Source organism: Mesonia sediminis (assembly GCF_042684705.1).
GTDB lineage: Bacteria > Bacteroidota > Bacteroidia > Flavobacteriales > Flavobacteriaceae > Mesonia > Mesonia sediminis.
On sequence record NZ_JBHULZ010000014.1, the window covers coordinates 1 to 103,485 of the forward strand.

Below are 103,485 nucleotides of genomic sequence, written 5' to 3' on the forward strand. Positions count from 1 at the left end.
TCGAAAAGGAGCTGGGTGCCGTCTACCGCCGTGTGGGTAAAAGTACCGTCGCCATTATCTTGCAAGGTGTCGGTGTTGTTTTGGAGTAGATTGATAATTTCCGTGTAAACGTCGCCTTGGTTCTGAATGTTGGACACTACATCGGCTATCACATCAATGGTCATTGTTGCGCCGTTGGCATTGGTAAATGTGTAAGTACCATCGTTGTTGTTCACATAAGTAGTGGTATTGGCATCGAAAGTAATTTTAATATTATTTTCATTCGTGTATGTAAAAGTTCCATCTTGATTATCTGCAAGATAAGTGATAGTTTGAGCACTGTACTCCCCTTCGACCAAAAAACGTCGCCATTGCCCTTTATACCAGTAATAATAACCAGGCGTAACATCATTTCCTTGACTAGTATTAAACACCATAAGGCTTTCCACATTTCCAGCTGAAATAGTGTTAGCGTCGACAATACTTTGCAATTGAACACGAGGAATAAGCAGACCTCGGTCTTGAGATTCGATATCGAGTTGAGAAGAAGGGTTGGGCAAATCTGTTCCGATACCTACCTGAGCAAAGCTCAACTGAAAAAACATAAAAAATGAAAGGAAGAGTAGTTTTTTATCCATAGGTAGAGATTTAACAGCCACGTAATTAAAGCTTTATTCTACAGGATAAAATTAAAGATAAAATGCAATTAAAAAGGGATAAAAGTTAAAAAATTTGTTAATAATTATTTGTTACAATCACAATAAACTGATTTTAAGTCAATTAAAATATTTGACGAATTTATAAATTAATAAGAAAATTTCTTTTAAAGCACAAAAAAAGCAGACTCAAAGGCAATTAAGCTGTCATTTAAACCTGTTTTTAACAGTATTTATTAAATTTATTTTTTTCTCAGATAAACCGAAATAGGCACACCGCTAAAATCAAATTCTTGTCTCAATTTGTTCTCCAAAAATCGTTTGTAAGGGTCACGAACGTATTGTGGTAAATTACAGAAAAAGGCAAATTGAGGTTGCGGCGTGGGCAATTGTGTTATAAATTTTATTTTAACATATTTCCCTTTATAAGCTGGCGGCGGATTGTTTTGAATTATTGGTAACAACACATCATTTAAGGTGCGCGTTTTTATTTTCTTGCTTCGGTTATGGTATACCTCAACTGCAGTCTCTATTGCTTTAAAAATACGTTGTTTGTTCAAAACAGAAATGAAAACGATAGGCACATCGGTAAAGGGTTCAATTTCCTTTCTGATTTTAGCTTCAAAATCTTTCATGGTATTGGTTTCTTTCTCAACCAAATCCCATTTATTTACTAAAATTACAATCCCCTTACGGTTACGTTGAGCTAACCAAAAAATATTTTGTACTTGTGCATCAAAGCCTCGACTGGCATCTACAATTAATAAGCATACATCTGAATGCTCTATAGCCCGAACACTTCGCATAACCGAGTAAAACTCAATATCTTCTTTAACTTTAGACTTGCGTCGGATACCAGCAGTATCTACCAAATTAAATTCGAAACCAAAACGATTGTATTTTGTATCTATAGAATCTCTCGTAGTACCTGCTATATCGGTAACTATATAACGCTCTTCTCCAATCAAAGCATTTATAAAAGATGATTTCCCGGCATTAGGACGACCTACAACGGCAAAACGTGGTAGATTTTCATCCTCTTGTTCTTCTTTTTCTGGAAAAGCCTCAACAACAGCATCAAGTAGATCACCTGTACCGCTACCATTGATTCCCGCAATGGTATAATACTCACCCAATCCGAGCGTATAAAACTCCATCGCTTGATCCTCTCTTTTTCCGCTATCTACTTTGTTAACAGCAAGAAAAACAGGTTTATTTACTTTGCGTAATAATTTGGCTACATCTTCATCCATTGGAGTAACCCCAGTTTCTACATCAACTACAAAAATTATCACATCTGCTTCATCAATAGCAAGCTCAACTTGTTTATCGATTTCAGCTTCAAAAACATCCTCACTCCCTATAACGTAGCCTCCTGTATCTATAACCGTAAACTCTTTACCATTCCAATCAGATTTTCCGTAATGTCTATCTCGCGTCACCCCGCTTACCGAATCAACAATGGCTTCGCGGCGTTGAATCAAACGATTAAAAAAAGTAGATTTACCTACATTAGGCCTTCCTACAATGGCTACTATATTACTCATTTCTTGTATTTTTGATGCTGCAAAAATAGGTGTAAAAGCTTAGGCTACCTATAATTTTTTAGTATTAGTTTATTTATTGTATCCAAAGCGTTTTAACTGACGATCATCACTTCGCCAATTTTTGTTGACCTTTACATACAATTCTATGTGCACTTGCTTGCCAAAAAAGCGCTCTAAATCTTTTCTAGCTTCCATACCTACTCGCTTAATAGCTGATCCTTTGTGCCCAATTATTATTCCTTTTTGTGTGCTACGCTCAACCATTATCACACATCGCATACGTATGATCTCTTCATCTTCAAAAAACTCTTCAGTTTCAATTTCAACGCTATAAGGAATTTCTTTTTTATAATGCAATAGTATTTTTTCTCTAACTATTTCGTTTACAAAAAAACGTTCAGGTTTATCGGTTAATGCGTCTTTAGGGTAAAAGGCTGGTGATTCTGGCAATAAATCAACAATGCGTTTAAACACTTCTTGAACACCAAAATTTTCTAAGGCTGAAATAGCAAAAATCTCTGCATTAGGTACTTGTTCTTTCCATAATTTTGTTTGCTCTTCAACTTGTTGTTGCGTGCCCTGATCTACTTTATTCAATAATAAAAGGACAGGTATTTTAGCGTGAACAATTTTTTTAAAAAACTGTTCATCTTTTAATGCTTTCTCTCCCAACTCAACCAGATAGATTAAAATATCTGCATCTTCAAAGGCAGATTTAACAAAATCCATCATTGAGCTTTGAAGTTGATAAGCAGGTTTAATTATACCTGGTGTATCGCTTAAAATTACTTGAAAATCTTCACCATTTACTATACCTAAAATGCGATGTCTAGTAGTTTGTGCTTTACTGGTGATGATTGATAGGCGCTCTCCCACAAATGCGTTCATGAGAGTTGATTTTCCCACATTGGGATTGCCAATAATATTTACAAATCCTGCTTTATGCGCCATAATTTATTTTTTTTACAAAGGTATAATATTAAAAATAAGTGTAAGTTTTTCAGTTTTTAGAAAATATTATCATTTTTTAAAGGGTGCAACTCACTAATTTTGAGTAATTTAAAATAAAAAATGAAAAATTTAGGTCTTCCGCTTTTAGCGATAACAACATTTATATTACTAACGGTAACTATTTTTGCCGCTATGGATATTGCTTTTACTTGGGTATTTTATTTAACCGTGCTTGGGCAACTTGCATTAGTAATGGCGGTTTACCATGTGTTAATTGACAATTACTCTACTACAAAAACATTTACTGATGGATATGAGGATGCCCCTATGGCGCCAGGTGAAAAATTTAGGTAAAAAAAACCGGAATTGAAATTCCGGTTTTTGTAATTAATTGATGAGTTATTTACCCCAAGAATCGTTTGAGCCGTCAATATCAGCCACTTGTTTTTTAGGATCAAATTCTACCGAAGTAACCTTTTTTGAGGTTTCGTGAAAATAATCCCAAGCATTACCGCGTTGCCAAATTTCAACAGGTAAATGAACGGTATCGTATGAACCATCTGCATAACTTACCTTCAAAGCTACTGGCATAGGAATTTCTCCCTTATTTTCAAGACTAATTAGTGCTCCGTGCTCTTTTTGAGCTACGTCTACCACCGCTATATCGATATTATTATTGGTATAAAACCAATTTTTCCAGAACCAGTTAAGACTCTCTCCACTTGCATTTTCTATATGCGCAAAGAAATCTTGAGGACGCGGATGTTTAAATGCCCAAGTTTTGATATAAGATTTAAAAGCATAATCAAAACGCTCTTCTCCTAAAATATATTCACGCAACATGATTAAACCGATAGCTGGTTTATAATATGCTGTATAGGCTAAATTACGTAAATTGGTAGCATCTGGGTAAGTGTTAATAGATTCTCTACCAGGAAATTTAAGGTAAGGGTTTATAACTCTACCGTTGGTAAAATCTGCAGGATACTCACCATTATTAAAATTCAAAGTGCTATAATGGTTGATAAAAGTGTTGAAACCTTCGTCCATCCAAGCGTGTAAACGCTCGTTTGATCCTACAATCATAGGGAACCAATTGTGTCCAAATTCGTGATCTGTCACGCCCCAAAGACTCGCACCTTTACTTTTATAACTACAAAAGCTCACTCCTGGATATTCCATACCTCCTACATCTGCAGCAACATTAATAGCCGTAGCATAGGGATAATCAAAATAAGTGTCTGCATAGAATTTAATTGATTCTTGAGTATACTCAGTACTTCGGCTCCAAGCATCTTGACCATCACTTTCTGCCGGATAAACCGATTGCGCCATAACATTCTTACCAGAAGCCAATTTTATGTTGGCAGCATCCCAGATAAAGGCCGATGAAGAAGCAAAAGCGATATCTCTAGTATTCTCCATCTTAAAATGCCAGGTTTGAGTACCCTTTCGTTTATTAAGTACTCTTCGAGAACCTACCTCACTTGGTTCTATTAGATACGTAGTTTCTTCGGTTTCTTGAGCCTTTTGAAATCTTTTATATACTTTTCTATTTAAAACTTCTTTTGGGTTCATTAACCTACCCGATGCAACAACAGTGTGATTATAAGGCACTGTAATTTTATAGTCATAATTTCCGTAACCCAAATAAAACTCTCCAGCCCCTAAATAAGGCTCTATATTCCACCCGCTCACATCGTCAAACACGGCCACTTTAGGAAACCATTGCGCCAAAGCATAAATAGTACCTTGCTGTACTTTAAGTCTTCCCATTCGGTCCATTCCTTTAACAGGAATTTTGTAAGCAAAATTCATGCTTATGGTTGTAGATCCTCCATTCGCGGCTAAAGGCTCTGGCAAGAACACCTGCATTCTAGTATCAGTTATTAAAAACTTTGCTTTCTCTCCATTTACTTTAACTTGACTAAGATTGTAACCTCCTTCTACATCTCCGTTATAGCGGTTTCCTTGAATTGGGGTGGTTAAAGTACCTCTTGAATTTGTAGTAAATCTATTTTGCTCTAAAAACAGCCAAATAAAATCAAGTTGTTCGGGACTGTTATTGGTATAAGTGATAGTAACCTTTCCCATTAAACGATGGGTGTTTTCATCGAGTGAAACGGCAATTTCATAATCATTTTGATTTTGCCAATAGGCTGGTCCTGGTTTACCCGAAGCCGTACGGTAAGGAGTAGAAGGAGTCTGCATAAACTCATCAAAATGCTGCTGGTTATTTTGAGCAAACTGTTCTTGAGACAAGAAGAGCAGTACAACATTAAGCAACAAAAAGTAAGAAAAATTAAATTTCATGGTTGTTAATTATTAGTTGAAAAATTGATTTAAATTTGGTAGGGTGATTTGATTAAAATCTGTAATTATGTGGTCTGCCTCAGAATAATTTTGGTTTTTTGAATGCGGACTTTTAAACGCCACACAAAAAATGTTTGCCGCCTTTGCCGCTTTAATTCCGTTTGTAGAATCTTCTATAACCACGCAATGTTCTGGCTTAACTCCTGCGCTTTGTGATGCTTTAAGAAAAATCTCTGGGTGCGGTTTAGAAGCTTTTAAGTCTGCCCCGCTCAATTTATCTACAAAATAAGGATTGAGTTCAAACCTATCAAAAACGCTATTAATGGTACCCATTGATGCCGATGAAGCTAAAACCAATTGCAGTCCAGCCTCATGATAATGTTTTATCAACTTCTCAACTCCAGAAATTAATTGTAAACTAGGGTCTGTTGCAAATAGCGTTTTAAAAATACTTCTCTTTTTCAAAACCAAATCAATAGGTTTATATGAGAGGTCAAAATGCTTGCAAAGTTGTTGACAAACATATAAGGTAGATTGTCCCGTAAAAGTTTGGTATAAAGTTTCAGGAACCTTAATACCTATCTCATCAAACATCCCGTAGTAGGCCTTATGGTGCAAAGGTTCTGTGTCTACAATTACACCGTCCATATCAAATAATATCGCTTTTACCACATTTTTTTTTGGTGAATATAAGCCCTCTTATTAAAAAAGAAAAAAATATCTAAATGCATTCTTTTTTAAATACTCTAAACCACTAATTAACAAGTGTTTAAAACTGTTAAAAATAAATGCTGTTTTTTTTAAATAACGTATCTTTAAAATAAAATAAGATGTTTAAAAATAAATTTATCTACCTTACTTTTTTCATTTCCTTCCTTTTCGGATTTGATTCTATAGCACAAAATAACTTAGAAATCGCTGGTTATGTATACGACCAATCAAACCAAAATCCTGTTGCTCAAGCTCAAGTAGAAATTGAGCAACTGAATATTAGTACGGTAACCAACACCGAGGGTTATTTTAAACTTAAGTATACACCGAGACAAGATCTGGCTTTCTTAACCGTAAACGCTTTAGGATATAAGTCAAAAAAAATTAGTTTAAGCGACATATCCAAAACTGAACCCGTCAAAATATTTTTAAATAGCCAGACCAATATGTTACCGGCAGTTGAAATGTTTAGTGTGCAAAATTTGCAAGAATTGGTTAAAAAAAGTATAGCCGCACATCATAAATTTGCCCAAGAAAACACTCAGTTTCAAACTGCATTTTATCGGGAAACTATCAAAAAATCAAAACGTCCTGTTAGTCTAGCAGAAAGCGTAATCAGGTTGGTACGTCCTGGTGAAAAATCTTTTAAGAAAGATAAAATAGCAATTTATAAAGCGCGAAAAATTACAGACTACGACCGATTAGACACCTTAGCTTTTAAAATGCAAGGTGGCCCTTATGCTACACTTTACACCGATATTATTACTTACAACGATAAATTTTTTGATACGCAGGCGCTCGATTTGTTAGAACTTAAATTCTTAGGTAGAACCCAACTATCTGGCGAGCCAGTAATTGAAGTAGGATTTAAAGAGAAAATAAAAGATGAGGTTTGGTTCTCAGGATCATTCTTTATTCACGAGAAAGAGCAGGTTTTAGTGCAGTTGCACTATACCTTAAATGTAGAAGACCGAAAAAAAGCCGCTCGGTATTTTGTGAGCAAAAGACCTCGTAAGGTAAAAGTGTACCCTGAACAAATAAATTATGAAGTGCATTATTTTCGTGATCAAAATATTTGGCGATTCGGGTACAGCCAAGTTATTGCTGAATTTACGGTAAATAAAAAAGGTAAACTTTTTAATACCAAATATTCAAGCCAAAGTGAACTTTTGGTTACAAAATACCAACAAGGCGACTTTAACTTAGATCGTAAAGATTTTATACGAGAAAATTTTATTTTAATAGACGATAAAACGGGTTTTGAAGAGGCTTCCTTTTGGGGAGAAAATAACATCATTGAGCCAGATAAAAGTATTTTAAATGCTATTGAAAAAATTAGGGCTCAACTATAAATTTGCAAAGCAATGATAAATAGTATTATCAATTGAGTCTGACACCCCACCATTTGTATCAGACCATTTTAGCGGCAGAGTTATTACCCTTGCACCGAAATTAAGTATACTTTAATCATCAGACCCAAAAGAGCAAAAAAAAGCATCCTCAAGGTTAGCTTCATTAATAAATCAGTAAATATGGGTGCCTTTTGTGTTTCGATCATACATAACAATGCTTCCTGCAACTGCAACATTTAAGCTTAAAGCGGAATTAAACTCGACAAGTAAATGACAGGCTTTTATAGCTTCCTTAGTTAAGCCGTGATCTTCGGCGCCTAACAAATATACTGCACGTCTAGGATGCTTAAAGTTTTCTAGTTTTTTAGCGTTTTTATCCTGTTCTACTCCAATTAGTAATGCGCTTTTTGGTAAATGCCTATAAAAGTCTGTAAAGCTATCATAGTGAAAATACGGCATTGCTCCCACTGCTTTATGCGTATCGCAAGCTTGTTTATGATACCTATTCCCAATGGTAAAAATAAAACTCGCTCCTAGGTTCTGGGCAGATCGCCATAATACACCCAAATTTTCTGGTGTTTTTCCATTTTGTATACCAATACCAAAATAACCTTGATCTAAATTATTATTGTGCATAATTGATAGCGATAATTTGAATCTTTTTAATAGTTTTACCAAGAGAGAACTCAGAAGATTCCCCAACTTTGAGTCTATTTAATGCTCTAGCCAAGGGGGCTATAAAGGCAATTTTTTGTTCTTTTAAATTTGCTTCATCTACTCCTACAATTTGCAAGTATTGGGTTTTATCATCAAGCAAAAACTTTACCTGCGCCCCAAACCGAACCTCATCTTTAGGCTGCTGTTTGAGGTCTATGATTTTCGCACTGCGTAAGCGCTCATTCAAAAGCTTCATTTTACCATCTATTACTGCGGCATTTCTACGGTATTCCGTCTCATTGATCTTGTCTAAATTTTTCCTTTGCTCTTCTAGTTCATTTTTTTCTGTTTGCAACAATGCAAAACCCTTAGGCGTGACATAATTCACAACACCATTAGGTAAAGCTGCTCTAGGTGGTATAAATGGAGCTTCTTCCTGATCTTCCTCTTTAACAAACCCTCTACTCATCGTCTTTATTTTGTGAATTTAAAGATACAAATAATGTTAAGTGTAACCTGAGTTACATCTAGGCTATTTATATTTGTTTAGGTTTACTGATAAATTTTTTGTTATGAAAAAAATAATATTCACTCTTGCATTAACAAGTTTCGGCTTTTTAGGATGCGGTCAAAAGAGCACCCTTAAAACTAATCAGACCCAAAAAACAGAAAAGCAAATTGATGGTAACATCTACATTTTGTCAAAGACTAAATTTGCCAAAGCTATAGAAAAAAAGGGAGTACAATTGGTTGATGTAAGAACACCTGGCGAATATCAAGATGGCACTATAAAAGACGCCCAACTTATAGATTATAAGCAGCCAAAAACTTTTGACTCAAAATTCGCAGCGTTAGATAAAGACAAGCCTGTTTACCTATTCTGCCGCTCGGGAGCGCGTAGCCAAGCCGCTGCCAAGAAATTAGTCGAGATGGGATTTAAAGAAATTTATGATTTAGAAGGGGGCTATTTAAACTGGACAAATTAATGGAAAACTTAGACGCTAGATTTTGGACGGCTAAATATAAAAATCAAGAAACCGGTTGGGATCTTGGTCAAGTTTCGCCACCATTAAAAGCTTACTTTGATCAATTAAAAGACAAAGATTTAAAAATACTAATTCCAGGAGGCGGTAATTCTTATGAGGCAGAATACTTACACGCACAAGGATTTAAAAATGCTTATGTTGCTGATTTATCTGAGACTCCCTTATTAAATTTGAAAAGACGAGTTCCTAACTTCCCCGATCATCATTTATTACATACTGATTTTTTCGAATTGAAAGACCGCTTTGATTTAATTATTGAACAAACATTTTTTTGCGCTTTAAATCCTAGTTTGAGGCCAAAATATGTAAAAAAAATCAGTCAGCTTTTAAAGCCTTCCGGACACCTTGTAGGCTTATTATTTGACGCTACTTTAAATAATGACAAGCCTCCATTTGGAGGAAATCAACAAGAATATAAAGTCCTGTTTTCTAAGCACTTTAACCTTGAAATTATGGAGCCATGCCATAATTCCATCAAACCTCGCTTAGGCAGTGAATTGTTTATAAAGTTGTCACCGAAGTAAAAGAAAATTCATAAAAAAGATCGGCTATCACAACCGATCTTTTTTTTATTAATAGCACTAAATAGCTTAGTTTTCAATATCAATTGCCCACAAGCCACGTATTTGGTTGGCAGCATAGCCAGTGGCCTTATCATTTGGATAAAGCGCCTTGATTTGAGCAAAAGTTTTTTCGTTTACCTGTTGCCCTACAACCCCGTGACAATTCAAACATAGTTTATTGCTAACAATAGGCTGATAAAAGCGATAGCCCCCATTCTCTTTTTTAAATGCGCTGGGGCTTATACTTTTTCCCTCTGCCAAATCTTTTGAATAAGCTGCTATAAGTTTTTCCTCTGCACGAGAAGCTTGATTCATCTGATTTCTCGGTTTATCACTTAGCCTTTTAATAGAATGCTTATAGGCTGTTGCCATGCTATCTGTTAACCTTATAGCTGCTGTGTTACAAAAAGTTATCGCACCTAAGACACCTTTTTTCTCAATGGCTTGTTTTAAATTTTTACCCAATACCTGTTGAGAGGCTACGGCTATGTCTTGCCCTATGGCTAAAGCCTCTTCTTGAGAGATAACTTCTTTTTGCTCTTTAACAACCTCCTTGTTTTCAGTATTTGGTTTACAATGAACAAATACAGTAAGAAAAAGTAGCCAGTAAAGTGTTTTTCTGTGAAACATTTTTAAAGTTATTTTAAGGTACTAGGACAAACATACTGCGTAATTGGCAATTCAGTTTCGGTTTTTATTTTGTTAAATCCACCAGCTACTTCTTTAAAGTTATCCCAGCCGCGCTGTTTTAATATAGATGCGGCAATCATACTTCTATAACCTCCCGCACAATGCAAAGCAAATTCTTGATCTTTAGGAAAGCTCGCTAAATGTTCGTTAATTTCGCTCAGCGGAATATTTAAAGCTCCTTCAATGTGTTCGGCTTGAAATTCTGAAGCCTTACGTACATCGATAACCTTAAATTCACTTTTAGCGAGATCACTTTCCAATGTTTTAGGACTTATTCTGGTAATGGAATCAACTTCTTTATCTGAATTTTCCCAAGCTTCGAATCCTCCTTTAAGATAGCCAACCGTATAATCATATCCAACACGTGATAGGCGAGTAAGCGCTTCCTCTTCAGTTCCCGGCTCTGCAATTAATAAAATAGGCTGTTTAATATCGGGAATCATGGCACCTACCCAAGGGGCGAAACTACCTTTGAGGCCAATATTAATACTATTTGGGATAAATCCGTTTTTAAAATCTTCCGCTTGACGGGTGTCTAATAAAAGTGCACCGGTTTCATTAGCCGCAGCCTCAAATTCTTCGGGAGATAAAGCTTTGCCTGCGCGTGTAAGCACATCGTCTAAACTTTCATAACCTTTAATATTTAACATTACATTTTGCGGAAAATACCCCGGCGGTGGTGTAAGACCATCTAAAACCGCTTCTATAAACTCTTCTTTAGTCATTTCTTGCAGTGCATAATTGGTCTTTTTTTGATTCCCTAATGTATCGGTGGTTTCTTTACTCATATTTTTACCACAGGCAGATCCTGCACCGTGGTTTGGGTAAACAATCAAATCATCTGCCAATGGCATAATCTTCTTGCGCAAAGAATCATATAAATGACCTGCTAATTTTTCTTGTGTTAATTCTGCAGCTACTTTTTGAGCTAAATCTGGTCTACCAACATCACCTATAAATAAAGTATCGCCCGTAATAATACCGTGCTCTTTATCATTTTCATCGATCAATAGATACGTAGTACTCTCCATGGTATGACCTGGAGTGTGCAACACTTTAATTTTGTAATCTCCTATTTGAAATTCTTGATTATCTTCTGCAATTAATGCATCATAATTTGGGTTTGCATTGGGACCGAATACAATTTGAGCGCCTGTCTTTTTTTGCAAATCTAAATGGCCACTCACAAAATCTGCGTGAAAATGAGTCTCAAAAACATACTTTATTTTTGCGTTATCTTTATTGGCTCTATTGATATATGGCTGCACTTCTCGCAATGGGTCAAAAACGGCAGCTTCGCCATTACTTTCTATATAATACGCCGCGTGGGCTATACAACCGGTATAAATTTGTTCTACTTTCATAGTTCTTGTTTTTACTTTCAATTTTACCGTATAAAAATACAATATATCATGTAATATTTAAGTGACTAATGTTACAAACTCAAAAACCCAAAAAATGGTCTTGATCCGTCTTGATCCCCATTAATGTTAAGCGCAGTTTAAAATATAAAAAAAGGCTTCACCGATTTGTGAAGCCTTTTTTTTAGTAGCGGGAACTGGACTCGAACCAGTGACCTTCGGGTTATGAGCCCGACGAGCTACCTACTGCTCTATCCCGCGATTTCGTGAGGCAAATATATAAACTTTTTACCTTTAAGCAAAATATTTGCCTCTAAATTTTCAATTTACTCCTAACAACATAAGCCAGAAGCCTCTTAATGATTGATGTTCAATATTTTAGATTTCGGATATTTTATTTCATAATTAAAATATTTCTCAAGTTCTTGCTTAGAATCTATCTCGATTTCCCACGTCAAAATTCCTGTCTGCTTGTCTAAATTCTGGGCATCGTGATGAACACCTTCTACACTAATTTCAGAATTTCTAGAAACCGGTATTCTGTCAAGAACTTTTAATTGAATTGCATCTTGTTTTTGGTTGCGTATTTTAATTTTGTAGCCTTTTTCCCATTTAACCATATTACCAAAAAAAGATTTATCTCTGTTGTTGGCCGTGGTGACACGCTCTATTTGTACCGCCGGATCTACACCTAAAGATATTAACAACTCCTCTGCTGTTGTTCTAGGATCAATACCTATTTTGCCTGCATAACTCCCAGAATAGTAAATTTGGGCTTCACCTGGTAATAAATCATAAGACTCCCAATCTCTTACTTCGGCGGTCAAGTAAACTTTATCTTGAACTAAAGGAACAGCATAATGAGAAAAAGTAGCTGGCACCTCAAAATTGTCAATGGTAACTGTTTGAGCATCCTGAGCAGATAGAATAGTATATTTTTGATTTAGATTAAACATTACTTGATTAAAAAGCTGTTCTTTTGAAATCTCTTGGCTATAGCCTTCTACTCTGCTGGTTCCTGCATCGCTCACCACCATTTCTTCTAATTGGGGTGCAGCATTCATTTTATTTCGGGTTGCTAATTGAGATCGATATTGTTGTATGAAGGTCAAATATTGCGGATTTAATTCTGGCTGGTTATTATCTAAACTAGGATTTCCTGTAGATAGACGCAGTTTGACATTCTCCCAATCTTGACCAGTAGATTGATATACCATTGCCTTATACTTAAATTGTAAATCTTTAGCATTTTCTTCAGCTCTAATCTCGTAACTAGGGTACCAACCTGCATTGTTGACAACGTAGCTCAAGTCTAGGTTTATGGTTTGGGATTTATCTGTTTCTAAATCTAAGATAATTTCACCCGTAGGCTTTTTTAAATCGGCTTTAAAGCCAGATAAGCTTCGATTTAATTGATAGATTTTTTCTCTAAGGATTTCGATTTCTATGCTTAAATCGTATTGTTGAGTTTTTGATTCTTGGGTTTGATTGGCCATTAATATAGCGTATTCTTTTAGTTCGCTAACGCTTAAATTTTGTTTTTCATTATTAACCTTTTGATTGGTTAATAATAGGTTTAGTGCATTTTTTGATCCTTCTAATTCAAATTCTAAAACAGCTTTTTTCTTTTTGAGTTGGGTTAATTCCTCTTCCAACTTTCTTATTTCTAAACTAACCTCCTTATTCTCTAAATAATTTTGCTTAAATCGCATACCGTGCATCGTGACGCCTGTAAGCCCGTTTACTTGTATACTATTGCCTATTACCCCAGATGACAATTGAGTAAAATGTACTTGAGCTCTCCCTTTAGGTAGGAAGAATGACGCATCACCACTAATTTGGGCCTGATTTAAATAAACCGTTACATCAGATCTATTTAACTTTGTTTTAAGCGTGTTTTGTGACCATACAAGTTGACTAACTAGGAGTAGAATAAAAAGAATTCGCATAAGGTTAATTTTAGATTAATAATGCGCTAAAAACAAAACTTGTGCCACAATCCAATCAATTTAAAAAACTACAAGTCCTAAAACTTAAATTCTACTTTTTTATACAACCCATTAAAGCCAAAAAAACCTATCCAAATAGAATAGGTTTTTTTAAAAGCATTACTAATGTATAAAAACAAACTAAAGGTTTTACCACATAAAAGCCCTAATTATGAAACTGCCTTCAGTTTCTTTATAGTAGATTTTTGTAAGGCCTTTTCGGCATAGCTTTTAGTCACCTTAAACTCGGTCTCACCGCTTTCTGGTAATTCAAACATAGCATCTGTAAGAATGGCTTCGCATAAAGAGCGTAAGCCACGCGCTCCAAGTTTGTACTCTATGGCTTTTTCAACAATATAATCTAAAGCTCCCTCGGTGATGCTAAATGCGATTCCATCCATAGCAAACAATTTGGTATACTGTTTAACTAAAGAGTTTTTAGGTTCGGTTAAAATACTGCGCAAAGTTTCTTTATCAAGTGGATTCATATGCGTAAGAACTGGTAATCTCCCTATGATTTCTGGAATTAAGCCAAAGTCTTTTAAATCTTTCGGGATAATATACTTAAGCATATTTTCTTTCTCAATTAAATCTTCTGTTCGAGAAGCACTATAACCAACCGCTTGTAGATTCAAGCGTTTTGATATTTTCTTCTCTATACCATCAAAAGCCCCACCTGCTATAAACAAAATATTACTGGTATCAACTTCGATAAATTTTTGATCTGGATGTTTTCTTCCGCCTTTAGGTGGAACGTTAACTGTTGTACCTTCTAGCAACTTTAAAAGTGCCTGCTGAACACCTTCACCACTAACATCACGCGTTATAGATGGATTATCGCTTTTGCGTGCAATCTTATCTATTTCATCTATAAACACAATACCCTGCTGGGCTTTCTCTAAATTATAGTCGGCCGCTTGAAGTAATCGCGTTAAAATACTTTCAACATCCTCTCCTACATAACCAGCCTCTGTAAGCACGGTTGCGTCAACAATTGCTAAAGGCACATTCAACATGCGAGCAATGGTTTTGGCAATTAAGGTTTTACCGGTTCCTGTCTGCCCAACCATAATAATGTTACTCTTTTCTATTTCGATATCATCTTGCTCACTTTTAGGCTGAAGCAAACGCTTATAATGATTATAAACTGCCACAGAGAGTACTTTCTTTGTATATTCTTGACCGATTACATAGTCATCTATGAACTCTTTAATTGATTTGGGTTTTTTCAATTCTAGCTCGTTCGCTAGCTCTTGCTGGCCTTCCTGCTTAGCTTCTTCAATTACAATACCATGGGCTTGTTCTATACATCTATCACAAATATGTGCATCTAGACCAGCAATCAATAAATTGGTTTCTGGTTTTTTCCTTCCGCAAAACGAACATTCTAGGTTATCTTTAGCCATAAATTATGCTTTATTTATCTTCTCTAGTTAAAATTTCATCAATCATTCCGTACTCCTTTGCCTTATCAGCTTTCATCCAGTAATCTCTATCGCTATCTTGGTAAACCTTCTCATAGGATTGCCCACTGTGTTTGGCAATAATATTATATAACTCTTCTTTCAAAGTTAAGATTTCTTTAGCGGTAATTTCTATATCACTAGCTTGACCTTGCACCCCTCCTAATGGTTGGTGAATCATCACGCGTGAATGAGGTAATCCACTGCGTTTTCCCGCAGCTCCTGCACACAGTAGAACGGCTCCCATCGATGCTGCCATTCCTGTACAAATAGTGGCGATATCTGGCTTAATAAATTGCATGGTGTCATAAATTCCTAAGCCTGCATATACGCTACCCCCTGGCGAATTGATATAGATCTGAATATCTTTGTTAGCGTCTGCACTTTCTAAAAAAAGCATCTGAGCTTGAACAATATTAGCGATTTGGTCATTAATCCCCGTGCCTAAGAAGATAATTCGGTCCATCATCAAACGCGAGAAAACATCCATAGCCACCGCATTCATTTGTCTTTCTTCAATAATATTGGGTGTCATGCCTGTAGGCGGAGTAACAGCACTCACTATTTTATCGTAGTAGTTACTATTAATACCTTGATCTTTTAATGCAAATTTTTTAAATTCTTTTCCAAAATCCATAGATTCTCTTTTTTACTGAAATAAATCAGATTATTATTACAAAAGGCGTTAACCTCGAGAGAGATTTAACGCCTTAAATATACTATTTATTCTTGTTTTAAATTAGTTGTAAACCTCTTTAACAAAATCTTCATAGCTTAGCTCCTTTTCTTCCAAGTTAGCTTTTTCTTTATAAGTATCGAGCAACTTTTTATTTAAAACTTGTTCTGATAATTTCTTAACCTCATCTTGATTAGCTAAAACACGAGCAGTAATATCTTCTAAGTCTTTGTCTGAAGGATTCATTTGACCAAATTGAGCCATCTGCATTTTGATTCTGTCTTTGGTAAGGTCTTTAATTTCCTCTAACTCAACCTTCAAATCATTATCATTAATAATCTTAGCTTCAATCAATTGAAAACGAATTCCTTTTTCACTCTTGTCGTATTCTTCTTTTGCTTCCTCAGCAGATAATTCTTTCTCTCCACTGGTCATGATCCACTTCTGTAAAAATTCACCAGGCAACTCAAATTTAGTTTCCTCGATCAATTTTTCAGTCACATCATTAAGCAACTGCTGATCGCTTTGCTGCTCGAATTGATTCTCAGCATCTTCTTTGATCTTTTCTTTCAATTCTGTCACCGATTTCACCTGATCTTTCCCGAAAAGCTTGTCAAACAACTCTTGGTCTAGTTCAGCTGGTTCCTGTTTGTTCACCTCGGTAATTTCAAAACTCAACTCTACATCTAGGTCTTCTGCAGTTTCAGCATCCACTGCTAAAAATTCTGTCAAATCTTCTGTATTTTCAAATAAGTTTTTCGATTTTAAACTTAATTGATCACCTACTTTTGCCCCAATAAATTTTGCTGTATTGCGCTTTCCTTTAATTTTTTCAACAGGCAGCGTAGTCGTGTTTTCTATTTCACCGTCTTCACTTTTAAAAGTTCCTGCAACAAGATCTCCTTCTTCAACTTCATTCTTCGAAACCAATTTACCATACTGTTTTTGTATGGTTTTCACTTGGTTATCTATCATTTCTTCATTTGCCACTATTTTATAGTGAGTTACCTTGTTTTTAGTATTAAGGTTCACATCAAATTTTGGTGCTAAACCTAATTCAAATTCAAAAGCATAATCTTCTTTATCCCAATCAAAATTATCTTGAGCTTTTGGAAGCGGATTACCTAAAACCTCTAATTTCTCCTCATTCAAGTAATTATTCAATGATTCTTGAAGCAATTTATTTACCTCATCTACAAGAACAGCTTTACCGTATTGCTTTTTAACTAAGCCCATAGGCACGTGCCCTTTCCTAAACCCAGGAATATTAGCCGATTTTCTATAATCTTTTAATATCTTTTCTACTTTAGGCTGGTAATCATCTTTTTTGATTTCTACCTTTACCACTGCATTAAGCTCATCAATATTTTCTCTTGTGATATTCATGGTTGTTTTTTGTGAAAATTTGGTTGGCAAAATTACAATTTATTTGCCTGCCAACCAAGTTTTTATTTTTTTAAGTCAATTAAAAAAAGTCTCACTGAATTAACCTTGAGACTTTCTATGTTTCATTTAACAAAATCTATTTTTCAACCAAAGCATCGAGCATAGATTGCAAAATAGACAAACAAATACTAAACAGAAGCGCCCACCAAAATCCATCTACACTAAATCCATCTATAAGACCATCGGTCATTAATATTATAAATGCATTTATTACCAGTAAAAATAAACCTAGGGTTAATATTGTTACTGGTAAGGTAAGAATTACCAAAACAGGCCTTACGATTAAATTTAGAATACCTAATATTAAAGCCACAATAATGGCGGTCCAATAAGAATCTGTGCTCACACCCGGTAACAGATTAGCTAATAGTACTACTAAAATTCCTGTTACTAATAAGCGAAGTAAAAATTTCATAATATAAAGATTTGATTAAAATTAAAAAAGCGTCGCTATTGATGCGACGCTTTTATGAAAATTATAACGATATTTTTATTCTCCGATAGCAGGACCTCCGCTATAGTCTCCCACATTAAGCATTGGGATGTCTGAGCCATAAGTCTCTTTTAAAGATAAAATAATTTGATTAGCGATAAAAGCATTTCCTCTCGGAGTGAGGTGCACTCCATCTAACGAGAAAGCTCCTCCAGTGGCAAACGTACTGGTTATCAAACCACCATCAAAAGAAACTCCTCCATCGGCTACTTCGTTTAAAATAGCATTTACATCAACTAATGCCAAGCCTTTTGATGATGCAATGCCAGCAATGGTGGCATTGAAAGCCGCTGTAGCATTTGCAATATCTTCTTGTTCTGTAGGAATTAATACATATTGATCTTGCAACGGATAAGTAACTCCATTAACAGCCAATTGCGCTGCAGCTTCTCTTGGAAGACCTAAGCCCATCAAAACACTAAGATGCGATTCATTTAAGCTACCAATTACAGCGCTACTGGTAAGCACTAATAAGTCGTTTTCATTTGATTGTCTAACCTGACCAAATTGCTGAGCATATAAGTTAGCTGTTGCTGCATCTAAACCTCCTGCTTGTAAAACTTGAGCAAGCTGAGTTGATATATTTGGTATACTCTCATCATGTACTAAGACTCCGCTTGGCCCATCGCTGTTAAATTGTATAGCTCTTTCTGGAACACCCAAAAATGCAAACGCCTGATTCAATTGAGCGAATGTAGCATTTAAGACTGGTAGCTGATCGCCTAACAAAGCAGGTGTCAAGGGTGCAAAAGGAACCGTTGTAAAAAATGGAGTATCAGTCACGTTAGGGATATTTAATAATACTCCCGCGCTAGCCGAAGCCATTAAAGCTTCTACTTCTTGCGCATATACACTTGCAAAAACATTCGGGTCTGTTATATCATTGCTTCCATAAGTGGTAGGGTCTAAGTTACCCAACTGGTTTTCACCTACCCCTCCAGAGGTAGCGTAACTTAACACGTCATTATTACCGATCCATAAGCTAAAAAAAGTTGGATTTTGCGCTACAGCATCTTCTATAACACTAGCATTTTCTGATGATCTAAAACGAACAAAGTAGGGGTTTGCCTGCCCTGCAGAAACACCAGCAAGGTTTCCGTACCCGTTAGCTAGCAAATGAAATGATTTGGCCCCAGGAACTCCCATATTATTAAAAGGACCTGTTAGCGTATTAGTGATTTCGGTTGTTGGCTGACCTTCAATAGGAGTCGGTGAAGGATTACCGTTAACCAGCGATAAAGTTAATCGATTACTAGCAATGGTTTGACCGTTTAAGGTGATTCCACCTAGATTATCATTGGTTAAAGGCTGATTAAAATCTCCACCTCCTACAAATTCAAGTTGCTGAGCTAATAAGTTAGGAAATGAGTTTTTTTGACCTTGCCTGTATAGAGCACCATCGGCATAACCTGCGGTAAGCGAATTACCCACAGCGACATATTTAGCAAAATTGGCTTCTCCGCTACTATAAAAATCGCCGTCTTCTACAGATTTATCAAACTCTGGCTCACAAGCCACCAAACCTAATGCGGCAATTGCTACAAATTTTATATAATTTTTCATCTTTTTATAGTTTAAATGTTACTCCTAATCCTGCTAGGATTGCATTACTTTTATATGTACCTCCAAAAGGAACTTCTTGACCATTCTCTTGGTAATGATCGTAGCTTTCGTCTACCTCATCAAAACGTAAATAGGCTATAGATGCATCTATGGCTAATTTTTCTGTAATTTGATAAGATAGCCCTCCAGTAAACCCTGAAGAATCATTTCTTGGTGTTTCAGGCGCGAAGTAACCCGGCTGAACAGGTGATTCATCATAATAATACCCCGCACGTAAAGTTAACTTATCAAGAGCCTCATATTGTAAACCAAAACGGTATGTCGAAGCGTTTTTGTAATTTCTTGGATTTTTTGAGGTAGGAATATCTTCTGGGATAAAATCGATTGTTAGATCTTCATATACTCCCCAATATGCGCGGTTATAGTCAAATGCAAACAACCACTTATCAGCAAATTCATAAGATAAACCAATGGTCAATTCAGCTGGCATCGGTAAAGAAGCATTAAATCCAACAGTTCCGTTTTCAACTGGAGCCAAAGGTGAAGCTGGCACATTACTAAAAGTAGCCTCTCCATTCTCTGCATCTAGGATAATTTCAGAGCGATAATTAAAACCAATACGCAAATTATCGGTTGGATTAAACATCCAACTAGCTGACCAACCCCAATTAGAAACCCCTGAGGCATCCACCTCTACATTTGAGCGGTTGCCCTGTTCATCGGTTAAATTTCTATTTAAATTTCGATTAAAGTTAACACCTCCCGTAACATAAATAGGCCCACCTCCAATACTAAAATATTCTGATAATTTTAAAGAGATTAGTGGTTGTATATAAAATGCGGTAAGCTCAATATCATTAACTAAATGTGAACCTGCCCAATCTGTAGGCCATTCTACAGAACTACCGTATGGCGTAGTAACACTAACCCCCACACTTAAAAAATCTGTAACGGCATAAGAAGCATTAAAGTAAAATGGTGTTTTCCAAATTTTTTCTGTTTCTGAAAATTGACCCGTTATGGTGTTTTGCCATTTTACATTTGCATTTACGGCAGTTACACCAGCCGAGATATTTAGCTTATTTTCTAAATACACCAGTCCTGCTGGATTAAAAAATGCCAACTCCGCACTATTCACTACAGCAACACCTGTGTGCCCCATAGCTAGTGCGCGTTGACCTTGCGTACTAATACGGTACCCGCCCGCATAAGTTAGACTCACCGCAAATAAGAATACGGTAAGTGAAAGTAATTTTCTCTTCATAATTAAAAATGAATTAGTTTTTTCATTAACCCAAATTTAACACAAAATAAGAGAATTACAACTTTTTTATGATTTATTATGCGAGCATAGCAAAAATTACAAATCAGCGTTTTAAATACCTCAACACAGCTTGGTAAAACACATCTGGCTTTTCTGCATGTATCCAATGCCCAGCGTCTTTTATGGTAACCAATTGACTATAAGGAAAATATTCTCTAATCAAATCGCTATCTTTTGACCTAACATAATTTGAATTGCTTCCGTTAATAAACAAAACACTACCTTCAAACCGCTCCCCTTCTTCGAGCGCCGCACCAACATTTTCAATTTTACTTTTAAGTACCGGCAAGTTAACACGCAATTTTAAGACATTATCTTTACGGAATAAATTTTTAAGTAAAAATTGACGAACCGCCCAATCGTCGATAAATTCTGCCAGCTTTTTATCTGCATCTTGCCTAGAGGTTAATTTAGCATCAGCCAGCATCGTTAATCCTGCTAAAATGGTTTGATGATGCGGTTCATAATAGCGTGGTGCAATATCAACCACCACCAAATCTTTAATCAATTCTGGATAAGTAACCGCAGTTTTCATAGCCGTTTTACCACCCATAGAGTGCCCCATCAAAACAACCTTTTCTAGCTTATGATCGCGGCAGTAGTTTCTCACATCCTCCGCCAAAATGGTATAAGAAAACTCTTCTGAATGCGGACTACGCCCGTGATTTCTTTGATCTATAAGATGCACTTGATAACCTTCCTCTGCAAATTGCTTACCCAAGGTTTTCCAATTGTCTCCCATACCTAAAAAACCATGCAAAATTAGCAATGGCTCACCCTGACCTATAATATTTGCGTGTAACTTCATTTAAGTTTCTCTAAATATGATTTGACTACGTTTTCTAATCCGCTGTAAAGCGCCTCGGCAATTAAAGCATGGCCTATTGAAACTTCATCGAGATACGGCATTTGCTGCTTAAAAAAGGCTATGTTTTCTAATGATAGATCATGACCCGCATTAATACCCAGACCTAATTTCTTACCTATTGCGGCACAATCGGCGTAAGCAGCAATAGCAGCTCTAGGGTTTTTAGCGTAATTTACTGCATAAGCTTCTGTATACAATTCGATTCTATCGGTTCCCGTTTTAACAGCCGATTCTACCATAGCTGAATTAGGATCTACAAAAATCGATGTCCTTATGCCTGCGTCTTTAAATACTCTTATAACATCGCTTAAAAAAGCTTGGTGTTTCTGGGTGTTCCAACCGGCATTTGAGGTGAGCACATCTACAGCATCGGGAACTAAAGTTACTTGAGTAGGTTTATTTTCTAGTACCAAATCGATAAATTTTTGATTGGGGTTACCCTCGATATTAAATTCGGTTTGCACTACTTTACTCAGATCGCTTACATCTTGATAGGTTATATGCCTTTCATCTGGTCTTGGATGTACAGTAATTCCCTGCGCACCAAACTCCTCTATACGCTTGGCAGCCTCGACTACATTAGGCACATTTCCGCCTCGAGCGTTTCTTAAAGTAGCAATCTTGTTTATGTTTACGCTTAGTTTGGTCATATTTCTTAACTTTAGATGACAAAAATACAAAGTTGCAACGCATCTATGTGTTATAAATTAATTAATTTGCACCAAACATTAAGCTATGAAGCTAACGCAATACATAATTAACGACATAGGTTTACAACCCATATCACAAACTGTAGGAGCGTTTAAGGCGATTTTTAAAGAATTTACCTACACGCACTTACCGGTTTCTGAAAATGGGGTTTATATCGGATTAATTGCTGAAAATGACCTGCGTTGTTTTGATGAGACAAAATCGCTAATAGACTACAGATATGCCATAGAAAATGTTCATGCCGATTTTAATGAGAACTGGTTAGAAATTTTAGCTTACTTCGGTAAGCTTGAAACCAATTTGCTACCCGTTGTCAATCCAAAAGATCAAAATTACCTAGGCTATATTGAACTCATTGACTTGCTAAGTGTTTTTAGCACTACCCCTTTCTTGCAGCAAGAAGGTGCGCTGGTAGTAATTGAAAAATCGGCTCCTGATTATACCCTAAGCGAAGTAACCCAAATTGCAGAACAAGCCAACCAAAAAGTTTTAGGCCTTTTTATAAGTGAAATTGATTTAGACAAAGTACAAATCACTTTAAAAATAGCTAGCCAAAGTATTACCGAAGTTTTAGCTGCCTATAGGCGTTATGATTATCAAATTATTAGCTTACACCAAGAAGACCGACACACGCAAACTATAAAAGAAAGATCAAATTACCTTAAAAAATATTTAGATATATGAAAGTAGCTCTTTACGGACAATTTTACCATAAAAACTCAGGAAAATATATACGAGAATTACTCGATGAGCTTAGTAATCTAGATATTGAAGTACGAATAGAGGAAGAATTTCTTAAAATCATAAATCAAAATAAGAGCGTTGCCAAACAGTATACCCAATTTAAAACTTTTAATCAGCTCGACGGCAGCTACGATTTATTTTTTAGTATTGGTGGCGACGGTACAATTTTGCGCAGCGTACATTATGTAAAAGCATTAGATATACCCATTGTAGGTATAAATACCGGCCGATTAGGTTTTTTAGCAACCATTCAAAAAGAAGAAATAAGAGCCATGATTTTGGCTTTAAAACAAAAAGAATACACCGTTTCTAAAAGAGATTTACTTAGTGTTGCAACATACCCTAATAATCACAGTCTTTCTAGTATGAATTTTGCTTTGAATGAAGTGGCTATAAGCCGAAAAAACAGCACCTCTATGATTACCGTAGAAAGCTGGATGGACGATAAATACCTTAACGCATATTGGGCAGATGGTCTTATTATCTCTACTCCAACGGGTTCAACAGGCTACTCGCTTAGCTGTGGAGGCCCTATAATTACACCAGAAACCAAGGCTATTTCTATCACCCCAATAGCACCGCATAACCTTAACGTACGACCTTTAATAATACCAGATGACAAGGAGTTAAAATTAAGAGTGTCAAGCCGAGAAAATCAATTTTTGATTTCATTAGACTCGAGACTTACCACGTTAAATAACGATACCGAGATACATCTCAAGAAAGCAGATTTTCAAATAGGTATCGTATTACTCAATGAAAACAGTTTTATTAAAACCTTGCGTCAGAAACTATTATGGGGAGAAGATAAAAGGAATTTAAAACAATAAACTAGCCTATAATTTGTTAATCATAGAGGCACAAAATAGCTTAAAATTAACGTAGAGCAAACTTAATTTATATATTTGCAAACTTTTGAGATTCTATGAGATATTTAATCTTTTCATTTATATTGTTATACACCAGCCTAAGCTTGGCCCAAACCTATGAAATTGGTCCTATGCTCGGTGCAACCAATTATATTGGTGATGTAGGTGACACCCAATATATTGCTCCCAAAACCCTAGGAGCTGGCGGTATCTTTAAATGGAACCGAAGCAACAGACACTCCTTTAGATTTAGCCTTTTTCATTCAAAAATAAAAGCCAACGACGCAGACGCAAAAGAAACAAGGAGGAAACTAAGGGGTTACTCATTTAAAAATAAAATTACAGAAGCTTCCTTAGGTATTGAATACACCTTTTGGGAGTGGGATTTGCACAACTTAGAAGCTCAGTGGACACCGTACATTTACACTGGCCTTACAGGGGTGTTCACGCAAGATATGTTTGTAGATAGACGTAACAAAATAATACCAGAAGATAATAAATTCACTTCTGCAATACCTATGGTTTTAGGGGTAAAAGGAACACTATCTACCAAATGGATTTTAGCTTTTGAAATTGGTGCACGCTATACGTTTACCGATAATTTAGACGGAAGTAATCCAGAAGAAATAGATGCCGAAGATGTATATCCCAGCTTCGGAAGTGCCAACTCGAACGATTGGTATGTTTTTACGGGGATAACGCTTACTTATAGTTTTGGACGCAAACCTTGTTATTGTAAATTCTAATGGAGCTTTTTCACAACATAGACAAAGAAAGATTACCCAAGCATATCGCTATCATTATGGATGGCAACGGGAGATGGGCAAAAAACAAAGGATTATTGCGGGTTGCTGGACATAAAAGCGGAACAAAATCGGTAAGAGAGACGGTTGAAACCTGCGCAAAAATAGGTATTAAAAATCTTACTTTATTCGCTTTTTCTACAGAAAACTGGAATAGACCACAAATTGAAGTCAAAACTTTAATGAAATTACTGGTTTCTTCTTTACGGAAAGAAATCAAAACGCTTCAAGATAATAACATTAGACTTAAAGCTATTGGATGCCTAGATAGTTTACCACAAAAGGCCAAAGAAGAATTAAATGAAGTAATGCAACAAACCGCAGAGAACACCATGATGACGCTAACTTTAGCCCTTAGTTATGGATCCCGCGAAGAATTGCTCAGTGTAACCAAAAAAATAGCTCTCTTGGCTCAAGAAAATAAAATAGACCCCAACAAAATCACCGAGCAAGACATTAATGATCAGCTATATACCAACTTTATGCCCGATGTTGATTTATTAATAAGAACTAGTGGCGAGCAACGCATAAGCAATTTCTTATTATGGCAAATAGCTTATGCAGAATTATATTTCACACAAGTCTTATGGCCAGATTTTAGAAAAGAACATTTAGCAGAGGCCATATTAAACTATCAAAATAGAGAAAGAAGATTTGGAAAAACAAGTGAACAAATCAATTAAGATTTTAATGATAAAGAAATTATACCTTTTATGTTTTTGCCTTTTTGCAGTTTGGCAATCACAGGCCCAAGACATGGCCTTGGCTAATGGAAAAGAATATACCATCGGTAAAATAAGTGTTGTAGGAAGCACCAATTATAACGAACAAACGGTTATCGCCTTTATGGGGATTAAATCTGGTGATAAACTTTATATCCCAGGAGATAAAATAAGCGAGATAATAAAAAAGCTTTGGGATTTAGGACTGTTTAGTGACATCAACCTGTACGTGACCAACATTGATAATAATGTTGCCGATTTACAGCTAGAAATAAAAGAAGTTCCTGAACTGAATGAAGTAAAAATCAGTGGTCTTGACAAAAAGAAAAAACGAGAGGAAATCATTAAAGAAAATGATTTAAAACCAGGCACAAAGGTTACCGAAAACTTAATTGCCACCACGAAAGCAAGCATAGAGAACAAATATGCCGAAGATGGTTTTCTGTTTGCTAAAGTTAATATTCAAACCCGCACCATTAAAGATAGTTTAGACAACGACAAGGAAAAGGTTAACTTAGTACTGCGCATCAATAAAGGTGAAAAAGTAAAAATAAAAGAAATTGAAATTAAGGGCAATGAGATCTTTAGCGACGCTAAGATTAGACGCCAAATGAAAACCAAACAAAAGAACTTTTTACGCTTTTGGAAAAGGTCTAAATACATTGCCGAAGAATATAAAGAAAGTAAAGAAAAAATCATTAATAAATATAAAAGTAGTGGTTTTAGAGATGCGCGAATTGTAAATGACAGCCTGCGCATTTTGAATGAAGAAGAGGTAGCTTTAACGCTTGAATTAGAGGAGGGTAATAAATATTACTTTGGTGAAATTAGCTTTTTAGGAAACTCGGTTTACACCGACAAACAATTAAAAGCTGTTTTGGGTATTGCCAAAGGTGATGTTTATAACGGTGTGCTTTTAGAGAAAAAAATTGCTGACAAAGAAAGGCCAGATGCGGCAGATTTAACCAATTTATATCAAAATAACGGTTATTTATTTGCTAGAATTAACCCGGTAGAGACGCGAGTATACAATGATACTATCGATTTTGAAATCCGAGTGATGGAAGGAAAAATGGCTTATTTTGATGAAATTAGGGTTACTGGGAACGACAAAACCAATGACCATGTGATATACAGAAACATAAGAACCCGGCCAGGACAGGTTTATAGTAAGCAAGATGTGGTGCGAACAGTAAGAGAATTAGGAGCTACAGGTTTCTTTGATGCCGAACAACTTTCACCCGATTTTGATGTAAATCCGAGTGATGGTACGGTAGACTTAAACTTTAAAGTGGTTGAAAGTGGTGCAAGCCAAATAGAACTGCAAGGAGGATATGGCGGCGGTGGCTTTGTAGGTACCTTAGGCCTTTCTTTTAATAACTTTTCATTAAAAGGAATATTTGATAAAGATGCTTATAAGCCGCTACCTATGGGAGACGGCCAAACCCTTTCACTAAGAGCTCAAGCTTCGTCATTCTACCAAACCTACAGCTTATCTTTTTCAGAGCCATGGTTAGGAGGTAAAAAACCCATCCGTTTAACTACAAGTTTTTCACATACCAAACAATTTTACCGTGACTTTTTTGCTCGTGAAACCGATAGAGATCGCAGCTTCTTAATCACTGGTGGATCTATCGGCTTAGCTAAAAACCTTAAAGTCCCAGATGACTTTTTTGTGGCCTCTGTAGCCTTAAGTTTCCAACATTACAACTTGCAAAATTATAATATTGGATTATTTACTTTTCCCAATGGTACAGCAGACAACCTAGCTATAACTTTAGGTCTGAGCCGAGATAACACGCACACCAACCCTATTTTCCCAACAGGAGGATCTAAATTTGGCATAACCGCAAAATTAACGCCGCCGTATTCGGCTTGGAACGGTACAGATTACGCTAACCTTGCCAATGATCCTGCCTATCAATTACCCAACGGTCAACCAGATGTAGCCAAAATAGATCAAGAAAAGTTTAGATGGTTAGAGTATTATAAAATAAAATTTAATGGTGACTGGTACAATAAACTTATAGGTAAATTGGTGCTGAGAACCGCAACAGAATTTGGTTTTCTAGGAGCTTACAACAACGATAGAGGTATACCGCCTTTTGAGCGTTTTTACTTAGGAGGAGACGGTCTTGGTGGCTACAGTCTAGATGGTAGAGAAAACATCGCTTTACGCGGATATGGTAATCAAACGGTAGTACCTAGAGACAGAGAAGACGGGCTTACACGTGAAGATGGCGCTACCATTTACAACAAGTTTTCATTAGAGCTGAGGTACCCAATTACACTTAAACCACAAGCATCTATTTATGCATTAACCTTCTTAGAAGGAGGTTCGAGTTATGACGGATTTAAAGATTACAACCCTTTTCAATTAAACCGATCTGCTGGTGCGGGAATTCGAATTTTTATGCCTGCTTTTGGATTGTTAGGAATAGACTTTGGTTACGGTTTTGATCCCATCCCAGGAACTAACGGTGCCGCCAACGGTTGGGAAACCCACTTTATTATTGGACAGCAATTTTAATTTTGGCACGATATTTTCTAAATTTGAAATAACATGAGAAAAAACATAGTACTTTTTATATTCTTTCTTCAAGCAGGCTTTCTATTCGCTCAAAGCGGATTAAAAATTGCCTATATTGATATGGATTATATTCTAGAGAATGTTCCAGAATATCAAGAGGCAAACAACCAATTGGATGCAAAAGTTCAAAAATGGAGAGCCGAGGTGGAGCAAAAACTTAACCAAGTTGAACAAATGAAGCAGGCTTTAAAACAGGAAAGCCCTTTATTAACCAAAGAATTGATTGAAGAGCGCGAAGACGAAATCGATTATGAGGTTCAACAAGTGGTGGCATATCAACAAAAAAGATTTGGCCCTCAAGGTGATTTTATAACTCAGAAAAGACAGCTTATTCAACCCGTGCAAGATCAAGTCTTTAACGCTGTACAGGAGTATGCGATTAAAAGAGATTTTGATTATATTTTTGAACGGTCTTCAGATGCATTAATGCTATTTTCGGCTGACCGTCACGACATCAGCGATCAAATTCTTAAAATGATTGACAGACAGAGTCGTACAGAACGCAGGGAAAATAAAGGTGCAGATATTGCAGAAGACACGTATAAATCTGTTGAAAAAGCAAAAGAAGATAAGGCAGAAGAAGCTCAACGAGAAAGAGATCGCTTAACGCGAGAGAAAGAAAGAGAAAACCTGATTAAAGATCGTGAAAGAGCTAGAGATTCTGCACGAGCGGCTAGGCAAGCAGCATTCGAAGCAAGAAGACAAAAACTATTAGAAGATAGACAGCGAAGAAGAGATAGTTTAGACCGAGTAAGAAACAACAAAGAATAAATCCGCCGAAAGGCAAAAATTAAATAACCCAAAATCAAATTAATTAAGAAAAGATGAAACAATTTAAAACCGTATTTTTAGCTTTAACGCTTATGCTTGGTGCTTTGAATTTTGCTCAAGCACAAACTTCAAAAATTGCTCATATAGGAACACAAGAGTTAATTGAGTCTATGCCTGGTTATAAATCGGCGATGTCGCAATTAGAAAAGCTGGAGCAAACTTATCGTTCTGAAATAGACGATCTACTAAAAGAAGCGCAAAGCAAAAACCAGCGCTACCAGAACGAGGCTCCTACCAAAACAGATGAGGAGAATGCAGCTCGTGCAAGGGAATTACAAGCTACACAAGAAAAAATAGTTCAATTTCAACAAACAGCACAAAGGGAATTGCAAAAAAAAGAAACTGAATTACTAAGACCCGTGTATGAAAAAGCTCGAAATGCCATTCAAAAAGTAGCCCGTGCTAAAGGATTTGACTATGTACTTGATTCTACCACTGGAGCTGGCGGAGTATTGCTTGCAGATGGGTACAACTTACTTAATGATGTAAAGAAAGAATTAGGGATGTAAACCTGATTTATCAAATATTATTTTCTAAAGCGTTTCTATTTAAGAAACGCTTTTTTATTTTTACTACTTAACCAAGAAGTTGACGCAATGCAAAAAACGCACGCACCTATAGGTATGTTTGATTCGGGAATTGGCGGAACATCCATTTTCAAAGAAATTCATAAGCTTTTACCCCTAGAACAAGTGATATACCTCGCCGATAGCAAAAACGCTCCCTACGGGGCTAAAAGTCAGCAAGAGATCATTAATCTTTCTATTAAAAATACCGAATTGCTTTTGGAAATGGGCGCTAAAATAATTGTGGTAGCTTGTAATACCGCGACCACCAATGCTATAAAAGTGTTGCGTGAAAAATATAGCACACCCATTGTAGGCATAGAACCCGCTATAAAACCAGCCGCTTTAAATAGTAAAAATAAAACGATTGGTATTTTAGCTACAAAGGGTACTTTGGCAAGCGAGCTGTTTATAAAAACATCAGATTTGTACACGCGCAGCACTAAAGTAATAGAGGTGGTGGGCGAAGGCTTGGTACCTTTAATTGAAACAGGCGATTTACAACAGCCTGCCTTAAAGCAATTGGTTAAAGAGCTTGTTTCTCCTATGCTAAAAGAAAATATAGATTACTTAGTTTTAGGTTGCAGTCACTACCCTTATCTTATGCCCATTCTTAAGGAAATTGTTCCCCCATACGTGCAAATTATTGATTCAGGTCGGGCAGCCGCTCAACAAACAAAAAACTTACTTGAAAAGCTAAATTTACTCCGGCAAGACCGCGGTGAAAAATGTATTTTTTTTAGCAATAAAAATCCCCGGATTATAGAAGAAATTCTTCAATCCGAGGAGCGGTTTTTAGTTGGTTATAAAGATTTTTAGTAATTAATAGCAGGACAATTACAGTGGTACTTCTCTTTTCCTCCTCCGAAATTATATCCTAAAGTGATTTGATGAAAACCAGCGTTACTTAGCACGATAGAGTTAGCCTGATAGGTATACGTGTAAGCAAACATAAATTGGTTATAATTAACCCCTAAGAAGGGTGAAAAGTATTGTAATTTTTGATTTTCAACCGTAGCTGCACCATCTTCAGTATACTCAGCTCCATCTAAACTCCTTCTATAAGACAAACCTCCCCATAATTGACCAAAGTCAAATTGTCTATAAACTTTAAAGTTTCCGTCTACGGCAGCTTCTGCAGTTTCTTCTTTCATTTGAAACATTACCGAAGGTTCAAAAGACCAATCACTAGCATAAGGTGCTATGGTATAACCCAGGGTAAATAAATATTGACGCTGATTATCAGTTTCAAAATCTTCTGCAAAAATATCACGCTTTTGCGGAATTAGGTTTTTAACCGTTAAATGCGTAAAGAACTCAAGGTAATAGTAAGAAACACCAAAATCAATATTAAAGTAAGAATCTTGCTGCTCAATACCAGCTATATTAGGGTCTGAAGGATTGGTGCCACCAATCAAGTCGCTTTCATCTAGTTTCTCTTGTAAAACCCCAACACTTAAACCAAATGATAATTGATTTAAATCTACACGATCTCTAGAAAGTAATAAGTGATAGGCAAAAGTAGCATAAGCCCCTTGTTGAGAAAATCTACCGTTACTATCATTATATAAAATACCACCTAATCCAATGTTACTATCACTCAATCTACCATTTAAGCTCAGGGTTTCTAAAGTAGGCGCATCATCTACATCAAACCACTGTCTTCTTGCGGTAAGCCTTGCTTTAGTAAGTAATCCTGCTCCTGCCATAGAGGGGTGCATTAAATACATATTATCTGTAAGGTAATCACTGTAAACGGGAATTCCTCGTTCTTGACTAAAGCCTAATAATGAAAAGGCAAAAAATACAAAAACTAAATAGGTTTTATTAAACTTCATATTCATTTAGGGTGTTGTTGCTCCAAATTAAAACAAAATGCAAGTAAGTAAAAAATTTATTTTGGCTTTTTTTTAAAATAAAATTAACACTACTCTTAATTCAACGTGAATTTTTAAGCTTTTATTGTTTATAGCTATAAATTATAATTGGGTAAATATATTGAATTCATAGTATTTCTTTTAGTATTTTTGTATGAAATTTAAAGCTATGGAAAATTATACTATTGAAATACAAAACACCTCAAATCCAGATATACTAAAATTTGAAGCCGATCGGTTTTTGGTCAATCATAAATCCTACGAATATAACAATATTGATGAGGCCAAAGACTCACCTTTAGCTCAAGCTCTTTTTCATTTACCCTTTGTAAAAACGGTTTATATTGCTCAAAATTTTGTGGCAGTTAAAAAGTTTAATATCGCACCCTGGCCAGAGATTCAAAATGAATTAAAGGCTAAAATAACCGATTTATTAAACCAAGGAACGGCAATTGTAAATGATAAAGACCAAAATGAAAAAATTGCAATTACGGTTTATGCCGAAAGTACCCCAAACCCTGCTGTTTTAAAATTTGTTGCAAACAAAAAGCTTGTACTCCAAAGCAATGAGTTTAAGAATATAGATGAAACCAAAGATGCCCCACTACCTCAGGCACTTTTTCATTTCCCCTTTGTTAAGGAAGTATTTCTAGATGACAATTATATTTCGATTACAAAGTACGATATTGCAGAGTGGAATGAAATCACCTTAGAATTAAGGGAGTTTATTAAAAACTATTTAGAAGAAGGCAAACCAGTTTTAAATAACGAAGTAAAGCATAGTGAGGCCAAAAATGCTACAGAACAGCCAACAAGCCAAACACATGTTTCAAAAGATTTAGATTCTATATCAAAGCAAATAATTGCTGTTCTAGAAGAATACGTGAAGCCGGCTGTAGCCAGTGATGGCGGTAACATTATGTTTGACTCTTATGAAGCTGACACAAAAACGGTGAAAGTTATCTTACAAGGTGCTTGCAGTGGTTGCCCTTCATCTACTATTACACTAAAGAATGGTATTGAAAACGTATTAAAGGAAATGCTACAAGATAAAATTGGCCGTGTAGAAGCTGTAAATGGCTAATACCGTAGGCTCAAAAGATATAAAAATTTAAAAAGGAGGCTTACACAAGCCTCCTTTTTAAATTTCAACCTTTAACTGCAAATCTACAGCTCTCTTTTAGCGTCTTGATAATAGTCATCAAAAAGTTGTAACAGATTCATCGTAGCGCTGATCAAATCTTTTGTTTCCAATAAAATACCAAAATATAATTTAGTGTTCTTAGGGCTCGTTTCTGAGGTTCTGATGCGATTAATTTGCTTTTGAATTAATTCAGACACCTTGTCCATTAACTTCTGCTTTTCTTCCAGAATTCGGTTAATATTTTCAAACGAATGACTATCGAAGGTTTCAATGATATCATCAAAAAGCACCTGCATATCCCGATCTACACTTTTTAAATCTCTAATTTGATTAAACTTCAGGTTTTTATGATTATTGTTTACGTGTTTGTAACTTGATTGTGCTATAAGACCGATAGACTGTACCATGTCTTGCAAATAGTCTAAAAATAAGATATAGAATTTACTAGCTTCAACCGAGTTATCTTCTAAAGACTTAATAAAATAGAAAACATTATCTTTCAACTCTTCCACTTCTCCATCAAGCTCATTCAAACGTTTCTTATCTTTTTTAAGTTTACTCAGATCGTGATAACCCAAATGGTTTATGACCTTACTGTATCTTTTATTAATACCTTTAATTACATTCGAAACATTTTGCGAAGTCTCTTGAGTAATTTCATTAATAGTAATGATATCGCTTCTGTTAAATCGTTTTTTACTTTGTTCCAGTCTCTTTTTACGATTATGAAGAATTGCTCCCCGAACGATTAAAAACACTGCTAGTCCAACTAATAACGAAATGGCCACCATACCTCCGTACCATATCACCATGGCGAAAATCGCAGCTGCCACAAAAGCTACCAAGGCAGTAACAAACCAACCGCCAACTACATTTATTACTCCTGCCACACGATAAACCGCACTTTCACGATCCCAAGCTCGATCAGCTAACGAAGTACCCATAGCTACCATAAAAGTAACGTATGTAGTAGACAAGGGTAGCTTAAGGTTGGTACCTATTGAAATTAAAATACTAGCTACCACCAAATTCACAGAGGCCCGAACCATATCAAAAGCAGGCGCATCAATTCTTCTGTCATTCAATAACTCCTTTGGCTTTTGAAATTTAGATTCGATACTGCTGGTAACACGATTAGGTAAAATATGGGTGATACTATTACTAATAATTACCGAATACCTTACGATAACCCTTGAAAGGCTATTCGGTTCAAAACGCTCGGCTCCATCTCCCTGTCTAGAGAGATTTATACCCGTATCTACTACCGCCCGAGCTTTACTCGAGAACCATAAGGTGATAACCATAATAGCTCCAGCGCCAATCAATAGTACTTCAGGAGTTTGCACCGCGCCAGCCAAGCCTATCATATCTAATTGCCCTGGTGCTTGCCCACTGGCCATCCAAATATCGTAAGATTGCCAAGCCGCAATAGGAACCCCTATAAAGTTAACCAAGTCATTTCCTGCAAAAGCCAAGGCTAGTGCAAAGGTTCCTATAACAATAATCGCTCTCAGGATATTTATTTTGAAGAAACTCATCATTAACTGCGAAACAAGTGTCCAAAACAAAAAACTAATTCCTATTATTATCAAGGTTTGGTCGTTTACAAAATCTTTAACCGACCCCGGAATAAAGGAGATGCTTTTCATCCCTTTAATAAAAATAAAATAAGTGATCGCTGTAATAGATACCCCTCCAAAAACAGAACCTACATATTTCATTTTACGTTCAAACTGGAAAGAAAACACTAGACGCGATAGGTATTGAACTATTGCTCCTACTGTAAATGCAATGAGCACAGAGAGCAAAATACCCATAATTATCTCTAAAGCCTTTGCCGTGTTTATATAATTATAAACTAGATCAAAACTCTGAGATTGTTCGTATAATTTGATGGCAGCCACACTTACAGCAGCGCCCAACAGCTCAAATACTATTGATACCGTGGTTGACGTAGGCAAGCCCAAGGAGTTGAAGAAGTCGAGCAATAGTACATCGGTAATCATGACTGCTAGAAAGATGATCATGATTTCATCAAAATAAAATTGACTAGGATCGAAAATTCCTTTTCTTGCTACTTCCATAAGACCACTTGAAAAGATTGCTCCTACGGCCACCCCTATACTAGCTACAATCATAATTGTCTTTAGGGAAATAGCTTTTGAACCAATGGCCGAATTTAGAAAGTTTACAGCATCATTACTTACCCCCACTACTAAATCTGTAATGGCTAAAGCAAATAATATAACTAAAACAATAATGTAAAAAGTTTCCATAAATTTGTTTACCTAATTGGGTGCAAAATTCCTGCTTTTATTTTTAATTACTTATCAACCCAATGTTACCAAAACATTAATTTTCAATTTACCTTCTTCCCGAAAAAAAATAATAATTATGATCAATTTTAAATCCAATAACCTCAAAAACTCCAATAGCCCTTATTTAAAACAACACGCCGACAACCCGATAAATTGGCAAGAGTGGAGTAATGACGTATTAAACTATGCTATTGAAAAAAATAAAATGCTGATAATTAGTATAGGTTATACTACCTGCCATTGGTGTCACGAAATGGAAAAAGAGGTATTCGAGAACAAGGAGGTAGCTAAATTTATGAATGAACATTTTGTTGCTATAAAAGTAGATCGTGAGGTTCATCCCGAAGTCGACCATCTCTATATGCAAAGTCTGCAGCTTATGATTAAGCAAGGGGGTTGGCCCCTAAATATTATAGCCCTACCCAACAAGATGCCAGTTTGGGGTTGTACATTTTTAAAAGCGAAACCATGGTTAAGTGCCTTAATGCAGATAAATGCTTTGTTTGAAAAAGATCCTAATTCGATGCAAGAATACGCAGACACCTTAAAGGATAGTATATCAAAACTACAGCTACCTAATACAAGTAATAAGGGGTTAAAAAAAAAGGTAGATTTTAAATTGCTTTTAAATAAATGGAAGAATCAACTCGATTACACCTATGGAGGTGACTTGGGCATCCCCAAGTTTATGATGCCTAACCAGCATTTATTTTTACTGAGATACGCTCATATTTCCCAAGACGATAATTTGAATAATTATCTGAAATTAAGTTTAAAAAAAATTGAACGCGGAGGAATCCATGATCATATTGAAGGTGGGTTTTCACGCTATGCTCTAGATCAAAATTGGCATGTCCCCCATTTTGAGAAAATGTTATACGACAACCTTCAACTCATCGATGTGTACCACCAAGCTTATATAGTATTTCAAGAAAAATCCTTTGAAAATACATATAAAAAAACACTCGCTTTCATTGATCAGCAATTGAGTGATAGTGATTATTTATGGTTTACTGCTCTAGATGCTGACAGCCTTAATATGAAAGAAGAGCGCGAAGAAGGAGCTTATTATACTTGGAAAAAAGATGAACTTCAAGAATTGCTTAAAGAAAAGTACGATTTATTTGCCAGTTACTTTAACATCAACCCTAAAGGATATTGGGAGAATGGAAAATACATTTTATTTAAAAGTCAATCCATTTCAAGCCTTGCAAAATCATTTAATTTATCGAAGTTAGAGGCAGAAAAACAAATAAACGAATGCTTACAAACATTAAAAGCCAGCAAAGCAAAAAGAGCAAAACCACAGCTTGACCATAAAAAAATGCTATCCTTAAATGCTATGGCCATTACAACCTATCTAAATGTTTATAAAACTACACAAGAACAATCACTTTTAATTCGATGTCAAAAAGCCATAAATAAAATACTCCGGCTCACTTATGACGGTACTAGACTTTATAAAGAATTACACGAGCACCAACATAAAAAAGCAGGTAGCCTAGAAGACTACGCGTTTTTTATTCAAGCTTTACTTACAATGCATGAAATTAGTCTAAAACCTAATTATTTAGACATTGCTATAAAGCTAATCCAATTTTGTTTTGAGAACTTCAAAGAGAAGACCGATATCTTTTTCAATTATGCCGAAATTCATAACGAAGATTTATTTGTAAAACCAATTGCTTTGCGCGATAACGTTGTCCCTAGTGCCAATGCTATTATGAGTGAGAATCTACATAAACTAGCATTGCTTACGGGCAAAACTGCATATCAAGAACATTTTGAAAAAATGCAGGATAGCATCTTTTCAGATTTTATGCACTCTCCTAGCGACTATTCTCAATGGCTGCAAAACCAGTTGAAACGAGATTTTCCGTTTTTTTTGGTGAAAACCAACGAAAATTTATGGTCTGCGTTTAGCAAAAGAAAAGCACTTATTAACTTTTACCGTACGACAAATACAAGCAAAGCAAGCGCAAAGAACGCAGTAAGGGAAGAAGTATTAATCTGCACAGAAAAAGCTTGCCTCCCATCTGTATCAAATCTACAGGAAGCCTTAAAGCTCTTACTGGGTAATAATTATTAACAAAAATTAAACGAATAAAAATTTTAAAAAAGCACTTTGTTTCATATTATGCGACAAACAAAAAATTAAAATATGGAGAATATTACTGAATTTGAAAATTACGCGAAAGAGTATATCGATAAAATAATCGATTTCTTACCAAATTTATTAGCCGCAATTGTCATCTTAATTATTGGATGGTGGCTTTCTAAAGTGATTGTTAAATACGTACGGAAAATTTTAAGCAAAAAAGACTATGGTATTGCGTTGGAACAATTTCTAACCAAAATTATTGAATATACGCTTAAAATCCTTGTGTTCATTACAGCTATTAATCAAATCGGTATAGAGACCACTAGTATAATTGCAGTTATTGGTGCTGCTGGTTTAGCTATTGGTTTGGCCTTACAAGGCTCTTTAGCTAATTTTGCAGGAGGTGTAATTATAGTTATTTTAAAACCTTTTAGAATAGGAGATTGGATTGAGGCTCAAGGTGTTTCTGGATCTGTAAAAGAAATCTCTTTATTTTATACAAAGATTAATACATTCGGAAATCAATTGGTAACGGTACCTAATGGCCCTTTAGCCAATGATAACATTACTAACTACACTGTTGAAGGAAAGCGTAAAGATGCTATTACTATAGGTATTTCTTATGATGCAGATATAAAACAAGCTAAAGATATTTTAGAGAATCTTATGTTAGAGCAAGAAAATATTATGCGTGATCCTGCACCACAAGTAGTTGTAACAGAATTAGCCGATAATTCAGTTAATTTATCTTTGCGTTTTTGGGCACTCAATGAGCATTTCTGGGATTGTCACTGGTATACCATCGAAGAGGCTAAAAGAAGATTAGATGCTGCCGAAATTGGTATTCCTTACCCGCAGAGAGACATCCATATTATTAGCAAACCTGAATAAGGAATTACCCTAATTTAAAATCTTTCAAATAAAATGGTTCAAAATAAGCGACGTCCTCTACGTCGCTTATTTTATATTTTCGCATAGCCAAAATACCTACTTCTTTTGCAGAGGGTTGTGCTTCAACAAAAGTAAAATTATCTTTAGACTCTATCTTTTCGGACAACTTACTTGTAGCTTCTCCTAAAAATAATAGACGCTGTCTCTTTTCATCTTGAAAAGAATTTGATTCAATTATTAAAGCTTCAACGGGTTTAATTGTTGTTAAGCCAGTATCTGATTTCGAATTCACCGAATAAAAACCGGCATAAATTTCCATTCGGCGAGCATCTAGGCAGGATATAACTTTATCTACCTCTCCATGCGTTTCTTTATTATACTGCATAGCTAGGGCCTCTAAAGTATCAATGGCAATAAGCGGAACATCTAAGGCATAACACAAACCTTTAGCCGCCGACACCCCAATTCGTAATCCAGTATATGACCCTGGACCTTTACTTATGGCTACTGCATCTAAACTTTTTAATGAAAAACCATTGTCTTCAATTATTTTCTGAATAAAAGTATGAAGCAATTCAGCATGGGAATATCCAGGAGTGCGATCTTCGATTAAATCTATTAACTTCTCATCCTTCCACAACGCAACAGAACAATTGGTAGTTGTTGTTTCTAATGCTAATAATAATGCCAATTTATTTCGATTTTTTAATTTCTTCAACCGCGTGACCGTCTTTCAATTTCTTAGTTACCAGACTATACGGACCTGTAATTATTTTATCTCCTTCTTTAAGACCTTCAATAATCTCGATATTGGTTTCATCTTGAATACCCGTTTTAATTGCTTGTAACTTTGCTTTTCCTTCCTCTTTAACAAATACCGCTTCGTAAGTTTTGTCATCTAAACCAGAGGTGTTTGATTTGGTCGTATCTGTTTTAATAACAATTGCACTTATAGGCACTGCTAGAATATCTTTTTTATTATTGGTAATAATATCTACCGTCGCTGTCATTCCTGGTCTAAAAGGAGAATAGTTTTCTCCTTTACCCGCTAATAAATCGGCATACGATTCTTTTAAAATTTTCACTTTCACCTTAAAGTTAGTTACTTGATCGGCAGAAAGCGCATCGTTTGCAGAATTACTAATAGCCGTTACCAATCCTTTAAATTTTTTATCCAAGTAAGCGTCAACCTCCACTATAGCGGAATCACCTACGTTTATTTTTACGATATCATTCTCATTCACATCTACCTCAACCTCCATTTCGTTTAGGTTTGCGACACGTAATATCTCTGTACCCGCCATTTGCTGGGTTCCTACTACACGCTCCCCCAATTCGGCGTCTAATTTTGAAATTGTACCCGACATAGGTGAATAAATTGTAGTTCTTCCTAAGTTATCCTTTGCTTCATTGACCGTAGCTGCGGCGCTTTGCACATTAAAATAGGCGCTTTTCTTTGTGGCTTGAGCTACCTCGTATCTGGAAAGCACTGCATCCCATTCACTTTGCGAAATAACCCCTTTTTCAAACAAAGTTTTGTTTCGGTTATAGTTAGCTTCAGCTTCCTTAAGGCTAGCCTTAGCTTGCTCTAGATTGGCCTTAATGTTTTGGTAGCTCGCCTGTGATCGCTGTAGACTAGATTGGTATAAATCTGGATTAATTTTTACCAATAAATCACCTTTTTCAACGCGTTGTCCTTCTTTTATTGGAAGTTCGATAATCTCACCTGAAACTTCAGAAGATAGTTTAACCTCTACCTCTGGCTGTATTTTACCCGTTGCTGACACCGTTTCAACCAAGTTCATTTTTTCTAAAAGGGCCACCTCAACCTGTTTAAGGTTATCTGCCTTTCCAAACCAACCCGCTTTTTTCCCTCCTATTAAAAAGGCAATTAAAACCACTACACTTATTACAATTACAAGTATTTTCTTTTTTTTCATTTTTATAATTTTAAATTTTGCGGATCAATTCCGAAATACAATTCAAGAACCTTTAGTTTAAAAATATAGTCGTATTTAGCACGATTAAGCTCAATAATAGCGTTGTCTAATCTTTGTTTAGCTTGAGTAAAGTCAAAACCATTGGTAAGACCAACATCGTAGCGTTGCTGGGCGTAATCAAAAGCCAATTCTTGTGATTTAACCACTTCTTGAGCCGCTTCATAGGCTTCTAAAGCTCCCTGAGCGTCTACGTGGGCTTGATATACATTAGACTCTAAATCTAATTTAGCTTGTTCTAATTGGTACTTTCTTCTTTCTAAATTTATTTTACTGCGAGCCACATTATTTCTAGTGGCCAAACCATTAAGTATAGGCACATTTAATTGCACTCCATACCCAATACCATCATTTTGATACAACTGCGTCGTGAAAGAGCGTTCAAAGAAATCGTTATCTGAATAACGTGTATTATAACCAAAAAAAGCGGTTAATGTAGGATAATATGCTCCTCTAGAAATTTGCACATCTTTTTGAGCAATGGCTAGATTTTGTTCTGCAATTTTAAGTTCTGGTCTATTCTCTTCCGCGGAAGCGATAATAGATGCCACAGGTTGGTTAGCCACTTCATTTGAAACCAGTTCATAACCTTCATCAACAATTTGAAAATTTTCATAATCTTTAACCAACAACAGCTGCGCTAGATTAATTAAAGCGATTTTTACAGTATTACGCGCTATGGCTATTTGTTGCTTTTCATTAGCCATATTGGCCTTTATTTCTAAAAGATCCCCTTTTGGTAGTACGCCACCTTCTACCAAATCTTCTGTACGCTTTAGCTGCTCTTTACTAACCTCGTTTTGACTTTGCAGCGATGATAGATTGGCTTTATTAAGCAAGACGTTTAAATAGGCGTTTGCCACGGCAAGACTAATATCATCTTTCATTTTATCAAGTTGATATTGCGTAGCCAATTGAGCTAATTTGGCTCTTTGAAGCTGCCTAATGTTCCTTAAACCGTCAAATAAAGTAAGTGAAGAATTAAACCCTGTAGTAAAAGAAGTAAAAACTTCATTCTCAAACTGATTGGTAACCGGGTTAATGTTAGCTCCAGTATTTGCAGAGTAAGATGCTGAACCATTAAGACTTGGTATAAATTTACCTATAGCATCTCTTTTATCGTACTGAGCACTTTCCAAATCTAACTCAGATTGCTTGATACTGATGTTATTCTCTAAGGCATGCTTAACACATTCGTTCAGCGTCCATTTTTTTTCTTGGCTAAAAAGTACAGCCGGAAGACAAACTAAGCCAAGTAGTAAAGTTTTTATTCGCATCATTACAATTTACTAATTTATAAGTAGAAAAAGTAGGTTAATTGTTACAACTGGATCAAATAAATCACCATAAGCAACTTAATCTCCTTTTGCTCTACTTTTAAAACCTACTAATCATAGGACGAATATGATGGAATTTTGTTACAAAAAGCGCGTCACTATGCTTCCTTTTTTCTGTTTTTTAAGGTTCGGTAAACCGCTATGCCAACCCCTCCAACCAAAAGGTAAGGAAAAACCATTAAATACATAATTCCATTGTTTATCGACTTAGCGGCTGTCCCATCAGGGTCGCTTTCTAATACTGCTCGACACATGGCGCATTGTGCATTGACTGGCAATATCAAACCAATAAACATTACGAAAAACAAAAAAAAGACTAATTTTTTATCCATAATAAGGTAACATAAATAAATACACCAAAACTCCTGTTACAGCCACATAAAACCAAATAGGAAAAGTATATCGAGCTATTTTAACGTGCTTCTTATATTCTGCTGTTAAACCTCTATACATGGTAAACAAGACCAATGGTACTATTATAGCAGAAAGCACGATATGCGAAATTAAGATAAAAAAATACAATGGCCTTAAAAATCCTTCTCCTCCATAAGGAACAGGATCGTTACTTAATTTAGAGAAAACATAACTAATTAAAAACACGCAAGACAAAACAAAAGCAGTAATCATTACATTGCGATGAAGTAGTTTTTCTCCTTTACGGATTAATACATAACCCATTAACAACAGTATTGCGGTAATCCCATTTAAAACTGCATGAAAAAAAGGATAGGTGCCTATATCTAAACCTAATAAATCGTACCTAGTAGGAAGATTGAGCAGGACTAACACTGCAAGTGGCACTGCAATAGATAAGGTGATAATAATTGGGACTACAATTTTATCTTTACCCTTTTGAATTACTTCTTTCATTTTATAAAAGCTTTTTTATATCAGATTTAAGCATGTTTAGATCTTTCGGGTCTAACCCATCGTAATAACCTTTTGGATTACCATATTCATCGAGACGAGAAACAATCTCACCTTGCTTATTAATTAGAGCAAAATATCCTGAATGTTCAAAATTACCTTTTACCTTAGGGTTGTAAGCTGCGTAAAGATTAAAACCTTGATTGGCTAATTCGAATATGGCGTCTCGTTCACCGGTTAACAAATGCCAATTAGGATGAGATATACCATGTTTCTTGGCATAGGCAGCTAAAATCTCTGGCGTATCGTATTCTGGATTAATACTAAAAGAGGCTATACCGAAATTGGGATTACCAAAAAATTCGTCTTGAATTTTTGTCATATTTTCATTCATTTCGGGGCAAATAGTAGGACAAGTTGTAAAAAAGAACTCTACCACGTAAACCTTACCCTTAAAGTCTTCATCAGAAATAAGTTTACCATCTTGATTGGTCAACTGGTAACTAGGCACCTTACCTATTACTGTCATAGCAACTTTATTACCGCTAAAGCGATCAACTATTTTAGGAACCGCCCAAATTCCGAAAATTAGAATAATAAAGGTTATACCAATGTATTTATAATTTTTCATCGTTATCTTTAATTGCATTTCCTTTAGTGGCCAATCTATATTCGGCTAAAATCACTTTAATGTCGTCGCTCATAATGTTGCTAAGCTCCGCCACAGAAGAGGTATCATATCCATAGTTTTCAACTAGACTTTTGTCTTCCTCATCCTTTCTTCCGCGTAAAGCTAACTCTTTATCAATAATAAAAACGTGTTCATTAGCACCACCTTCATTTAATTGTAGAGGTGTTTGCAAACTTTCAAAGATCCTTTGAATATCCCTCTGAGAACCAAAAGCAAATTTCCAATTCTTAACATCTATGGTGGCACCTAATTGATTTAGTAGATCTTGCGCCGCTTGTTCTTGCCCATTTTCAGCCAATACCACAAATTGAAAATCTTTAAACTGATAGTTTTTATCGTAAATTTTTTCATTGAGATTAAAGGCATGCCCTTCCATTTCCTTAACCCTATTTCCCATAAAAAAGAGAACACTAATATGGTCTTTCAAACGCACTTCTTCATTTTGAAAAGTATGAAAATTATCGATTTCAGAAATAGGTTTGGTTAAAGTGGGAAGAATGGCAAAATGATTGATTCCTGAAGAAAAAAATAAGTAAGCTACAATAGGCAATGCAAACAATAAGGTAAGCACAAAATATTTTTTCATAACAACAAAATTGCTTTTACAAAAATAAAAAAGACGGTTCAATAAAACCGCCTTTTTCTATGATTTAACTTATGTTTCTATTAGAAATTCCAGGTTACAAACCCGTTAGCAAAAACGTCGTGAATATAAACTCCTTCTGCAAGAAGTATAAAAACCAAATAACATACTAGGAAAACTATTGTCCATACTACCGAACGTCTCAAGCCTTTCTTTTCACCTTCCATATGCATAAAGGCCCAAGTAATTAAATAAGCTTTATACACCGTTAAAATAATAAATATCCAATTTAAAAGATGCATATACAAGATATCGGTCTGCACCAAGAATGCAGGTTTAAAAATACCCAATACCACCTCTACAATAGTTACTACCGAGAGTAACATAAATACATACCAAATTCGCTTTGTCGCTGATTGATTAGTATGTGCTGAATCGTGTGCCATTTTTAATTGTGTTTTTTATTAAACAAGGTAAAAGAAAGTAAATACAAATACCCAAACTAAGTCTACAAAGTGCCAATATAATCCCACTTTTTCTACCATTTCATAACTTCCTCTTCGCTCATAAGTACCTACTAAAACATTAAAGAATATTATAATATTTAAGATGATACCCATTGAAACGTGAAAACCGTGAAATCCTGTGATAAAGAAAAAGAAATCGGCGAACAATGGTGGCCCATATTCATTATGGGTAAGGTTTGCTCCTTCTACGGTTGTAACAGCATCATTCTTTAATTTTGCCAATGAAGCTTCTCTAGATAAAACAATTTTCTTACCGTTTTCATCTAATTGCTGAATACGAACCAATATATTTGGATTAGCTTCAAATCCCTTAGTAATTTCCTCTACAGTAAAACTAGCAGACGTCTGCTTATCAGCATCATACCACACACCATTGCTAGGCTGGTGTTCTATACGATCCTGAGGTAAGGTTTTAGCAAAATCTGCTAAAGCAACGCGCTCGTGTTCGGTATCTACGAATTGTAAAATTTGACCTCCTCGTGTTTCAACCGCACCGTAAGTACCGTTTATAAAATTTTTCCACTCCCAAGCTTGCGATCCTACAAAGACCAAACCACCAATAATGGTTAAAAACATGTAGAGTGTAACTTTCTTTTTGTTCATATGATGTCCTGCATCTACAGCTAACACCATGGTCACCGATGAAAATATTAGAATAAAAGTCATCAACGCCACATAGTACATGGGTGCGTCAACCCCGTGTAAGAACGGAAAGTGATTAAACACCTCATCGGCTATAGGCCAAGAGTCTATAAACTTAAATCTTGAAAAACCATAAGCTGCTAAAAACGCCGAAAACGTAAGCGCATCTGATGCAATAAAAAACCACATCATTAATTTTCCATAACTTGCTCCAAGTGGTTTATTTCCTCCACCCCAAGTTTTTCCTTCGGTGCCTGTTTGGGCAACAGTAGCTTCCATAAATAGAAATTAGTGTTAAATATTAAGCAAAAATAGTTAATTTTATTATCCTAAGAAATATAAAAAGAAAAACAGATAAATCCACAAGACATCTACAAAATGCCAAAAGGTCGCACCTAGCTCTAATCCAAGCATTTGACCAGATTTATAGCGCTGTTTAGAATTATTATAAATTAAGACCAATAAAATGATTAAACCCGCCACTATATGGGCGATATGAGATATAACAATTAAATAAATAAAAGATGAAGTTATGTTGCTCGCACTTCCTGTAAAATAATACCCCTCACCCAAAATTTCCATAAATCCTTGAAATTGCATCCAAACAAAAACACTACCCAAAACAAAGGTTGCTATAAGTAACCAACCAGCTTTTTTGGTTTCATTATTCTTTACGGCTTTTTTAGCAAAAAGTAAGCAAACACTACTTAGCAAAATAACAATTGTACTGTACAAAAAAGGCGCTGGTAATTGAAAATCTTCAATCCAATCGGGCCGATCTTTACTCACCACAAATGCACTGGTAAGTCCGGCAAACATCATACCCATGCTTATGATTGCGAACCACAACATCATTTTTTTTGACCGTGCTATTTTTTCTCTCTCGGTACCATCTGTTAAATCCATAAGCGAATATATTTATCTAAAACATAAATTATTTGTAGTAAGGTAATATAGCTAACACTAGCAAACATAAGCTGCTTAGCCGTTTTCTGGTCTCTATCACGGTATAATTTCACGGCATAATACATCATACCTGCGCCAAGTAAAAATATTAATACCCCTGCAATCGGACTCAGATATAAGTTGCCGGTAACCCCTAGTGTGGGTACTAGTGAAATTACCACCGTCCAAATTGTATAGAGTATAATTTGAATCGCAGTCCCTTTATCTCGTTTTCCCGTTGGCAGCATAAAGAATCCACCTTTCTCATAATCATCGTACAACCACCAGCCTAACGCCCAGAAATGCGGGAATTGCCAAAAAAACTGAATCATAAAAAGCGTTCCTGGCTCGATACTAAAATCATTTGTAGCGGCTACCCAGCCAAGCATAAATGGTATTGCTCCTGGAAAGGCACCTACAAATACAGAAAGTGGTGTTTTTGTTTTTAATGGGGTGTAAACACTTACATACAAAAAGATTGATATCGCACCGAACATAGACGTTACAGGGTTGATGATATACAAAACAGCCAACCCCAATAAAGTGAAACTAACAGCAATAAACAGCGCCATTTTCACACTCATTCTACCTGCTGGTAAAGGCCTGTTTTTGGTACGGCTCATTAATCCATCTAAATCACGCTCTAAAACTTGATTAAAAGCATTACTTGCACCCACCATCATATAACCTCCAATACCTAGCAATAAAACCGTAAAAAAATTAATTTTATCGGCTCCTAGAAAATAACCAGCAATAGAAGAAAAAACCACACTTACCGCCAAACGCATTTTGGTAATTTCTTTAAAATCGGTTAACCGATTTACCTGATAAGTATTTTCTATGGTCTTGCTCAATCTTCTAAAAATTGTAGCTGCAAAGATACTGCTTAAAAGCGGTAAAGACAAAGCTTGCTGCTATATTTTTAAAAGTCGTAGTACCAATTAAATAAGTCGGTTCTAAACCCAAAATTTAACCAGGTAGTAGTGCCTGTAGACGGCAGGAATGTATTTTCAATATCGGGTGTCAAGTTTCGATAAATAAAATTAGCATACACTTTTAAATTTGTAGCCGGATTAAGCAAATACCCCAACTCTGTCTCAGCATAAAAAAAGTCTGCGGTGTTCCCTTGTAGCATTTGGTTTCCTTTATCACTTATTCGCTGGTCTTCACTTCCGTAAATATTTCCGCCGTAAAACGGATCTAAATCTGCTTCCAACTCTAAACCGCGTCTTCCTAAAATAAATTTAGCATGGCCATACCAGCGTTTTTGCTTATAGCGAGTTATGAATAAAAACTCTCTGAAATTAGCACCCCATAAATGCGCCAAAGATTGATTGTTATGACCGTAATTTAAAACTACTGTATTATGAGAGTAAGTGTAAGGTCGAGCCTGATTATATTCTACCTGTAAATTTAAATTGCGTACGCCAACAAAGTCATATAATTTAAGGCCCAATTGATAGGCAATCTTGTTTTTGTAACTCTGCTGGCCTCCAAAAATATCTGAAGATGAAAACTCATCGATCATCATTTGGGTATAGGCGTTAATTTGATTTGAAAATTTGTATTTGGCATCAAGACCGATCAAGGCATTTCCTCCTCTAGAACCTGTTGAAAATTCTATGGCACGGTAAAAAATAACCGGATTCAAGTAGTTAAAATCAAAACCTCGATCGTTATCGTTTTCCCATAATACAGATTCAAACAATCCTATATTTAATCGCTTGCTTACATTGTAGCTTAAATGATGAGTGGCCATGTATTTTGTTCGAAAAGAGCCAGACTCCGTCACTGCAGGCCTTATGTCACGCAAACTCATCCAAATATTGGTATATTTAATTTTCCAAAAACTGGTGTTAATTTTGAAAAATGGGTACGGACTTGCATTATCGCTCAATAGCATAGAGCGATAACCGTCGCCAATAAAGTTTTTTCCATGTCCTAATCGTAAATTAAAATAATTATTTGGGGTGTAAGAAATATAACCTTCAGCGATAGGATAATCGTAGCTATCGGTTCTAAAATCTTTTGCAATTCCCCTTGCCGGTATTAGGGCAGGATTTCCGCCATCTGGACGAATACTATTAGCGTACTCATTAAAATAGTTGGCAAAGCGTCCTTGACTCTCATAAACCGCTGCATAAAAATTAAACTTAGAGCCAATCCCTCCTTGTATTACAGCGGCGCGAGTATTATTGTAAGTCGAATTAAAATCAGCGTCAAAATCTTTACCTATTTGAAGGTCTGCCGCAACATCTGCGGTAAACCAGTAATCTTCGGTTTGTAAACGCACCAGATGCTCATTAAAAAACTTTTTACCAAACCACGATTTTAGAGGTAATTTTAGTTTTTCATGTTCGGTTTTAAAATCATAGTAAGCATTAACGCGATTGTAAGTCATCGGCTTGACCGAAGTATGAGCATTACTTCCCAACTGATTTAACTCCTTATCGAACCGATTGTATATTTCGTGGGATAACGGAATAGTGATTTGGCTTTCATATTCTGGATTTGTATAGGGCACTTTAGCTTGGTTGACTAAATCGTATTCTTGAAGTTTAATTTCTTGACTTCCTTTGTTGATTGCCTTTTCTTGAACAGTTTTTTTTGGTGTTTCTAAAGGTAGTTTTATAGGATAGCGAAACTGCATATAGGTGGGTTTGCCGTTAAAAACCGCTGGTTTCAGTTTAGGGAATGAGTTAAAACTGCGGTACACTTCGTCTTTCAAGGCTTTATGAACGCTAGTCACATAAAGCACATTAAAACTTCCTGATTTATCAACCTCGAATAATACATCGATTTGGGTTTCTATATCCTTCAGATTGGCTGGTATATTAAAATTTTCATACACCAATTCGTTTAATCGCTCATAAAAGCAATTTTCTATTTCCTTTTCGGATTGAGTAGCACAAGAATCAAAAACGGGAAATTGCTCTATTCTTTGGGTCGTTTGTTGAGCCAAAGTTAGGTTAGCCAGTAAAAGCGTGAAGAAAAGCAAATTGAAATTAGCCATAGATTTAAAAATAGTTGAGTACACAAATGTAAAACTAAGTGGCTTATAGCGCAAAGCTTAGCGTCTAAAATTAAAACTTTAAAAACCATAAAAAAAGCCTTCAAATTCTTGAAGGCTTTTATATTGAATAAGATTAAGATTAATCTTGCACTTGAAAAATAATAGGAAGTGAGTACAAAACACCAACTGGTTTACCACGTTGTTTACCGGGCACCATATTAGGCAACATACCCACAACACGCTCGGCTTCTTTTTGCAACCTTGGGTGCGGAGCTCTAGCTTGAACACCTACAACCTTTCCGTTTCTGTCAATTTTAAATCTTACGTATACTCTATTTACACCAGACAAGCCAAGTTCTGAACCAAGATCTGTATTAAATTTACTATTTACAAAATTCTTGATTTTATCAGACATACACTTCTTACGATCGGCGTTAGTTTTATATTTTTCACAGCCAGGAAATAAAGGAACATCCTCAATAGCCGTAAAAGGAACATCCTCAATCACTTCTTCAGGAGCTTCTTCTACCTCTGCTACTTCAACTATTTCTGGCTCATCTGTAACCTCGGTAGACTCAATAATTTCTTCCTCGATTTCTACATCATCCTCAACTACTTCGATCACCTCTGGTGCTGGTGGCGGTGGCGGTGGCGGTGGCGGTGGGGTTTGTATCTCGGTAATGGGCACATCTTCTTCCTCTAGTTGGTCAAATTGCACTACTCCTTGGTCTATGGCTTCTTTGTCATAAGTTTTCCACTCAATGGCACGCCAAGTAATCAAAAGCATTAGAATAAGACCAATTTGGAAGAACAAAACACTTTTTCTCCCTAAATCTTTCTTTGGATTCTTTTTTGGTTTCATAACTTGAGTTTAACGAATTGCTAATGTAAATATTTTTTGATAAAAATCTAAAAGTTTAACTTCTTTTCTTGTTTCTCAGGCCTCATCAAATAAGTTGAAACCCAATATGCGACCATCACGCCGGCAGAATTGGCCAAAATATCCCAATAATCAAAAGTTCTGTAACTTGTAAGACTTTCTTGTAACACTTCAATAAAAATGCCAAAAATGATTACGAGTAAAGAAACTATTTTTTTAATTGAAATAAACCTAGTGTTTTTAACTGCTTTAAAGACGTACCAAATCCATAAAAAGCTTAAAACAAAATAGGCCGAAAAATGAAAAATCTTATCGGCCTGATTGATTTGAACTTTTGGTAAACCCTGCGTACTGGTTAAAGATAGGTAAACAATGCACAAGGTATTAACCAAAGCAAGAACGAGTAAAAGTTTAGCTGGCAATAAGTTCTTTATAAGCTTCTGCATCTAATAGGTCTTCTATTTCTTCTTGGTTGCTTATTTTAATTTTAATAATCCAGCCTTCGGTATACGGATCTGTATTTACGTTCTCTGGCTCGTCTTCTAGTCCTTCATTGAACTCAATGATTTCACCACTCAAAGGCAAAAACAAATCAGAAACGGTTTTAACGGCCTCTACACTACCAAAAACTTCATCTTTGGCTAATTCTTCGCCTTCTGTTTCTACCTCAACATAAACAATATCACCTAGCTCGCTTTGCGCGAAATCGGTTATACCCACAGTAGCAACATCACCGTCTATTTTAACCCACTCGTGGTCTTTAGTGTACTTTAATTCATTTGGAATGTTCATAATATTAACTGATTTAATTTATAGTTGTGTTTTTTTAATTTCCGAAATTGTATCGAAGGGTTATACCCGAACGTATAGTTGTGGTAGGAAAAGCAGTAGAGATAGCATACTGCGAAAAAGTATGATCATAGTAAAATATGGCCGTTAAGTTTTTTGACAAAGCATAATCTGCCATAAAATATACACTCCACAAATCCTGACCCGCCGTGGTTTGACTATTAGCAAAATCTAAATACCTTATGATAGATTCATTTCTTCTAAAAGAAATATCGGCTTTAAGGTTTAAATCACTTCTAATAATTCGGTTGTTACCTCCTACCTTTGTGGTAAAGCTTAAATCTTGAACCCGGTAACCTAAACCAAATATATATTCATTTCCTTGCACTTCGGTTAATAAGTTATTATCAAAACTCAAAGAAAGCTGTCTATCTCTTCTGATTTCAGTTGAAAGCTTAATGCTATTTTTCAACTCCATATCAACCTTAATTAAAGGTGAAAATTGCTCACTTAAATTAATGTTTGAAATTAAAAACGGATTTTTGAAATTTCCTGATTGGTCTAGATTGGTTACACTGTACGGATTGGTTCTATCATAATCTAAATTACTTTGAAATTGATTTATACTGTACAGCGAAGTATATCCATGCTGAAGCGTAAATCTTCTAAAAGTATCTTTAAACCATTTAATGCGCATAAGACCCGTGTACTTTAAAGTCCAGTTAGGCAAAGGTACATCTCTAAAGGCACCTAAACTAATATCTTGAGCATCTTTACCGGTATAAGCCGATAGAAAGGAAGGTAACAGCACCGCCTGACTAGTTCTTCCAAATCCTTTAGGAAACCCGGTTTCTTGGTTAATGTTGGCTGGATCTGACAAATCTATACCGGCTTTACGTGCCAAACGGTTAGCAACGGCAAGTCTATTCTCCCTAAACTGTTCAAATGCTTCTGATCGCTCTTTGGTACTTTCAGAAAAAGCCGAGCTAATCATAATAGTAGAGATATTAAAATTACCAAAGCTATTGGGAGCCAGCGATCTATATTGCAAATCGTCTTGATTTACTCGGTAATTTTCGGCATAATTTTCAGAATAAACCCTATTGGCGTTTAAGTCTAAGGTAAGGCCTGGCAACAAACCAATATTAGCTTGAACACCCAAATTGCGTGTTTCATTCTCTGTATATTGCTCATTAAATTCTTGATATGTGGTAAGCCAACCCCTTCTAGCTGCGCGCTCACGAATATCATTTTGACCTCCAAAAACAAAACCTGCACTGGGTTTTAAGGTGCCTAAAAACCCGATATCGTTAGTATAACCTGGTAAAAACATACCATTGGTTTCTTGATAATTAAAGGTAAGACGTTTTAAAGCAGTCACAACATCTATACCTGTATTTAAAACGCGGTCACCAAAGCTCAACTCCTCATCATCTGTATTTGCGGCATTTGTGCCTCCACTTCTTGAAAACCCGAGAGCGTTAGCCGGACGCGCATTCATGTTGATTGCAGACTTATTACTATTCCCGCCTTTTTTCTTTAAACCTATATAATCGTAAAGAGTCCCCATTTCTACCGTACCATTTATTTGGTGGGTGTTAGCATTTTGTATGGTATTTCCTAAATCAGGGATACCGGGTAAATCTCGTAAGATTTGAGATCCGCGTTGCCATTGAAAATTACCCGTATAAGAATAGGTTGCCCTTAAAAATTTAAGGAATGGAAACTTCTCAAAAGGCAACTCATAATTTACTTGTAAATTTTGGTTAAAGCTATTTGGATCTCCGATGGCAAAAAAGTCATCCCAAACCCCAACGCTATTGTCTTGCCTGTTTTCTTCATCTATATAATTACGCACTATTCGATTGGTATTTGCCGAGAGTACAAAATTTAAGGATTTAGTCAATTGATGATTGATAGCATATTGATAGTCGAATGTATAATTGCGCTGATATAACTTTGGCAAACCTAAAGAACCTGGTGGCAGATTGATTTCTCTAAATCGTTGTTCGTTATATTGCCTCAAAATGGTGCTTGAAGCGGATAAACTAGTAGGTAATAAATTAAAATTGAAATCTTTTAGCGGCTGATAGTAATCACTACTATCTAAAACGGCAATGTTTTTAAAAGGCTCTACTGCAACTTTTGGTGGTGCGTACTCATAAGTTGCACCTACGTTAACATTTTGGCTTAATGCTTCTGCTATTTCAAAATCACGATGATCCTCTTGATTATAGGTTCCTGAAAAGGTGAAATTTTCTACATCAATAGGAAGCGGTACTTTATCTTGATTCTGCCTTTCTTTTCGTAGACCAATAACACTAACGCTTTGACGCTTTGTATAATCCTCGGCTCGTTCTTGCAATTCGCGCTTGCGTTCGGGTGTAGCATTATCTAACAGCGTCTCTAATTCTAAATCTAAATATTCTGGATCAAATTGAGGAGTGATTAATTCCTCCCCACGGCTGTAGCTAAATGGTACTTTTACACCCCATTTTTTGGGCAGTAATTGTCCCATATTTAAGCTGGTTACAACATCATATTGTTTCACATCTTCTCTACTACGCTGGTTAGGCCCTTGTTCTATGCTACCAAAACCAACAGTGCTTCGCTTACCTGTAGCGCTTACACTGGCGAAGTCGGCTAGATTGGTATCCATATTTACGATTGCGGCCCAGCCACCTTCATTTTTCATATCAGAAAGACGTAACTCGTTAAACCAAACTTCACCACTAGCCTGTGTTGTTCCGGTATTTTTTAAACCTAGCATCAACATACGTATATCGCCAAAAGTTGGATTCCCCTTTATACCTACCTTCATCTCTCCAGAAGTATTCCCGGTGATAGGTTGCAGGTCTTTATTGAAATAATTTAGCTGTCCTGGGTTAAAATTAGGGTTTCCTATAACCAATGATTTTATTTGCTGCAATAAAGCTAGGGGGAGTTTTAAGTCATTTTCTATGGGCCACACATCTCTAGGTACAGTTGAATTTAGGTCGCTTACCGTAAGAGGAATCTCAACTTGATAAAAGTTATCGGTAAAATCTGTACCCATACGTATAAAAGCCGATAATTTTCCATCTAATAAAGTGGGTTCTGGGGCGGGTAACGACTCGGCATGCAAGAACATCTCTAAATTTTCAAATTGACGCATATCAATCTGAAAGTTCTTATAAACCGCCCGAGAATCATTGGGTTTTAAATTTTTAACTACCAGAGACATGGATTGCTCGTCTTCTCGCACGCGCTGATTGTTATCGATTAATTCTTCTCGTACAACTCCTGGTGGTGTTACATAATCTGAAGTTTGCTCCTTGCTTACAGCGGTTACTTCAAATGTAGTTCCGGTAGTAATTTCTGGATCGGTACCGTCGGGAACCACGGCTTGGTTGTAGCGTCTATAATCACCGCGTACCAAATCTAAACTTCCAAATCTTAAGGTTACCTCCTTTTCAAATCCGCTAAGGAACATTCGCATAAAACGAATAGAGCGCAAGTCTGCAATACCATTTACCGCAAATTGACTTTCGGTGCGTAAGGGTATCTTAAACTGTACCCAGCGCACTTCCATTTGTTTACCGTTTTGCAAAGTAGTGGTTAAGGTCTTTACATCGGTAATATAATCATAGTCAACCCCAGCAAAACTTGCGGTGTTATTCTCTACACTCATATTTCTAAAAACAGGAACCTTATACTCAAAGTAACTGTCTATAGTATTCATGGTGTTATCACGATTGATATCTTCTACAGAAGGTACTGTAGTTCTACCTCTATTGTTCTGCCCCACTTCTGTGGGACTATTACCTTGCAAACCGTTATATTTTTTGTAGCGCTCTAAAATATTTCCCGTAGCACTTAAATAAAATTCATAGTTATCGTTCGCAGGATCTTCTAGTCCAGCAAATTGCGGAAATTGCAGACTTTCTTCGGTATCGTCTAGACCGTCAAGACCAAGGTCTTGATTTACTCTTTGCTGACCTTCTGTATCAAAAGCATAAACCAAAGATTGGTTACTTGGCACTTTTCCAAACGCCGTTTCTAGGGTATTATCTGTTGATCCGTCTACTGGTAATCCGTTTTCGTATTGCTTTCTACCGTCTTTTAAAATATCTTCACTAATATTTCCCAGATTAAGGGTAATCAATCCTTCATTGATGCTGGCATTTTCTTGATAAATAAACGGATCCATCACCCAGAATTCGATAAACTCTACATTAGATCGTTCAAAATCTGTAGTCGTAATCTCACGCATTATTCCTCCAAAATTTTCTTTGGGATTAGGAAGTGTATTATCGGTCGCAGCCGGATTAAAGTTATACTGGCCACGCTCTTGCGGATTAAAGTTTAAATCTAAAGTATAAATAGCCTGAGTTTGCCCCTGAACAATATCGGTATCGGGAAAAATTTCATCTATAAATACGCGTCTGGTGGCATATGAAGAAAGATCATTATCGCTAATACCTGAAGGACGCTGATTTGTATAAAAAATAGGATCTATGGTGTACCAAGATAAGTGAGCACGTTTGTATGTAGAAGCCAAATCGTTATTGCTACGCTCTCCTCCAAAGCCTAGTGGTGCACTTGACAAGAACCACGATAAAGGACTCATTACTGAAATTGAAGTTTGAGAAGCCTCGAAATCATCTACATAACTGGTGGCGACTCCATTAAAATTATCGCCCTTAGGACTACCAGGATGCAAATAAGCAAATTCACCACGTACAGAAAAATTAGAAGGCACATCGGTGTCTATGTTTGGTAGTTTATTCACCAATCGCGTAAAGAAAGGAACCTCTGTAGAGTAGTTTAAATTAAAACCATACATCGAATTGTTTATAGGCTCATAACTGTAGTTTGCTTTCTGAGTTAGCGGTCGCTCATTCAGGTTTAAATAAGTGGCTCCAATAATAAAGTTCTTATTGAATTCGTGTTGTATATCTAAGCCGGTAAAACGCTTGGTTTGTTGTCCAAATAACGCATTATTTTCAGTTGAAACTTGAATCGGCGTATCTGAGGCCAATAAAGCTTCATCTAATATATTTACTCTACCTAATTGATAGTCTACCGTATAGTCTACTCCCTCTTGCAAAGTTCTTCCCCCTGCGGTAACCACCACAGAGCCTTGAGGCACGTTAAAAGCACCAATTGGGATCCCTCCTTGACCACTTGACTTATAACTACCCTTTAATTGAAATTTATTCTTATCGGCTTCTTCTTGCTCTGCCTGAATTTTTGTAGTGGTGTACAAACTCCTAAAAACATATTTCTTTTGATTGGCGTTATAACTTAGCGGATTTTCGTAATCTTCTGGACCTCCGTTTGGGGTATTATCAAGTTTATTGAAAAGATACTCACCAAATGGTTCTACACTAGTAAAAATAACCCGACCGTTTTGTGTATCAATGGTTAGACCATTTACAAAATCAAAAAATCCGTCACCGTCTTGAACAGGGTCGTTATTTAAGTTTAAATTATCTAGATTAAAAACACGCAATAAGGTTTTATCTTCTACATCGGGTGGTAAATTGGCATTCGCCACTCCTTTGATATAGTTTAAGGGTTGAGGATCTGTATAAAGTATATTAAATCTGAAATCTTCTTTTTCAATTTGAAAAGCATCCAAACTATAGATGTTCTTCATCATTAAATCCCAAACCGGTTCGTTCACATTCGTAATAGGACTTTTAAGCATTTTAACCACTAAATTTTGACTCACTGCCACTTGGTTTTGGTCGTTAGGATCTGTACCCGTGGTTTGCCCTTGGGTAGCTGGAACCCCATCATTTGCAAATTCACCCACTTGATAAACTTGACCGTTTACTGTAAATTGAAAAGCTACAGCCAACATCTCATCATTATTGATACGCTGATTTAAAGAGACATATCCCAATTGTGGATGTAAAGTATATTCAGATGGCTGTAATTGACGTGCATTTTCTAATTTGGCGTAGTCTGTCCCCTCACTTACTTGAGAAGAAACAGCACCAAAACCTTGATCTACACTCGCTACATCGCGAATAGCCTCGGTTAACAAACTCTGTTGTGGACCATTAATACCCAGCGGATTAAAGTCGTTATTACTATTGTTAGGAAATGCACTGGCAGGAGCATTGATAAAGTTTGAAAATGCCGGCGGATTGCTCGGATTGCCATTAGCATCTAATAAAACTCCAACTTTTCTAGGGTTAGACTCTCCCAAGTCTTGAATCGCAACAATATTTCTGGCATCGGTAAGTGCTTGGGTTGAGTTTGTTCGGTTGGTTACCCATAATTGCACTCGGGTAATTTGCACATTGCTATTTATAAAAGGATAATTCTCTAGCGCTTTATCGTAATGTTCTCTAAAATATTGCGCCAAGAAAAAATGCCTGTTTTCATCATAATCGAGTATGAATTTTTCAAATTTCTCTACCGCTCCACCGCCTTGTATTTCTGTAGTCTGTCGTTCTGAGTTTTGCTCAGAAAAAACTCCTGTTATTGTAGTTTTTCCAAATTGTAATTGAGTTTTTACTCCAAATAGACTTTGACTACCCTGCATTAGCGAGCTGGTGAGTGGCATACTCACATTACCCACCTCTATCTTTCTTACTATATCATCTTCTGTAGGAGTGTACTCTAATTTGATTTGGTTTTGGAAGTCAAAAGTAGATTGTGTATCATAATTAGCGTTGATCTCGAGGCGCTTACCTATTTTACCCAGCAAACTCAAGCTTATACGTTGATTAAAATCAAAGGTAAAACTACTTCGATTTCTAGGCGATAATGAGGGATTATCTTGTTTGGTGTATAGCACTCCTAAATCTACTTCAACCGAACCCTGTGGGATAATTTCAATTTCACTACCCCCAAAAATGCTTTCAAAAAAATCATTATTTACATAAAAGATGGGCAACAAGTTCTTTTGTGCCTCTTTGGCCTCATCACTTCTTCCAGTTAGGGCATCAGATTTTTGCTTGAAATATTCTTTCATTTGATTTTTTAAAATCAAATTTTCATATTGCTCACGTGTTAAAACCAATGGATAATTGACATTCACCTCTCCAGTTTTTTCAGTATAAATATACCGGTCTAAAATGGGGTCATAAGTATATTTTTGTTCAATACTATTAGGGTAACTTAAATCTATCTTACCCGTTTGATGTCCTGTCTTGGTGCTATCTTGCACAGCATCTTGTTGCGCCCAAAGCTTAGGGCTAAAAATCAAGCCTAAAACCAGAAAAGCAACAATCTTACTTTTATTACCTAGAGCAATTGTATTCAAGATATTTATAAGTTTTTTAGAGCTAGCTTTATAATTTGTTGAACGGTTGACTCTGGAGTTTCTTTTAAAATGCGCTGCACTACTTTTTCAGATTGCTTTGCACTATACCCAAGAGTTTCTAGTGCAGATAACGCTTCTTGCTTTGCACTATTGCCCTGAGGCATTGAAATTTGTGCATGTTCAAGGTGATCTCCTAGTTTATCTTTTAAATCGATAATTACCCTTTGCGCTGTTTTGGTTCCTATCCCTTTTACACTTTTAATCACATCAACATCTTCTTGGGTTATAGCTTCAACAACTTCTTGTGGAGATAAAGAAGAGAGCATGGTTCTTGCTGTACTTGCGCCTATACCCGACACTGATATGAGTTTTTTGAAAATCTCACGCTCTTGCACCTGCATAAACCCGAATAAAGTATGCGCATCTTCTCGAACTTGTAAATAGGTATAAATTTTCACGTTCTCGTCAAGCGGAAGTTGCTCGTAGGTATGTAAAGAAATATGTAAAAAATAACCAACACCCTGGCAGTCAATTACCACATGAGTAGGTGACTTTTCGGCTAATCTACCTTTTAAATAAGCAATCATAAACGTTAATAAAGCGTTAAAGCTCCAAATGTAGCAAATTAATTAGGATACAAAAAGTAAAAAGCAGGTTTAACACACCTGCTTTTTACCTGTATTTTAATGTGGTATTCCTGTGTGAGCTCGTTTTTCTTTTTCTTGTGCATCTACAACTGCAACGGCAGTCATGTTAACCATTTCTTCTACACTAGCTCCTAATTGCAGTACGTGTGCAGGTTTTTTTAATCCCATTAAAATAGGACCAATAGAATCGGTTTGATTCAATTCTTTTATCAATTTGTAATTAGAATTGGCCGCATCAAGGTTCGGAAAAATAAGCGTATTCACCTTTCTACCCGCTAATTTTGAAAACGGGAATTTACTTTCTAACATGCGTCGATTTAAAGCAAAATCTACTTGCAATTCGCCATCTACAATCAAATCTGGCATTTTGTCGTGTAAAATCTCTACTGCACGTTTTATTTTCTTTGCTTTATCATGTTTGGAGGACCCGAAATTTGCATAAGAAACCATGGCCATAATAGGTTCCATACCAAACATTTTCACGATTCGACTAGTCATATAAGCAATTTTAGCCAAATCTTCAGAATCGGGCTCTATATTAATTGAGGTATCACTAATAAACAACGGACCACGGGTAGTATTCATCAAATTGGTTGCTGCAATTCGAGTAACCCCTTTATCCATTCCTATCAAATCTAAAATTGGTTTCACTACGGTTGGATAGGCTCTTGAGTAACCAGACAATAAAGCGTCTGCATCTCCCTCATTTACCATCATACTGGCGTAATAATTTCGCTCACGCATCAATTTTTGCGCCTCATACAAGGTAATTCCATTTCGCTTTCTGGCATTCCAAAACACTTCGGCATACGCATTTACTTGATCTTTGCATTCATCAGACTTAGGATCTATAATCTCAACAGCATCTGTTTTTTCAAACTCCAATTCCTGCATCAACTCAAGAATCACATCTTTTCTTCCTAATAAAATGGGTTTACATAAGCCTTCATCGTGACCTATTTGAGCTGCTTTTAATACATCTAAATGATCTGCTTCGGCGTAAACAACACGTTTAGGATTTAATTTAGCTCTGTTTAAAAGCAAACGGGTAATTTTATTATCACCCCCCATACGCTCATAAAGCTCATCTTCATAGCGTTGCCAATCCTCTATGGGCTCTTTAGCAACGCCACTTTCCATGGCCGCCTTTGCAACAGCTGGGGGTATTTTGGTAAGTAATCTAGAGTCAAAGGGCTTAGGTATGATGTATTCTCTACCAAAGCCTAATTTGGTCTCTCCGTATGCAATATTGACTTGCTCTGGAACATTTTCTTTAGCTAGCTCTGCTAAGGCCCTAACAGCAGCCATTTTCATAGCTTCATTAATTTTTGTTGCCCTAACATCTAATGCTCCTCTGAAAATAAACGGAAAACCAAGTACGTTATTTACCTGGTTAGGGTGATCGCTGCGCCCAGTTGCCATAATCAAATCTTTTCTCGTACTTACCGCTAAATCGTAATCTATTTCTGGATTAGGATTGGCCATAGCAAAAACAATAGGATTCTTTGCCATGCTTAAGAGCATATCTGGTGTAACGATATCAGCGATAGACAAGCCTACAAAAACATCTGCATCTTGCATCGCCTCTTCAAGAGTATCAATTTTGCGGCTGGTGGCAAACTCGTCTTTTTCGGCACTTAAATTCTCTCGATCTTTACGGATTACCCCTTTGCTATCTAACATAACAATGTTATCTGCCTGGGCCCCAAAAGCTTTATAAAGCCTAGTACAAGAAACTGCAGCGGCTCCTGCCCCACTCACCACAATTTTTACATCTTCTATTTTCTTTTCTGCCAACTCAACTGCATTTAAAAGTGCGGCAGCCGATATAATAGCCGTACCGTGCTGATCATCATGCATTACGGGTATATCTAACTCCTCTTTTAAGCGTCGTTCAATTTCAAATGCTTCTGGTGCTTTTATATCCTCTAGGTTTATTCCACCAAAAGTCGGTGCAATATGCTTAACCGTTTGTATAAACTCATCTACATTTTTGGTATCAACTTCGATATCAAAAACATCTATATCTGCAAAAATCTTAAACAATAAGCCCTTCCCTTCCATTACGGGTTTAGAGGCCTCTGGCCCGATATCTCCTAAACCCAAAACGGCAGTACCATTTGATATAACTGCAACCAAATTACCTTTTGATGTATACTTGTAGCTGTTGTTTTTATCTTTTTCTATCTCTAAACAAGGAGCGGCAACTCCAGGAGAATAAGCCAATGCTAAATCACGCTGCGTCGCGTATTTTTTTGTTGGCACAACCTCTATTTTTCCAGGTTTGGGTTTGGCGTGATAAACTAAAGCTTCTCGTCTTTTTCTTTCGTTTTGTATACTCATTTGTATTTCGTTTAGCGAACCTACAAATGTAAACATAAGTTTTTTGATTTGCTAAGATTGGTTTTTTAAAAACGAGATATTACGCTGAAGACCCGCAAATTTAGTCCGTTTAACGGCCGATTTCTGAAAAATCTTACCAAAAGTTTCTTGTGTTATTTCTTCCCAATCAGATTTTGTAAATGCAAGCAAATCGGGGTGTGGATCAAAAAGTGGTTCATTATGGGGTTTTGAAAATCGGTTCCAAGGACAAACATCTTGACAAATGTCGCAACCAAACATCCAGTCATCAAATTTACCTTTTTCTGATTGTGGTATTTCCTCTTTTAGCTCAATGGTAAAATAAGATATACATTTACTACCATCTACGCGATAAGGTTCATGAATTGCTTCTGTTGGGCAAGCATCAATACAGGCCGTACAGCTACCACAGTGATCTGTTACGGGAGTATCGGGTTCTAATTCTAAGTCTAAAATTAATTCTGCAATAAAGAAGAATGAGCCTGTTTTTTTGGCCAATAAATTACTGTTTTTACCAATCCATCCCAATCCGCTTCTAGCAGCCCAAGCTTTATCTAAAACTGGTGCAGAATCAACAAAAACACGTCCCTCAACGGCTCCGATCTCATTTTTTATATATTCAAATAAGCTTTTTAATTTATCTTTAATCACGAAATGATAATCTCGACCATAGGCATATTTGCTAATTTTGTAGGTATCATCTCTCTGATTTACGGAAGGGTAATAATTATAAAGTAAAGATATTACACTTTTTGCCCCAGGAACAAGCAATCGAGGATCAAGCCGTTTATCAAAATGATTCTCCATATAGCCCATCTGTCCATTTTTACCCTCTTTTAGCCATTGCTCTAAACGAGGAGCTTCTTCTTCAAGAAAGTCTGCTTTGCTCACACCACAAGAAATGAACCCAAGCCGGTCTGCTTCGAGTTTAATAAGTTTTTTATAAGGAAGGGTAGTGCTCATGTTAAATCATTAAAATAACCCTGCTTGCGAATTAGGCCTAGAAATACCCAAATGCCTGTAAGCAGCCTCGGTTACCTCTCGCCCGCGCGGGGTTCTAACAATAAAACCTTGCTGGATTAAGAAAGGTTCATAGACTTCTTCAATAGTTTCTGCACTTTCGCTCACTGCCGTAGCCAAAGTGGTAATCCCCACAGGGCCACCTTTAAACTTGTGAATAATGGTGGTCAATATTTTATTATCCATTTCATCAAGTCCATTAGCATCGACATTGAGTGCTTTTAAACCATATTTGGCAATAGCTAAATCGATTTGACCTGTTCCTTTTATTTGTGCAAAATCTCTAACCCTTCTCAATAGGGCGTTGGCTATACGAGGTGTTCCTCTACTGCGGCTTGCAATTTCAATAGCCGCTTGAGTTTTAATGGGGACTCTCAATATACTAGCGCTTCTTTCTATAATAGTGGCTAAGAGCTCTGTATTATAATATTGTAATCTACTTGAAATACCAAACCTAGCCCGCATGGGTGCAGTTAATAAACCAGAACGAGTGGTTGCTCCAACAAGAGTAAACGGATTTAATTCTATTTGCACACTACGTGCATTAGGGCCACTTTCAATCATGATATCTATCTTAAAGTCTTCCATGGCAGAGTAGAGGTATTCTTCTATAACCGGACTCAGGCGATGTATTTCATCTATAAATAAAACATCTCGTGGCTCTAAATTGGTTAATAATCCAGCCAAATCACCAGGTTTGTCCAGTACGGGACCAGAGGTGATTTTGATACCCGCTCCGAGTTCATTGGCTAAGATATGAGCTAGCGTGGTTTTACCTAAACCTGGAGGCCCGTGAAACAGTGTATGATCTAAAGCTTCATCGCGTAGGTTGGCGGCTTGAACAAAAATGGCTAAATTTTCCAAGACCTTTTCTTGACCTGCAAAATCATTGAAAGATAAAGGCCTTAAGGCTTTCTCTATATCATGTTCGGCTGGAGAAAATCCCTCACCGGTTGGATCTAAATGCTCATTCATAAAAACAAAGATAAACAAAAAGCCTTTTCAAATCTTGAAAAGGCTTTTGTGATTTATTGATAGAAGTATTAATGACTTAATTCATCTTCATTGGGCTGAAGTGGAATGTTTTGTGGCACATAATCTTGCCCAGGAATTACATAGTCTGTTTCTTCCTTATTCATTTTACTATAGTCATACGACCAACGGTAAACACTTGGTATCTCACCGGGCCAGTTTCCATGAATATGCTCTACTGGCGTAGTCCATTCTAGTGTTGTTGCATTCCAAGGGTTCTGCGTAGCTTTTCTACCATAGAAAATAGAAGCTATAAAGTTATAAACAAATATCAGTTGCGCTAATGCGGTTAAAATAGCAAACAATGTGATTAGTACATTTACATCGGCTAAATCATCAAAGTAAGGAAACGCTGTATTGGTGTAGTACCTTCTAGGAAGTCCGGCTAGACCGATAAAGTGCATAGGGAAGAAAACTCCGTAGGCTCCAACGGCAGTAATCCAAAAATGCGCATACCCTAAGTTTTTGTTCATCATTCTCCCATACATTTTAGGAAACCAGTGATATACTCCGGCTAACAAACCGTACACTGCCGAAATACCCATTACCAAGTGGAAGTGTGCAATAACAAAATAAGTATCATGCACGTTGATATCTAGCGTACTATCTCCCAAAATAATTCCTGTTAATCCTCCGGTTATGAACGTAGAAACAAATCCAATTGAGAATAGCATCGCCGGATTAAGCTGTAGGTTACCCTTCCATAAGGTGGTGATCCAGTTAAAAGCTTTCACCGCAGAAGGAATCGCAATTAAAAGAGTTGTAAAAGTAAACACAGAACCTAAGAAAGGATTCATTCCTGATACGAACATATGGTGACCCCAAACGATTGTAGATAAAAAGGCAATGGCCAATATAGAAGCAATCATCGCCCGGTAACCAAATATAGGCTTTCTTGAATTTGTTGCCATGATTTCAGAAACCAGACCCATTGCTGGAAGAATAACAATGTATACTTCTGGGTGCCCTAGGAACCAAAATAAGTGCTCAAAAAGTACAGGTGAACCACCTTGGTGTGCTAAAACTTCTCCTTTAATATAAATGTCACTTAAGAAGAAGGATGTACCAAAACTCCTATCCATGATAAGCATTAGCGCGGCACTTAATAAAACAGGGAAAGAAACCACACCAATAATAGCCGTTACAAACAAAGCCCAAATTGTAAGCGGAAGACGTGTCATAGACATACCCTTTGTTCTTAAGTTAAGTACAGTAACGATATAATTCAATGAACCAATTAGCGATTGCGCAATAAAGATTGCCATAGATATTAACCAAAGCGTCATTCCTAAACCAGAACCAGGAATAGCCTCTGGTAAAGCACTCAATGGAGGATAGATAGTCCACCCAGCTGATGCTGGTCCCGATTCTACGAATAAAGAACTAATCATGATAACGCATGATATAAAAAACAACCAATATGAAACCATATTCATAAAACCAGAAGCCATATCACGCGCTCCAATTTGTAATGGAATCAATAGGTTACTAAAAGTACCACTCAACCCAGCAGTTAAAACAAAGAAAACCATTATTGTACCGTGAATGGTAACTAAGGCAAGGTAAGAATCTGGTGTCATTACTCCATCTGGCGCATATTTATCGCCAAGAAGAAGTTCAAAAATATAAAAAGATTGTTCTGGCCAAGCCAATTGGATTCTGAACAATATGGACATCAAAATCCCTATGAATCCCATAGCAAACCCAGTAATCAAAAACTGTTTAGCGATCATTTTATGATCTTGACTAAAAATATATTTAGTAATAAACGTTTCTTTATGGTGGTGACCGTGACCATCATCGTGGTGCTGATCTTGAGCGTTTAATGTTGCGTTTACTGACATATTTATAAGCTATTATATCTTTTCTAATGTATTATTATTTCTTCTCAATTGTAGAACCAAAAGTTGGTTGCTCTGCAAGCCAAGCTTGGTATTCATCCTCTTCTTCCACTACAATTTTCATCTGCATATTGTAATGAGAAACCCCACAAATTTTATTACATAATAAGTAATAATCGAACTCATAAGGATCTAATCCCATTTCTCCTTGAGCTTCTAACTCTTTTGTTCTTTGCTTTCTAATCTCATTAAGCTCCTTAACTTTATCTACCATATAATCGGTAGTACGCATTTGTTCTGTAGTTAGAGTTGGCGTAAATCCAAACTGAGTAATCATACCAGGAACCACATTCATTTGCGCTCTATGGAATGGGAAATAAGCCGAGTGCAATACATCTTGTGATCTAAATTTAAAGAGTACTTTCTTATTAACTGGCAAGTGCAATTCTGTGGTAATTTTATCATCCATTGCGTACGGATCACTTTCGTCTAACCCTAGCGTATTAACTCCTTCAATAAAGCGAACATTGGCTTTTCCTAGGGTATTATCTTCTCCAGAATAACGTGCTTTCCATCCAAATTGATAAGCATACACCTCAATCACCAAAGTATCCTCATCTTCATCGACAAACATTATATCAGACCAAGTGAATAATCCGTAAATTATAAGGCCCGCCAATACGATAACAGGAATAATTGTCCAGATAAATTCCAATTTATCATTATCCGCATAAAATAGTGCTTTTTGGCCTTTTTTACCTCTATATTTCCAACCAAAATAATGTAACAAGAATTGAGTAATCATTTGTACAAAAATGATAACACCCATACTTATAAACATTAGTCGGTCATAATCTACCCCGTGTTCTGAGGCAGCTTCGGGAAGATACAAGTCTGTATAATTCCAAAAATTATAAAACATAAAAACATACAAGAAAACCGTAAAGGCCATCAATAAATAGGCTTGGGTTTTATTGTCTTTATCTGAAGCAATACTAGGATCATCACTAGACACAGGCTTCGATAATTTTAGGATTTTTGACATTTGCCAAAAGGTCAATCCCAATAAGGCTAAAACAGATATGATTAAAAATACAGTCATTTTATCGTAGTCTTTAACTTTTTAAATTTTAATAATGAAAGTGTTCACTCTCTTTAATAAACGGATTTCTTTTTGCTAGTAAAGGTGCTTTTGTTAAAGCGTTAAATACAACGAAAGTAAATAAACCTCCAAAGAAAAGTACCGCACTTATTTCTGGCACACCAATAAACCAAGACTCCCCAACGGTTGCTGGCATTACCATAGTATAAATATCTAAATAATGACCCACTAAAATCATTACACCAGTCATAACAATAAACCAATTAATTCTTTTATACTCACTATTCATTAGTACCAACATAGGAAATAGGAAGTTAATAGCTACCATTCCGAAAAACACTAAGTTGTATTTTTCTATTCTAGTAACGTAATAAACCACCTCTTCCGGAATATTTGAGTACCAAATTAACATAAACTGAGAGAACCATAGGTAAGTCCAAAATATGCTGATACCAAACATAAACTTCCCTAAATCGTGAATATGACTATCGTTCACATAAGGAAGGTACCCTCTAGATTTTAGGTAAATAGTTACTAAAGCAATTACAGTAATCGCCGAAACAAATAAACTAGAGAACACATACCACCCGAACAAAGTACTAAACCAGTGCGGATCCAAACTCATAATCCAATCCCAAGACATCATCGATTCAGTTACAATAAAGAATACTAGGAAAGCTGCAGATAACTTAAAGTTTTTTCTGTAGTAGCTATTATCATTAGCTTCGTCTTGCTTTAATGAGTTTTTTCTTAAAAAGTATCTAAATACATTCCAGCCGATAATATAAATGGCAGCCCTAATCAAAAAGAATGGAACATTTAAGTAAGAAGATTTATTCTGGATAATTTCATCAGTGGCAACCACGTCAGGATCCATCCAAATGAATAAATGATTAAGGTGAACACCAGACAAAGCCAAAAGAATAAATACAATTATACTACCTGGCAACAAGTAGGCAGTGATAGCCTCCATGACCCTAAATAGTACTGGCGACCAACCAGCCTGTGCTGCATATTGAATCGCATAAAAGGCTAAAGCACCTAAAGCGATCATAAAGAAAAAGAAGGCTCCAACATAAAGTGCGGCCCAGGGTTTGTTTTGTAATTGATGAAGAACATGTTCGGCATGCTCATCATCATGTGATGCATCTCCATGAGCAACTGCATGCTCTCCTGCGGCCATTTCATGATTACCGTGATGCTCTTGAGCAGCTAAAATCTCTTTTACTTCTTCAATCGAGGTGGGTGCAGTTGCAAAGGCATAAACCAATCCTATTGCCCCTAAAATCATAAAGATTATAGCTGTAATTTTTAATTTACCAGATAGCGTATACATATTAATAGATAATAATGCGGTTATTCTTAATTATTTTCTTCTTTTGATAGGTTTTGATCTGCCGAATCCTGTGCTTTATTATTGGCGTTATCTCCAGCAATTCCAGCTTTTTCCCAATGGGCAATTTCGTCTGGAGTCATGAAATCTCTCTTAGGTTTACCTTCAAGTTCATTCTTAAGGTCCATAACGTAATGAACAATTTGCCAGCGTTCTTTCTCATCGGTTTGAGCGGCATACGACCCCATACTATTTAAACCATAATACACAACGTGATAAGTAGAACCCTCGGTTATAGCTCTTCCCATATCATCATAAGAAGGCACCCCTAAAATTTTCTCTCGGTTTACCAAAGTACCTTTTCCATCGCCTTTATCACCGTGACAGATTGCACAATATATCGTATATAAAGCTGCTCCTTCATTTACATTTTCTTCTGTGTAAGGTAGTGGGTTTTTAAGCTCGGCCTTCGCAGCATCAAAACCATCTAGATTATTCTCGTATTCATAAGGCATCCAACCTCTTGGAACAGTACCTTCTGCCGGTAATTTAGCTTCTTGCCCGTTCACAAAAATATCATATTCGCCGTAAGCTTCATATCCTACAGGTTCATACATATCTGGAAAGTATTGATAATTCCTGTCTTTATCACCAGCACAAGAAGCTGCAATTAAAGAAAGACCACAAATACTTGCTATTTTAAATAAACTTCTCATAAGGTTTATTTGTTTATTAAATTTACTTCTAATGCCCCAGTATTCTTAAAGAATTGAGCCATTTCTTCTATGTTATTATTTTCGACTAAAACCTCCATTAAAAACAAATCATCGGTTGTTCTTACGTCTGGATTTTCAGCTTTCTTAAAAGGCCATAATCTACTTCTTAAGTAAAAAGTAATTACCATTAAGTGAGCCGCAAAAAATACCGTAAGCTCAAACATAATAGGAATAAAGGCAGGAAGGTTCTCTAAAAAAGAGAAACTTGGTTTACCCCCTATGTTTTGTGGCCAGTCTTCAATCATAATAAAATTCATCATCAAGATGGCGACAGTCAAACCTACCAATCCATAAAGAAAAGAAGTAACTGCCAATCGCGTGTGGGGTAAGCCCATCGCTTTATCTAGTCCGTGAACAGGGAAAGGTGTAAATACCTCTTCGATATGATAATGCTTAGCACGAGTGTCCTTAACCGCTTGCATTAAGATATCATCATCTGTGTAAATTGCATGAATCTTTGTTGATGCCATCTTCAATTAAATATTTTTTAAGTTAGTTGCCTGTCCAGACCAATCTTTTCTCTCCGCTTGCCCATCATAATCGACAAGTAATTGATCTAAAAGTGCATAATCTTCATTTGTCATTTTGCTGATTTGGCCATAGGTAAAAATCCCTATTTGATGTAATTGATGCGCAATATTTGTCCCTATCCCATCAATCTTTGTCAAATCATCTTGTTGTTGGTTCGCCGAATCAAATCTTCCAATTCGATCTAAAAGCTGTTGTACAACTAGCTCTTTATTTTTAGCTATTGCTGATTTTGCCTCAGGCGAATCTATAACCACATTAACCTTTTGTTCTTTCGGCAATTCGTACAACTTCACTTCATCACCGTGTACTGCACGCATATTCTTATAACGATCTCCAGATGACTTCAAAATTGTTTTTACCTCCGCTTGTGCGATTACTGGGAAAGTTCTCGCATACAATAAAAACAGCACAAAAAAGAATCCGATGGTTCCTACAAAAATTCCAATATCTACAAAAGTTGGTGAGAACATTGTCCAAGAAGAAGGCAAGTAATCTCTGTGTAAAGAAGTAACAATAATTACAAATCGTTCAAACCACATTCCAATATTTACAACAATCGAAATAAAGAAGGAGAACATGATACTTCTTCGTAATTTAGGGAACCACATAAATTGAGGAGAAAATACGTTACAAGTCATCATCGCCCAATAAGCCCACCAGTAAGGCCCAGTTGCTCTATTCAAAAAGGCATACTGCTCAAATTCTACTCCAGAGTACCAAGCAATAACCAGCTCGGTAATATAAGCCACCCCTACAATTGAACCCGTAATCATAATTACGATATTCATCAATTCAATATGCTGTACAGTAATATAATCTTCTAATCCAGACACTTTTCTCATGATGATCAAAAGCGTGTTTACCATTGCAAATCCTGAGAAAATTGCCCCTGCAACGAAGTAAGGGGGAAATATGGTGGTGTGCCATCCTGGAATAACAGAGGTAGCAAAGTCAAACGATACAATAGTGTGTACAGAAAGTACTAATGGAGTTGCAAGACCAGCTAACACTAAAGAAACTTCTTCAAAACGCTGCCAGTCTTTGGCTCTACCCGACCAACCAAAAGCAAGTATAGAATAGATTCTTTTTTGAAAGGGTTTCACAGCACGATCACGTATCATAGCAAAATCTGGAAGTAAACCTGTCCACCAGAAAACTAGCGATACAGAAAGGTATGTTGAAATTGCAAATACATCCCACAGTAACGGAGAGTTAAAATTAACCCATAAAGACCCAAACTGGTTAGGAATAGGTAAAACCCAATAAGCCAACCAAGGTCTACCCATGTGAATAATTGGGAATAATCCTGCTTGCACTACAGAGAAGATAGTCATCGCCTCTGCAGAACGGTTAATAGCCATTCTCCATTTTTGTCTAAACAATAATAGAACGGCTGAAATTAAGGTTCCGGCGTGCCCGATTCCTACCCACCATACAAAGTTGGTAATATCCCAGGCCCAGCCTACGGTTTTATTTAGACCCCAAGTACCAATTCCGGTAGAAACGGTGTAAGTTATACAACCCAATCCCCAAATAAAGGCTACTAAGGCAATAGAAAAGACAATCCACCAAGATTTATTAGCCCTTCCTTCAACCGGCGCAACAACGTCTAAAGTTACATCGTGATAGGTCTTATTCCCGGTAACTAGCGGCTTTCTTATAGGTGCTTCGTAATGAGACATAGTATTTTTAAAATTAATTCTTTACTTAATTAAACTTCTGATGTGTTTCTAATTTTAGTCTGATAGAAAACATTCGGCTTGGTACCTAAGTACTCTAACAAATGATACATTCTATCGTCTTGCTTATTCTTATAAACTTCACTCTCTTCGTTATTAATATCTCCAAACTGAATAGCACCAGTACCACAAGCTTGAGAACAAGCCGTTTGGAATTCATCTTTTTTCACCTCACGACCTTCACGCTTAGCATCAAGAATCGTTTTCTGAGTCATCTGAATACACATTGAACATTTCTCCATAACCCCTCTAGAACGTACAGTCACATCAGGATTAATTACCATTCTACCCAAATCATTGTTCATATTATAGTCAAATGAATCGTTTTGGTTATATCTAAACCAGTTGAAACGACGCACCTTATAAGGACAGTTGTTTGCGCAATAACGCGTACCCACACATCTGTTATAAGCCATTTGGTTCTGACCTTGTCTACCGTGTGAAGTTGCCGCTACAGGACAAACTGTTTCACAAGGCGCATGGTTACAATGCTGACACATAACAGGCTGAAAAACCACTTGCGGATTACCCGAAGCTTCTTCTAGCTCACCGAATCCTGATAGCGAATCTCCTAAACCATCAAAGTTGTCTTTCTTTTCTAAGTCTTCAACAAAAGTTTCTTCAGAAGAATAATATCTATCAATACGCAACCAGTGCATATCTCTACTTTTTCTAACCTCTTCTTTACCTACAACTGGAACGTTGTTCTCGCTATGACAAGCAATCACACAGGCACCACATCCGGTACAAGCGTTTAAGTCTATAGAAAGGTTAAAATGGTGTCCTACACTTCTATCAAATTCTTGCCACAAATCAACTTCGGGAGAATTAACAGAAACCGGCTTATGATCTAAAGAAACATGCGGTATAGCGTTCCAATGCTCTTTATCTTTAGTATTAAAAATTTCTAAAGTGGTTTCTTTGATTATATCCCCACTACGCCCCATTAAGGTTTTATGCAATTGCACACAAGCAAATTCGTGCATGCCACTCGCCTTCTCAATACTAATGTTTTGAACGGTATTAAAATCTTTATATAATGGGAAAGCATTAACCCCCACTTGCATTTCACTCTGTATAGCTTCCTTTCTACCATAACCAAGTGCTAAACCTACAGTTCCAACTGCTTGACCAGGTTGAATAATTACCGGTACATTTTCTAAAACCACGCCATCCAAGCTTAAGTTTGCATAGCTACCGTTTAAACCACCATCAGCCACATGTTCATTTACAAACCCCAAGTTTTCAGCATCTGCTTTAGATACGGTTAAATAGTTATCCCAAGATACTCGCGTTAACGGATCTGGAAATTCTTGTAACCAAGGATTATTAGCCTGTCTTCCACTACCCATTCCGGTTTTTGTATACAAGTGAAGCTCTAAACCGTTGGTTTTTTCAGCCTTCGCTAGACGATTGGCCGCATTAGAAATACTTACATTAGCCACAAAGCCTTCACTTGCTTTTAAGTCAGCCCCAGCACTAGAAGTAAATACACCATCATGCAGTGCAGTAGCCCAATTCGTGCCACCTAAAATCCCTTTACAAGTCTCTTTTATATATTTATAATAATTCTCTTCTTTTCCTAATAAACTCAATAATACGTCTTGAAATTGCTTAGTGGCAAATAACGGACGTATGGTTGGTTGGGTTAAACCGAATTGAGTTTTAGTAAAACGTACATCACCCCAACTCTCTAAATAATGAGGTTCCGCCCCAACAAATCCACAAAGTTTTGCAGTTTCATCTAATCGCTCAGCGAAAGCCGCAGAAACATCTACATTAGCCAAAAGAGCAGCGAATTCATCTCCATTAGGCAATGTGAATACAGGATTAACTCCTGCCATAATCACTGCACCAACAGCACCCGCTTTAAGATCTTCTATAAGACCATTTACTTCTGCTACATTCCCCTGCTTGGTAAGCTTTGGATCATCTGTACTCATTACCTTACTCCCTAAGGCTTCATTTATCGCGATCACAAGCAACTGAGCATCAACATCCTGAAGACCAGACACTACAACTGCTCCAGACCCGGCTTTACGCAACTGTTCTTTAGCTTTTACTACTACATCATCTAATTTCGCTGGCAAGCCACTAGTTGATTTACCTGAAACATATCCGTAAAGCGCCGCTAAAATTTGTTTTTGCTCTGCCGCGGTAACCATTACACGCTTATCAGCATTAGCACCAGTCAAAGACATATTGGATTCAAAATGAACGTGTCTTGACATCTTGCCATCTTTCGGAATACGACCCTTAGCATACCCTGAATCGTAACCACCACCTTGCCAATCCCCTAAGAAATCCGCACCAACAGATACAATTACTTCGGCTTTTGCAAAATCGTAATTAGGCATGGCTCTGTAACCAAATTTTTGCTCAAAAGCGCTCAACACAGCATCTTCTGCTACGTCATCATATACCACATGACTCGCATTAGGGTAAGCAAGTTTAAACTCTTCTATCAAACGCTCTGTAGATGGACTAGCAAAACTCTGTGTCAAGAAAACAATTTTCTTCCCAGCAACAGCGTCTAAACGCTGCTTTAAATCAGATTCAAATGTTTCCCAAGAAACAGACTCACCACCTACCATTGGGCGCTGTAATCTATTAGTATCATACAAAGAAAGAACCGAAGCATGAACCCTGGCATTCGCACCCGGATTCAATTTATCTAAACTATTATTCTCAATCTTTATTGGTCTACCCTCACGAGTTTTAACCAACACACTAGAGAAATCAAATCCATTAGCTATTGTTGTCGCGTAATAATTCGCCACTCCAGGAACAATTCTTTCGGGCTGAACTACATAAGGAATAGACTTTACAACCGGACCTTCACAAGCTGCCAAAGATGCCGCTGCTGTACTAAAACCTACGAATTTCAAAAAATCTCTTCGAGAGGTTTTAGAACTCTCCAAAGACTCTTTATTACCCAAGAACTCATCTGTAGGGATTTCCTCTACAAATTCGTTTTGCTGAAGCGTCTCAACAATAGAACTATTATCTTTTAGCTCCTCAACACTTTTCCAGTATTTCTTGTTTGATGACATATATAAAATAGATATTAACTGCTTAATAAATTAGTAATGACATTTTCCACACTCCAGCGCCCCCATTTGAGCGGCTGTCAAGGTTTCAACACCATATTTTTTTGATAATTCTTCGTGAATCTTTTCGTAATACTCATTACCCTGCATATTCACTTTGGTATCTCTGTGACATTCTATACACCACCCCATAGTTAAAGGCGCGTGCTGCCTCATAATCTCCATTTCTTCAACAGGACCGTGACATTTTTGACACTCGATACCCGCCACAGTAACGTGCTGAGAGTGGTTAAAATAGGCTAAGTCTGGTAAGTTATGAATACGAACCCATTTTACCGGCTTCTCTTCTCCTGTGTAGGATTGCGTAGCCGGATCCCAACCTACAGCATCGTAAAGCTTAGCTATTTCACCATCATAAAATTCTTTAGAATACTCCTCAGTTGCCGTTTCCGGAGCAACCTCTGCAATTGACTTATGACAATTCATACAAACATTCAAAGAAGGAATACCCGACTGTTTACTCACACGAGCAGAAGAGTGACAATACTTACAATCTATACCATTGTCGCCCGCGTGGATTTTATGCGAATAATGAATAGGCTGCACAGGAGCGTAACCTTGGTCAACACCCACCTGCATGAAAAAACCATATACATAATACGAACCAACTAACAAAAGAACTACCGTAGTAACAATCACTAAAAACTGATTCTCTACAAACGCCTTCCATATCGGCTTTGAAATCTTTTCATCTTTTTCAATTACCACACCATTTGCCTCAGCAAAACGAGTTAGGGTCTTGTTCACCAAAAAGAGAACCACCAAAAGCAATAATAATACAAAAGCTAAAATTCCTAAAACAACCTGAGTAGATACACCTGCACCACCTCCTTGACCTGCCGCCGTAGACCCTTCGGCAGCAACAGCAACTTTAGGCTCAGGTTTTGGCTGCTCTACATAAGCCAAGATGTTATCGATATCAGAATTTGATAATTGAGGGAAAGCATTCATCGCCACCTTATTATACTCTTCATAAATAGCAACCGCTTGAGGGTCTCCCGCTTCAATCATTGCCGAACTATTCTTAATCCAAGAATACAACCACTCTTTTCCTCGTTTTTCAGTTACCCCGTGTAAAGCCGGACCAATAGCTCGCTTATAAGGCTTATGACAAGCTGCACATAGACTATTAAACAAATCTTTACCAGCACTCACATCGCCTTCTAGACCAGCCTCATCGACCGGTGTCGTGTTCTCTTCTACCGAAGGACTATCGGCAGCATCTTGTGCAAAAGAGGGGTTAGAAAAGAAAAATAATGCTGCTAGAGCGAGCAAAAGGAATCTTGAATTTGAATGGCGCATTTTCACCTTTTTCATATTACAGTTGAATTAACATCTTTAACTTGATATACCTTTCACAATAAGCCAGTTACCTCTAAACAAGCCTGAATACTGCGAAAATCAATAGCAAAAGTAACACTTATCACGCATTTTAAAAATGTTAGCTAAGTGTTAATACGTAATTTATATCAGTTCTAAATAATAAATTTCAATAAAAATAGTTAGAAAAGTATATTTTTGTTTAAAATTAGAATTATGATCGATAATGTAAAGGCGTATAAGCCCTTATTTTTAGGAGTTTTTATGATAACCGCGCTAGGCACAAATGCCCAGGAAAAAACACTTAAAATTGAAGCAGATCCACTGATACAGGAGCTAGTGATTTTAAAAAATAAAATGGTTGAAACCAAAGAAATAAATGATCGCTATATTATACAATTATCGGCTGATGCGACTTTAGGTGAAGCTGAAAAAACTCGAGCTAAGCTTCAAAAGGAATTTCCTGAAATGACTTCAACCATAGAATATCAAGCTCCCAATTATAAGGTTTGGGCAGGTAATTTTAGAAATAGAATAGAGGCAGATAGAGCTTTTAGAGATCTCAAAGAGACTTTTAAGAAAGCATTCGTTTTTAAACCGCGTTCATAGATCAAAAAAAAGCTTAATAAAAAAAAGGATTGCCTTTGCAATCCCTTTTTTTATTAAGAATTAAACAGTTAACTATTTAAGTTTCTTCTTCACTGCAACTTCTTGATATGCTTCTACAATATCACCTTCTTTGATGTCATTATAGTTCTTAATTTGCAATCCACAGTCATAACCTTTTGAAACTTCTTTTACATCATCTTTAAATCGTTTTAAAGAAGCTAAAAGTCCGTCATAAATCACAACACCATCACGAATCAAACGTACCTTACTGTTTCGGTAAATTTTACCATCGGTAACCATACAACCTGCAATAGTTCCAATTTTAGAAATTTTGAAGGTTTCTCTAATCTCTGCGGTACCAGTTACCTCTTCCTTCATCTCTGGAGACAACATTCCCTCCATTGCATCTTTAAGGTCGTTTATAGCATCATAAATAATAGAATAAGTTCTAATATCAATCTCTTCTTTTTCGGCCACTTGTTTAGCATTCCCAGCAGGCCTTACATTAAATCCAACAATAATAGCGTCGGATGCAGAAGCTAACAAGACATCACTTTCGGTAATAGCACCTACACCTTTATGAAGTATATTGATTTGAATCTCCTCGGTTGATAATTTTTGGAAGCTATCTGTTAAGGCTTCTACAGAACCATCCACATCCCCTTTAAGAATAATATTCAGCTCTTTAAAGTCACCCAGAGCAATACGTCTACCTATCTCATCAAGGGTAATATGCCTTTGCGTTCTCACGTCTTGCTCACGTTGCAATTGGGTACGTTTGCTAGCAATGTCTTTAGCTTCTCGCTCATCGCGCATCACGCTAAATTTATCACCCGCTTGCGGAGCTCCGTCAAGACCAAGTATAGATACGGGGGTTGAAGGCCCCGCCTCTTTAATTTTGTTTCCACGCTCGTCGTGCATAGCCTTGATTTTCCCACTTGTAGTACCCGCTAATACGTAATCACCTATTTTAAGTGTACCTCCTTGAACAAGCACGGTAGAAACATAACCTCTACCTTTATCTAGGTAAGCCTCAACAACAGTACCAGTAGCGAGCTTATTCGGGTTTGCTTGCAGCTCAAGTAACTCGGCCTCTAGCAATACTTTTTCGAGCAATTCTTTAACCCCAGTTCCTTTTTTGGCAGATATATCCTGAGATTGTATTTTACCTCCCCAATCTTCCACCAATAAGTTCATACTGGCTAATTTTTCTTTGATTTTTTCTACGTTAGCCGTAGGTAAGTCTACTTTGTTTATCGCAAATATAATAGGCACTCCCGCCGCTTGTGCGTGCGAAATAGCTTCCTTAGTTTGCGGCATCACGTCATCATCGGCTGCAATAACAACAATAGCAATATCGGTAACTTGCGCTCCACGGGCTCGCATAGCGGTAAAGGCCTCGTGACCCGGAGTATCTAAGAAAGCTATACGTTTGCCATTATCTAATTCTACCCCGTAGGCTCCAATATGCTGGGTTATACCACCACTTTCGCCTGCAATAACATTTTCTTTACGGATATAATCTAACAACGAAGTCTTTCCGTGATCAACGTGTCCCATTACAGTAACAATCGGTGATCTACTTTCTAAGTCTTCCGGTTTATCTTCTTCTACTTCAATAGCTTCTTCCAAATCAGCAGTAACAAACTCTACTTCGTAACCAAACTCCTCGGCTACAATGCTCAGTGTCTCTGCGTCTAATCGCTGATTCATCGTCACCATCATCCCTAATGACATACAAGCAGAAATCACTTTGGTTACGGGCACATCCATCATTGTTGCTACTTCAGAAACAGTAACAAACTCAGTTACTTTAAGCGTTTTGCTTTCTAACTCTTGTTGTTCTTGTTCTTGCTCTGTTTTTTGACGGTGCTGATCTCTTTTATCTTTACGGTATTTAGCTCCTCTACCTTTATTGGATTTACCCTGTAACTTTTCTAGGGTTTCACGAATTTGCTTTTGCACTTCTTCTTCGGTAGGTTCTTCCTTCACCACAGGCCTTCTTGCCTTATTGCCTTTTTTGAAGTTTCCTTTCTTCTTACCAGCCGCTCCCTTAGAAGGATCTTTAGCTATACGCTTACGCTTCTTCTTCGAACTAGCACTATTTTTATCGTCTTCCTTCTTTTTAGCCGGTTTTTTCTTAAATTGACTTAAATCAATTTTTTCGCCGGTAAAATTAGGTCCATCTAATTTCTTATAATTCGTTTGAATTCGCTCTTCAGGTCTAGGTTCATCTGTTTCACGCTCTTTTTTCGCCTTAGGCTGCTCTCCACCTTTTGCTTGCTTTTTAGGCGCTGAAGTTTCTTTTTTCTCTTCTGGCTTAACAGATTCCTTAGATTCTTTTTTACTATCAGCTTCTTTCTTATCAGCCGATTTATTCAAGTCGATTTTACCCACTTGCTTTGGCCCATCTAGACTAGCTTTAGCTCTAACAATACGCTCTTCTTCCTCCTGGCGTTTTCTTTCGCGTTCTTTCTTCTCCTCCAGTTTACGCAATTTCTCTTGTTGTTCACGCTCTCTAGCCAAACGGAGTTCTTCTTTTTCTTTTTGCTTTTCTTTACTTACTTCTTTAGAAGCCACTTTTTTACTCTTATCTGTTTGAAATTTTTCAAAAAGCACTTGGTAAACTTCCTCCGAAATTTTTGTTGTAGGACGTGCATCAATCTCATAACCCTTAGACTCCAAGAACTCCACAGCCCGGTCTAGTGATATATTAAATTCACGTAATACTTTGTTTAATCGCATATTTTTCGCTTCAGCCATAAATTGCCTCTAAATTAACCTCTTTATTCTTATTTTGTCTTAAAATTTTAAAAAAATCCTATTCAAACTCTTCTTTTAAAATTCGTATAACTTCTATTATTGTCTCCTCTTCAAGATCGGTGATTTTAACCAAATCATCTACATCTTTTTCAAGAACACTTTTTGCTGTATCTAAACCGATTCTTGACAATTCATCAATGATCCAAGATTCGATTTCATCTGAAAACTCACGTAACTCTACATCTTCTTCTTCGCCATCTCTATAGACATCAATCTCATATCCGGTTAGTTGTCCGGCAAGTCTAATATTGTGTCCTCCTCTACCAATGGCTTTAGAAACCTCCTCGGGTTTTAAAGTAACTTGCGCACGTTTATTTTCTTCATCCATTTTTATCGACATCACTTTAGCCGGACTTAAGGCTCGTGTAATCAATAATTGAATGTTATTGGTGTAATTAATCACATCAATATTTTCATTACCTAACTCTCGAACTATACCGTGTATTCTAGAACCTTTCATACCAACACAAGCTCCCACTGGGTCTATCCTGTCATCATAACTATCTACAGCTACTTTAGCTTTTTCTCCTGGTACGCGTACCACCTTTTTGATGGTAATCAAACCGTCAAAAACCTCTGGGATTTCTTGTTCAAACAACTTCTCTAAAAATTCAGGCGCTGTTCTAGACATAATGATGGTGGGTTTGTTACCTTTAAGTTCTACGCTTTCGATAACCCCTCTCACATTATCCCCTTTCCTAAAGAAATCTGAAGGTATTTGTCTATCCTTTGGCATCACCAACTCATTGCCTTCGTCATCTAACAAGATAGCTGCACGATGCCTAATATGATGTACTTCGGCAGTATAAATCTCACCTTCAAGATCTTTAAACTGCTTATAAATATTGGTATTATCATGTTCGTGAATCTTTGATATAAGGTTTTGTCTAAGTGCTAAGATCGCCCGCCTACCTAAATCGATTAGTTTCACCTCTTCAGAAACATCTTCACCCACCTCAAAATCTGGCTCAATTTTTCTAGCTTCTGTCAACGAAATCTCTTGATTGTCATCTTCAACCTCTCCATCGGCCACCACAATACGGTTTCTCCAAATCTCTAAATCGCCTTTATCTGGATTTATAATAATATCGAAATTATCATCTTGTCCAAATCGCTTTTTCAAGGCATTCCTAAAAACGTCTTCAAGAATCGCCATTAAAGTTACACGATCTATTAATTTATTATCTTTAAACTCTGAAAATGAGTTGATTAAATCGATATTCTCCATATCTAATTTAGGTTAAAATGTTATCATCACTTTTGCTTCTTTTATCTCTTCTAGTGGCAGCCATACCTCTTTATTTACCGTATGCTTGCCTTTTCCTACAGGTTTTGGCTCTCTAGCCTTCCAACTCAGCAGTATTTTATCTTCCTCTACTTGATCTAAATTACCCTCTAAAATACCCTCGGCTAAAGTAACTTTTAACTTTCTACCCAAATTCTTCTTGAATTGTCTTGGTAATTGTAAAGGCGCTGTCACTCCAGCAGAGGTTACCTCTAAAGAAAAATCCTCCTCCTCACGATCTAAGTTGTGTTCTATTTTTCGACTTACAGCAATACAATCATTCACACTCACCCCTTGGTCACCGTCAATCACTACTTGAATTTGATTGTCTGCCTGTATGCTTAAATCGATCAAAAAAAGCGAAGGGTTTTCAGCAAGGGCTTCTTCTAATAATCCCGCTACTATTTCTTGCTTCATAAAACGCTTTTCTAGTTATAAAAAGAGGGGACTTAAAGTGTCCCCTCCTATCTTTTTTTTGTTTACAATGCAAATGTAATAATATTTTCTCACATAATAAATTAGAAACCAACGAAATTATTTGTACTTTTAATTTTTATTAGCAAAAACAGACAACTAAAATAACACAAATGAAAAAAATTCTTGTCCCAACAGATTTTTCTGACCAAGCTGAAAACGCCTTAAAAGTGGCAGCACAACTAGCCAAAACCTATGATGCCGAGATATATTTACTACATATGCTTGAGCTTCCTGCTCAGTTGATCGACCCCACATTAGACGGCAACCCAAATAGTTTACCCGAGGCGATTTATTTTATGAAATTAGCGCGTAAACGATTTTCTGATGTTTTAAGTAGTGATTACCTTGACGGATTAACAGTTTATGAAACCGTACAATTTAATGAGGCTTTTGAAGGGATTATGACTTTCTCAAACGAGAATGATGTCGATTTAGTAGTGATGGGTTCACATGGGGCAAGCGGTTTTAAAGAAATTTTCATTGGCTCCAACACAGAAAAAGTAGTAAGAAACTCAGATATTCCTGTCTTGGTTGTGAAGAACGAATTGGAAGTGAGCAAGGTTAAATCTATGGTTTATGCCACCGATCTTATGCCAAAAAATAGAGATTCCTTCCTAGAAGCAGTAAATTTCGCTAAGAAAATGGATCTTGAAATGCACGTGGTTTACATCAATACCGCAAATAAATTTAAAACCGACGAATACATCAATAAGAAAAAAGCTGTTTTCTTTAAAGATGTAGATTTTGATAATTATTCTTTTGATTTATATGGAGCGGAATCTATTGAGAAAGGAATCTTAAAATTTGCGGCATTTAAAAAAGCCTCTCTAATAGGCGTGAGTACCCATGGTAGAAAAGGGATTGCACACTTCCTAAACGGAAGCATCAGTGAAGATCTTGTAAATCACGCTAAAATACCTGTAATTACTTTTAAAATTAAAGAACAAGATTAAAGCAACTCCTTTTTAAGGCCTTTTTGTAAACAACGCCAATAGTAGTTCCAAAAAGATTTTGTTTTATCTCTTTTCACACCCGTAACCTCAACAGGCTTACGGGTTTTATTTTTGGAATCTACCACAATATTAGCTAACCAGCTCATTATCTTTTTTTTCTGCCCATTCTCCTTTAACACTTCAAATTTAAGTTCATCATAAACCATAATCATTTCGCCTGAGGCTTTATTTTGGTCACCGCTAAAATTATAGTGCAAAGCATCAATGCTTCCGTTAGCCTGTACACCCAAAGCCGGAATAAAAAATTTATTTACTTGGTGATCTTGCACCTCCCAGGCGCTTCCTTTAAATTGAAAAGCATCGGTAGAATCAGCAACTCGGAATGAATACTCAAAATCTAACTTTGAAATTCCCGTAAAGTCTGCCTTAAGGTCAAGCGTAGTTTCTTTTTTGGAGTTGTATCGGGCTTGACCTCCTGTCAAATGACCAATAGCGGCGTTTACATTTTCAAATGACACCTCACCCACTTCATTTTCTCCTAACTTTTCTTGGTATTTTATAAATGTGTCATGAATAGCTACCGTATCTACTTTTAAGCTAAAAGGTAACTCGCGTAACATCTGACTGTAAAGCTTTTTTTGCCTCACATCATCTTTAATGGTTTTGTCTCTATAAATTTGCAAATCCCCTTTTTGAATGTCTACACCTGGTATATATAAAGAAAATATTTGATCAATGGAGTATTTTAATTCTTTACAAGCGACGCGATCAATTTTAAGATTTATCAAATCTTTTTCGTAAGGTATGTGATTTACATATTCTCGCTTCGAATATTTAGGTGTATAAATCAAATCATTTGCCTCCAATAGCGAATCGTCTAAAACAAGTTCTTTCAATTTCAAGTCTTGTAGGTTATTTACACTCAAGAACAGATCAAGAAGTTCAAAACGATAGCTATCATATTCAACAGGTATAGCTTTCTTCACTGTTTTATGGTTAAGCACAACATTATGAACAGATAAATTAATTTGCTCTACCTCCGCTTTCAGCCGATCGTGCTCAATCCACTTGAAATTACCTTTTCGCAAATGCACTTTTTCCACCGTAATGGCGTTTATTTTCATCTCCTTTTCCGCCTTTTTTTCTGGTATTGATTTATTACTCACCCATTTAATTTTAGGCTGTTCAATTTCAATCTCACTAATAGCCAATTGGTCTTTAAACACAAGTTGTAAGAGTTGCACTCCTTTTACTTCAATTTGATCTACCTCAAAAATAGACTCCCCTTTTGTTCTATGCCAAGATACTTTTTCTAATCGTCCAGCTCTTTTCCAGAGATTTACATCAAGTTTACTAAACACCAGCTCTCCACCTAAAAGCCCCTCACCTAAATATTGCTTTAGCCGATATTCGATATACCATTGCGTTCCAAAATAGCTTACTCCAAAAAGTATAATCCCAAGAATTATATATTTTACAATTTTATTAGTCACTCCTCTATAATTTACTTTACAAGATATAAAAGCACATTTATCCAATACGTTAAATTAAGATTAATTGGGAATATTTTAAATGTACAACAAGGCTTGACATATTATCTTTAAAGAAAAAAATGTTGCTACGAATAGCTTATATTTTCTTGATATTAGGCAGCCATTCTGGTTTTGCCTACTACACTTTGTATGCAACAAATAATTTATATATAAAATTTATTTTCTTTCTTTCAAGCGTCTTACTCATTTGCTTATTTATTTTAAAGGGAAATAAGTATATTTTTAGTGATGAGTTTGAGGATGACAATGAACCAACCCGATGCGAAATTGAAAATAAGGCTGAATTGCATCAGTTCAAAAGTCAAAAAACCGCAAATCCAAACCTAAAGGCTGAGTAATAAATAAAAAATTGATTTTCTTAATCCTAAATTTTTAATCCCCTTTTAAAAATTTACAGTATTTATCATTATATGCATATTGTAACCTAAGCGCTTTCAAAAACCCTCTAAATAAACTACTAATTCTCTTCGATCGAAGCATTCTGCCCTCTAAAATTTAATAGCTATAGATGAATTACGAGAGCTAAGCAGTGTAAGCTAGCCGTCGCACTTACCAAACTCCTAATTTCCCCTTAACAGTCTCTAGTCAAAAGTATAGTGAGTCCACACTGAGTCCACAGTGAGTCCACAGTCAGTCCACTATATTGTGGACTAAAGTAAACTCATAATAGATCCAAAATAGATTTAGAATTAAAACAATTTGGTTTAAACCTTGCTTTGACCTAGAGTTAGTACACTAAAAGACTATAGCATCTCTAAGCAAATAAGAATTAAATAAGAAATAAAATTTAAATACCATCTCGGACTTAAATTACAAGACTTTATGAACGATTTATCTTCTCGAAAAATTATTTGCTTAAAAAATCAAAAACCCAGAAAATGGGATTGATCCGTACAAATGCATCAGCAGAATCTTTTAATTCAAAAATTAAAGCATTTAGAGCTCAATTAAGAGGAGTAAGAAGAACTGAATTCTTTCTGTATAGACTTGAAAAATTATTTGCTTAAAACTAAAAAATCCCAACTCTAAATGAATTGGGATTTTTGTTGGCCTACTAGGGCTCGAACCTAGACTCTTCTGGACCAAAACCAGACGTGTTGCCAGTTACACCATAGGCCAATGCTTGATTGCGGTTGCAAATATAAAGGAAAGTTTCAATTGTCCAAAACAAAATTTAATTTTTTTTAAAAAAATTTTCTTCAAACAATATTTAGTACCTTCGCCAGTATTATTTTTGAATTTAGAGAAAATAAACCGATTAATTTTTAGTTGCATAGCCAAGCTTACAATATAAAACTCAATGAAAGAATTTAATTTTACTTTTTGGAACAAAGCCTTAGGTTGGATTAGCTTTTTTATAGCCCTCACCGTATACACTTTAACCCTAGAACCCACCGCTAGTTTTTGGGATGCAGGCGAATATATCGCTACCTCAGCCAAATTACAAGTTGGGCATCCGCCAGGAGCACCGCTTTTTCAAATGATGGGAGCTTTTTTCTCCACCTTTGCTCCTGATGCCGAAACGGTAGCCTTTACTGTAAATATGCTATCGGCTTTCTCTAGTGCTTTTGCTATTTTATTTATGTTTTGGTCGATAACGCTATTGGTTCAAAAAATCAGCGGACCAGCAGAACAATTAAAATCAGGTGAAAAAATAGCGGTTTTAGCCAGCGGATTAGTAGGTTCTTTAGCCTTTGCCTTTACCGATAGTTTTTGGTTTAGTGCCGTTGAAGCTGAAGTATATGCAATGGCCAGTTGCCTAATGGCGATTCTTTTTTACGTAGGCCTTTTATGGGAACGCGATATGTTTAAACCCAGAGGTAATCGTTGGTTGATTTTAATCGCTTTTATCATAGGACTTAGTTTTGGTGTTCATTTTATGGGCTTACTTACCATTCCCGCTATTGGCTTTTTATACTATTTTAAAAACGTAAAAAATATCACCGTTAAGAACTTTATCATTGCCAATCTAGTAGTGGTAGGTATTCTAATGTTTATATTCAAATTACTTTTACCTTACTCGCTGGCATTCTTTGGTGAAGCCGAGGTGTTTTTTGTCAATAGTCTAGGTTTACCTTTTAACTCGGGAACTATAATTGCAGCACTAGCTTTGGTGGCTTTCTTTTATTTTGGATTGAATTATACGCGAAAGCAAAATTATATTCACATCAACACGGTTTTACTTTGTATTTTATTCATTTTCATAGGATTTTCATCTTGGATCATGCTCCCTATCCGTGCCAACGCAGGAACAGTAATCAATGAAAATAGACCCGACAATGCTCGTGAACTACTCGCTTATTATAATCGAGAGCAATATCCTGAAACTAAGTTGTTTTACGGACCCCAGTTTACTGATATTTTTGGTAGTCTAGATGCCGATAATCCTTATATCGATGATAAACCCAAATATGAAGAAAACGAGACCACAGGAAAATATGAGATTGTAAACAACTGGAAAAATGCCAAACAAAATTCTAGTAAAGAGCATAAAACCTTTTTACCTCGTATGTGGAGTACAGAACATATGGCCAACTATATGGAGTATACCGGCCCCATTGAGTTTACCATAAGTCCAGAATACCAACAAGAAGAACAATTAATTCAAACGGTAAACCAATTTAAAAAAGAGTATGCGTTAGGCCGTTTAAACAACGAAGACTACATCAGTTTTTTAAAGCAATTTAGTCCCTACCTCGTAGTTCAAAAACCTTCAGATGTTTCAAACTTCAGGTATTTAATCGAGTTTCAAATAGGGTATATGTATTGGCGTTACTTTATGTGGAACTTTGTTGGGAAACAAGATGACATCCAGGGTCGATTAAACGATTTACACGGTAACTGGCTTAGCGGAATCGATTTTATAGACGAAATACGCTTAGGTACTCAAGCTAATTTGCCGAGTGATGTTGAGAATAATAAAGGTCGAAATACCTATTTTTTCCTTCCTTTGATTTTAGGCCTTATCGGATTGCTTTTTCACGCACAAAGAGAAGTGAAAGGCTTTTGGGTCTTATTGGTTTTCTTCTTGTTTACAGGAATTGCCCTAAAAATATACCTCAACGAGCGCCCCTTCGAACCTCGAGAAAGAGATTACGCCCTTGTAGGTTCTTTCTATGTATTTGCAATGTGGATTGGAATGGGGGTTTACGCCATTTATCATAAGCTACGAAATTATATTCCAAGTAAAATAGCTGCCAGCAGTATTGGCTTGGTATGTCTATTGGCAGTTCCCGGTGTTTTAATTTCGCAAAATTATGACGACCATGATCGTTCAGACCGATATACCGCTCAGGCCATGGCTAAAAAATACCTCGACTCTGTAGATGAAAACGCCATATTATTCACTATTGGTGACAACGATACTTTTGCTTTATGGTATGTGCAAGAGATCGAAAATTACCGAACCGATGTAAGGGTGATTAACACCAGTCTTTTTGCAACCGACTGGTATATTGATCAAATGCGGGTTAAGGCTTATGAAAGCGAACCCATACGCACTACCCTTGAGAATAAAAATTACCGCTACGGGACCAATGAGTATATTCGTTACTCCCAAGATCCAAGACTTTCAGACACGTTAATGATTAGCGACTGGCTAAAATATATCAAAAGTGACCATCCTAGTACCCAAGCTGAGCTAGCCAATGGTCAGGTAATAAATACTTTTCCCGCCAAAACGCTACGCTTACCCGTTAACAAAGAAAATGCCCTTAACAGCGGCTTGGTTAAACCCGAAGACGCAGATGAGATTGTGCCTTATATAGATATAGAAATCAACAGTCAGATTCTTTATAAAAACAGGTTGCTTATGCTCGATGTAGTGGCTAATACGCAGTGGAAGCGTCCGGTGTATTTTACAGGAGGGAGTTTTGGCGACGATGATTATTTATGGATGAAAGACTATCTGCAATTAGATGGGGTTTGCTATAAGCTTGTTCCTATTAGAACCCCAGTAGATCCTAAAGATCCGTTTTCGATGGGGAGAATAGATCACGAAAAAATGTACTCAATTGTAAGCAATTGGGAATGGGGCAACAGCGGTAGCGATAAAATATACCACGACCCAGAAACGCGTAAAAACGCAATCACTTACCGCAGTAATCTAGCACGTTTAACAGAGTCTTTGCTAGCTGCCGGAGAAGAGGAAAAAGCGCTTGAAATTATCAATTTAGCCATGGAAAAAATGCCGCTTGATAAATTTGGGTATTACTCATTGGTAGAACCCTTTATTGACGGTTATTATAAGGTAGGAGAAAAACAACTGGCTAGAGATTTATGGAATAGAACCGCAGAGAAATACCAAGAGTATTTGGCTTACTATAGTCAGCTTGATTTAGAACGCCAGTATATGCTAGGAGATGAGATTGTAAGTAACATTCAGCGTTACCGTAGTTTAATCGATTTATTGGTTATCAACCAAGACGAAGAAATATTCGAAGAGAAGGTTAAAGCATTCAACAAACACCTCACTTTGTTTAATCATTTTTATGGAGATGATGAATCTATGCTAGAAAACGAATCTCTAGAAGAGTCGAGTAGTCTGAAAGAAGATGATGTCCAACCTAATCTACCAGATGATAATTTATTGGTTAATCCTGACAGTTTACCCTTGTAGTTTAAAATGATTATTGATGCAGTTGCTCAACTTGGTAAATTGATTTTTCCCAAACGTCTATGGCATATGCCAAGCGAGGAAAAATCAATTTATCTTAGTTTTGATGATGGGCCAATCCCTGAGGTAACACCATGGGTCTTAGAGCAATTGGCAAATTATGAGGCTAAAGCAAGCTTTTTTTGCATAGGAGAAAATATAAAAAAGCACCCCGAGGTATTCAAAAAAATTATAACCCAAGGCCATCGCGTAGGCAACCACACCTACAACCATTTAAACGGATGGAAAACCAATAATGAAGTCTATATAGAAAACACCGAAAAGTGCGAGAATCTTATTAAATCTTCATCAGATCAAAAATTGCTTTTTAGACCACCCTATGGTAAACTTAAGGCAAAACAGGCAAAACGTATTGCACAAAGCCATCAAATTGTTATGTGGGATATTCTCACATTAGATTACAAACCAAATATTTGCTTACACAAGCGTTGGGATTACATCAAAAAAAATACAGGCCCGGGTAGCATTTTAGTATTTCACGACAGCTTGAAAGCCGAAAAAAACCTTAAAATATTACTCCCTAATACCTTAGAATATTTCTCCCAAGCAGGATATTGTTTTAAATCACTTCCTTAAATCCGAAAAGGAGAAAGTTGTTTTAATTTTAAGTTGTTTAAAAGTAAATACTCAAAAATACCCGATGATTTTCACGGCTATTTTTATACCAAGATCTTAAAAGAAACTGGTCTCGTGTTTTCTAGTAGCTGAAAGATTTTATTCTAGCGTTAAGCTAACCGAATAAATTCGAATTTGATTTCGAGCAGTTGTTCCATTAGTACTTATATATTGCGCATAGATTTGTATGTAGTCACCAGGATTTAAGGTTACCTTTCCTCCCAGCGGTACAGTTCGAACCCTTGTATCAGGATGGTCACCCACTTCAGAGTAAATTTCTGTACCAGATGGTATTTCTATATTGGCTCCAGCACTGTCAAAACGTCTAATATAGAAGGCGTGAATGGTTGCATCTCCATTATTAGTAGATGTAGACTGATACGATAAATTACCCGTTACTGTAAAGGTTCTAGGTTCCTTCCCTTCATAAACCAACACATTATTGGTACCGGTAACATTGGAAGTAGAGTTTGAAAAGCGAAAAAGCTGCCCAGCACTAATCTGTGCATCTATCGGTACCGCAGTACTGACGTTAAATGAAGGATTGCCAGTGGTAGAATTCCTTGTTATGTAGATGTTTCCCGAAGCATTATTATCTGATTCACGAGGTATCCCTACGCAATCGACATCCCAGTTTATATCAAAATTATAACCAGGATAAGTGTTAGAACCCGAGTAGGGCTTTACAAAATCTCCAGAACCACTAAAAACAACATCCTTAATCACACCCTTATCTAAAATTGGATTGCTACTTACATCAATTCCCGTTGAACTAGCACCGACGTAAGAAAAACCGCTTGATTTTTGAATAAAATTAAACGTTCCTGTAAAAGTTTCATAAGTACCGGTGTTATTAATTTGCCATCCTATGTTATTAAGAAGTAAGCTGTTTATGTCGGTATAAGTAATTCCATCGGCATTATCGATAAACTGAAAAACATTAAAAAACACTAAACCATAACCAGATACACTTCCGATTGAGTTAAAACCACTTACCAAAACACTCTGTCCTATCAAACGTTCACTTGATGAGGCTGCTGTTAGATTAAACAGGCTTCCCGTTCTACCATTAAACAAGGTTACACTCCTTAAACTTCCTGAGGCATCACCAACAAATAGACTACTGCTACCGGTATAGTTTAAAACATCTTCATTGGTATCTTGCCCAATTAAGTAAGCTCCATTTAAATCTATACTGGCGCTTAAGGTAACGGTTCCGTTTATTTCATAGAGCGTTTGGCTGTCTAGCGTAATCACACCGCCACTTGGTGCGGGTAAATCGCTTTCACTTTTAACCAACACGTGATTATCGCGTTTGCTTTCACTGCTCAATAAGGCCAACCAGTTACTGGTGGTCTCATCGCCAGCGTTGTAATAAAATTGGTTATTATCGGTATCAAATAGCAGCAAAGAATTGGCAATACCGCTGGTTAGAGTATCACGAGACGCTTGGGCTACCCTAGGTAATAAAACACCCGCAGCCTCACTTTGCACATCAAGAATAGAACTACTATGAGGATTGTCGGTGTTTATACCTACTTGAGCAAAACCACTTAACGTAATTAACAATAAAAGATATAAGGTTATCGATTTCATTTTATCTATTTTAAAATCGAATATAAACACTTAATCTATAATTTTTGTGCTTTAAACGTTAAAATTTAAACATTTGCAGAAGCTTTTTTCAATTTAAGTACGGTAATTTCGGGCCACATTCCTACCCGACCGGGGTAAGCCAGGTAGCCAAACCCTCGATTTACGTAGAGATAACGATTAAATTCTTTGTAGAGTCCAGCCCAATTTTCGTATCGGTATTTAACCGGACTCCATTTGAACCAACCGGGTATTTCAATACCAAATTGCATGCCATGTGTATGACCACTTAAGGTAAGTTGAAATTCTTTTTCGTGTGCTTTTATTTTCTCTTGCCAGTAACTCGGATCGTGGCTCAAAAGTATTTTAAATTCTTCTTTGCTTAATTCCGCTGCAGCGCGATCTAAATCGCCATGCTTCACAAAACCGCCTTTTCCCCAATTCTCTACACCCACAACAGCCAATTTAGCATCTCCTTTACGGATGTACGTATGCTCGTTTAATAATAGCTTCCATCCCATTTGTTTTTGAATAGATTTTAAGCGATTTAAGTTCTCTTTTTTCTCTTGAGGTGAATCCCAATGCACATAATCGCCATAATCATGATTCCCTAATACAGAAAAAACACCATCTTTAGCCTTAAGTTCACCAAATAACTCTTGGCAAGCTTCCATTTCATCGGCGGTATTGTTCACCAAATCGCCTGTAAAAAAGATAGCATCACTTTTTTGTTGGTTAATTAAATCTATTGCATATTTCACCTTCTTTAGATTATCAAAACTACCGCTATGCACATCGCTTATTTGGGTAATTTGGTAACCATCAAATGCCTCTGGTAAATCGGGAAAGTTAATCTCATAGGTGAGTACCTTATAATTATACTTTCCTTTAAACATTCCGTAAAGCAGAGAACCAAAAGGAATAGCTGCCAATCCTAAAGCCAGCGTACTTACAAACTTTCTTCGGCCAGGCAAATGAGCGACTTCTGGATGAACTATTTTATTTTTTAAAAAAATTAAGGTACGAATGATATCTTCCCCCATTAAAAAAGCAATCAAAACCATTTCGGCAGCCATAAAACTCAAGAGCAGACCAAAAGCAACACTACGTTTTCCAGTAAAAACGCTTCCTGTTGCCGGTTGTAACCAATAAAATAAAAAGTAGCCCAAAAAAATAAGACTTAAGCCTATAAATAAAGCCTGTACCCAAAAATTCTTGCTTAAGGTTTTAATAGCTTGGTAACTATAAAAATTAATTGCAGCATAAAAAAGTATAAAAATTATCCAGCGCATTTTTTGTATTTTGAGATTACAAAACTAACTTATATTGCTCTTTTTAAGGTTTAATTTGGAGATAATTAACTTCTGTACAAGAATAACACATCTAATAGTACGCACACAAGCGCGTCATATTACAGCTTCTTAATTTTATTTTCGATAAAAAATCGTGTAGCTTTACGCTTCTAAATACCAGAAATTATGGCCCAGCAAAAAAGACTGTTTTTATTAGATGCTTATGCGCTAATTTTTAGAGGATATTACGCCTTGATAAAAAACCCTAGAATAAACTCAAAGGGCCAAGACACATCGGCTATCATGGGATTTGTAAATTCGCTTTTCGATGTGATTAAGCGTGAAAAACCAGATCATCTTGCAGTTTGTTTTGATAAGGGAGGAAGTAAGGCCCGTACCGAAATGTTTGGAGAATATAAAGCCAATAGAGATGAAACGCCAGATGTCATCAGGCAATCTATTCCCATTATTCAAGATATTTTAAAGGCATTGCATATTCCGGTAATAGAATTAGAAGGACTTGAAGCCGATGATATTATAGGAACCTTAGCCAAACAGGCCGAAAAAAAAGATTACCAAGTTTTTATGGTTACCCCAGATAAAGATTTTGGTCAATTGGTAAGTGAAAACATTTTTATGTACCGACCGGCACGTATGGGAAATGCGATTGAAATTTGGGGCATTGAGGAGGTTAAAAAACGTTTTGGCGTTGAAAAGCCCGAGCAGGTTATCGATTACCTCGGGATGATGGGAGATGCATCAGACAATATTCCAGGTTTACCTGGCGTAGGCGATAAAACGGCTAAAAAGTTTATTAAGCAATTTGGTAGCATGGAAGGCCTATATGAAAACATTGACCAGCTTAAAGGTAAAATGAAAGAGAAAGTCCAAGCCAATGAAGAATTAGGTAAACTTTCTAAAAAACTAGCCACCATATTTACCGATTGCGATGTAGAATTTGATGAGCAAGATTTTGAACTCTCACCACCCGACACCGAAAAACTAATGGCTTTATTTCAAGAGTTAGAATTTAGGCGTTTAAGTGAGCAGTTCCTTAAAATGTATAACGAGCAAAGCAACAACAATGGCGGTCTAACCACTCCAGAAGCCAATAAAACAAGCCAAGAAAAACCTACTGCTGGTAGCGGTCAATTTTCGCTATTTGGTAATGCGGTAAATCAGGAAGATTTAGACACTTCAGATTTCACGGGTTATCGCAATCTAGAAAACACAGCGCATTATTATCAACTTATAGAAACCGGCAAACCTTTAGAACTTTTTATCAAGCAAATGCTAAAGCAACCTGCGGTTTGTTTTGATACAGAAACCACTTCACTCAACACTTTTGAAGCCGAATTGGTAGGCATAGCCTTTAGCTGGAACAAAAACAAAGGCTATTATCTTCCCTTTCCCGAAGATCGCCAAGAAGCCAATGCTTTACTTGACCAATTAGAAGTATTTTTTACCCACGAAAGCATTATAAAAGTGGGACAAAATCTCAAATACGACATTAAGGTATTGGCTCAATATGGCATGGAGCTTAAAGGTCCTATTTTTGATACCATGTTAGCGCATTATGTTATCAATCCAGACATGCGTCATAATATGGATGTTTTAGCAGAAACCTACCTTAATTACAGTCCGCAACCCATTGAAGAACTCATAGGTAAAGGAAGAAAGAAGATTTCTATGCGCGAGGTTCCGCTAGAGCAACAAAAAGAATATGCTGCAGAAGATGCCGACATCACCTTTCAACTCAAAGAGTATTTTGGTCAAGAATTAGAAGCCACCCAGACCAAAAAACTTTATGAAGAGATCGAGTTACCCTTGGTAAAGGTATTGGCAAGAATGGAATTAGAAGGCATTCGAGTGAATCAAGATTTTCTAGAGCAACTCTCCCAAGCCTTAGAAAAAGATATTCTGGCTCTAGAAAAAACAATATATCAAGAAGCAGGGGAATCTTTTAATATTGGCTCTCCCAAGCAATTGGGCGAAATTTTATTTGGTAAATTAAAGTTGGTAGAAAAACCCAAAAAGACCAAAACCGGTCAATATTCTACGGCAGAAGATGTTTTATCTTATCTGGCTAGCGAGCATCAAATTATCGCTGATGTTCTCGCTTGGCGCGGATTAATGAAACTAAAGAGCACTTACGTGGATGCTTTACCACAACAAATACAAGAGAAAACCGGTAGAATTCATACCGAATACATGCAAACTGTAGCAGCCACAGGCCGATTGAGCAGTAACAATCCTAATTTGCAAAATATTCCTATTCGCACCGAGCGCGGTCGTGAGGTTCGAAAAGCCTTTATCCCAAGAGATGAAAATCACGTTTTGGTAGCCGCCGATTACTCCCAAATTGAGTTGCGCATCATTGCTGCGCTGAGCCAAGAAGATACCATGATCGAAGCCTTTAAAAACGGTGAAGACATACACGCCTCTACTGCTGCAAAAGTTTTTGATGTACCCTTAGCCGATGTAACCCGCGAGCAAAGAAGCAACGCAAAAACCGTAAACTTTGGGATAATTTATGGCGTATCGGCTTTCGGCTTAAGCAATCAAACCGATATGAGCCGGAGTGAAGCTGGCGACTTGATTAAAACCTATTACAAAACTTACCCCAAATTACGCGATTATATTGATAAACAAATTGAGTTTGCGCGAGAAAACGGATATGTAGAAACCGTATTAGGTAGGCGCCGATATCTTAAAGACATCAATGCAAAAAACAATGTCGTGCGCAGTGCAGCAGAGCGCAATGCTGTAAATGCACCCATTCAAGGTAGCGCAGCAGACATCATTAAAGTTGCCATGATCAATATTCAAAACCAGTTAGAAGCTAAGAATTTAAAATCTAAAATGCTGCTTCAAGTTCATGATGAATTGATTTTTGATGTACCTAAGTCCGAGTTGAAAGAATTAAAGCAAATGGTACAATATGAAATGGAAAACGCTTTTAAATTAAGTGTCCCACTTGATGTAGAGGTTGGTGTAGGCAATAACTGGCTTGAAGCGCATTAATATATTTTCAAAAACCAAGTTAAGCCATCACCTTACTATTAATTTAAAAAGATAGCTTATGAAATTTTCAATCGATTTTAAAGAAGCGGTTTTAGCCTTGTCACAAAAAGAAAAAGACCAACTCTTATTGCGTCTGCTTAAAAAGGACAAAAACCTAATCAAGCAATTGCATTTTAGGTTAATTGATGATAAAAATGTAGATGAGCGCAGAGCTATCTTAGAGCAACATATTTTAAAAATCAGTAAAAAAATTGCACAAGAATCGGTTTCACTCAACCAACTAAAGGTATTCACCAGCCGACTCAGTTCAGAAATCAGCGATCACAGTCGCACTACCAAAGATCAATTTGGCGAAGTATATTTAAATCTTTTAATGCTCAACAACTTGTTGAAGTATGGCACCTCGTTATTTGAAAATAGTAACCTTTATGCTAGTCAAAAATTTTATATTTACATCATTAAACGCATCTTTAAATGCTTGGTTCAAATTAAAAAGATGCACCAAGACCTACACTTAGAATTTCAACCCCTGTTAGAAGAATTATCAGAAAATATAGTAAAAAATGAGTTGTTAACAAAAAAGTGTATCCACCACGGTTTAGACTTTAATTGGTTAAACGTTCATCATATCCCAGAAGATATTACTGGCATTCAAAAAGAATTAAAACAGGCCGGCTTTCTTTAAAAGTATGCCTTTTTTTTCCAAAAACACACAGCTTCTCATTTTTAATAACATATAGAGCAGTGAAACATTTGTCTTTAAAGCCTTGTTTACAAATCAAACAATTGAAATTGAGTCTCTTCACATAAAAATTAACAAGACAGGCTTGTTCAATAAATTAAAAATCGTACTTTTGCAACCCATTTCCCTCAATCGGGAATGGGAAAGGAATGTTTAATTTATAAATTTATTTAGTGTGAATACATTAAGTTACAAAACCGTATCGGCCAACAAAAGCACCGTGAATAAGGAGTGGGTTGTGTTAGATGCAGAAGGACAATCGTTAGGTCGTCTTTCTTCGATCGCGGCAAAGTTGATCAGAGGAAAGCACAAGCCTAATTTCACCCCGCATGTTGATTGTGGTGATAACGTAATCGTTATAAACGCAGAAAAAATCAACCTTACAGGGAAAAAATGGGAAGCTAAGGAGTATATCCGTTACACTGGATACCCAGGCGGACAAAGAAGCTTGAATGCAGCTGGCTTATTTGAAAAAGACCCTAGAAGAGTTATTGAAAAAGCTGTAAAAGGAATGTTACCTAAAAACAAGTTAGGTTCTGCCTTATTCAAAAACTTAAAGGTTTATGTAGGTTCTGAGCATGAGCACGAAGCACAAAAACCAAAGAATATTAACTTAAACGAACTGGTGTAAATGGAGACAATTCACAAAATAGGTCGTAGAAAAACTGCCGTAGCACGTGTATTCGTACAAGCAGGTAAAGGTGAAATTACAGTAAACAAGAAAAAGGTTAACGATTATTTCACAACAGGTACATTACAATACAAAGTAAACCAACCTTTAATGTTAACTGGTAACGAAGAAGCTTTCGACTTAAATGTTACCGTTAAAGGAGGTGGTATTACTGGTCAAGCAGAAGCTGTACGTTTAGCTATTGCAAGAGCTATGTGTGCAATCGACGAAGAAAACAGAACGGCTTTAAAACCAGAAGGCTTACTTACTAGAGACCCAAGAATGGTTGAGCGTAAGAAGTTTGGTCAGAAGAAAGCACGTAAGAAATTCCAATTCTCGAAACGTTAATCGATTTCTGGAACGAATTAAAAAATCAATTTTAAATTTAAAGTATTTGTTGTTATTTCGCTTAAAGCGGAAGTTAGTTTAGCATCTAAATAGGCAAGGCCATTACACAAGTAAGCCACTTGTTTATTGCTATCTCAACAGAACGTAAACTATTACAAAAATGGCAAACAAAGTAGAAGTTAAAGAATTACTTGATGCAGGTGTACACTTTGGTCACCTAACAAGAAGATGGAACCCCAACATGGCGCCTTACATTTATATGGAGCGCAACGGGATTCACATCATCAACTTATATAAAAGTGCAGCTAAAATGGAAGAGGCGGCAAACGCCCTTAGCAAAATCGCTGCCAGCGGTAGAAAAATTTTATTTGTAGCTACCAAAAAACAAGCAAAAGAAATTGTTGCAGAAGAAGCTGAAAGAGCAAATATGCCGTACATTACAGAGCGTTGGCCTGGAGGTATGCTTACCAACTTTGTTACGATTAGAAAAGCCGTAAAGAAAATGGCTTCTATCGATAGAATGAAAAAAGATGGTACTTTCAACTCACTTTCTAAAAAAGAACGTTTACAAGTAGACCGTTTACGTGCAAAATTAGAAAAGAACTTAGGTTCTATCTCTGATATGACACGCTTACCTGGAGCACTATTTGTAGTAGACATCACTCGTGAACATATCGCGATTAAAGAAGCTCAAAAATTAAACATTCCTATTTTTGCGATGGTTGATACCAACTCTGACCCACGTGAGGTAGATTACGTAATCCCATCAAACGATGACGCTTCTAAATCAATTAAGAAAGTAATCTCTTACGTTTCAGATGCTATAGTTGACGGTTTGCAAGAAAGAAAAGCAGACAAAGACGCTAAAAAAGAAGTTAAAGCGGCAAAAAAACAAGCCGAAACTAAAGAGGCAACTCAAGAAGACAAATAAAATAATCGTTTTATAATCTATGCTAAGTCGTTTAGTAATTTTATTGTAAAATAGAGTTGCAAACGACTTTGCTTTTTAAAATTAAAATCTGAAAAAAATGGCAAAAATAACTGCTGCAGAAGTAAATAAATTAAGAAAATCTACCGGTGCCGGTATGATGGATTGTAAAAAAGCTTTAGTAGAAGCCGAAGGTGACTTTGACAAGGCTATTGAAGTATTACGTAAAAAAGGGCAAAAAGTAGCGGCAAAAAGAGCAGACAGAGAGTCTTCTGAAGGAGCTGCTGTAGCCAAAGTAAACGCCGAAGAAAACAAAGGTGTAGCTATTGTTTTAGGTTGCGAAACTGACTTCGTAGGTAAAAATGAGAATTTCTTGCAATTAGCAAGTGAGTTGGGCGAATTGGCCTTAAACTATGAAACTAAAGAAGAGTTTTTAGCTGCAGACTTTAACGGGATGAGTGTAGCCGATAAACTTGTTGAGCAAACTGGAGTTATTGGTGAAAAATTAGATATTAATGCTTTTGAGGTAGTTAAAGCTCCTTTTGTAGCGTCTTACGTGCACATTAACAAAATTGCTGCTGTAGTTGGATTCTCTGCTAAAGTAGATAACGCAGAAACCTTAGGTAAAGATGTTGCCATGCAAATTGCCTCAATGGGCGCAACAGCATTGTCTTACAAAGATCTTGACCCTGCATTCGTAGCTTCTGAAACCGAAGCTAGAATTGCTGAAATTGAAAAAGGAAATATAGAGCTTGAGCGTTTAGGAAAAACCAAGAAAAACGTACCACAGTTTATCTCTATGTCACAAATTACTCCCGAAGTAATGACTAAAGCCGAAGAAGATGCGAAAGCAGAACTTAAAGCTGAAGGAAAACCAGAGAAAATTTGGGATAGAATCTTACCAGGTAAAATGGATCGTTTCCTATCTGATAACACTACTCTTGATAAAGAAATGTGCTTATTAGATCAAACTTTTATCAAAGATGATAAGAAAAACGTAGCCGAGTATGTAGCTTCTTACGGAGAGGTTAACATTACTGAATTTAAGCGTGTTTCCTTAGGATAATTTTAAGTAGAACTCCTATTTTATATAAGCCTACAACTCAAAAGTTGTGGGCTTTTTTTTGCACTTAAATAGACTGTTTTTAAGCTAAAAAAGTTAAACCCAAGATTACCACTCAATTAATGCTATTCTACTCTATCCCCAATAACAAAATTTAAAGCCAAGAACATTATTCCTACCCCAAAAAGGTCCAGCTAAATGAATGGTTTTTTTACATGCCGTTTTTCAAACTTTAGAATATGCGTATATTTGCGCAACTTTACGACACAACTTATGCAATACAAAAGAATTTTATTAAAACTATCTGGAGAAGCTTTGATGGGCAATCGCCAGTATGGGATTGACCCAGAAAGACTCGCCGAATACGCCGCAGAAATTAAATCGGTTACCGATAAAGGAGTACAAGTAGCCATCGTAATTGGTGGTGGTAATATCTTTAGAGGAGTTGCCGGAGCCAGCAAAGGTATGGATCGCGTTCAAGGCGACCACATGGGGATGTTAGCCACGGTTATCAACGGCTTAGCCCTACAAAGTGCTTGTGAAGATGCCGGAATTCCTACTCGCTTGCAATCAGCAGTAAAAATTAATGAAGTTGCCGAACCTTTTATCCGCCGAAAGGCTATGAGACATTTAGATAAAGGCCGTGTGGTAATTTTTGGCGGTGGTACAGGTAATCCTTATTTCACTACAGACTCTGCAGCTGTACTACGCGCCATAGAGATCAATGCCGATGTCATTTTAAAAGGTACAAGAGTAGATGGTATTTACACAGCAGATCCCGAAAAGAACACCGAAGCAACAAAATTTGATTTTATTACTTTTGATGATGTACTACGCAAAGGACTAAAAGTTATGGATACTACCGCTTTTACCTTGAGCCAAGAAAACCAATTGCCGATAATTGTATTTGATATGAACAAGCCCGGTAATTTATTAAAAGTAGTACACGGCGAAAACATTGGTACTAAAGTAAACCTGTAAAAAGACTTATCGTATATTTGACAACCAGTTTATAAATTGTAAAACCATGAACGAAGAGATAGAATTAATTATAGACAGCACCGAAGAGGCCATGCAAAATGCTATTAAGCATTTAGAAAAAGAATTGATTAAGATTAGAGCCGGTAAAGCTAGTCCTAATATGGTGAGTTCAGTTTTGGTAGAGTATTACGGAAGCAAAACACCGCTTAACCAGGTGGGAAATATCAACACCCCAGATGCACGTACCATTTCTATTCAGCCATTTGAAAAATCATTGATTCCCGAAATTGAAAAAGGGATTATGAATGCCAACCTAGGCTTTAACCCTATGAATAACGGAGAAAGTGTAATTATCAATGTTCCCCCTTTAACCGAAGAACGTCGTAGAGAACTAGCCAAGCAAGCAAAAGCTGTAGCCGAAGATGCCAAAGTGGGTGTACGTAATGATCGTAAAAACGCCAACAACGAATTGAAAAAATTAGATCTATCTGAAGACATGCTTAAAGGAGCTGAAGCCGATGTGCAAGAGCTTACCGATAAACACATCGCTCAAATAGATGCCATTCTAAAAGTAAAGGAAAAAGAAATTATGACGGTTTAATTCTTTTGCTAAAATCTTTTAAAAGCGACAATCTTGTCGCTTTTTTTGTTTACTTGCATCTTATATATTTATTTATGCATAGGTTTAAAATTCTTTATCTTTTGTTGTTGGTTGGGAGCTTTGCGCATGCCCAACACCTTCTTAGAGGTAAAATAGTATCGCAAGAAGATCAAACTCCTATACCCTATGCTAGAATTGAATGGGTGAACCAAAATCAAACCGAACTCTCCAATATTGACGGAAGTTTTAATCTCAATGTTAGCCAAAAGCAAGGATATTTAAAGGTGAGTTACTTGGGCTACATCAGTAAAAAGATAAAGATTAGTTCTAACCCCTATTATCTTATCCAACTTGAACCAGACCCAGAAAAACTCGAGGAAGTTTTTGTAACCTCAACCCAACAACTCGCTCAACGTATTATTAATAAAAGCATTCAGCAAAAAGCGTACAACGACCCCGATCTTAAATTTAAAAATTACAGCTACAATAACTACCTCAAATTAATTATCGATAACCAAAAAGCAGGTTTTCAAGTTGACTTAGACACCACAAATACCAGTGTTTCTACCATTTTAAATCAAGGCCGCGCTTATTTAACCGAAGAATTTAGCAATTTTGAATATACAAAAGACAAAGGCTTACAAGAGAAAATTTTAGGCACCAGAACAGCCGGTTTCAAACAACCCGTTTTCGAAATGCTCTCATTAAACATTCAATCACCTTCTTGGTATAAAGAAAAATATACAATTTTTGGAAATGACTATGCCGGCCCTCTTGCAAAAAATACTTTTAGAAACTATCGTTATAAAGTACTAGACACCACCCAAAGTACCCGCCCTGCGTACGTTATTTACTTTCAACCCAAACGCCAAAAAACCGTAGCCTCATTAGAAGGCTTGTTATACATCGACACTTTAAACTATGGACTCCAAAAAGCTGTAGGTCAACTAAAAGGAGAGTTAGAAATAGAGGCCACGCAAAATTTCACCTATCTTTCCGAGCAAGATATTTGGTTTCCTGTAAGAAATGAAATTCTTTTAAAACCAGGAACTGGAGGTAAAAAAGTATCCATTTTTGGCGGAAGCATTAGTTTAGGTAGTCTTACTTCAAACAAGTCTAATGAGAAACCACAATATTTACAAGCTATTAGCACTAACTCAAACTGGAAGTTTAATAGTGAAAAGCCACTATTAAACCAGAAAGCGGCCATTAGCTTAGCCGCCAAGGCAACTGAGCGAAGTACTGAGTTTTGGCAGCAAAATAGGAGCATCCCCTACTCCTCCAGAGATCAACGAACATTTAAAAGTGTGGAGCAGCTAATAGAGCAACAAGATATTGACCGAAAGATTAATCTACTTCAAAATTTCAACATCGGTTATTTGCCCATAGGTTTTTTTAATCTCGATTTACGCACACTTGTTAAATACAACGATTACGAAGGATTTAGGCTGGGCGCTGGGGGAGTAACTAATCAAAATTTTGCTAAACGCTTTAGAATTGATGGATACAGCGTTTATGGGTTTAAAGACCGAGCTTTTAAATATAAAATTGGTGCAGGCTATCAACTAAACCCCAATAAAAATACTTGGTTAAACCTGAGTTATATAAATGATATTGAAGAAATAGGAACTTTTAAATACCTCACAGATGCTCGCGTTTATTCACTATTTGAGCCTCGCCTGGTAAACATCAACTTTTACTACAAATACGAATCTTATCAAGCTAACCTGCAACACCAAATTGCCCCTTCGCTTTTAAGCGAATTTAAGGTAGCCAAAACCAATATCAATCAGACTGGTGGTTACCGCTACATCGACAATCAGCGCGCCAGAAAAGCCTATGATATTACCGCGTTTACAGCAAGTTTTAGGTACAGTCCTAAAAGTACATTTTTACAAGCGCCAAACAAAAATATAGAAGTCGAGGTGGGCTATCCGCAATTCAGTTTCCAGCTAGAGCGAGCTATAAAAGGAGTACTTAACGGTGATTACAACTATACCAAATTAGGACTTAAAATGCAATATACCATAGAACGCATTACTCAAGTAAACACCGAATTCATTGCCGAAGCCAACGCAGGTTTTGGAGATTTACCGCTTACCCATACTTTTCATGCTTTCCCAAACAGCCCCAATAAAGAAACCGTTATGAATCGGTTTTCTGTGGCGGGTAGACGAACCTTTGAAACCATGTATTTTAGTGAGTTTTTTAGCGACAAACAGGCTAGTTTACAAATAAAGCATAAATTACGCCCCTTTACTATATCACAGCGTATTCAACCTCAACTGGTATTTATCTCGCGCCACGCTATTGGTGATTTTGATGCAAAAGACAGGCATCTCGGGGTGCGTTTTAATACGCTAAACAAAGGTTATCACGAAGCCGGTATAGAATTGAACAATATACTTTTTGGTTTCGGATTAAACTTTGCCTATCGCTACGGTGCCTATCACCTGCCTCAATTAGAAGATAATATCAGTCTAAAATTCACCTTTTACTTCAAGCTTTAATTGCTAAAATCACTATATTATTAGGTATCATTTTATACCTTTGCAGCCTTAATTCATACTCATGTCTAAGCTGTTTAGTTTTGGTTTTTGGAATACCATAGCGCGTATTATCTTAAGAAATAGAATCCTTATTATTATAGGAATTGTGGCCATGACCACTTTTTTGGCAATGCAATGGAAAAATATGCGGTTTTCTTACACCGAGGCCAACCTGCTACCCGATCATCATCCAGTTAACCAAGAGTATCAAAAATTTGTAAATACATTTGGCGAAGAGGGCAATGTTTTACTCATCGCAACCAATGATTCGCTTTTATTTACGCCAGAAAAACTAAATGCTTGGAATCAACTTGCTAAAAAGTTAAGTACTTTTCAAGAGGTTGAACATACGCTAGGTTTACATAATTTAAAACAATTAAAAAAGTTTGAAAACCCAGCACGGTTTGAGTTAGTTCCTGTAATTGACAGCAGTACTGCTATCAATTCGGCTGCAGCCCAAAAACTCAAAACCCATTTATTTGAAAAATTGCCTTTTTATGAAGGCCTGGTTTACAGCAAAAAATCGAATACGGTACAAACCGCAGTTTACATAGATAAGGCCATTGTAAATAGCAAAGAAAGAAAAATCTTTATACTCGAAAAACTACAACCGGTCTTAGATGAATTTAAAGAAGAAAATGATATAAAAATTCACGTTTCGGGAATGCCTTACATCCGTACGCTTAACTCGCAAAATATCATCGATGAAATTCAATGGTTTGTAGGAGGAGCTTTATTGGTAACCTCACTTATTTTCTTTTTCTTTTTTAGATCGGTGCGCGCCACTTTAATCTCTATGCTTACGGTAATTATTGGAGTAATGTGGGCTTTTGGAGTTTTAGGTTTACTGCATTATGAAATAACCGTTTTAACCGCTATTATTCCGCCACTTATTATTGTAATTGGAATTCCTAATTGTATTTTCTTGATTAACAAATACCAGCAAGAAATAAAAAAGCATGGAAATCAAGCTAAATCATTGCAACGGGTTATAGCTAAGGTTGGAAATGCAACTTTGATGACCAACGTAACTACCGCCTCTGGTTTTGCTACTTTTATTATTACAGAAAGCACCTTGCTCAAAGAATTTGGTATTGTAGCTTCAATAAATATAGTGGCTATTTTTATTCTTAGCCTTTTGATTATACCTATAATTTACAGCTATTTGGCCTTACCCAAAGAACGGCATTTGAGGCATTTAGGAAAAACCTGGATAGAAGGCTTTGAAAATTGGATTGTGCGCATGGTAAAGCATAGACGCATCACTATTTATATAGTTTCTATTTGTGCTTTGGTAATAAGTATTATTGGCATTTACACCATTAGGGTTTCGGGTAGTTTACTCGAGGATATGCCAAAAGAGGCGGCCTTTTTTAAAGATATCGAATTCTTCGAAGAAGAATTTGATGGAATTATGCCACTCGAGCTCTTGATTGACACTAAAAGACCTCAAGGAGTCACCAAATTAAGCACGCTTAAACGCATGCGCGATCTACAAGATCTGCTTGCCGAATACCCAGAACTGTCTAAACCCGTATCGATGGTAGAACTGGTGAAATATAGCAAACAAGCCTATTACAACGGCAACCCAAAATACTACCAATTACCTACTTCACAAGAGAAAAATTTTATTTTCCCGTACTTAAAGGGTGTAAATACCGAAGGCAGCAATCAGCTAAATGCCTATATAGATTCTACGGGGCAATTTGCCCGAATGACGGTTTTTATGAAAGATATTGGCACCGAAGAAATGGAGGCTATTGAAGATCAAATATGGCCAAAAATCAACAAGCTTTTTCCCGAAGATCGCTATGAAATTACCATGACAGGTAAGGCTCTGGTTTTTCAAAAAGGAACCAATTATTTGGTTAAAAACCTTGTAATGTCATTGTCTTTAGCCATTTTGCTTATTGCTATTTTTATGGCTTGGATGTTTAGGTCATTCAAAATGATTATCATATCACTAATTCCCAATTTACTCCCTCTTCTTATTACCGCAGGTATGATGGGCTTTTTAGGCATTCCTATCAAACCATCTACTATTTTGGTGTTTAGTATTGCTTTTGGTATATCGGTAGATGATACCATTCACTTTTTGGCTAAATACAGGCAAGAACTCAAGGCTAGAAACTGGAAAATTAGCAAATCGGTCTACCCCGCTTTGCGCGAAACTACCGTAAGTATGTTTTATACCTCAATTGTGCTTTTCTTTGGTTTTTCTGTTTTTATGATTAGTAGTTTTGGAGGTACTAAAGCATTAGGCGGATTGGTTTCTGCGACCTTGCTATTTGCGATGCTTTCTAACCTACTTCTGCTCCCTTCTTTATTACTTTCTTTAGCAAGAAGCATTGCCAATAAAGAAGATTTTAAAGAACCAAACTTAGAAATTCTACCAGAAGAAATGGAGGAAAAGGAATAAAACCAATTATCCAGTTGGGTCTAATTATTATAATTTTTATATTTACCCCAATTCTTTTACATAAAAATTATGCTTAATTTAAAAATTAAACCCAATCTTTTAAAGATTAAAAAAAAAGGGGGGGGGG

At 36.5% G+C, this 103,485-nt stretch carries 84 protein-coding genes, 2 tRNA genes and 1 pseudogene; 31 read left to right on the forward strand and 56 right to left on the reverse strand.

What is annotated here, in order from left to right:
• The 3 genes and pseudogenes from ACFSQ0_RS02600 to era all read right to left on the reverse strand — a co-directional run.
• Nucleotides 1–617: pseudogene (locus tag ACFSQ0_RS02600) on the reverse strand (hypothetical protein); the annotation flags it as partial.
• A gap of 260 nt (nt 618–877) precedes the next feature.
• Nucleotides 878–2,182: a ribosome biogenesis GTPase Der gene (gene der / locus ACFSQ0_RS02605; protein WP_379043706.1), complete on the reverse strand. Its 1,305-nt coding sequence runs from the start codon at nt 2,180–2,182 to the stop codon at nt 878–880.
• A gap of 69 nt (nt 2,183–2,251) precedes the next feature.
• Complete coding sequence (gene era / locus ACFSQ0_RS02610; protein ID WP_379043710.1) at nt 2,252–3,133, reverse strand: GTPase Era; 882 nt, start codon at nt 3,131–3,133, stop codon at nt 2,252–2,254.
• Nucleotides 3,134–3,253: 120 nt separating this feature from the next.
• Between era and ACFSQ0_RS02615 the strand changes: the two genes are divergently transcribed.
• Nucleotides 3,254–3,487, forward strand: a complete 234-nt coding sequence (locus ACFSQ0_RS02615) for a hypothetical protein (protein ID WP_379043713.1) — start codon at nt 3,254–3,256, stop codon at nt 3,485–3,487.
• A 45-nt stretch (nt 3,488–3,532) separates the two neighbouring features.
• Here ACFSQ0_RS02615 and ACFSQ0_RS02620 read toward each other — a convergent pair whose 3' ends face one another.
• Nucleotides 3,533–5,446 carry a M1 family metallopeptidase gene (locus ACFSQ0_RS02620; RefSeq protein WP_379043716.1) on the reverse strand — a complete coding sequence of 638 codons (1,914 nt, stop codon included), beginning with the start codon at nt 5,444–5,446 and terminating at the stop codon, nt 3,533–3,535.
• Nucleotides 5,447–5,458: 12 nt separating this feature from the next.
• Complete coding sequence (locus ACFSQ0_RS02625; protein ID WP_379043719.1) at nt 5,459–6,118, reverse strand: HAD family hydrolase; 660 nt, start codon at nt 6,116–6,118, stop codon at nt 5,459–5,461.
• 158 nt (nt 6,119–6,276) lie between these two features.
• Between ACFSQ0_RS02625 and ACFSQ0_RS02630 the strand changes: the two genes are divergently transcribed.
• The gene (locus ACFSQ0_RS02630) at nt 6,277–7,509 is read left to right on the forward strand and encodes a carboxypeptidase-like regulatory domain-containing protein (protein ID WP_379043722.1); all 1,233 of its coding nucleotides are present in this window, start codon (nt 6,277–6,279) and stop codon (nt 7,507–7,509) included.
• Between the two features lie 171 nt (nt 7,510–7,680).
• Here the strand turns inward: ACFSQ0_RS02630 and ACFSQ0_RS02635 are convergent, their stop codons facing one another.
• On the reverse strand, nt 7,681–8,145 hold the full coding sequence (locus ACFSQ0_RS02635; protein WP_379043725.1) for an RNA methyltransferase: 465 nt from the start codon (nt 8,143–8,145) through the stop codon (nt 7,681–7,683).
• A complete protein-coding gene (locus ACFSQ0_RS02640) occupies nt 8,135–8,635 on the reverse strand; it encodes a GreA/GreB family elongation factor (protein WP_379043728.1) in 501 nt (166 codons plus the stop codon). The genes ACFSQ0_RS02635 and ACFSQ0_RS02640 overlap by 11 nt, the downstream gene beginning before the upstream one ends.
• Nucleotides 8,636–8,738: 103 nt before the next feature.
• Between ACFSQ0_RS02640 and ACFSQ0_RS02645 the strand changes: the two genes are divergently transcribed.
• Together ACFSQ0_RS02645 and ACFSQ0_RS02650 are read left to right on the forward strand one after the other, a co-directional pair.
• Nucleotides 8,739–9,152, forward strand: a complete 414-nt coding sequence (locus tag ACFSQ0_RS02645; protein WP_379043731.1) for a rhodanese-like domain-containing protein — start codon at nt 8,739–8,741, stop codon at nt 9,150–9,152.
• Nucleotides 9,152–9,736 (forward strand): methyltransferase domain-containing protein, encoded by a 585-nt coding sequence (locus tag ACFSQ0_RS02650; RefSeq protein ID WP_379043734.1) that lies wholly within the window; start codon nt 9,152–9,154, stop codon nt 9,734–9,736. The genes ACFSQ0_RS02645 and ACFSQ0_RS02650 overlap by 1 nt, the downstream gene beginning before the upstream one ends.
• 66 nt (nt 9,737–9,802) lie before the next feature.
• On the opposite strand, the gene ACFSQ0_RS02655 is transcribed toward ACFSQ0_RS02650, so the two are convergent.
• The 12 genes from ACFSQ0_RS02655 to ACFSQ0_RS02710 all read right to left on the reverse strand — a co-directional run bounded on the left by ACFSQ0_RS02655 (nt 9,803) and on the right by ACFSQ0_RS02710 (nt 22,297).
• Nucleotides 9,803–10,405 (reverse strand): Tll0287-like domain-containing protein, encoded by a 603-nt coding sequence (locus ACFSQ0_RS02655; RefSeq protein WP_379043737.1) that lies wholly within the window; start codon nt 10,403–10,405, stop codon nt 9,803–9,805.
• 8 nt (nt 10,406–10,413) lie between these two features.
• Nucleotides 10,414–11,829 carry an MBL fold metallo-hydrolase gene (locus ACFSQ0_RS02660; protein WP_379043740.1) on the reverse strand — a complete coding sequence of 472 codons (1,416 nt, stop codon included), beginning with the start codon at nt 11,827–11,829 and terminating at the stop codon, nt 10,414–10,416.
• 185 nt (nt 11,830–12,014) lie between these two features.
• Nucleotides 12,015–12,087: transfer RNA gene (locus ACFSQ0_RS02665), tRNA-Met, on the reverse strand.
• Nucleotides 12,088–12,182: 95 nt separating this feature from the next.
• Nucleotides 12,183–13,775, reverse strand: coding sequence for a DUF4139 domain-containing protein (locus ACFSQ0_RS02670; RefSeq protein WP_379043743.1), 1,593 nt, complete (start codon nt 13,773–13,775; stop codon nt 12,183–12,185).
• Nucleotides 13,776–13,984: 209 nt separating this feature from the next.
• Nucleotides 13,985–15,220 (reverse strand): ATP-dependent Clp protease ATP-binding subunit ClpX, encoded by a 1,236-nt coding sequence (gene clpX / locus ACFSQ0_RS02675; RefSeq protein ID WP_379043746.1) that lies wholly within the window; start codon nt 15,218–15,220, stop codon nt 13,985–13,987.
• 10 nt (nt 15,221–15,230) lie between these two features.
• Nucleotides 15,231–15,914 (reverse strand): ATP-dependent Clp endopeptidase proteolytic subunit ClpP, encoded by a 684-nt coding sequence (gene clpP, locus ACFSQ0_RS02680; RefSeq protein ID WP_379043748.1) that lies wholly within the window; start codon nt 15,912–15,914, stop codon nt 15,231–15,233.
• Between the two features lie 102 nt (nt 15,915–16,016).
• Nucleotides 16,017–17,339: a trigger factor gene (tig, locus tag ACFSQ0_RS02685; RefSeq protein ID WP_379043751.1), complete on the reverse strand. Its 1,323-nt coding sequence runs from the start codon at nt 17,337–17,339 to the stop codon at nt 16,017–16,019.
• Between the two features lie 136 nt (nt 17,340–17,475).
• Complete coding sequence (locus ACFSQ0_RS02690) at nt 17,476–17,814, reverse strand: phage holin family protein (protein WP_379043754.1); 339 nt, start codon at nt 17,812–17,814, stop codon at nt 17,476–17,478.
• A 75-nt stretch (nt 17,815–17,889) separates the two neighbouring features.
• The gene (locus ACFSQ0_RS02695) at nt 17,890–19,455 is read right to left on the reverse strand and encodes a G-D-S-L family lipolytic protein (protein ID WP_379043756.1); all 1,566 of its coding nucleotides are present in this window, start codon (nt 19,453–19,455) and stop codon (nt 17,890–17,892) included.
• A gap of 4 nt (nt 19,456–19,459) precedes the next feature.
• The gene (locus ACFSQ0_RS02700; protein WP_379043759.1) at nt 19,460–20,719 is read right to left on the reverse strand and encodes an OmpP1/FadL family transporter; all 1,260 of its coding nucleotides are present in this window, start codon (nt 20,717–20,719) and stop codon (nt 19,460–19,462) included.
• 103 nt (nt 20,720–20,822) lie between these two features.
• Nucleotides 20,823–21,587 (reverse strand): alpha/beta fold hydrolase, encoded by a 765-nt coding sequence (locus ACFSQ0_RS02705; protein WP_379043762.1) that lies wholly within the window; start codon nt 21,585–21,587, stop codon nt 20,823–20,825.
• On the reverse strand, nt 21,584–22,297 hold the full coding sequence (locus ACFSQ0_RS02710) for a pyridoxine 5'-phosphate synthase (RefSeq protein WP_379043765.1): 714 nt from the start codon (nt 22,295–22,297) through the stop codon (nt 21,584–21,586). The genes ACFSQ0_RS02705 and ACFSQ0_RS02710 overlap by 4 nt, the downstream gene beginning before the upstream one ends.
• 85 nt (nt 22,298–22,382) lie before the next feature.
• Here ACFSQ0_RS02710 and ACFSQ0_RS02715 point away from each other — a divergent pair, with 85 nt between their 5' ends.
• The 8 genes from ACFSQ0_RS02715 to murI all read left to right on the forward strand — a co-directional run bounded on the left by ACFSQ0_RS02715 (nt 22,383) and on the right by murI (nt 30,302).
• Nucleotides 22,383–23,042 (forward strand): acetoin utilization protein acuB, encoded by a 660-nt coding sequence (locus tag ACFSQ0_RS02715; protein ID WP_379043768.1) that lies wholly within the window; start codon nt 22,383–22,385, stop codon nt 23,040–23,042.
• Entirely contained in the window at nt 23,039–23,932 is an 894-nt protein-coding gene (locus ACFSQ0_RS02720) for an NAD kinase (protein WP_379043771.1), read from the forward strand. The genes ACFSQ0_RS02715 and ACFSQ0_RS02720 overlap by 4 nt, the downstream gene beginning before the upstream one ends.
• A gap of 95 nt (nt 23,933–24,027) precedes the next feature.
• Nucleotides 24,028–24,717, forward strand: a complete 690-nt coding sequence (porG, locus tag ACFSQ0_RS02725) for a type IX secretion system protein PorG (RefSeq protein WP_379043774.1) — start codon at nt 24,028–24,030, stop codon at nt 24,715–24,717.
• On the forward strand, nt 24,717–25,457 hold the full coding sequence (locus tag ACFSQ0_RS02730) for an isoprenyl transferase (protein ID WP_379043777.1): 741 nt from the start codon (nt 24,717–24,719) through the stop codon (nt 25,455–25,457). Before porG ends, ACFSQ0_RS02730 begins: the two co-directional genes overlap by 1 nt.
• Before the next feature lie 7 nt (nt 25,458–25,464).
• A complete protein-coding gene (locus tag ACFSQ0_RS02735) occupies nt 25,465–28,026 on the forward strand; it encodes a BamA/OMP85 family outer membrane protein (RefSeq protein WP_379043780.1) in 2,562 nt (853 codons plus the stop codon).
• A gap of 33 nt (nt 28,027–28,059) precedes the next feature.
• A complete protein-coding gene (locus ACFSQ0_RS02740; RefSeq protein ID WP_379043783.1) occupies nt 28,060–28,857 on the forward strand; it encodes an OmpH family outer membrane protein in 798 nt (265 codons plus the stop codon).
• Between the two features lie 53 nt (nt 28,858–28,910).
• Complete coding sequence (locus ACFSQ0_RS02745; RefSeq protein ID WP_379043786.1) at nt 28,911–29,426, forward strand: OmpH family outer membrane protein; 516 nt, start codon at nt 28,911–28,913, stop codon at nt 29,424–29,426.
• Between the two features lie 87 nt (nt 29,427–29,513).
• The gene (murI, locus tag ACFSQ0_RS02750) at nt 29,514–30,302 is read left to right on the forward strand and encodes a glutamate racemase (RefSeq protein ID WP_379043789.1); all 789 of its coding nucleotides are present in this window, start codon (nt 29,514–29,516) and stop codon (nt 30,300–30,302) included.
• On the opposite strand, the gene ACFSQ0_RS02755 is transcribed toward murI, so the two are convergent.
• Nucleotides 30,299–31,321 carry a PorP/SprF family type IX secretion system membrane protein gene (locus ACFSQ0_RS02755; protein WP_379043974.1) on the reverse strand — a complete coding sequence of 341 codons (1,023 nt, stop codon included), beginning with the start codon at nt 31,319–31,321 and terminating at the stop codon, nt 30,299–30,301. The two genes, murI and ACFSQ0_RS02755, sit on opposite strands and share 4 nt — an antisense overlap.
• A gap of 208 nt (nt 31,322–31,529) precedes the next feature.
• Between ACFSQ0_RS02755 and ACFSQ0_RS02760 the strand changes: the two genes are divergently transcribed.
• Nucleotides 31,530–32,444 (forward strand): NifU family protein, encoded by a 915-nt coding sequence (locus ACFSQ0_RS02760; protein ID WP_379043792.1) that lies wholly within the window; start codon nt 31,530–31,532, stop codon nt 32,442–32,444.
• Between the two features lie 83 nt (nt 32,445–32,527).
• Here ACFSQ0_RS02760 and ACFSQ0_RS02765 read toward each other — a convergent pair whose 3' ends face one another.
• Nucleotides 32,528–34,780 (reverse strand): inorganic phosphate transporter, encoded by a 2,253-nt coding sequence (locus ACFSQ0_RS02765; RefSeq protein ID WP_379043795.1) that lies wholly within the window; start codon nt 34,778–34,780, stop codon nt 32,528–32,530.
• A gap of 118 nt (nt 34,781–34,898) precedes the next feature.
• On the opposite strand from ACFSQ0_RS02765, the gene ACFSQ0_RS02770 reads away from it, so the two are divergent.
• Together ACFSQ0_RS02770 and ACFSQ0_RS02775 are read left to right on the forward strand one after the other, a co-directional pair.
• Nucleotides 34,899–36,911, forward strand: coding sequence for a thioredoxin domain-containing protein (locus ACFSQ0_RS02770; RefSeq protein WP_379043797.1), 2,013 nt, complete (start codon nt 34,899–34,901; stop codon nt 36,909–36,911).
• A 72-nt stretch (nt 36,912–36,983) separates the two neighbouring features.
• The gene (locus ACFSQ0_RS02775) at nt 36,984–37,814 is read left to right on the forward strand and encodes a mechanosensitive ion channel family protein (RefSeq protein WP_379043799.1); all 831 of its coding nucleotides are present in this window, start codon (nt 36,984–36,986) and stop codon (nt 37,812–37,814) included.
• 4 nt (nt 37,815–37,818) lie between these two features.
• On the opposite strand, the gene tsaB is transcribed toward ACFSQ0_RS02775, so the two are convergent.
• The 28 genes from tsaB to ACFSQ0_RS02915 form a co-directional block, all read right to left on the reverse strand.
• Nucleotides 37,819–38,505, reverse strand: a complete 687-nt coding sequence (gene tsaB, locus ACFSQ0_RS02780) for a tRNA (adenosine(37)-N6)-threonylcarbamoyltransferase complex dimerization subunit type 1 TsaB (protein WP_379043800.1) — start codon at nt 38,503–38,505, stop codon at nt 37,819–37,821.
• A 1-nt stretch (nt 38,506) separates the two neighbouring features.
• A complete protein-coding gene (locus ACFSQ0_RS02785) occupies nt 38,507–39,754 on the reverse strand; it encodes an efflux RND transporter periplasmic adaptor subunit (RefSeq protein WP_379043803.1) in 1,248 nt (415 codons plus the stop codon).
• Between the two features lie 2 nt (nt 39,755–39,756).
• Entirely contained in the window at nt 39,757–41,091 is a 1,335-nt protein-coding gene (locus tag ACFSQ0_RS02790) for a TolC family protein (RefSeq protein ID WP_379043806.1), read from the reverse strand.
• A gap of 155 nt (nt 41,092–41,246) precedes the next feature.
• Nucleotides 41,247–41,480: a hypothetical protein gene (locus ACFSQ0_RS02795; protein WP_379043809.1), complete on the reverse strand. Its 234-nt coding sequence runs from the start codon at nt 41,478–41,480 to the stop codon at nt 41,247–41,249.
• Nucleotides 41,473–42,018 carry a DUF420 domain-containing protein gene (locus ACFSQ0_RS02800; RefSeq protein WP_379043812.1) on the reverse strand — a complete coding sequence of 182 codons (546 nt, stop codon included), beginning with the start codon at nt 42,016–42,018 and terminating at the stop codon, nt 41,473–41,475. The genes ACFSQ0_RS02795 and ACFSQ0_RS02800 overlap by 8 nt, the downstream gene beginning before the upstream one ends.
• 1 nt (nt 42,019) lies before the next feature.
• Complete coding sequence (locus ACFSQ0_RS02805) at nt 42,020–42,646, reverse strand: SCO family protein (protein WP_379043815.1); 627 nt, start codon at nt 42,644–42,646, stop codon at nt 42,020–42,022.
• A complete protein-coding gene (locus ACFSQ0_RS02810; RefSeq protein ID WP_379043818.1) occupies nt 42,633–43,292 on the reverse strand; it encodes a hypothetical protein in 660 nt (219 codons plus the stop codon). Before ACFSQ0_RS02810 ends, ACFSQ0_RS02805 begins: the two co-directional genes overlap by 14 nt.
• Nucleotides 43,293–43,372: 80 nt before the next feature.
• Complete coding sequence (locus ACFSQ0_RS02815) at nt 43,373–43,735, reverse strand: cytochrome C oxidase subunit IV family protein (RefSeq protein ID WP_379043821.1); 363 nt, start codon at nt 43,733–43,735, stop codon at nt 43,373–43,375.
• 18 nt (nt 43,736–43,753) lie between these two features.
• Nucleotides 43,754–44,737 (reverse strand): cytochrome c oxidase subunit 3, encoded by a 984-nt coding sequence (locus ACFSQ0_RS02820; RefSeq protein ID WP_379043824.1) that lies wholly within the window; start codon nt 44,735–44,737, stop codon nt 43,754–43,756.
• A gap of 45 nt (nt 44,738–44,782) precedes the next feature.
• The gene (locus tag ACFSQ0_RS02825) at nt 44,783–45,364 is read right to left on the reverse strand and encodes a cytochrome c oxidase subunit 3 (RefSeq protein ID WP_147861580.1); all 582 of its coding nucleotides are present in this window, start codon (nt 45,362–45,364) and stop codon (nt 44,783–44,785) included.
• A complete protein-coding gene (gene cyoE / locus ACFSQ0_RS02830) occupies nt 45,355–46,257 on the reverse strand; it encodes a heme o synthase (RefSeq protein WP_379043978.1) in 903 nt (300 codons plus the stop codon). The genes ACFSQ0_RS02825 and cyoE overlap by 10 nt, the downstream gene beginning before the upstream one ends.
• Before the next feature lie 68 nt (nt 46,258–46,325).
• Nucleotides 46,326–48,416: a gliding motility protein RemB gene (locus tag ACFSQ0_RS02835; protein ID WP_379043827.1), complete on the reverse strand. Its 2,091-nt coding sequence runs from the start codon at nt 48,414–48,416 to the stop codon at nt 46,326–46,328.
• 139 nt (nt 48,417–48,555) lie between these two features.
• On the reverse strand, nt 48,556–49,278 hold the full coding sequence (locus tag ACFSQ0_RS02840; protein WP_379043830.1) for an energy transducer TonB: 723 nt from the start codon (nt 49,276–49,278) through the stop codon (nt 48,556–48,558).
• A 47-nt stretch (nt 49,279–49,325) separates the two neighbouring features.
• Nucleotides 49,326–49,742 (reverse strand): VanZ family protein, encoded by a 417-nt coding sequence (locus tag ACFSQ0_RS02845; protein WP_379043833.1) that lies wholly within the window; start codon nt 49,740–49,742, stop codon nt 49,326–49,328.
• Nucleotides 49,708–50,088, reverse strand: a complete 381-nt coding sequence (gcvH, locus tag ACFSQ0_RS02850; RefSeq protein WP_147861585.1) for a glycine cleavage system protein GcvH — start codon at nt 50,086–50,088, stop codon at nt 49,708–49,710. Before gcvH ends, ACFSQ0_RS02845 begins: the two co-directional genes overlap by 35 nt.
• Before the next feature lie 34 nt (nt 50,089–50,122).
• Nucleotides 50,123–57,346 (reverse strand): T9SS outer membrane translocon Sov/SprA, encoded by a 7,224-nt coding sequence (gene sov, locus ACFSQ0_RS02855; protein WP_379043836.1) that lies wholly within the window; start codon nt 57,344–57,346, stop codon nt 50,123–50,125.
• 5 nt (nt 57,347–57,351) lie between these two features.
• Nucleotides 57,352–57,933, reverse strand: coding sequence for a Holliday junction branch migration protein RuvA (gene ruvA, locus ACFSQ0_RS02860; RefSeq protein ID WP_379043839.1), 582 nt, complete (start codon nt 57,931–57,933; stop codon nt 57,352–57,354).
• A gap of 96 nt (nt 57,934–58,029) precedes the next feature.
• Nucleotides 58,030–60,372, reverse strand: coding sequence for an NADP-dependent malic enzyme (locus ACFSQ0_RS02865; protein ID WP_379043842.1), 2,343 nt, complete (start codon nt 60,370–60,372; stop codon nt 58,030–58,032).
• 15 nt (nt 60,373–60,387) lie between these two features.
• Nucleotides 60,388–61,317 (reverse strand): tRNA epoxyqueuosine(34) reductase QueG, encoded by a 930-nt coding sequence (queG, locus tag ACFSQ0_RS02870; RefSeq protein ID WP_379043845.1) that lies wholly within the window; start codon nt 61,315–61,317, stop codon nt 60,388–60,390.
• Between the two features lie 9 nt (nt 61,318–61,326).
• Nucleotides 61,327–62,349, reverse strand: a complete 1,023-nt coding sequence (gene ruvB, locus ACFSQ0_RS02875; protein WP_379043848.1) for a Holliday junction branch migration DNA helicase RuvB — start codon at nt 62,347–62,349, stop codon at nt 61,327–61,329.
• A 68-nt stretch (nt 62,350–62,417) separates the two neighbouring features.
• Entirely contained in the window at nt 62,418–64,250 is a 1,833-nt protein-coding gene (locus ACFSQ0_RS02880) for a cytochrome c oxidase subunit I (protein WP_379043851.1), read from the reverse strand.
• Nucleotides 64,251–64,284: 34 nt separating this feature from the next.
• Complete coding sequence (locus ACFSQ0_RS02885; protein ID WP_379043854.1) at nt 64,285–65,349, reverse strand: cytochrome c oxidase subunit II; 1,065 nt, start codon at nt 65,347–65,349, stop codon at nt 64,285–64,287.
• 28 nt (nt 65,350–65,377) lie between these two features.
• Nucleotides 65,378–66,685 carry a quinol:cytochrome C oxidoreductase gene (locus ACFSQ0_RS02890; RefSeq protein WP_379043857.1) on the reverse strand — a complete coding sequence of 436 codons (1,308 nt, stop codon included), beginning with the start codon at nt 66,683–66,685 and terminating at the stop codon, nt 65,378–65,380.
• Nucleotides 66,686–66,711: 26 nt separating this feature from the next.
• The gene (locus tag ACFSQ0_RS02895; protein ID WP_379043860.1) at nt 66,712–67,398 is read right to left on the reverse strand and encodes a c-type cytochrome; all 687 of its coding nucleotides are present in this window, start codon (nt 67,396–67,398) and stop codon (nt 66,712–66,714) included.
• 5 nt (nt 67,399–67,403) lie between these two features.
• Entirely contained in the window at nt 67,404–67,928 is a 525-nt protein-coding gene (locus tag ACFSQ0_RS02900; protein ID WP_147861594.1) for a DUF3341 domain-containing protein, read from the reverse strand.
• A 6-nt stretch (nt 67,929–67,934) separates the two neighbouring features.
• The gene (gene nrfD / locus ACFSQ0_RS02905) at nt 67,935–69,671 is read right to left on the reverse strand and encodes an NrfD/PsrC family molybdoenzyme membrane anchor subunit (RefSeq protein ID WP_379043863.1); all 1,737 of its coding nucleotides are present in this window, start codon (nt 69,669–69,671) and stop codon (nt 67,935–67,937) included.
• Between the two features lie 29 nt (nt 69,672–69,700).
• Complete coding sequence (locus ACFSQ0_RS02910) at nt 69,701–72,781, reverse strand: TAT-variant-translocated molybdopterin oxidoreductase (protein WP_379043866.1); 3,081 nt, start codon at nt 72,779–72,781, stop codon at nt 69,701–69,703.
• A gap of 30 nt (nt 72,782–72,811) precedes the next feature.
• Entirely contained in the window at nt 72,812–74,155 is a 1,344-nt protein-coding gene (locus ACFSQ0_RS02915; protein ID WP_379043869.1) for a cytochrome c3 family protein, read from the reverse strand.
• A gap of 219 nt (nt 74,156–74,374) precedes the next feature.
• Between ACFSQ0_RS02915 and ACFSQ0_RS02920 the strand changes: the two genes are divergently transcribed.
• Nucleotides 74,375–74,767: an SPOR domain-containing protein gene (locus tag ACFSQ0_RS02920; RefSeq protein WP_379043872.1), complete on the forward strand. Its 393-nt coding sequence runs from the start codon at nt 74,375–74,377 to the stop codon at nt 74,765–74,767.
• Between the two features lie 72 nt (nt 74,768–74,839).
• Here the strand turns inward: ACFSQ0_RS02920 and infB are convergent, their stop codons facing one another.
• Genes infB through rimP form a run of 3 tightly spaced genes read right to left on the reverse strand, consistent with a single transcriptional unit; the run spans nt 74,840 to nt 79,292 of the window.
• Nucleotides 74,840–77,530, reverse strand: a complete 2,691-nt coding sequence (gene infB / locus ACFSQ0_RS02925) for a translation initiation factor IF-2 (RefSeq protein WP_379043875.1) — start codon at nt 77,528–77,530, stop codon at nt 74,840–74,842.
• 58 nt (nt 77,531–77,588) lie between these two features.
• The gene (nusA, locus tag ACFSQ0_RS02930) at nt 77,589–78,818 is read right to left on the reverse strand and encodes a transcription termination factor NusA (RefSeq protein WP_379043878.1); all 1,230 of its coding nucleotides are present in this window, start codon (nt 78,816–78,818) and stop codon (nt 77,589–77,591) included.
• A gap of 12 nt (nt 78,819–78,830) precedes the next feature.
• The gene (rimP, locus tag ACFSQ0_RS02935) at nt 78,831–79,292 is read right to left on the reverse strand and encodes a ribosome assembly cofactor RimP (RefSeq protein WP_379043881.1); all 462 of its coding nucleotides are present in this window, start codon (nt 79,290–79,292) and stop codon (nt 78,831–78,833) included.
• 170 nt (nt 79,293–79,462) lie between these two features.
• Between rimP and ACFSQ0_RS02940 the strand changes: the two genes are divergently transcribed.
• Nucleotides 79,463–80,305 carry a universal stress protein gene (locus tag ACFSQ0_RS02940; RefSeq protein WP_379043884.1) on the forward strand — a complete coding sequence of 281 codons (843 nt, stop codon included), beginning with the start codon at nt 79,463–79,465 and terminating at the stop codon, nt 80,303–80,305.
• Here the strand turns inward: ACFSQ0_RS02940 and ACFSQ0_RS02945 are convergent.
• On the reverse strand, nt 80,302–81,798 hold the full coding sequence (locus ACFSQ0_RS02945) for a hypothetical protein (RefSeq protein WP_379043887.1): 1,497 nt from the start codon (nt 81,796–81,798) through the stop codon (nt 80,302–80,304). The two genes, ACFSQ0_RS02940 and ACFSQ0_RS02945, sit on opposite strands and share 4 nt — an antisense overlap.
• Nucleotides 81,799–81,917: 119 nt before the next feature.
• On the opposite strand from ACFSQ0_RS02945, the gene ACFSQ0_RS02950 reads away from it, so the two are divergent.
• Nucleotides 81,918–82,196, forward strand: a complete 279-nt coding sequence (locus ACFSQ0_RS02950) for a hypothetical protein (RefSeq protein WP_379043890.1) — start codon at nt 81,918–81,920, stop codon at nt 82,194–82,196.
• A gap of 540 nt (nt 82,197–82,736) precedes the next feature.
• Complete coding sequence (locus ACFSQ0_RS02955) at nt 82,737–82,865, forward strand: transposase (protein WP_449288681.1); 129 nt, start codon at nt 82,737–82,739, stop codon at nt 82,863–82,865.
• 39 nt (nt 82,866–82,904) lie between these two features.
• Here the strand turns inward: ACFSQ0_RS02955 and ACFSQ0_RS02960 are convergent.
• A tRNA-Gln gene (locus ACFSQ0_RS02960) sits at nt 82,905–82,977 on the reverse strand.
• Nucleotides 82,978–83,158: 181 nt separating this feature from the next.
• Here ACFSQ0_RS02960 and ACFSQ0_RS02965 point away from each other — a divergent pair.
• A complete protein-coding gene (locus ACFSQ0_RS02965; RefSeq protein WP_379043893.1) occupies nt 83,159–86,476 on the forward strand; it encodes a DUF2723 domain-containing protein in 3,318 nt (1,105 codons plus the stop codon).
• Nucleotides 86,477–86,482: 6 nt separating this feature from the next.
• Nucleotides 86,483–87,109 (forward strand): polysaccharide deacetylase family protein, encoded by a 627-nt coding sequence (locus ACFSQ0_RS02970; RefSeq protein WP_379043896.1) that lies wholly within the window; start codon nt 86,483–86,485, stop codon nt 87,107–87,109.
• A gap of 138 nt (nt 87,110–87,247) precedes the next feature.
• Here ACFSQ0_RS02970 and ACFSQ0_RS02975 read toward each other — a convergent pair whose 3' ends face one another.
• Both ACFSQ0_RS02975 and ACFSQ0_RS02980 read right to left on the reverse strand, forming a co-directional pair.
• Complete coding sequence (locus tag ACFSQ0_RS02975; protein ID WP_379043899.1) at nt 87,248–88,744, reverse strand: hypothetical protein; 1,497 nt, start codon at nt 88,742–88,744, stop codon at nt 87,248–87,250.
• Nucleotides 88,745–88,809: 65 nt separating this feature from the next.
• Nucleotides 88,810–90,033 (reverse strand): metallophosphoesterase, encoded by a 1,224-nt coding sequence (locus ACFSQ0_RS02980; protein ID WP_379043902.1) that lies wholly within the window; start codon nt 90,031–90,033, stop codon nt 88,810–88,812.
• Between the two features lie 186 nt (nt 90,034–90,219).
• Between ACFSQ0_RS02980 and polA the strand changes: the two genes are divergently transcribed.
• From polA to ACFSQ0_RS03030, 10 genes are all read left to right on the forward strand, one after another.
• Nucleotides 90,220–93,057 (forward strand): DNA polymerase I, encoded by a 2,838-nt coding sequence (gene polA / locus ACFSQ0_RS02985; protein WP_379043905.1) that lies wholly within the window; start codon nt 90,220–90,222, stop codon nt 93,055–93,057.
• A 58-nt stretch (nt 93,058–93,115) separates the two neighbouring features.
• Entirely contained in the window at nt 93,116–93,742 is a 627-nt protein-coding gene (locus ACFSQ0_RS02990; protein ID WP_379043908.1) for a hypothetical protein, read from the forward strand.
• 232 nt (nt 93,743–93,974) lie between these two features.
• A complete protein-coding gene (rplM, locus tag ACFSQ0_RS02995) occupies nt 93,975–94,430 on the forward strand; it encodes a 50S ribosomal protein L13 (protein WP_379043911.1) in 456 nt (151 codons plus the stop codon).
• Nucleotides 94,431–94,817 carry a 30S ribosomal protein S9 gene (gene rpsI, locus ACFSQ0_RS03000; RefSeq protein WP_147861611.1) on the forward strand — a complete coding sequence of 129 codons (387 nt, stop codon included), beginning with the start codon at nt 94,431–94,433 and terminating at the stop codon, nt 94,815–94,817. It abuts the gene before it with no gap.
• Between the two features lie 160 nt (nt 94,818–94,977).
• Nucleotides 94,978–95,748, forward strand: coding sequence for a 30S ribosomal protein S2 (gene rpsB, locus ACFSQ0_RS03005; protein WP_147861612.1), 771 nt, complete (start codon nt 94,978–94,980; stop codon nt 95,746–95,748).
• Nucleotides 95,749–95,845: 97 nt separating this feature from the next.
• The gene (gene tsf, locus ACFSQ0_RS03010) at nt 95,846–96,811 is read left to right on the forward strand and encodes a translation elongation factor Ts (protein ID WP_379043915.1); all 966 of its coding nucleotides are present in this window, start codon (nt 95,846–95,848) and stop codon (nt 96,809–96,811) included.
• Between the two features lie 270 nt (nt 96,812–97,081).
• The gene (gene pyrH, locus ACFSQ0_RS03015; RefSeq protein WP_147861614.1) at nt 97,082–97,789 is read left to right on the forward strand and encodes a UMP kinase; all 708 of its coding nucleotides are present in this window, start codon (nt 97,082–97,084) and stop codon (nt 97,787–97,789) included.
• A gap of 46 nt (nt 97,790–97,835) precedes the next feature.
• Nucleotides 97,836–98,390: a ribosome recycling factor gene (gene frr, locus ACFSQ0_RS03020; RefSeq protein WP_379043918.1), complete on the forward strand. Its 555-nt coding sequence runs from the start codon at nt 97,836–97,838 to the stop codon at nt 98,388–98,390.
• 74 nt (nt 98,391–98,464) lie between these two features.
• A complete protein-coding gene (locus ACFSQ0_RS03025; RefSeq protein WP_379043921.1) occupies nt 98,465–100,900 on the forward strand; it encodes a DUF5686 family protein in 2,436 nt (811 codons plus the stop codon).
• 61 nt (nt 100,901–100,961) lie between these two features.
• On the forward strand, nt 100,962–103,358 hold the full coding sequence (locus ACFSQ0_RS03030) for an efflux RND transporter permease subunit (protein ID WP_379043924.1): 2,397 nt from the start codon (nt 100,962–100,964) through the stop codon (nt 103,356–103,358).
• Nucleotides 103,359–103,485: the final 127 nt, after the last annotated feature.

Bases quoted from the DNA above. Each gene is read 5' to 3' on its own strand.
- der (WP_379043706.1), bottom strand. From the start codon at position 2,182: ATGAGTAATATAGTAGCCATTGTAGGAAGGCCTAATGTAGGTAAATCT.
- era (WP_379043710.1), bottom strand. From the start codon at position 3,133: ATGGCGCATAAAGCAGGATTTGTAAATATTATTGGCAATCCCAATGTG.
- ACFSQ0_RS02615 (WP_379043713.1), top strand. From the start codon at position 3,254: ATGAAAAATTTAGGTCTTCCGCTTTTAGCGATAACAACATTTATATTA.
- ACFSQ0_RS02620 (WP_379043716.1), bottom strand. From the start codon at position 5,446: ATGAAATTTAATTTTTCTTACTTTTTGTTGCTTAATGTTGTACTGCTC.
- ACFSQ0_RS02630 (WP_379043722.1), top strand. From the start codon at position 6,277: ATGTTTAAAAATAAATTTATCTACCTTACTTTTTTCATTTCCTTCCTT.
- ACFSQ0_RS02635 (WP_379043725.1), bottom strand. From the start codon at position 8,145: ATGCACAATAATAATTTAGATCAAGGTTATTTTGGTATTGGTATACAA.
- ACFSQ0_RS02640 (WP_379043728.1), bottom strand. From the start codon at position 8,635: ATGAGTAGAGGGTTTGTTAAAGAGGAAGATCAGGAAGAAGCTCCATTT.
- ACFSQ0_RS02645 (WP_379043731.1), top strand. From the start codon at position 8,739: ATGAAAAAAATAATATTCACTCTTGCATTAACAAGTTTCGGCTTTTTA.
- ACFSQ0_RS02650 (WP_379043734.1), top strand. From the start codon at position 9,152: ATGGAAAACTTAGACGCTAGATTTTGGACGGCTAAATATAAAAATCAA.
- ACFSQ0_RS02655 (WP_379043737.1), bottom strand. From the start codon at position 10,405: ATGTTTCACAGAAAAACACTTTACTGGCTACTTTTTCTTACTGTATTT.
- ACFSQ0_RS02660 (WP_379043740.1), bottom strand. From the start codon at position 11,829: ATGAAAGTAGAACAAATTTATACCGGTTGTATAGCCCACGCGGCGTAT.
- ACFSQ0_RS02670 (WP_379043743.1), bottom strand. From the start codon at position 13,775: ATGCGAATTCTTTTTATTCTACTCCTAGTTAGTCAACTTGTATGGTCA.
- clpX (WP_379043746.1), bottom strand. From the start codon at position 15,220: ATGGCTAAAGATAACCTAGAATGTTCGTTTTGCGGAAGGAAAAAACCA.
- clpP (WP_379043748.1), bottom strand. From the start codon at position 15,914: ATGGATTTTGGAAAAGAATTTAAAAAATTTGCATTAAAAGATCAAGGT.
- tig (WP_379043751.1), bottom strand. From the start codon at position 17,339: ATGAATATCACAAGAGAAAATATTGATGAGCTTAATGCAGTGGTAAAG.
- ACFSQ0_RS02690 (WP_379043754.1), bottom strand. From the start codon at position 17,814: ATGAAATTTTTACTTCGCTTATTAGTAACAGGAATTTTAGTAGTACTA.
- ACFSQ0_RS02695 (WP_379043756.1), bottom strand. From the start codon at position 19,455: ATGAAAAATTATATAAAATTTGTAGCAATTGCCGCATTAGGTTTGGTG.
- ACFSQ0_RS02700 (WP_379043759.1), bottom strand. From the start codon at position 20,719: ATGAAGAGAAAATTACTTTCACTTACCGTATTCTTATTTGCGGTGAGT.
- ACFSQ0_RS02705 (WP_379043762.1), bottom strand. From the start codon at position 21,587: ATGAAGTTACACGCAAATATTATAGGTCAGGGTGAGCCATTGCTAATT.
- ACFSQ0_RS02710 (WP_379043765.1), bottom strand. From the start codon at position 22,297: ATGACCAAACTAAGCGTAAACATAAACAAGATTGCTACTTTAAGAAAC.
- ACFSQ0_RS02715 (WP_379043768.1), top strand. From the start codon at position 22,383: ATGAAGCTAACGCAATACATAATTAACGACATAGGTTTACAACCCATA.
- ACFSQ0_RS02720 (WP_379043771.1), top strand. From the start codon at position 23,039: ATGAAAGTAGCTCTTTACGGACAATTTTACCATAAAAACTCAGGAAAA.
- porG (WP_379043774.1), top strand. From the start codon at position 24,028: ATGAGATATTTAATCTTTTCATTTATATTGTTATACACCAGCCTAAGC.
- ACFSQ0_RS02730 (WP_379043777.1), top strand. From the start codon at position 24,717: ATGGAGCTTTTTCACAACATAGACAAAGAAAGATTACCCAAGCATATC.
- ACFSQ0_RS02735 (WP_379043780.1), top strand. From the start codon at position 25,465: ATGATAAAGAAATTATACCTTTTATGTTTTTGCCTTTTTGCAGTTTGG.
- ACFSQ0_RS02740 (WP_379043783.1), top strand. From the start codon at position 28,060: ATGAGAAAAAACATAGTACTTTTTATATTCTTTCTTCAAGCAGGCTTT.
- ACFSQ0_RS02745 (WP_379043786.1), top strand. From the start codon at position 28,911: ATGAAACAATTTAAAACCGTATTTTTAGCTTTAACGCTTATGCTTGGT.
- murI (WP_379043789.1), top strand. From the start codon at position 29,514: ATGCAAAAAACGCACGCACCTATAGGTATGTTTGATTCGGGAATTGGC.
- ACFSQ0_RS02755 (WP_379043974.1), bottom strand. From the start codon at position 31,321: ATGAAGTTTAATAAAACCTATTTAGTTTTTGTATTTTTTGCCTTTTCA.
- ACFSQ0_RS02760 (WP_379043792.1), top strand. From the start codon at position 31,530: ATGGAAAATTATACTATTGAAATACAAAACACCTCAAATCCAGATATA.
- ACFSQ0_RS02765 (WP_379043795.1), bottom strand. From the start codon at position 34,780: ATGGAAACTTTTTACATTATTGTTTTAGTTATATTATTTGCTTTAGCC.
- ACFSQ0_RS02770 (WP_379043797.1), top strand. From the start codon at position 34,899: ATGATCAATTTTAAATCCAATAACCTCAAAAACTCCAATAGCCCTTAT.
- ACFSQ0_RS02775 (WP_379043799.1), top strand. From the start codon at position 36,984: ATGGAGAATATTACTGAATTTGAAAATTACGCGAAAGAGTATATCGAT.
- ACFSQ0_RS02785 (WP_379043803.1), bottom strand. From the start codon at position 39,754: ATGAAAAAAAAGAAAATACTTGTAATTGTAATAAGTGTAGTGGTTTTA.
- ACFSQ0_RS02790 (WP_379043806.1), bottom strand. From the start codon at position 41,091: ATGATGCGAATAAAAACTTTACTACTTGGCTTAGTTTGTCTTCCGGCT.
- ACFSQ0_RS02795 (WP_379043809.1), bottom strand. From the start codon at position 41,480: ATGGATAAAAAATTAGTCTTTTTTTTGTTTTTCGTAATGTTTATTGGT.
- ACFSQ0_RS02800 (WP_379043812.1), bottom strand. From the start codon at position 42,018: ATGAAAGAAGTAATTCAAAAGGGTAAAGATAAAATTGTAGTCCCAATT.
- ACFSQ0_RS02805 (WP_379043815.1), bottom strand. From the start codon at position 42,646: ATGAAAAATTATAAATACATTGGTATAACCTTTATTATTCTAATTTTC.
- ACFSQ0_RS02810 (WP_379043818.1), bottom strand. From the start codon at position 43,292: ATGAAAAAATATTTTGTGCTTACCTTATTGTTTGCATTGCCTATTGTA.
- ACFSQ0_RS02815 (WP_379043821.1), bottom strand. From the start codon at position 43,735: ATGGCACACGATTCAGCACATACTAATCAATCAGCGACAAAGCGAATT.
- ACFSQ0_RS02820 (WP_379043824.1), bottom strand. From the start codon at position 44,737: ATGGAAGCTACTGTTGCCCAAACAGGCACCGAAGGAAAAACTTGGGGT.
- ACFSQ0_RS02825 (WP_147861580.1), bottom strand. From the start codon at position 45,364: ATGGATTTAACAGATGGTACCGAGAGAGAAAAAATAGCACGGTCAAAA.
- ACFSQ0_RS02835 (WP_379043827.1), bottom strand. From the start codon at position 48,416: ATGGCTAATTTCAATTTGCTTTTCTTCACGCTTTTACTGGCTAACCTA.
- ACFSQ0_RS02840 (WP_379043830.1), bottom strand. From the start codon at position 49,278: ATGAAACCAAAAAAGAATCCAAAGAAAGATTTAGGGAGAAAAAGTGTT.
- ACFSQ0_RS02845 (WP_379043833.1), bottom strand. From the start codon at position 49,742: ATGCAGAAGCTTATAAAGAACTTATTGCCAGCTAAACTTTTACTCGTT.
- gcvH (WP_147861585.1), bottom strand. From the start codon at position 50,088: ATGAACATTCCAAATGAATTAAAGTACACTAAAGACCACGAGTGGGTT.
- ruvA (WP_379043839.1), bottom strand. From the start codon at position 57,933: ATGATTGCTTATTTAAAAGGTAGATTAGCCGAAAAGTCACCTACTCAT.
- ACFSQ0_RS02865 (WP_379043842.1), bottom strand. From the start codon at position 60,372: ATGTTTACATTTGTAGGTTCGCTAAACGAAATACAAATGAGTATACAA.
- queG (WP_379043845.1), bottom strand. From the start codon at position 61,317: ATGAGCACTACCCTTCCTTATAAAAAACTTATTAAACTCGAAGCAGAC.
- ruvB (WP_379043848.1), bottom strand. From the start codon at position 62,349: ATGAATGAGCATTTAGATCCAACCGGTGAGGGATTTTCTCCAGCCGAA.
- ACFSQ0_RS02880 (WP_379043851.1), bottom strand. From the start codon at position 64,250: ATGTCAGTAAACGCAACATTAAACGCTCAAGATCAGCACCACGATGAT.
- ACFSQ0_RS02885 (WP_379043854.1), bottom strand. From the start codon at position 65,349: ATGACTGTATTTTTAATCATATCTGTTTTAGCCTTATTGGGATTGACC.
- ACFSQ0_RS02890 (WP_379043857.1), bottom strand. From the start codon at position 66,685: ATGTATACGCTATCTGGTAAATTAAAAATTACAGCTATAATCTTTATG.
- ACFSQ0_RS02895 (WP_379043860.1), bottom strand. From the start codon at position 67,398: ATGAGAAGTTTATTTAAAATAGCAAGTATTTGTGGTCTTTCTTTAATT.
- ACFSQ0_RS02900 (WP_147861594.1), bottom strand. From the start codon at position 67,928: ATGGCATCAACAAAGATTCATGCAATTTACACAGATGATGATATCTTA.
- nrfD (WP_379043863.1), bottom strand. From the start codon at position 69,671: ATGTCTCATTACGAAGCACCTATAAGAAAGCCGCTAGTTACCGGGAAT.
- ACFSQ0_RS02910 (WP_379043866.1), bottom strand. From the start codon at position 72,781: ATGTCATCAAACAAGAAATACTGGAAAAGTGTTGAGGAGCTAAAAGAT.
- ACFSQ0_RS02915 (WP_379043869.1), bottom strand. From the start codon at position 74,155: ATGAAAAAGGTGAAAATGCGCCATTCAAATTCAAGATTCCTTTTGCTC.
- ACFSQ0_RS02920 (WP_379043872.1), top strand. From the start codon at position 74,375: ATGATCGATAATGTAAAGGCGTATAAGCCCTTATTTTTAGGAGTTTTT.
- infB (WP_379043875.1), bottom strand. From the start codon at position 77,530: ATGGCTGAAGCGAAAAATATGCGATTAAACAAAGTATTACGTGAATTT.
- nusA (WP_379043878.1), bottom strand. From the start codon at position 78,818: ATGGAGAATATCGATTTAATCAACTCATTTTCAGAGTTTAAAGATAAT.
- rimP (WP_379043881.1), bottom strand. From the start codon at position 79,292: ATGAAGCAAGAAATAGTAGCGGGATTATTAGAAGAAGCCCTTGCTGAA.
- ACFSQ0_RS02940 (WP_379043884.1), top strand. From the start codon at position 79,463: ATGAAAAAAATTCTTGTCCCAACAGATTTTTCTGACCAAGCTGAAAAC.
- ACFSQ0_RS02950 (WP_379043890.1), top strand. From the start codon at position 81,918: ATGTTGCTACGAATAGCTTATATTTTCTTGATATTAGGCAGCCATTCT.
- ACFSQ0_RS02955 (WP_449288681.1), top strand. From the start codon at position 82,737: ATGGGATTGATCCGTACAAATGCATCAGCAGAATCTTTTAATTCAAAA.
- ACFSQ0_RS02965 (WP_379043893.1), top strand. From the start codon at position 83,159: ATGAAAGAATTTAATTTTACTTTTTGGAACAAAGCCTTAGGTTGGATT.
- ACFSQ0_RS02970 (WP_379043896.1), top strand. From the start codon at position 86,483: ATGATTATTGATGCAGTTGCTCAACTTGGTAAATTGATTTTTCCCAAA.
- ACFSQ0_RS02975 (WP_379043899.1), bottom strand. From the start codon at position 88,744: ATGAAATCGATAACCTTATATCTTTTATTGTTAATTACGTTAAGTGGT.
- ACFSQ0_RS02980 (WP_379043902.1), bottom strand. From the start codon at position 90,033: ATGCGCTGGATAATTTTTATACTTTTTTATGCTGCAATTAATTTTTAT.
- polA (WP_379043905.1), top strand. From the start codon at position 90,220: ATGGCCCAGCAAAAAAGACTGTTTTTATTAGATGCTTATGCGCTAATT.
- ACFSQ0_RS02990 (WP_379043908.1), top strand. From the start codon at position 93,116: ATGAAATTTTCAATCGATTTTAAAGAAGCGGTTTTAGCCTTGTCACAA.
- rpsI (WP_147861611.1), top strand. From the start codon at position 94,431: ATGGAGACAATTCACAAAATAGGTCGTAGAAAAACTGCCGTAGCACGT.
- rpsB (WP_147861612.1), top strand. From the start codon at position 94,978: ATGGCAAACAAAGTAGAAGTTAAAGAATTACTTGATGCAGGTGTACAC.
- tsf (WP_379043915.1), top strand. From the start codon at position 95,846: ATGGCAAAAATAACTGCTGCAGAAGTAAATAAATTAAGAAAATCTACC.
- pyrH (WP_147861614.1), top strand. From the start codon at position 97,082: ATGCAATACAAAAGAATTTTATTAAAACTATCTGGAGAAGCTTTGATG.
- frr (WP_379043918.1), top strand. From the start codon at position 97,836: ATGAACGAAGAGATAGAATTAATTATAGACAGCACCGAAGAGGCCATG.
- ACFSQ0_RS03025 (WP_379043921.1), top strand. From the start codon at position 98,465: ATGCATAGGTTTAAAATTCTTTATCTTTTGTTGTTGGTTGGGAGCTTT.
- ACFSQ0_RS03030 (WP_379043924.1), top strand. From the start codon at position 100,962: ATGTCTAAGCTGTTTAGTTTTGGTTTTTGGAATACCATAGCGCGTATT.